This is a genomic window from Roseomonas marmotae (assembly GCF_017654485.1).
Lineage (GTDB): Bacteria > Pseudomonadota > Alphaproteobacteria > Acetobacterales > Acetobacteraceae > Pseudoroseomonas > Pseudoroseomonas marmotae.
This window is the reverse complement of sequence record NZ_CP061091.1, coordinates 870,083-980,511: the sequence shown is the minus strand read 5'-3', so window position 1 is coordinate 980,511 and position 110,429 is coordinate 870,083. Positions and strand designations below refer to the sequence as shown.

At 70.4% G+C, this 110,429-nt stretch carries 103 protein-coding genes, 1 tRNA gene and 1 other RNA gene (1 of these 105 cut by a window edge); 39 read left to right on the top strand and 66 right to left on the bottom strand.

The features are described 5' to 3' along the window. Window positions 1-230 precede the first annotated feature (230 nt). The gene (locus tag IAI58_RS04595) at window positions 231-2,105 is read left to right on the top strand and encodes an ABC-F family ATP-binding cassette domain-containing protein (RefSeq protein ID WP_207450601.1); all 1,875 of its coding nucleotides are present in this window, start codon (window positions 231-233) and stop codon (window positions 2,103-2,105) included. Between the two features lie 122 nt (window positions 2,106-2,227). On the opposite strand, the gene IAI58_RS04590 is transcribed toward IAI58_RS04595, so the two are convergent. The 13 genes from IAI58_RS04590 to IAI58_RS04530 form a co-directional block, all read right to left on the bottom strand. Next, window positions 2,228-4,561, bottom strand: a complete 2,334-nt coding sequence (locus IAI58_RS04590) for a helicase-related protein (RefSeq protein WP_237182910.1) — start codon at window positions 4,559-4,561, stop codon at window positions 2,228-2,230. A 181-nt stretch (window positions 4,562-4,742) separates the two neighbouring features. Then, the gene (locus IAI58_RS04585) at window positions 4,743-5,249 is read right to left on the bottom strand and encodes a YdcF family protein (RefSeq protein ID WP_207450599.1); all 507 of its coding nucleotides are present in this window, start codon (window positions 5,247-5,249) and stop codon (window positions 4,743-4,745) included. Next, on the bottom strand, window positions 5,246-6,490 hold the full coding sequence (locus IAI58_RS04580) for a class I SAM-dependent methyltransferase (RefSeq protein ID WP_207450597.1): 1,245 nt from the start codon (window positions 6,488-6,490) through the stop codon (window positions 5,246-5,248). Before IAI58_RS04580 ends, IAI58_RS04585 begins: the two co-directional genes overlap by 4 nt. 61 nt (window positions 6,491-6,551) lie before the next feature. Beyond that, window positions 6,552-7,544, bottom strand: a complete 993-nt coding sequence (locus tag IAI58_RS04575; protein WP_207450595.1) for a siderophore ABC transporter substrate-binding protein — start codon at window positions 7,542-7,544, stop codon at window positions 6,552-6,554. Window positions 7,545-7,917: 373 nt separating this feature from the next. After that, window positions 7,918-8,748, bottom strand: coding sequence for a 16S rRNA (adenine(1518)-N(6)/adenine(1519)-N(6))-dimethyltransferase RsmA (rsmA, locus tag IAI58_RS04570; protein ID WP_207450593.1), 831 nt, complete (start codon window positions 8,746-8,748; stop codon window positions 7,918-7,920). 10 nt (window positions 8,749-8,758) lie between these two features. Further along, window positions 8,759-10,099, bottom strand: coding sequence for a peptidylprolyl isomerase (locus tag IAI58_RS04565; RefSeq protein WP_207450591.1), 1,341 nt, complete (start codon window positions 10,097-10,099; stop codon window positions 8,759-8,761). Between the two features lie 72 nt (window positions 10,100-10,171). After that, window positions 10,172-12,625, bottom strand: coding sequence for an LPS-assembly protein LptD (locus IAI58_RS04560; RefSeq protein WP_208776023.1), 2,454 nt, complete (start codon window positions 12,623-12,625; stop codon window positions 10,172-10,174). A 134-nt stretch (window positions 12,626-12,759) separates the two neighbouring features. Beyond that, on the bottom strand, window positions 12,760-13,869 hold the full coding sequence (gene lptG, locus IAI58_RS04555; RefSeq protein ID WP_207450587.1) for an LPS export ABC transporter permease LptG: 1,110 nt from the start codon (window positions 13,867-13,869) through the stop codon (window positions 12,760-12,762). A gap of 7 nt (window positions 13,870-13,876) precedes the next feature. Beyond that, window positions 13,877-15,055, bottom strand: coding sequence for an LPS export ABC transporter permease LptF (gene lptF, locus IAI58_RS04550; protein ID WP_207450585.1), 1,179 nt, complete (start codon window positions 15,053-15,055; stop codon window positions 13,877-13,879). Between the two features lie 95 nt (window positions 15,056-15,150). Further along, entirely contained in the window at window positions 15,151-16,215 is a 1,065-nt protein-coding gene (locus tag IAI58_RS04545) for an ABC transporter ATP-binding protein (protein WP_207446792.1), read from the bottom strand. Then, a complete protein-coding gene (locus IAI58_RS04540; protein ID WP_208776022.1) occupies window positions 16,212-18,422 on the bottom strand; it encodes an ABC transporter permease in 2,211 nt (736 codons plus the stop codon). Before IAI58_RS04540 ends, IAI58_RS04545 begins: the two co-directional genes overlap by 4 nt. A gap of 10 nt (window positions 18,423-18,432) precedes the next feature. Next, window positions 18,433-19,467 (bottom strand): ABC transporter substrate-binding protein, encoded by a 1,035-nt coding sequence (locus IAI58_RS04535; RefSeq protein WP_207446796.1) that lies wholly within the window; start codon window positions 19,465-19,467, stop codon window positions 18,433-18,435. Between the two features lie 82 nt (window positions 19,468-19,549). Further along, window positions 19,550-20,545, bottom strand: a complete 996-nt coding sequence (locus IAI58_RS04530; protein ID WP_207446798.1) for an NADPH:quinone reductase — start codon at window positions 20,543-20,545, stop codon at window positions 19,550-19,552. A gap of 155 nt (window positions 20,546-20,700) precedes the next feature. Here IAI58_RS04530 and IAI58_RS04525 point away from each other — a divergent pair, with 155 nt between their 5' ends. The 3 genes from IAI58_RS04525 to IAI58_RS04515 are packed head-to-tail and all read left to right on the top strand — an operon-like array spanning window position 20,701 to window position 23,629. Then, complete coding sequence (locus IAI58_RS04525) at window positions 20,701-21,471, top strand: IclR family transcriptional regulator (RefSeq protein WP_207446800.1); 771 nt, start codon at window positions 20,701-20,703, stop codon at window positions 21,469-21,471. Continuing rightward, a complete protein-coding gene (locus IAI58_RS04520; protein ID WP_208776021.1) occupies window positions 21,468-22,664 on the top strand; it encodes a CaiB/BaiF CoA transferase family protein in 1,197 nt (398 codons plus the stop codon). The genes IAI58_RS04525 and IAI58_RS04520 overlap by 4 nt, the downstream gene beginning before the upstream one ends. Next, window positions 22,661-23,629, top strand: coding sequence for a hydroxymethylglutaryl-CoA lyase (locus tag IAI58_RS04515; protein WP_207446803.1), 969 nt, complete (start codon window positions 22,661-22,663; stop codon window positions 23,627-23,629). Before IAI58_RS04520 ends, IAI58_RS04515 begins: the two co-directional genes overlap by 4 nt. Here IAI58_RS04515 and IAI58_RS04510 read toward each other — a convergent pair. The 3 genes from IAI58_RS04510 to recF form a co-directional block, all read right to left on the bottom strand. Then, window positions 23,605-24,837, bottom strand: a complete 1,233-nt coding sequence (locus IAI58_RS04510) for an MFS transporter (protein WP_207446805.1) — start codon at window positions 24,835-24,837, stop codon at window positions 23,605-23,607. The two genes, IAI58_RS04515 and IAI58_RS04510, sit on opposite strands and share 25 nt — an antisense overlap. Window positions 24,838-24,954: 117 nt before the next feature. Continuing rightward, window positions 24,955-27,402, bottom strand: a complete 2,448-nt coding sequence (gyrB, locus tag IAI58_RS04505; protein WP_207446807.1) for a DNA topoisomerase (ATP-hydrolyzing) subunit B — start codon at window positions 27,400-27,402, stop codon at window positions 24,955-24,957. A gap of 55 nt (window positions 27,403-27,457) precedes the next feature. Beyond that, window positions 27,458-28,612: a DNA replication/repair protein RecF gene (recF, locus tag IAI58_RS04500; protein ID WP_237182909.1), complete on the bottom strand. Its 1,155-nt coding sequence runs from the start codon at window positions 28,610-28,612 to the stop codon at window positions 27,458-27,460. Between the two features lie 108 nt (window positions 28,613-28,720). On the opposite strand from recF, the gene IAI58_RS04495 reads away from it, so the two are divergent. After that, window positions 28,721-30,034, top strand: a complete 1,314-nt coding sequence (locus tag IAI58_RS04495) for a PQQ-dependent sugar dehydrogenase (protein ID WP_237182372.1) — start codon at window positions 28,721-28,723, stop codon at window positions 30,032-30,034. A gap of 46 nt (window positions 30,035-30,080) precedes the next feature. Here the strand turns inward: IAI58_RS04495 and IAI58_RS04490 are convergent, their stop codons facing one another. Together IAI58_RS04490 and dnaN are read right to left on the bottom strand one after the other, a co-directional pair. Continuing rightward, on the bottom strand, window positions 30,081-30,998 hold the full coding sequence (locus IAI58_RS04490) for a manganese catalase family protein (protein WP_237182373.1): 918 nt from the start codon (window positions 30,996-30,998) through the stop codon (window positions 30,081-30,083). Window positions 30,999-31,140: 142 nt separating this feature from the next. Continuing rightward, entirely contained in the window at window positions 31,141-32,268 is a 1,128-nt protein-coding gene (dnaN, locus tag IAI58_RS04485; protein ID WP_207446812.1) for a DNA polymerase III subunit beta, read from the bottom strand. A gap of 163 nt (window positions 32,269-32,431) precedes the next feature. On the opposite strand from dnaN, the gene IAI58_RS04480 reads away from it, so the two are divergent. After that, entirely contained in the window at window positions 32,432-33,022 is a 591-nt protein-coding gene (locus tag IAI58_RS04480) for a UdgX family uracil-DNA binding protein (protein WP_207446814.1), read from the top strand. 6 nt (window positions 33,023-33,028) lie between these two features. On the opposite strand, the gene IAI58_RS04475 is transcribed toward IAI58_RS04480, so the two are convergent. Further along, on the bottom strand, window positions 33,029-33,784 hold the full coding sequence (locus IAI58_RS04475; RefSeq protein WP_237182374.1) for a sulfite exporter TauE/SafE family protein: 756 nt from the start codon (window positions 33,782-33,784) through the stop codon (window positions 33,029-33,031). 104 nt (window positions 33,785-33,888) lie between these two features. Between IAI58_RS04475 and IAI58_RS04470 the strand changes: the two genes are divergently transcribed. The 3 genes from IAI58_RS04470 to IAI58_RS04460 all read left to right on the top strand — a co-directional run bounded on the left by IAI58_RS04470 (window position 33,889) and on the right by IAI58_RS04460 (window position 36,887). Then, a complete protein-coding gene (locus IAI58_RS04470) occupies window positions 33,889-34,572 on the top strand; it encodes an ArsR/SmtB family transcription factor (RefSeq protein ID WP_207446816.1) in 684 nt (227 codons plus the stop codon). 103 nt (window positions 34,573-34,675) lie between these two features. Further along, window positions 34,676-35,587 carry an acetyl-CoA carboxylase, carboxyltransferase subunit beta gene (gene accD / locus IAI58_RS04465; RefSeq protein ID WP_207446818.1) on the top strand — a complete coding sequence of 304 codons (912 nt, stop codon included), beginning with the start codon at window positions 34,676-34,678 and terminating at the stop codon, window positions 35,585-35,587. A gap of 16 nt (window positions 35,588-35,603) precedes the next feature. Continuing rightward, window positions 35,604-36,887: a bifunctional folylpolyglutamate synthase/dihydrofolate synthase gene (locus tag IAI58_RS04460; protein WP_207446819.1), complete on the top strand. Its 1,284-nt coding sequence runs from the start codon at window positions 35,604-35,606 to the stop codon at window positions 36,885-36,887. Between the two features lie 37 nt (window positions 36,888-36,924). Here IAI58_RS04460 and IAI58_RS04455 read toward each other — a convergent pair whose 3' ends face one another. After that, window positions 36,925-38,409 carry a transglycosylase SLT domain-containing protein gene (locus IAI58_RS04455; RefSeq protein WP_272874831.1) on the bottom strand — a complete coding sequence of 495 codons (1,485 nt, stop codon included), beginning with the start codon at window positions 38,407-38,409 and terminating at the stop codon, window positions 36,925-36,927. A 555-nt stretch (window positions 38,410-38,964) separates the two neighbouring features. Here IAI58_RS04455 and IAI58_RS04450 point away from each other — a divergent pair. The 3 genes from IAI58_RS04450 (at window position 38,965) to IAI58_RS04440 (ending at window position 41,205) form a co-directional block, all read left to right on the top strand. Further along, the gene (locus tag IAI58_RS04450; protein ID WP_237182376.1) at window positions 38,965-39,540 is read left to right on the top strand and encodes an outer membrane lipoprotein; all 576 of its coding nucleotides are present in this window, start codon (window positions 38,965-38,967) and stop codon (window positions 39,538-39,540) included. A gap of 62 nt (window positions 39,541-39,602) precedes the next feature. Then, the gene (locus tag IAI58_RS04445; protein WP_207446823.1) at window positions 39,603-40,433 is read left to right on the top strand and encodes an ABC transporter permease; all 831 of its coding nucleotides are present in this window, start codon (window positions 39,603-39,605) and stop codon (window positions 40,431-40,433) included. Between the two features lie 4 nt (window positions 40,434-40,437). Continuing rightward, entirely contained in the window at window positions 40,438-41,205 is a 768-nt protein-coding gene (locus IAI58_RS04440; RefSeq protein ID WP_207446825.1) for an ABC transporter ATP-binding protein, read from the top strand. A gap of 72 nt (window positions 41,206-41,277) precedes the next feature. On the opposite strand, the gene arfB is transcribed toward IAI58_RS04440, so the two are convergent. Beyond that, window positions 41,278-41,697, bottom strand: coding sequence for an alternative ribosome rescue aminoacyl-tRNA hydrolase ArfB (arfB, locus tag IAI58_RS04435; protein WP_207446827.1), 420 nt, complete (start codon window positions 41,695-41,697; stop codon window positions 41,278-41,280). A 114-nt stretch (window positions 41,698-41,811) separates the two neighbouring features. On the opposite strand from arfB, the gene IAI58_RS04430 reads away from it, so the two are divergent. Together IAI58_RS04430 and IAI58_RS04425 are read left to right on the top strand one after the other, a co-directional pair. Then, window positions 41,812-43,047, top strand: coding sequence for an MFS transporter (locus tag IAI58_RS04430; RefSeq protein ID WP_207446829.1), 1,236 nt, complete (start codon window positions 41,812-41,814; stop codon window positions 43,045-43,047). Between the two features lie 64 nt (window positions 43,048-43,111). After that, window positions 43,112-43,576: a CreA family protein gene (locus tag IAI58_RS04425; RefSeq protein ID WP_207446831.1), complete on the top strand. Its 465-nt coding sequence runs from the start codon at window positions 43,112-43,114 to the stop codon at window positions 43,574-43,576. A gap of 3 nt (window positions 43,577-43,579) precedes the next feature. Here IAI58_RS04425 and IAI58_RS04420 read toward each other — a convergent pair whose 3' ends face one another. The 9 genes from IAI58_RS04420 to IAI58_RS04380 form a co-directional block, all read right to left on the bottom strand. Further along, window positions 43,580-44,560, bottom strand: a complete 981-nt coding sequence (locus IAI58_RS04420; protein WP_207446833.1) for a GDP-mannose 4,6-dehydratase — start codon at window positions 44,558-44,560, stop codon at window positions 43,580-43,582. A 2-nt stretch (window positions 44,561-44,562) separates the two neighbouring features. Further along, entirely contained in the window at window positions 44,563-45,549 is a 987-nt protein-coding gene (gene gmd, locus IAI58_RS04415; RefSeq protein ID WP_207446835.1) for a GDP-mannose 4,6-dehydratase, read from the bottom strand. Window positions 45,550-45,581: 32 nt separating this feature from the next. Then, window positions 45,582-46,808: a glycosyltransferase gene (locus IAI58_RS04410; protein ID WP_237182377.1), complete on the bottom strand. Its 1,227-nt coding sequence runs from the start codon at window positions 46,806-46,808 to the stop codon at window positions 45,582-45,584. Further along, window positions 46,805-47,899 carry a glycosyltransferase family 4 protein gene (locus IAI58_RS04405; RefSeq protein ID WP_237182378.1) on the bottom strand — a complete coding sequence of 365 codons (1,095 nt, stop codon included), beginning with the start codon at window positions 47,897-47,899 and terminating at the stop codon, window positions 46,805-46,807. The genes IAI58_RS04410 and IAI58_RS04405 overlap by 4 nt, the downstream gene beginning before the upstream one ends. Before the next feature lie 5 nt (window positions 47,900-47,904). Then, window positions 47,905-49,791 carry a potassium transporter Kup gene (locus IAI58_RS04400; RefSeq protein WP_207446837.1) on the bottom strand — a complete coding sequence of 629 codons (1,887 nt, stop codon included), beginning with the start codon at window positions 49,789-49,791 and terminating at the stop codon, window positions 47,905-47,907. Between the two features lie 90 nt (window positions 49,792-49,881). Beyond that, on the bottom strand, window positions 49,882-50,670 hold the full coding sequence (locus tag IAI58_RS04395) for an amino acid ABC transporter ATP-binding protein (RefSeq protein ID WP_272874832.1): 789 nt from the start codon (window positions 50,668-50,670) through the stop codon (window positions 49,882-49,884). Between the two features lie 40 nt (window positions 50,671-50,710). After that, window positions 50,711-51,865, bottom strand: a complete 1,155-nt coding sequence (locus IAI58_RS04390) for an amino acid ABC transporter permease (protein ID WP_207446839.1) — start codon at window positions 51,863-51,865, stop codon at window positions 50,711-50,713. A 5-nt stretch (window positions 51,866-51,870) separates the two neighbouring features. After that, window positions 51,871-53,073, bottom strand: coding sequence for an amino acid ABC transporter permease (locus IAI58_RS04385; protein ID WP_207446841.1), 1,203 nt, complete (start codon window positions 53,071-53,073; stop codon window positions 51,871-51,873). A 116-nt stretch (window positions 53,074-53,189) separates the two neighbouring features. Then, window positions 53,190-54,236: an amino acid ABC transporter substrate-binding protein gene (locus IAI58_RS04380; protein ID WP_207446843.1), complete on the bottom strand. Its 1,047-nt coding sequence runs from the start codon at window positions 54,234-54,236 to the stop codon at window positions 53,190-53,192. Window positions 54,237-54,510: 274 nt separating this feature from the next. Here IAI58_RS04380 and lhpI point away from each other — a divergent pair, with 274 nt between their 5' ends. Further along, complete coding sequence (gene lhpI / locus IAI58_RS04375; RefSeq protein WP_207446845.1) at window positions 54,511-55,443, top strand: bifunctional Delta(1)-pyrroline-2-carboxylate/Delta(1)-piperideine-2-carboxylate reductase; 933 nt, start codon at window positions 54,511-54,513, stop codon at window positions 55,441-55,443. Window positions 55,444-55,551: 108 nt separating this feature from the next. Here lhpI and rpsO read toward each other — a convergent pair whose 3' ends face one another. The 10 genes from rpsO to IAI58_RS04325 all read right to left on the bottom strand — a co-directional run bounded on the left by rpsO (window position 55,552) and on the right by IAI58_RS04325 (window position 65,696). Further along, window positions 55,552-55,824 carry a 30S ribosomal protein S15 gene (rpsO, locus tag IAI58_RS04370; RefSeq protein WP_120639810.1) on the bottom strand — a complete coding sequence of 91 codons (273 nt, stop codon included), beginning with the start codon at window positions 55,822-55,824 and terminating at the stop codon, window positions 55,552-55,554. Between the two features lie 5 nt (window positions 55,825-55,829). After that, window positions 55,830-56,831, bottom strand: coding sequence for a tRNA pseudouridine(55) synthase TruB (gene truB, locus IAI58_RS04365; protein ID WP_207446847.1), 1,002 nt, complete (start codon window positions 56,829-56,831; stop codon window positions 55,830-55,832). A 29-nt stretch (window positions 56,832-56,860) separates the two neighbouring features. Then, window positions 56,861-57,259, bottom strand: coding sequence for an acyl-CoA thioesterase (locus IAI58_RS04360; protein WP_207446849.1), 399 nt, complete (start codon window positions 57,257-57,259; stop codon window positions 56,861-56,863). Beyond that, entirely contained in the window at window positions 57,256-57,708 is a 453-nt protein-coding gene (rbfA, locus tag IAI58_RS04355; RefSeq protein WP_207446851.1) for a 30S ribosome-binding factor RbfA, read from the bottom strand. Before rbfA ends, IAI58_RS04360 begins: the two co-directional genes overlap by 4 nt. 89 nt (window positions 57,709-57,797) lie before the next feature. After that, window positions 57,798-60,569 carry a translation initiation factor IF-2 gene (gene infB, locus IAI58_RS04350; RefSeq protein WP_207446853.1) on the bottom strand — a complete coding sequence of 924 codons (2,772 nt, stop codon included), beginning with the start codon at window positions 60,567-60,569 and terminating at the stop codon, window positions 57,798-57,800. Between the two features lie 60 nt (window positions 60,570-60,629). Further along, the gene (locus tag IAI58_RS04345; RefSeq protein ID WP_207446855.1) at window positions 60,630-61,238 is read right to left on the bottom strand and encodes an RNA-binding protein; all 609 of its coding nucleotides are present in this window, start codon (window positions 61,236-61,238) and stop codon (window positions 60,630-60,632) included. 70 nt (window positions 61,239-61,308) lie between these two features. Continuing rightward, window positions 61,309-62,886 (bottom strand): transcription termination factor NusA, encoded by a 1,578-nt coding sequence (gene nusA / locus IAI58_RS04340; RefSeq protein ID WP_207446856.1) that lies wholly within the window; start codon window positions 62,884-62,886, stop codon window positions 61,309-61,311. Between the two features lie 4 nt (window positions 62,887-62,890). Beyond that, window positions 62,891-63,487, bottom strand: a complete 597-nt coding sequence (gene rimP / locus IAI58_RS04335; RefSeq protein WP_207447054.1) for a ribosome maturation factor RimP — start codon at window positions 63,485-63,487, stop codon at window positions 62,891-62,893. Window positions 63,488-63,595: 108 nt separating this feature from the next. Continuing rightward, window positions 63,596-64,111, bottom strand: a complete 516-nt coding sequence (locus IAI58_RS04330) for a hypothetical protein (protein ID WP_207446857.1) — start codon at window positions 64,109-64,111, stop codon at window positions 63,596-63,598. A gap of 211 nt (window positions 64,112-64,322) precedes the next feature. Next, on the bottom strand, window positions 64,323-65,696 hold the full coding sequence (locus tag IAI58_RS04325; RefSeq protein ID WP_207446858.1) for a glycosyltransferase family 4 protein: 1,374 nt from the start codon (window positions 65,694-65,696) through the stop codon (window positions 64,323-64,325). A gap of 161 nt (window positions 65,697-65,857) precedes the next feature. On the opposite strand from IAI58_RS04325, the gene IAI58_RS04320 reads away from it, so the two are divergent. Continuing rightward, entirely contained in the window at window positions 65,858-67,999 is a 2,142-nt protein-coding gene (locus IAI58_RS04320; protein ID WP_207446859.1) for a glycosyltransferase family 4 protein, read from the top strand. A 9-nt stretch (window positions 68,000-68,008) separates the two neighbouring features. Here the strand turns inward: IAI58_RS04320 and nth are convergent, their stop codons facing one another. After that, a complete protein-coding gene (nth, locus tag IAI58_RS04315; RefSeq protein WP_207447056.1) occupies window positions 68,009-68,656 on the bottom strand; it encodes an endonuclease III in 648 nt (215 codons plus the stop codon). A 243-nt stretch (window positions 68,657-68,899) separates the two neighbouring features. On the opposite strand from nth, the gene IAI58_RS04310 reads away from it, so the two are divergent. Continuing rightward, a complete protein-coding gene (locus IAI58_RS04310; protein WP_207446860.1) occupies window positions 68,900-69,412 on the top strand; it encodes a DUF2244 domain-containing protein in 513 nt (170 codons plus the stop codon). Window positions 69,413-69,421: 9 nt separating this feature from the next. Here the strand turns inward: IAI58_RS04310 and IAI58_RS04305 are convergent, their stop codons facing one another. Continuing rightward, window positions 69,422-70,672, bottom strand: coding sequence for a UbiH/UbiF/VisC/COQ6 family ubiquinone biosynthesis hydroxylase (locus IAI58_RS04305; RefSeq protein ID WP_207446862.1), 1,251 nt, complete (start codon window positions 70,670-70,672; stop codon window positions 69,422-69,424). Between the two features lie 241 nt (window positions 70,673-70,913). On the opposite strand from IAI58_RS04305, the gene IAI58_RS04300 reads away from it, so the two are divergent. Both IAI58_RS04300 and IAI58_RS04295 read left to right on the top strand, forming a co-directional pair. After that, a complete protein-coding gene (locus IAI58_RS04300; RefSeq protein ID WP_207446864.1) occupies window positions 70,914-71,252 on the top strand; it encodes a P-II family nitrogen regulator in 339 nt (112 codons plus the stop codon). A gap of 38 nt (window positions 71,253-71,290) precedes the next feature. After that, a complete protein-coding gene (locus IAI58_RS04295; protein ID WP_207446865.1) occupies window positions 71,291-72,631 on the top strand; it encodes an ammonium transporter in 1,341 nt (446 codons plus the stop codon). Between the two features lie 86 nt (window positions 72,632-72,717). Here the strand turns inward: IAI58_RS04295 and recR are convergent, their stop codons facing one another. The 4 genes from recR to ffs all read right to left on the bottom strand — a co-directional run bounded on the left by recR (window position 72,718) and on the right by ffs (window position 75,772). Continuing rightward, on the bottom strand, window positions 72,718-73,335 hold the full coding sequence (gene recR / locus IAI58_RS04290) for a recombination mediator RecR (protein ID WP_207446866.1): 618 nt from the start codon (window positions 73,333-73,335) through the stop codon (window positions 72,718-72,720). 7 nt (window positions 73,336-73,342) lie between these two features. Next, entirely contained in the window at window positions 73,343-73,687 is a 345-nt protein-coding gene (locus IAI58_RS04285) for a YbaB/EbfC family nucleoid-associated protein (protein ID WP_207446867.1), read from the bottom strand. After that, on the bottom strand, window positions 73,684-75,600 hold the full coding sequence (locus IAI58_RS04280; RefSeq protein WP_207446868.1) for a DNA polymerase III subunit gamma/tau: 1,917 nt from the start codon (window positions 75,598-75,600) through the stop codon (window positions 73,684-73,686). The genes IAI58_RS04285 and IAI58_RS04280 overlap by 4 nt, the downstream gene beginning before the upstream one ends. A 74-nt stretch (window positions 75,601-75,674) precedes the next feature. Further along, window positions 75,675-75,772, bottom strand: an RNA gene (ffs, locus tag IAI58_RS04275) — signal recognition particle sRNA small type. A gap of 112 nt (window positions 75,773-75,884) precedes the next feature. On the opposite strand from ffs, the gene nudC reads away from it, so the two are divergent. Both nudC and IAI58_RS04265 read left to right on the top strand, forming a co-directional pair. Further along, on the top strand, window positions 75,885-76,811 hold the full coding sequence (gene nudC / locus IAI58_RS04270; protein ID WP_207446869.1) for an NAD(+) diphosphatase: 927 nt from the start codon (window positions 75,885-75,887) through the stop codon (window positions 76,809-76,811). A gap of 8 nt (window positions 76,812-76,819) precedes the next feature. Further along, on the top strand, window positions 76,820-77,101 hold the full coding sequence (locus tag IAI58_RS04265; RefSeq protein ID WP_237182380.1) for a phosphoribosylamine--glycine ligase: 282 nt from the start codon (window positions 76,820-76,822) through the stop codon (window positions 77,099-77,101). Window positions 77,102-77,129: 28 nt separating this feature from the next. Here the strand turns inward: IAI58_RS04265 and IAI58_RS04260 are convergent, their stop codons facing one another. The 4 genes from IAI58_RS04260 to IAI58_RS04245 all read right to left on the bottom strand — a co-directional run bounded on the left by IAI58_RS04260 (window position 77,130) and on the right by IAI58_RS04245 (window position 81,546). Continuing rightward, a complete protein-coding gene (locus IAI58_RS04260) occupies window positions 77,130-77,942 on the bottom strand; it encodes an EcsC family protein (protein ID WP_207446871.1) in 813 nt (270 codons plus the stop codon). Window positions 77,943-77,952: 10 nt separating this feature from the next. Further along, window positions 77,953-79,275 (bottom strand): ATP-dependent protease ATPase subunit HslU, encoded by a 1,323-nt coding sequence (gene hslU, locus IAI58_RS04255; RefSeq protein WP_207446872.1) that lies wholly within the window; start codon window positions 79,273-79,275, stop codon window positions 77,953-77,955. Between the two features lie 3 nt (window positions 79,276-79,278). Further along, the gene (gene hslV / locus IAI58_RS04250) at window positions 79,279-79,836 is read right to left on the bottom strand and encodes an ATP-dependent protease subunit HslV (protein WP_207446873.1); all 558 of its coding nucleotides are present in this window, start codon (window positions 79,834-79,836) and stop codon (window positions 79,279-79,281) included. A 111-nt stretch (window positions 79,837-79,947) separates the two neighbouring features. After that, a complete protein-coding gene (locus IAI58_RS04245) occupies window positions 79,948-81,546 on the bottom strand; it encodes a bifunctional metallophosphatase/5'-nucleotidase (RefSeq protein ID WP_207446875.1) in 1,599 nt (532 codons plus the stop codon). Window positions 81,547-81,726: 180 nt separating this feature from the next. Here IAI58_RS04245 and IAI58_RS04240 point away from each other — a divergent pair, with 180 nt between their 5' ends. From IAI58_RS04240 to IAI58_RS04230, 3 genes are read left to right on the top strand one after another with little or no spacing between them, the layout of a single operon-like run. Next, complete coding sequence (locus IAI58_RS04240; protein WP_207446877.1) at window positions 81,727-82,638, top strand: sulfite exporter TauE/SafE family protein; 912 nt, start codon at window positions 81,727-81,729, stop codon at window positions 82,636-82,638. A 10-nt stretch (window positions 82,639-82,648) separates the two neighbouring features. Further along, on the top strand, window positions 82,649-83,548 hold the full coding sequence (locus tag IAI58_RS04235) for a TIGR02186 family protein (RefSeq protein WP_207446878.1): 900 nt from the start codon (window positions 82,649-82,651) through the stop codon (window positions 83,546-83,548). After that, window positions 83,548-84,030 carry a universal stress protein gene (locus tag IAI58_RS04230; RefSeq protein WP_207446879.1) on the top strand — a complete coding sequence of 161 codons (483 nt, stop codon included), beginning with the start codon at window positions 83,548-83,550 and terminating at the stop codon, window positions 84,028-84,030. Before IAI58_RS04235 ends, IAI58_RS04230 begins: the two co-directional genes overlap by 1 nt. A 127-nt stretch (window positions 84,031-84,157) precedes the next feature. Here the strand turns inward: IAI58_RS04230 and IAI58_RS04225 are convergent, their stop codons facing one another. Then, entirely contained in the window at window positions 84,158-84,616 is a 459-nt protein-coding gene (locus IAI58_RS04225) for a hypothetical protein (RefSeq protein WP_207446880.1), read from the bottom strand. Window positions 84,617-84,910: 294 nt separating this feature from the next. Between IAI58_RS04225 and IAI58_RS04220 the strand changes: the two genes are divergently transcribed. Together IAI58_RS04220 and IAI58_RS04215 are read left to right on the top strand one after the other, a co-directional pair. After that, complete coding sequence (locus IAI58_RS04220) at window positions 84,911-85,477, top strand: NifU family protein (RefSeq protein WP_207446881.1); 567 nt, start codon at window positions 84,911-84,913, stop codon at window positions 85,475-85,477. 131 nt (window positions 85,478-85,608) lie between these two features. Then, window positions 85,609-86,199, top strand: coding sequence for a malonic semialdehyde reductase (locus tag IAI58_RS04215; protein WP_207446882.1), 591 nt, complete (start codon window positions 85,609-85,611; stop codon window positions 86,197-86,199). Window positions 86,200-86,282: 83 nt separating this feature from the next. Here the strand turns inward: IAI58_RS04215 and IAI58_RS04210 are convergent, their stop codons facing one another. After that, window positions 86,283-86,999, bottom strand: coding sequence for a response regulator transcription factor (locus IAI58_RS04210; protein WP_207446883.1), 717 nt, complete (start codon window positions 86,997-86,999; stop codon window positions 86,283-86,285). 319 nt (window positions 87,000-87,318) lie between these two features. Between IAI58_RS04210 and ribA the strand changes: the two genes are divergently transcribed. Then, entirely contained in the window at window positions 87,319-88,563 is a 1,245-nt protein-coding gene (ribA, locus tag IAI58_RS04205) for a GTP cyclohydrolase II (protein ID WP_207446885.1), read from the top strand. Continuing rightward, a complete protein-coding gene (locus tag IAI58_RS04200) occupies window positions 88,560-89,075 on the top strand; it encodes a L,D-transpeptidase family protein (RefSeq protein WP_207446887.1) in 516 nt (171 codons plus the stop codon). Before ribA ends, IAI58_RS04200 begins: the two co-directional genes overlap by 4 nt. A gap of 214 nt (window positions 89,076-89,289) precedes the next feature. Here IAI58_RS04200 and IAI58_RS04195 read toward each other — a convergent pair whose 3' ends face one another. Next, window positions 89,290-90,678 (bottom strand): glycosyltransferase family 4 protein, encoded by a 1,389-nt coding sequence (locus tag IAI58_RS04195; protein ID WP_207446889.1) that lies wholly within the window; start codon window positions 90,676-90,678, stop codon window positions 89,290-89,292. Between the two features lie 155 nt (window positions 90,679-90,833). Between IAI58_RS04195 and IAI58_RS04190 the strand changes: the two genes are divergently transcribed. After that, window positions 90,834-91,454, top strand: coding sequence for an acetyltransferase (locus IAI58_RS04190; RefSeq protein WP_207446891.1), 621 nt, complete (start codon window positions 90,834-90,836; stop codon window positions 91,452-91,454). A 91-nt stretch (window positions 91,455-91,545) separates the two neighbouring features. After that, window positions 91,546-92,391, top strand: a complete 846-nt coding sequence (locus tag IAI58_RS04185; protein WP_207446893.1) for an HpcH/HpaI aldolase/citrate lyase family protein — start codon at window positions 91,546-91,548, stop codon at window positions 92,389-92,391. A gap of 10 nt (window positions 92,392-92,401) precedes the next feature. On the opposite strand, the gene IAI58_RS04180 is transcribed toward IAI58_RS04185, so the two are convergent. From IAI58_RS04180 to IAI58_RS04155, 6 genes are all read right to left on the bottom strand, one after another. Continuing rightward, entirely contained in the window at window positions 92,402-93,277 is an 876-nt protein-coding gene (locus tag IAI58_RS04180) for an alpha/beta fold hydrolase (protein ID WP_208776020.1), read from the bottom strand. Next, window positions 93,277-94,605, bottom strand: coding sequence for an FAD/NAD(P)-binding protein (locus tag IAI58_RS04175; protein WP_207446898.1), 1,329 nt, complete (start codon window positions 94,603-94,605; stop codon window positions 93,277-93,279). The genes IAI58_RS04180 and IAI58_RS04175 overlap by 1 nt, the downstream gene beginning before the upstream one ends. Then, a complete protein-coding gene (locus tag IAI58_RS04170) occupies window positions 94,602-94,973 on the bottom strand; it encodes a gamma-butyrobetaine hydroxylase family protein (protein ID WP_408906199.1) in 372 nt (123 codons plus the stop codon). Before IAI58_RS04170 ends, IAI58_RS04175 begins: the two co-directional genes overlap by 4 nt. Before the next feature lies 1 nt (window position 94,974). Further along, a complete protein-coding gene (locus IAI58_RS04165; RefSeq protein WP_207446900.1) occupies window positions 94,975-95,193 on the bottom strand; it encodes a Trm112 family protein in 219 nt (72 codons plus the stop codon). A gap of 71 nt (window positions 95,194-95,264) precedes the next feature. Then, window positions 95,265-95,924 (bottom strand): LON peptidase substrate-binding domain-containing protein, encoded by a 660-nt coding sequence (locus tag IAI58_RS04160; RefSeq protein ID WP_207446901.1) that lies wholly within the window; start codon window positions 95,922-95,924, stop codon window positions 95,265-95,267. Between the two features lie 61 nt (window positions 95,925-95,985). Then, window positions 95,986-96,912, bottom strand: coding sequence for a tetratricopeptide repeat protein (locus tag IAI58_RS04155; RefSeq protein ID WP_207446902.1), 927 nt, complete (start codon window positions 96,910-96,912; stop codon window positions 95,986-95,988). Window positions 96,913-97,046: 134 nt separating this feature from the next. On the opposite strand from IAI58_RS04155, the gene IAI58_RS04150 reads away from it, so the two are divergent. From IAI58_RS04150 to IAI58_RS04135, 4 genes are all read left to right on the top strand, one after another. Then, the gene (locus IAI58_RS04150) at window positions 97,047-97,514 is read left to right on the top strand and encodes a YbaK/EbsC family protein (protein ID WP_207446903.1); all 468 of its coding nucleotides are present in this window, start codon (window positions 97,047-97,049) and stop codon (window positions 97,512-97,514) included. 93 nt (window positions 97,515-97,607) lie between these two features. Continuing rightward, window positions 97,608-97,682 (top strand) — tRNA-Gly (locus tag IAI58_RS04145). A gap of 395 nt (window positions 97,683-98,077) precedes the next feature. Then, window positions 98,078-98,410, top strand: a complete 333-nt coding sequence (locus IAI58_RS04140; RefSeq protein WP_207446904.1) for a hypothetical protein — start codon at window positions 98,078-98,080, stop codon at window positions 98,408-98,410. Beyond that, window positions 98,407-98,643, top strand: a complete 237-nt coding sequence (locus IAI58_RS04135) for a hypothetical protein (RefSeq protein WP_237182382.1) — start codon at window positions 98,407-98,409, stop codon at window positions 98,641-98,643. Before IAI58_RS04140 ends, IAI58_RS04135 begins: the two co-directional genes overlap by 4 nt. 164 nt (window positions 98,644-98,807) lie before the next feature. Here IAI58_RS04135 and IAI58_RS04130 read toward each other — a convergent pair whose 3' ends face one another. Further along, window positions 98,808-99,440, bottom strand: coding sequence for a TetR/AcrR family transcriptional regulator (locus tag IAI58_RS04130; protein ID WP_207446905.1), 633 nt, complete (start codon window positions 99,438-99,440; stop codon window positions 98,808-98,810). A 577-nt stretch (window positions 99,441-100,017) separates the two neighbouring features. Beyond that, window positions 100,018-101,076: a LacI family DNA-binding transcriptional regulator gene (locus IAI58_RS04125; protein WP_207446906.1), complete on the bottom strand. Its 1,059-nt coding sequence runs from the start codon at window positions 101,074-101,076 to the stop codon at window positions 100,018-100,020. Between the two features lie 237 nt (window positions 101,077-101,313). On the opposite strand from IAI58_RS04125, the gene IAI58_RS04120 reads away from it, so the two are divergent. Beyond that, on the top strand, window positions 101,314-102,396 hold the full coding sequence (locus IAI58_RS04120; protein ID WP_207446908.1) for a TauD/TfdA family dioxygenase: 1,083 nt from the start codon (window positions 101,314-101,316) through the stop codon (window positions 102,394-102,396). A 60-nt stretch (window positions 102,397-102,456) separates the two neighbouring features. After that, window positions 102,457-103,449, top strand: coding sequence for a Bug family tripartite tricarboxylate transporter substrate binding protein (locus IAI58_RS04115; protein WP_237182383.1), 993 nt, complete (start codon window positions 102,457-102,459; stop codon window positions 103,447-103,449). A 19-nt stretch (window positions 103,450-103,468) separates the two neighbouring features. On the opposite strand, the gene IAI58_RS04110 is transcribed toward IAI58_RS04115, so the two are convergent. The 4 genes from IAI58_RS04110 to IAI58_RS04095 are packed head-to-tail and all read right to left on the bottom strand — an operon-like array spanning window position 103,469 to window position 107,371. After that, complete coding sequence (locus IAI58_RS04110; protein WP_207446909.1) at window positions 103,469-104,401, bottom strand: metal ABC transporter permease; 933 nt, start codon at window positions 104,399-104,401, stop codon at window positions 103,469-103,471. After that, a complete protein-coding gene (locus tag IAI58_RS04105; protein WP_207446910.1) occupies window positions 104,398-105,570 on the bottom strand; it encodes a metal ABC transporter permease in 1,173 nt (390 codons plus the stop codon). The genes IAI58_RS04110 and IAI58_RS04105 overlap by 4 nt, the downstream gene beginning before the upstream one ends. Window positions 105,571-105,572: 2 nt before the next feature. Next, a complete protein-coding gene (locus tag IAI58_RS04100) occupies window positions 105,573-106,355 on the bottom strand; it encodes a metal ABC transporter ATP-binding protein (protein ID WP_207446911.1) in 783 nt (260 codons plus the stop codon). After that, on the bottom strand, window positions 106,352-107,371 hold the full coding sequence (locus tag IAI58_RS04095; protein WP_237182384.1) for a metal ABC transporter solute-binding protein, Zn/Mn family: 1,020 nt from the start codon (window positions 107,369-107,371) through the stop codon (window positions 106,352-106,354). Before IAI58_RS04095 ends, IAI58_RS04100 begins: the two co-directional genes overlap by 4 nt. 525 nt (window positions 107,372-107,896) lie before the next feature. On the opposite strand from IAI58_RS04095, the gene IAI58_RS04090 reads away from it, so the two are divergent. Both IAI58_RS04090 and IAI58_RS04085 read left to right on the top strand, forming a co-directional pair. Beyond that, on the top strand, window positions 107,897-108,064 hold the full coding sequence (locus IAI58_RS04090) for a hypothetical protein (protein WP_207446912.1): 168 nt from the start codon (window positions 107,897-107,899) through the stop codon (window positions 108,062-108,064). Between the two features lie 181 nt (window positions 108,065-108,245). After that, complete coding sequence (locus tag IAI58_RS04085; protein ID WP_456315963.1) at window positions 108,246-109,232, top strand: 2-hydroxy-3-oxopropionate reductase; 987 nt, start codon at window positions 108,246-108,248, stop codon at window positions 109,230-109,232. Here the strand turns inward: IAI58_RS04085 and IAI58_RS04080 are convergent. Beyond that, window positions 109,229-109,834, bottom strand: coding sequence for a DNA-3-methyladenine glycosylase I (locus tag IAI58_RS04080; RefSeq protein WP_207446913.1), 606 nt, complete (start codon window positions 109,832-109,834; stop codon window positions 109,229-109,231). The genes IAI58_RS04085 and IAI58_RS04080 overlap by 4 nt on opposite strands. 186 nt (window positions 109,835-110,020) lie before the next feature. Here IAI58_RS04080 and IAI58_RS04075 point away from each other — a divergent pair, with 186 nt between their 5' ends. Continuing rightward, window positions 110,021-110,429 carry the 5' end (the start) of a glucose/quinate/shikimate family membrane-bound PQQ-dependent dehydrogenase gene (locus IAI58_RS04075; RefSeq protein WP_207446914.1) on the top strand. The gene runs 2,093 nt beyond the window's last position, so only the first 409 of its 2,502 coding nucleotides appear in the window; it begins with the start codon at window positions 110,021-110,023; its stop codon lies off the right edge, out of view.

Below are 110,429 nucleotides of genomic sequence, written 5' to 3'. Positions count from 1 at the left end.
CCAGCGCCAGAGCCGGGCACGCCGTCCGGTGGGCCACCGGGGCGGGCGGGCCGGAGGCACGGCGGGCTTCGGCGGGGGTGGGGCGATGTGCAGGGTGGTCCTCAGGCGTGGTCTGGCCCCATCCCTAGCACAGGCCGCCCGGCACCGCGCCGGGCCGGGCCGGGCACAATGGTATCATCTGTTTCATCATCCCGTTTCCGCCATTGGCCGATCTGCTCTAAACGCGGGGCATGACCGTGCTCGCCATCCGTGACCTGACCATCCGCATCGCCGGCCGCCCGCTGCTGGAAGGCGCGGAGCTGATGGTGGACCCTGGCCGCAAGATCGGCCTGGTAGGGCGCAACGGCGCCGGCAAGTCCACCCTGCTGCGCGCCATCACCGGCGAGATCCAGCCCGATGGCGGCGAGATCCGCCTGGCCGCCCGCGCCCGCATGACCCATGTGGCGCAGGAAGCGCCGGGAGGCCCGCGGAACCTGCTGGACACGGTGCTGGAAGCCGATACCGAGCGCGCCGCCCTGCTGGCGGAGCTGGACACGGCCACCGACCCCGCCCGCATCGGCGAGATCCATGACCGCCTGATCGCCATCCGCGCCGACAGCGCCCCCTCCCGCGCCGCGACGGTGCTGGCGGGCCTGGGCTTCGACGCGGCCGCCCAGGCGCGGCCGGTGGGCGAATATTCCGGCGGCTGGCGCATGCGCGTGGCCCTGGCCCGCGCGCTGTTCCTGGAACCCGACCTGCTGCTGCTGGACGAGCCCACCAACCACCTGGACCTGGAAGCCACCATCTGGCTGGAAGGCTGGCTGGCGCGCTTCCCGGGCGCCGCCATCGTGGTCAGCCATGACCGCGGGCTGCTGGAGCGGGGCGTGGACGGCATCGCCCACCTCGATAAGCAGAAGATCACCTTCTACCCCGGCGCCTACGACAATTTCGTCCGCATCCGCACGGAACGCGCGGCCCAGCAGCAGGCGCAGAACGAGAAGATCGCGGCGCAGCGCGCCCATATGCAGTCCTTCGTGGACCGCTTCCGCGCCAAGGCCACCAAGGCCCGGCAGGCGCAGTCCCGCCTGAAGGCGCTGGAGAAGCTGCCGGCCATCGAATCAGTGGTGGAGGATGCCCCCACCCGCTTCGCCTTCCCCCAGCCCACGGAACTGGCGCCGCCCATCATCGCCCTCTCCCGCGCCGATGTCGGGTACGACGGGCGGGCCATTCTGCACGGGCTGGACCTGCGGCTGGACCAGGAGGACCGCATCGCCCTGCTGGGCGCGAACGGCAACGGCAAGTCCACCCTGGCAAAGCTGCTGGCCGGGCGGCTGGAGCCGATGCGGGGCGAGATCCATCGCGACCGCCGCCTGAAGGTCGGCTATTTCGCCCAGCATCAGGCGGAGGAGCTGGATCTCGACGGCACCCCCCTCTCCCACATGCAGAACGCGCTGGGCGCCAAGGCGACGGAGACGCAGTGCCGCGCCCAGCTCGCCCGCTTCGGGCTGGACGAGGAACGGGCGACGACGAAGATCGGCGCCCTCTCGGGCGGCGAGAAGGCGCGGCTGCTGTTGGCCCTTTGCACCCGCGACGCCCCGCACCTGCTGATCCTCGACGAACCCACCAACCACCTCGACATCGATGCGCGCGAGGCGCTCGTAAAAGCGCTGGCGGATTTCGGCGGCGCCGTGGTGCTGATCACCCACGACCCGCATCTGGTGACGCTGGCGGCCGACCGCCTCTGGCTGGTGCATGACGGCCGGGTCACGCCCTTCGACGGCGACCTGGACGATTACCGCGCCCTGCTGGCCGAGCGCGCCCGCGCCGCCCGCGGCCCGCAGGCCGATACCAACCCCACCCGGCGGGACGAGCGGCGGGAGCGCGCGGAGAACCGCCAGGCCCTGGCCCCCCTGCGCCATCGCGTGACGAAGATCGAGGCCGAGATGGCCAAGCTGCAAAAGGAAAACGCGCTGCTGGAGAAGAAGCTGGGCGACCCCGACACCTATGCCCGCTTCAAGCCCGAGGACATCGCCTGGGCCACGCAGCGCCAGGGCGCCATCGCCAAGCAGGTGGCGGCGCTGGAAGAAGAATGGCTGGACATCCAGGAAAAGCTGGAAGCGGCGTGAGAAGCGCGGGGGAAGGAATTCCCCCGCACCCCCATCTTTTGCTCGCGAGTCCGCCAGCCGGGCAGGCCAGCGCCTAAAATCGAAGATGGGGCTCGGGGGAATTCCTTCCCCCGACCTGCCTCTTACCCCGCCAGAGCCGTCCGCCCCCGCCGCTGCTGCCGCAGCACATCCTCGATCCAACGGTCCAGCCGCGCTGTCTCCGCCTCGGCCCGGTCCGATTCCGGATAGGCCATGGGGAAGCGCAGCGCCAGCCAGCGCCAGGCGACGAGGCGCTTGTGCACCTTCTCGCCGCGCTGCAACTCCTCGCCGCTCGCCTGCTCCGGCGGCGGCAGGCGGCCGGCGGAAGGCGGCACCACCGCGCGCCCGGCGGCATGGTCCACCGCCCAGCGCGCCAACCGGGCGATACCATTGTCACGCTCATCCACCGGGCAGAGCGCATAGGTCCAGCGGTCCATCAGCGGCAGGCCGACGCCATCAATCGCGGAGGCGATGGACTGGGCCTGGGTCATATCCGCCAGCCGGTAATTGGGGTCGTCCAGCCGCAGCACCGCGCGCTTGATGCGCGCCAGCACGCCGAAGAGGCTGTCCGAGCCGATCTCGGCCGCCACGGCGGAGACGATATCGGCATCCGGCTGCACCTGCGGGCGCAGCTCCGCTGGCGGCTGCGGCGGCGCATTCAGCATGTGCCTGACGAAATCCGGGCTGCCCGCACCGGCCAGCACGGCCACTATCCCTTCCTCGTGCTTGCCGAAGCGCCCGGCGCGGCCGCCGATCTGCTTCACCTCCTGCGAGTTCAGGTCGCGCCGCTCCTCGCCGTCGAATTTCTTCAGCGTCGAGAAGATCACGCGGCGGATCGGCAGGTTCAGGCCCATGCCGATGGCATCCGTCGCCACGACGATATCGGCCTCGCCATTGCGGAAGCGCGCTGCCTCCGCGCGGCGCACCTCGGGGCTCAGCGCGCCGTAGATCACGGCCACGCGCCGGCCGCGCCGCACCAGCTCCGCCCGCAGGTCCAGCACGTCACGGCGGGAGAAGGCGATCAGCGCGTCGCCGGGGCGCAGTTCGGACAGCCCCACCGGGTTGGTCGCGGCCCGCAGCGGCCCCTTGCGTTCCAGCGAGACCTTCTCGACCTCATCGCCGCAGAGGCTGGCGATCCGCTCCACCATCGGGACGCATTCCGGGGCGCCAAGAACGAAAACCTCGCGCGCCGGCACGCCCATGATGGCGGCGGTCCAGGCGGCGCCGCGGTCGCGGTCATGCAGCAGCTGCGCCTCGTCGACGATGGCGACATCGACGGGGTTGTGCAGCGGGCACATCTCGACCGTCGCCGCCAGGTGGCGGCTGCCGGGGATGATGATGCGCTCCTCGCCCGTGACCAGGGAGGCATCGACGCCGCGCTGGGACAGCGCCTCACGGAACTCATGCGCCAGCAGGCGCAGCGGCGCCAGGGCATAGCCGTTCTCGGCCGATGCCAGCCGGTCCAGCGCGGTATGGCTCTTGCCGCTGTTGGTCGGGCCGGTGACGAGGGTGATGCGCCGCTTCAGCGCCCGCGCGGTGGCGAAATGGGCGGCATAGCGGTCCAGCGCCGCGACACGGGCGATGGCGGCATTGCCGACGCGGATGGCCGGCGTCTCCCGCCGGGCCTCCTTGCGGTCTGCGGCCTCGCGTTCCGCGCGGCGCCACTCCGGCACTTCGCGCCGGAAGGGGATGATCTCGGCCGGGTCGAATTCCCAGCGCTCCCGCCCCCCCCGCTCGCGCTGCTTGCGCGCCACCGGCAGGAGGCCGGCACCGGCCCAGCGCAGCGCCTCCTTCGGCGTGCAGCTCAGCAACTCGGGGATGCCCTCGATCCCGACGAGGCTCTTCTCCCAGGCGCGCAGCCGCGCCACTTCCTCGCGCCGGCGGGTGCGGGCGGCCTGCTCGGCGCTCCGCAGCTCGGTCCGGCGGCGATCCTGCGCGCGGATGGCCTCGGCCACGAAGGCCGCCGCGGCGCCCCGGTCCAGCCCATGCGCCCGCGCCACCTGCTGCGCCAGCGTGGCATAGCGGTCGGCGGGCAGGAGATGGCCGGTGGCCTCCAGCAATTCACCGGCGATCACCTCCAGCGCCGCTTCCGGCGTTTCGCCGGAGGCATGCAGCCGGGCGCCCACCACCTCACTCAGCTCCTGGCGCAGGCCGTCGTCATCGATTTCCGGGTCGGTCACGCGGCCGGCGGCGGCCTCGGCATCGGCGCGGCGCACCCAGCTTTCGCCGAAGCGGTTGGCCAGATCCAGCAGCCGCCCGGCCCAGGCCTTGCGGCGCACCTGGCACAGCGCCTCGGCCACCGCGTCCCGGTCGGCGGGCATGCGGCGGGCAACGAGGCGCGTCAGCTGCGGCATCTCCCGCTGCTCGACCCGAAGCCCCGCCGCCGCGATGGCCGCCTCGGCCGGGTTGGCCAGGGGTTCGGTCGTCACATCACTCAAAATCAGTCCTCCAGGCAGGGCAAAGGCTGCCGTCTCGATCTTCGTCAGAATGCAGATTCAGGGGAAAGGTGGCAGCCGGCCGCCGCGAGAGGCGCGGATCGGGCAGGCGCGGTTGGAATGCAAAATCGTGCCGATTCCCGGCCAAAACAAGTCCGGCCCAGGGAATGGCGGGGTTGCGTCTTCAGCGCCGCAGCCGTGCCAGCAGGCCGAGGGTGAAATCCACCGGAAGCGCCGCCCCTTCCCGCGCCCGCCACCACCAGCGGTCACGCCAGTCCATATCGGCCTCGGGCGGTGGGGCCGCGCGGGCGGGCAGCCCCATCAGCCGCAGCAGCATGACGCAGCGCGGCAGGTGGTAGCCGCTGCTGGCCGCCCAGACTGCCCCCTGGTGGCCGCGCAGCATGGCGGCGCAGGCGGTGGCGGAGCTGAGGGTATCGGTGGCCGTCAGTTCCTGCCGGATGGCATCCCCGGGCACGCCGAGGTCCTGCAGCAGCCGCGCCATCACCACGGCCTCGGCCGGGCCATGCCGCCCCAGGGCCCCGGTGGGGATGTAGAGCGGATCTTCCAATGTCGCGCCGAAGCTGGCGGCGGCCATGACGCGGCGGCGCAATGTCAGGCTGGGGCCGCCATCCGGCCGGACCGCGGCGCCGAAGATGATGATGACCGGACGGGGTTCCCCTGGCCCGCTCAAGCCGGTGCCGCCAGTAGCAGGCGGTTGAAGGGTTCCAGCGCCGCGCGGAGGGCCGCGAAGTCCCGCAGGAAGGCCTCCTGGCCGATGCCATTGGCGGCCAGGGCCTCGCCGATGGCGCCGATGCTGCGCCGCCCGTCGATGCGGGAGAGGATGGCCGAGGCCAGGCGCGGCATCGGCACGCCGATGCGGATGTCGTCGAAGGCGACGCGCAGCATGCCATCCGGCGGAATGCCCCTGGCCAGCACCGTGCCATCGATCTCCCGCAGCACAGGGACGGAGGCGAGGTCATCCCAGGCCGGGGCGGGCGGCGTCTCATCCGCGCGGGCGCAATAGGCGATGTGGATGCCCATATTGCCGGTGATGGATTCCGCCAGGGCCGCGCGCTGCACCGGCGTCATCCCGGCGGTGCGTGCCCGCAGGCGGGGGTCTGGCAGGTAGCGGTCGGGGTCGTAGCGCCCCGGCTCCATGAAGCAGCGCAGCCGCAGCCCCGCGCCCTCGATCAGCCCCGCCAGCTGCGGCACCGTGAAGGCCACGTCGCGGGGATTCAGCAGCAGGTCGTAGAGCCCGGCATCGCCGCCATTGATGTGGTCGTCGATCCAGGAATTGCGGCGCAGCCAGGCGGTTTCCGGCAGGTGCTTCCACAGGCGCTTCGCCACCTCCACCCGCTCCGGCGGCGCCTCGCTGTCCGGCGCCAGCAGGCGCAGGGCGTCCTGCAGCATATAGACGCCGGTGCGGCCATGCGGGGCATAGACCATCAGCCCGATGCCGCCGCCCGGCGCTAGCGCGCCGGCCAGGGCGCGCAGCCCCGCCGCCGGGTCCGGCAGGTGGTGCAACACGCCGCAGCAGTCGATGTAGTCGAATTCCCCGAGGCCCAGCCCGGGCAGGTCCAGCAGCGAGCCGCTGACGAAGCGGATATTGGTCAGGCCCCGCACCCTGGCCCGCTCCTCCGCCAGCTTGCGGGCGGCGGCGGAACGGTCGAGCCAGACCACCTCGCCCGGCCGGCCGGCGCTGGCCAGTTGCTGCGCCAGCATCATGGTGCCGTCGCCGCTGCCGCCGCCGGCCATCAGCGCGCGCAGCGGCGCCGAGGCCGGGCGGCGGGCACCGAAGACCCAGTGGTCGATTTCCAGCAGATGACTGGGGCTGCCGACGATCAGCCGCTTCGCCTCGTCACGCGGATTGCGGGCGGGATAGGGATAGGCCTCGTACTGCGCGGCGAGGCGGGAGTCGGTCGCGTCCTGCATGGCTTGCTGGATAAAGCAGAATGGGCCGGGGCGGAATGGCGCCCGCCCAGGCCCCGGTGGTTCAGCCCGCCGCGTCCAGCGCCGCGCCGATCTGGCCGATGCTGGCCTCCAGCGCCGCCACGCCGCCGCCGACCAGATACCAGGCCGGTGCATCCAGGTGGATGACCTGCTTCTTCTTCCAGGCGGTGGTGGATCTGATGGCCTCGCTGGCCTCCAGCCGGCCGGGCGCCACCGGGGCGCCCCCCGTGGCGGCGGCGCGGTCCAGCACCAGGATCCAGTCCGGGTCACGTCCCAGCGCCTTCTCCAGCAGCGCCTTCTGCGCCGCCGCGGCCTGCCGCCGTGCCGCCTCGGCCTCCGGCGTATCGCCGGTCACGCGCCCGGCAGGGGCCGGGGCTTCGGAGGCCGCGACCACCGGACGCAGGCCGGTGACGTCATGCACGATGCCGAAGCGGCTACCCGGCAGTTGCACGGCCATGCCGGGACCGGCGACGAAGAGCACCACCGCGCTGCCAGCCCCGCCGCTCTTGGCGCGCAGTCCTTCCACCGCCGCCAGGAACTGGCTGGCGCGGGCCTCGGCCGCTTCCTGCCTGCCGAAGATGCGGCCCAGCAGGCGCAGATGCTCCGCCACATCCGGCACGAAGCGGGCCGGACCGGTGCTGAGGTCAATGGTGGGGGCAATGGCCTGCATTGCCTCGTATCTGGCGCTGGAGCGGCCGGCGACGATGATGAGGTCCGGCCGCAGCGCCCGCAGCGCCGCCTCGTCCGGCTCGAAGAGCGTGCCGATCCTGGCATAGCCATCACCGGCATAGCGGGAGAGATAGGCAGGGAAATGCGCGCCCGGCACGCCCGCCACCTCCACCCCCAGGGCCTGCAGCATGTCGAGCGCGGCGAGGTCGTAAACCGCCACGCGCTTCGGCTTGCCCGGCAGCACCGTCTCGCCCTTGGCATGCGGGACGCGGATCTCCCGCGCCGCGGCGCCGCCGGCGATCAACAGGGCCCCCGCACCGCCCGCCAGTCCGGCGAGGGTAAGACGGCGGGAAAGGCAAGGCGGCATGCGGTGCTCCTGAAGGGTCGGTGACATTCGCCGGCAGTTAATGCGAGTAATTTTCAATGGCAAGAAGAGCCCTGCCTCTTCCTGCCCCCGGGGCGCCGCCGCCAGAGCGGGCCCCGTTCGTCCTGGCTCGCTTCCTGGCTCGCTTCGGCCGCGCCGGCCTTTTGTTGCAGAGAGTAGTTCACCCGCTCAGGTGGGCCCACCTGACAGGAATCTGCCCTAGCCTGCCAAGGCGGGCGCCCATCCGCAGCCTTCCCCGGAGGAATGACAGGCCATGCCACCCATCTCCGTCCTCTCCCGCATCGTGCTGGTGCTGCTGGTGATCAGCGCCGTGGTGCAGATTCTGATCTATGCGACAGGTTGAGGCGCGCGGGGCTCAGCCTGCGCGCTGCAGCAGCAGCCGCGCCAGCCGATCGAATTCAGCGACCGAGAGGGTTTCCGCACGCCGCGTCGGCTCGATGCCACCATCCTCCAGCAGCGCATCGGACCTGCCCAGGGACTTCAGGCTGCTCCGCAGCATCTTGCGGCGCTGGCCGAAGGCGGCGGCGGTCAGCCGCTCCATGGCGCTCATCAGCTCCGGCGCCGGGCCTTCGGCATGCGGCACGAGATGCACCACGGCGGACCAGACCTTGGGTGGCGGGCTGAAGGCGCCCGGCGGCAGGCGCATGGCCATGCGGCAGGCGCAGCGCCACTGCGCCAGCACCGAGAGCCGCCCATAGGCATCGGTATCCGGGGCGGCGCAGATCCGTTCGGCCACTTCCTGCTGGAACATCAGGGTCAGGCTCTCGAAGAGCCCGGCCTGCTTCAGCCAGCCCACCAGCAGCGGCGTGCCGACGTTGTAGGGCAGGTTGGACACCACGCGGCGCGGCGCCTCGGGCAGCAGATCCTCGGTGCGCGCCTTCAGCGCGTCGCCTTCCACCACCGCCAGCCGGCCGGGATAGGCCTGCGCCAGTTCCTCCAGCGCGGCGATGGCGCGGCGGTCCAGTTCCACCGCCACCACCCGGGTGGCGGGGCTCTCCAGCAGGGCGCGGGTCAGGCCGCCCGGGCCGGGTCCGACCTCCAGCACTGTCCGCCCCTCCAGCGGCGCGGCGATGCTGGCGATGCGGGCGCAGACCGCGGGGTCCAGCAGGAAATGCTGGCCGAGCGATTTGCGGGCCGCCAGCCCATGCCGCGCGATGGTCTCGCGCAGATCCGGCAGGACCGTCATGGCGGCGCCGTCAGCCCCGCTGCTCGATGGTGGCGCGGCGGCGCAGGTCACGCTGCATCTGGCGGGAGATCAGCTCCACCCGGTCACGCAGGATCTGGGCGCGCGCCTGGTCGGGCGTCATCTCCGCCAGGTTGCGCGTCTCCTTGCTGCAGACGGCGATGATCATCACCCCATCCGGGGTGATGATGGGCTGGCTGGCGCGGCCCTGCGGCAGGCCGGCGATCAGGTTGCGCAACTGCACGGGCTGCATCGTGTCCAGCCGCAGCGGCCCCGGGTCCACCGGGCGGTCGCCGCCCTGGGCGCGGGCGGCGGCTTCCACGGCGGCGCAGCTCCTGCCCTCCAGGGCGCGTGCCCGCTCCACGGCGTCACGCTGCTGCTGCGTCGGGTTCTGCGGGTCCAGCACGCTGGTGAAGGGGTAGAAGGCCTGGCGCAGGTTCACCAGGGTGGCGATCTCCCGCCCCGTCTCCCGCTTCTGGCGCAGCGTGACGATCTGGAAGCCGCCGGGCACGCGGATGGGGTTAGCGATGGCGCCGGGCGGCATGCGCTGCACCACATCGGCCACGGCCGGGTCGAACTCATCGGCCCGGCTCCAGCCCATGTCGCCGCCCTGCAGCGCCGACTGGCTCTGGCTGAACTGGGTGGCCGCCGCCGGGAAGGGCACGCCCCGGCGCAACTGGCCCACCACGTCATCGACGAAGCGGCGCACCTCCGGCTCCGAGCCCGGCTCGTCCACCGGGATGAAGATCTCGGAGACCAGGTATTCCGGCTCGCCCGTGCGGGCCTTATGGGCGGCGATGAACTCGTCCACCTCGCTCTGGCCGACCTCGGCCTGGGGGCCCAGCATGGCGCGCAGCAGGCGGGACCAGCCAATCTGGGCGCGGATCTGGTCGTAGAGCGAGCGCGGCTCGACGCCGGAGCCGCGCAGCTGCGCCGCCAGGCCGCCGGGGGGCAGGCCATTGCGGGCCTCGATATCCTGCACCGCCTCGCCCACGTCGCCATCGGTCACCAGCACGCGGCGGCGCTGCACCTCCTGCATCCGCAGCCGCTCATCGATCAGCAGCCGCGTCACCTGCGGCGTCAGCCGGGCCAGCACCTCATTGTTCGGCCCCATCCCGCTGTTCAGCGCGAAGAGGCGGGCGCGGCTCGCGATCTCATTGGCGGTGACCACGTCGCCATTCACCACCGCGACGATGCGGTTGGTCTGCGCCATGGCCTGCCCGGCCCCTGATGGGAGCGGCGCCAGCGGGACCAGCGAGAGCGGTGCGGCCAGCATCACCGCGAGCGGCAGGATACGGCAGGAGGTCCGGAGGAAGCGCCGCGGGAGGGCCCGGGGGGAGGTCGTAGCAGGCATATCCAATTCCTAGAGCAGATCGCGCGGCGACGAAATCGTCTTGCGGCCGGTTGGCAGGGTTGCCCCTGCCGCTCAGATGGCCCGCAGGCCGAAATCCCCGATCGTCTTGAAGCCGATCCGGAACAGCAGCGTCTCGCCCGAGGGATAGTAGTTGTTGATGTTTTCCTGCTGCGCCCAGTCACGGTGGTAGCTGGTCGTGAAGACCAGGCACTCATCCTCATAGGTCAGGTTGATCCCGGCCGAGACCGGCCTGTCCTGCTGGATGTCGTAGCGGCCATAGACGCCGGCCTGCCAGTAGGTGCCCAGCCGCGCCGATACCCCGCCCGAGACCTCGTTGCGGTCGGTGCGTGGGGAAAGGGTCAGGGCCGGGTTGGGATCGGTGAAGAGGTAGCCGGCGGAGACGCTGACCGGGCCGAGCGAGACGCGGGCGCTGGTCTCGGTCAGGCGGCGGGAGAGGTTCTTGCCGTCAAGCCGCGTGCGGGCCAGCAGGTCCAGCCAGGGCACCGGCGAGAGCCGCAGCCGCCCCACCCAGTCCGAGGCCCGGTCCTCGACGCCCGAGCCCTGGTAGAAGACATCCTCGGTGCTGGCGCGGAAGGAGCGGCCGACCAGCGCCTCGGCCTGCCCGCCATTGGGGAAGAGCCAGACGCCGCGCAGCGCGGCATCGACGCGGGAGCCGCCTTCCTCCCGGTCGCGCCCGGGGAAGCGGTTCAGGGCGAAGAGGTTGGCATCGGTGAACTCGAAGTCGATGCTGTCCTCGTTCGGGATGTCCAGCTGCCGGCCGGTGGAAGGGCCGGTGACGAGCTGCACGCGCGGCTCCAGGATCTGGCTGCCATATTCCCCGGCGCTGCGGATGAAGGGCATGCGCCAGTCCAGCGCCACCCGGACATTGCCACGGCCGGCGGTGATGCTCCGCTCGTCGAAGAAGTTCGGCGCCAGGTCCATCCCGTCGGCCGAGATGCCGTAGAGGTCGGCCTGGCCGCGCAGCGTCCAGATGCTGCCCCAGCGGTCCCGCTTCGGCAGGGTATAGGTGGTGCGGGAGGTCAGCCGGCGCGAATCCGTCCCCTCATCGCGGAAGATGACGAGGGCGCCGGCATCCACCGTCAGGTACCCGCCCAGCGAATCGCGGGGATAGGCGTATTCGGCGAAGGCGTTCGGCAGCACCAGCGGGGTCAGCGGCCCGCGGTCCACCTCGTTCAGCCCCTGATAGGCACGGGCGTCGATGCGGGCGAAGCCCTGCGCGCCCCAGAAGCCTTCCAGATAGACATCCGAGGTCAGCACGCGTGGCGCGCTGTAGCGCCAGGCACGCAGATAGGCCTGGCTGCTGGCGCGGTTCAGGTTGAAGCCGGTGCGCCAGTGCTCATCCAGCGCGAACTGGCCGCTGCTGTAGATATGCCCGCCCCAGCCCTCGTCCTCATCGGTGATATTGCCGCCCTTGAGGTTGCCGACGGAGCCGCTGAAGTTGATCGTGCCGCTGTTGAAGCGGCGGCGGTAGTCGATGCCGAGCCCGGGGTCCTGATCCACCGAGAAGGTCGGCCGCAGGATCATGTCCTGGCTGCCGTCGATGGCCCAGTAATAGGGCACCTGGATGAAGGGGCCGAGGAAGGTGCTGTTGCCCAGGGCCGGCGCGAGGAAGCCGGACTGCCGCGGCACCGAGGGATCGGGATGCGACAGGTAGGGCGTGTAGAAGACCGGCCAGCCGCCGAAATCCAGCGTCGCGTCACGGTAGCGCAGGATCTGCTCGGCCCTGTCATGCGTGGCGATGCGGGCGCGCACCTGCCAGAGCGGCGGCGCGGTGGGGTCATCGGCGCAGAGGTCGCAGGAGGAATAGACCACCCGCGACATGTCCACGATATTGCCGTCCGTGCGGCGGGCGCCGGTGGCCGCCAGCTTGCCATTCTGCGCCAGCCGGGCCCTCAGCCCCTCCACCACGCCATCCCGCATGTCGCCGGTCAGTTCGGCGCGGTCGGCGAAGGTCACCTGCCCGTCCGGCTCCAGCAGCTGCACATTGCCTTCGGCGGTGGCGATGCCGGTCTCGCGGTTATAGGTGAAGGTATCGGCGCGCAGGATGCGCTCGTTCTGCCAGGCCTCCACTGCGCCGCGGGCGATCACCAGGTTGTTGTCCTGCTGATACTCCACCTCGTTGGCGGTGAAGGTGACGGGCGCGTCGCGGTCGTTCCGGGCGGCGGGGGCCGGCGCGGGTGTGGGCGCCGTGTCGGCGCCGGATTGCGGCGGGGCGGGGATGGCGGGGATGGACAGGTCGCCCCCAGCCGGCGGCATGCCGGTGGCCGATCCTGGGGAGGCGACGCCCAGCCCGCCCGGCGCATTGCCCGCCGTGCCGCTGGTGACGCCGGCCCCGGTGCCGGAGCCGATCAGCGACTGGGCCAGCGCCCAGCTTCCCGGCAACATCGCCGGCATGAGCGCGGCGCCCCCCAGCAGGACAGCGCGCCAACATGGCCCGCGCCCGTCGCGGCGCCGCTTGGTGATCCTGGCCGGAACATCCCCGGCGCCGTGCGTGGCTCGGTGCATGGCACCTGCATACCCCGTCCCGCCGACGCCGACGAGAGGGCGCGAGAGCTCCGCCGTGTTTCAGCTCTCCACCGGGACGGAGCAGGATAAGCGCGGCCCGATCAATTTCCGGTCATTCCGGCGGCCAGTGGAGCTCAGCCGTCCTCCAGATGCAGCAGCAGGGTCAGGGCCAGCATCAGTCCCGCCGCGGAGGGTGCCCAGGCCGCCAGCTCCACCGGCAGGTTGCCGGCCTGGCCGAATTCCTCGGCCACCTTGTCCAGCAGGAACAGGGAGAAGCCGGCGCCGACGCCCAGGCCCAGCATGCGCGCCACATCCCCCCGCCGCGACTGCCGCATGGAGAAGCCGGCGGCCAGCAGCGCCATGGCGACCGAGAGCAGCGGCAGGGAGAGCAGGGAATGGAAGTGCAGCCGGTGCCGGGTGCCGGAGAAGCCGGAGCTTTCCAGAATCCGGATGAAGTCCGGCAGCGCCCAGAAGGAGAGGGTATCGGGGCTGGCGAAGCTTTCCTCGATCCGGTCCGGGGTGAGCTGGGTGGGCAGCACCAGGGTCTGCGGCGGGCCCGGCTGCCGGTTGGCGCCGAAGCTCACCGCGTTCCGCAGCATCCATTCGCCGTCGCCCAGCTGTGCCTCCGGCGCCTCCACCCGCACCAGCGGCCAGCCGGTGGGCGAGAGGCGCCAGAGCGAGACGTCCCGCAGCATGAAATGGCCCTGCCCCAGCTCCGGCCGACCGGAGAGGATGATGCTGCCCGCGGGGTCCAGCTCGGCATCTGCCTGGCGCAGCCAGAGCCGCCCGCCCGCCAGCGTGGCGGGGCCGGCGGCGTTCCGCAGATAGCTGGCGTCCAGGCGCTCGGCCCTGGAGAACATGGCGGCGGAGAGCGGCGAGATGACGGTGACGGCCAGCACGCCCAGGCAGGCCGCCACCAGCAGCGGCCCGGCCAGGAAGCCCCAGGCGGAAATCCCGGCGGCCCGCGCCACCACCAGCTCTGAGGAACGGGAGAGGCGCCAGAAGGCGATGATGCCGCCCAGCAGGATGCCGAAGGGCAGGATCTGCAGCATGACATAGGGCAGACGCAGCCCGGCGATGCTCAGCACCAGGGCGAAGCTGGCATCGGTCCGGGTGGCGGCGCGGCGCAGCAGTTCGATGAAGTCGAACAGCGCCACCAGCCCCGTCAGGGCCAGGATCATGATGATGGTCATGACCGCGAAACGCCGCGCCACATAGGCGGAAAGTGTCAGGGCAAAGGGCATGCGGCGCTCAGGAGGTATGGGGGCCGGAGGCGGCGCCCTGGGGGGCGGCTTCCAGCTCCGGCGGCAGGCGCGGCTGGCGCCGCGGCAGGCCCGGCGAGCCCAGCAGCACCCAGATGGAGGCCAGCATGGGCAGGACCACCTGGACCCAGATCAGCGGGATGAAGGCATTGTTGCGCGCCGCCGCATTGCCGGCGGCCAGGCCCAGCGCCAGCAGCCCCACCACCAGCGTCACGCCCACCACCGCCGGCCGCGAATCGCCATGGCGGCGGAAGGAGGTGCTCAAGGCCGTCGCCAGCGCCACCAGCGCATAGGCCAGCGCGGTGAAGGGCGAGGCCAGGCGCTGATGCGCCTCCGCGCGGAACTTGCGGATATCGCGCTCCGGCAGGTTCTCGGCCGGGTCGGGGCTCAGCAGCTCGCCCACGAAACGCTCGCGCGAGTCGCGGTTGCGCGTGGCGTCCTGCTGGCTGCGGGAGGAGGTGGCGAGATCCAGGCTGTTTTCCTTGAAGGTCAGCACGGAGAGCCGCGGGGTGCCGTCCGGGGCCCGCTCCAGCGTCTGCCGCACGCCGTTCTGAAGCGTCACGCGCGGGCCGCGCGGCGTGCCGACCAGCCGCCCCTCCTCGGCCATGATGGTCACGGGCATGGCCGGGTCGCGCGTGTCATGCACCATGATGCCATAGAGATTGCCGTCGCGGTCGCGGCGGCGGGCATAGACGGTCAGGTCGTCGCCCACCGCGCTGAAGACGCCCTCCTGCACCAGGATGGCGGCCATCTGGTTACGGATCTCGAACTGCCATGCACGGAAGGCGGCGTGGCTGACCGGCACCAGCCAGAGCTGGAGGAACAGGCAGAGCCCGGTGGCCAGCCCCGCCACCATCAGCGCCGGCCGCGCCAGCCGCCAGTCCGACAGCCCCGCCGCGCGCATCACCACCAGCTCCCGGTCCCCCGAGAGCCGCACATAGGTGAACAGCGTGACGACGAAGGTGGTGATGGGCAGGATGACCGCCACGAAGCTGGGCAGCAGCAGCCCCGTCAGCTCCACGAAAACGGCGGGCGAGAGGCCGCGGTCCAGCACCAGCTCGATGAAGCGGAGGCTCTGGGTCAGCCAGACCAGGGCGGCGAGGCCCACCGTGACGGCCACCAGCGCGACGGCGAGCTGGCGGAAAAGATAGCGGTCGAGGCGTTTCATGTGGTGGCAGGATACCCCTGGCGGACGGCCAAGGGAAATGACCGCCGCGTGCCACCGCTGAATTGCCTAGGGGGCGCCGGCTGTGAAGCGCGGTTTCACGCCGGCAACACGGCCACGCCGCGCTGCCCCAGGACCAGCCCCACTTCCTCCCCCACCCCGCGCTGGCGGTCGGTCCGAGGGTCGGTGACGAAGACCTCCCCCGCCTCGGTGGCCAGGGTATATTCCACGATCCCGCCGAGATAGGCGGCCTTGGACACCGTGCCGCGCAGCATGGCGGCGGGGTCGCCGGGGTCGAGCAGGGAGACGGCCTCGGGCCGCACCGCCAGCTGCACCTTGCCCTCGGCCGCGCCGCGATGCGGCAGGGAGAGGATGGCGGAGCCGATCCGCACCTGCGCCATCTCCCCCTGCCGGTGGGACAGGGTGGCGGGCAGCCGGTTGGCCTCGCCCACGAAGCTCGCGACGAAGTCACTGGCCGGCGCTTCATAGAGATCGCGCGGCGTGCCCTCCTGCGCGATCACGGCCTGGTTCATCACGATGACCTTGTCGGAGATCGCCAGCGCCTCCGCCTGGTCATGCGTGACATAGGCGACAGTGACGCCCAGGCGCTGCTGCAGGTCGCGGATCTCGTCCCGCATCCTGCGGCGCAGGCGGGCATCGAGATTGGACAGCGGCTCGTCGAAGAGCAGCACGGCCGGCTCCAGCACCAGGGCGCGGGCCACCGCCACGCGCTGCTGCTGGCCACCCGAGAGTTCCGAGGGCAGCCGCTCCTCGAAGCCGGACAGGCCGACCGAGGCGAGCGCCGCGCGCGCCGCCTCCCGCACCCGCGCCTTCGGCTGGCGGGAGACGGTCAGGCCATAGCCCACATTCTCCAGCACGTTCATGTGCGGGAACAGGGCATAGGACTGGAAGACCATGGAGACGTCGCGCTCGGCCGGCGGCACGGCGGAGACATCCCTGCCGCCGATCAGCACGCGCCCCTCGGTCGGGTATTCCAGACCGGCGATCATCCGCAGCGTCGTGGTCTTGCCGCAGCCGGAGGGGCCGAGCAGCGTGCAGAGCGTGCCGGCCGGGATGGTGAAGGAGACGTTGTTCACCGCCACGGCGCTGCCACCATAGCGCTTGGTGACATTCTCGAAGCGGACTTCGGCGGCACGGCTCATGCGATGGCTCCGGGAACGGGCGCGGCGGCGGCGGGGGTGGCGGCGGCCGCGGCGCGGCGGCCGATGCGGCGGCGGCCGACGATCAGGTTCATCACCCCCAGCACCGCCAGCATCAGCACGATCAGCGCCAGCGAGGTGGAGATGGCGAGGCCGTAGTCGCCGTTGATGATGCGGTTGACGATGAAGACGGTCGCCAGTTCGGTATCGGCCGTGACCAGGAAGATGACGGCGGAGACGGTGGTCATGGCGCGGACGAAGGAATAGGTCAGCCCCGCCACGATGGCGGGACGCAGCAGCGGCAGCACCACCCGGCGGAAGGCATCCATCCCGCCGCCACCCAGAGTATGGGAGGCCTCGTCCAGTGAGCGGTCAATCTGCGCCATGGCCGCCATGCCGGAGCGCAGGCCGACCGGCAGGTTCCGGAAGACGAAGCAGGCGACGATGATGGCCCCCGTCCCCGCCAACTCCAGCGGCGGCAGGTTGAAGGCGGCGAGATAGGCCACGCCGATGACGGTGCCCGGTACCGCGAAGGAGAGCAGGGTCGCGAATTCCAGCGCGCCCTTCCCCGCGAAGCGGGTGCGGGAGAAGAGCCAGGCCGCCAGGATGCCCAGCGCCGCGGTGATGGGGGCGGAGATGGCGGAGAGTTCCAGCGTCGTCAGCACGCTGTTCCAGGCGAGGCCGGTCAGCTGCCCGCCCTCGATGGTGAAGGCCTTGGCGAAATGGCGCAGGGTGGGCGTGTAGTCGCGGCCCCAGACCTCGACGAAGCCGCCCAGCATGGCCAGCAGGTAGAGGCCGATGGTCAGCGCCGCCCAGGTGCTGGCGACGATGAGGCAGAGCCGGCGCACGCCGCGCGGCAGCGGCGGCGGCAGGCCGGAATCGCCCTTGCCGGAGATGGAGACATAGGATTTCCGCGCCGTCAGCCGCTGCTGCAGGAAGAAGACGATCAGCGTCAGCACCAGCAGGATCAGCGAGAGGGAGGCCGCGCGACCGGCATCCGCCTGGGCGCCCACCACGGCGAAGAAGATCTCGGTGGCCAGCACGTTGAAGCTGCCGCCAAGCACCACGGCATTGCCGAAATCGGCGATGCTTTCCACGAAGCCGAGCAGGAAGGCATTCGCGAGGCCGGGCAGCAGCAGCGGCAGCGTCACGGTGCGGAAGGTGACCTTCTCATCCGCCCGGAGCGTCTGGGAGGCTTCCTCCAGCGTGGGGGAGAGGCCCTCGACCACGCCGATCAGCACCAGGAAGGCGATGGGCGTGAAGGCGAAGAGCTGCGCAAGGAGCAGGCCGGTCAGGCCATAGATCCAACGGCCCAGCTCGATGCCGAACCAGGCCTCGGCGGCCTGGGAGAGCAGGCCGGAGCGGCCGAAGATCAGGATCAGGCCGAGGCCGAGGATGAAGGGCGGGGTGACGATGGGCAGCACCGTCAGCCAGCGCAGCGGCCTGGCCAGCCGCAGACGCCCGCGCGTGACCAGCAGCGCGAAGGCCAGGCCCAGCGCCGTGGTGCCGGTGGCCGTCAGCAGCGCCAGCAGCAGCGTGTTCCAGACCACGCCGCAGCGCGGCGCGCCGGCCAGGCAGCCCAGGCCCCAGAGCCGGTCGTCCATCAGCCGCGTCACGGCGGCGGAGGGCACGAAGGCCCCTCCGGCATCGCGGAAGGCGCCGGCCATCATCTGGGCGATGGGCAGGGCGGTGAAGACGACGATGGAGACGGTCAGCACCACCGCCACGGTGGAGGTGAAGGCATCGCCCCGGAAGGCGCCCCGCCCCGCCAGCCCCGCCGCCAGCAGCACGCAAAGGCCGGAGGAAACGACGGCGCCACCCCAGCCGATGCCGTATTGCCGGGCCTCGGTCTCGCCGAAGAGGGCCTGCAGCCAGGGAGCCATCCAGCCGCGCGGGCCGATGCTCCAGCCCTGCGCCGCCAGCAGCGCCAGGCCGAGCCCGCCCGCCGCCAGGAACAGCCAGGCCCGGCTGGGGCGGGAGAGCGGCAGCAGCGCCGCCGCCAGCCCTGCCAGCGGCGCCAGCACCGCCGGCCAGAGCCACCACCGGCCTTCCGACAGCGCCATTCCCAGCGCGGGGGCGCCATCGGGGTCGGTCAGCCAGGCACCATCGGCATAAGAGAGGATGCCGATGCCGTCCTGCACCAGATACCAGGGCAGGAGCAGGGCAGCGATCAGCGCGACGGCGCTGGACCAGAGGCCGGCGGAGCGCATGGGTTATTCCTTAGCGGGGAAGGTTGTTGACCTCGCGGTCCCAGCGCTCGATCAGCCGGCGACGCTCGTCGGAACGGCCATACTTGGCGAAGTCGTAGTCGATCAGGCGGATCTGATCCATCTGCGGCGCCTCGGCCGGCACCGGCGTGGCGCGGTTGGACGGCGTCTGGAAGGATTTCGCCTCGGCGCCGATCTGCTGCGCGGCCGGGGTCAGGGCCCAGTCGTAGAAGCGCTTGGCGTTCCGCTCGTTGCGGGCACCGGCGATGATGGACATCGAGCCGATCTCATAGCCCGTGCCCTCGCAGGGGACGACATACTGCACGGGGAAGCCGCCCAGCCGCTCCGTCACCGCATCATGCACGAAGGAGATGGACAGGCCCGTCTCGCCACGCGCCACCGCCTTGATCGGGCCGGTGCCGGAGCGGGGATAGGCGTTGACGTTGCGATGCAGGTCCTTGAGGTACTGGAAGGCCTGGTCCTCGCCCATCAGCTGCACGATGGTGGCGATCATCACATAGGCAGTGCCGCTGGACTGCGGATTGGCCATCTGGATCTCGCCCTTGAAGCGGGGGTCCAGCAGGTCCTTCCAGCAGGCGGGCGCGGCGATGTTGCGCTTGGCCAGCAGCTCCGGATTGTAGCCGAAGCCCATGGCGCCGGCATAGATGCCGACGGTGCGGTAGCCGCTCTGCTCGGCCTGCTTGCGGGCCCAGTCATGCAGCTGGTCCAGCATGGGCGAGCGGTATTCGGCGGAGAGCTTGTCCTCGGCCGCCTGCAGATGCGGGTCGCCGGTGCCGCCGAACCAGATGTCGCCGCGCGGGTTCTGCGCCTCGGCGCGGATCTGCGCCAGCACCTCGCCGCTGCCCTTCTGGGAGACGCTGACGCGGATATTCGTCTCTTTCTGGAAGGCATTGGCGGCCGCCTGGCACCACTCGACCTGGGCCGAGCAATACATGTTCAGCGAGCCCTGCGCGGCCGCCGGCAAGGCGCCGAGCGTGAGCGTGGCCGCCGTGACGGCGGCCAGGGTGAAGACATGGCGCGAAGACATCAGGCATCCCTCCTGAGCGCCCCCGATGGGGGCGTTCCCGGCGCCTGAATGCAATAAAACTGTCACATAATCAACGCTTCCATCAAGGGAGCGTGATAATGACCTTCCCCGGAGCGCCGCCGGCTTCCACCACCTCATGCGCCTCGGCGATCCGCTCCAGCGGGAAGCGGGCGCCCAGCCGGTGGCGCAGCGTGCCGCCCTCCAGCCCCTCCGTGATGGCGGCGGCCGCCGCGCGGTGCGCCTCATCCCCCATCGTATAGACCAGCACGAAGTGCAGCCGGGCATTGAGGTTCATCAGCAAGCGGAACGGGATGGAGGGTTCCAGCCCCGCATCCGAAGCATAGGTGGCGATGGAGCCGCCCCGCCGCAGCAGCCCCGTCAGCATCGGCAGGTTGGCGGCGAAATTGACATCGACCACATGGTCCAGCCCCCGCCCCTCGGCATCGCCGCAGAACCCCGCCACGCGGGCCACCGCATCCTCCCGCCTGCGGTTGACGACCAGCGCCGCGCCGGCGGCCTGGACAAGCTCCACATGCTCGTCCCGCCCCACCGTGGCGATGACGCGGGCGCCGGCCTGAGCGGCGAATTGCACGGCATAATAGCCCACCGCGCCAGCCCCGCCCGTGACCAGCACGGTGCGGCCCCGCACCGGCCCATCGGCGAAGACGCAGCGGTGCGCCGTCATGGCCGGCACGCCGAGGGCCGCGCCTTCCTCGAAGCTCACGCCCGGAGGCAGCGGCACGGCCTGACCGGCCGGCAGCGCCACATATTCGGCGGCGGTGCCGAAGGCGCGGCCCAGCTGCGCCTCATACAGCCAGACGCGCTGGCCGATGCGGGCCTCGCTCACCTCCGGCCCCACCCCTTCGACCACGCCGGCGCCATCCTGATGCGGCACCACGCGCGGCCAGGCATTCGCGCGCGCGCCATTGCCGATGCGGGACTTGGTATCGGAAGGGTTCACGCCACTGGCATGGAGGCGCACAAGCACCTCGCCGGCTCCAGGCTCGGGCACCGGCATCTCGCCTAGCCGCAGCACCTCCCGCGCCGGACCCGTCCGCTCATACCAGGCTGCCTTCATGGTCGATCCTCCTCCCGCCCCTCCAGGGGCGGAGCATGGTGCCGCCCCCGCGCGGCAGGGGCCAGGGCGGGAGCGGGGCTGCGGCAGTGCTGTGCGGCGCCGGCACAGATGGCATCCGCTTGACGCCTTGGGGCCAGCTTCATCATAGTCCAAGAATGGAATTCTATTCTGCTGGACAGAACGGCATGGATGCCGAGGAGAGCGGCGGAGTGGCGGCGGTGGACCGGGCCCTCTCCCTGCTCGGCGCCTTCCGCTCCGGCGACCATGCGCTGGAACTGGCGGAGCTGTCGGCCCGCACGGGGCTGTACAAGAGCACGATCCTCCGCCTGGCCCAGTCCCTGCTGCGGCACCGCCTGCTGACGCGGCGGGAGGATGGGCGCTACGCCATCGGCCCGGCGGCGCTGCGGCTCGGTGCGCTCTATCAGGCCAGCCATGACACGGCGGAGGTTCTGCTGCCGCTGATGCGCGCCCTCTCCGCCGCCACCGGGGAAAGCGCCGTATTCTATGTACGCGCGGGCGAGGCCCGGCTCTGCATGCACCGGGTCGAGGCTCCGCGCGCCCTGCGCTACACGGTGCGGGAGGGAGAGACGCTGCCGCTGAATGCCGGCGCCCCAGGCCATGTTCTGCTGGCCTTCGGCGGTGCCCCCGGCGAAGCCTATGACCGTATCCGCGCCCGCTTCTGGCACGCCGCCTTCGGCGAGCGCGATCCGGAGATCGCCAGCATCGCCGCCCCCGTCTTCACGACAGGCGGCAGGCTGGCGGGCGCGCTGGCGGTGGCTGGCCCCCTCACCCGCCTGGATGGCGGCGCCATGGCGCGCATCCGCCGCCCGCTGCTGGAAGCGGCGGCCGAGGCCACGCTCGGCTTCGGCGGCGAATCCGGTCCGCTGCTGCGCGCCGCCGAATACCCGGAGGAGATTCCCGAATGACCCCGCTGCTCGATGGCATCCGTGTGCTGGACCTGAGCAATGTGCTGGCCGGCCCCTTCTGCACCTACCAGCTGGCCCTGCTGGGGGCGGAGGTCGTCAAGATCGAGCAGCCCGGGCGCGGTGATCTGGCCCGGCGCCTAGGCGCCGACCCGGAGGCGGCCGAGCGCGGCATGGGTGCCTCCTTCGTCGCGGTGAACGGCAACAAGCAGTCCGTCACGCTGGACCTGAAGAAGCCGGAGGGCAAAGCCATCTTCCTGGAGATGGTGGCCCGCGCCCATGTGGTGGTGGAGAATTTCCGCCCAGGGGTGATGCGGCGGCTGGGCCTGGATCATGCGGAACTGGCACGGATCAAGCCCTCCCTCGTCTATTGCGCCATCTCCGGCTTCGGGGCCGATGGCCCGCTCTCCCAGCGCCCGGCCTATGACCAGATCATCCAGGGCGCGGCGGGGGTGATGAGCATCACCGGGGACGCGCAGTCGGCGCCGCTACGGGTAGGCTACCCGGTCAGCGACACCATGGGCGGCATGACCGCCGCCTTCGCCGTGGTTTCCGCCCTGTTGCGGGCGCTGCGGACGGGGGAAGGCGCCTTCCTCGATGTCTCCATGCTGGAGGCGACCCTAGCCTCCATGGGCTGGGTGGTCTCCAACCACCTGAATGCCGGCATCGACCCCCAGCCCATGGGCAATGCCAATTTCACGGCTGCCCCCAGCGGCACCTTCCGCACCGGGCAGGGCCTGCTGAACATCTCCGCCAATGAGGACAAGCAATATACCGCCCTCTGCGCGCTGCTGGAGCGGCCGGACCTGCTGAGCGACCCGCGCTTCGCCACCCGCCAGGCCCGCAAGCAGAACCGGGACGCGCTGACGGCGGAGGTGGAGGCCGGCCTCGCCAGCCGTGGCGCGGCGGAATGGGAGGAATTGCTGGTGCGGGCCGGCGTACCGGCGGGACGGGTGCTGAGCGTGCCGGAGGTGCTGGCGCATCCGCATCTGGCCGGGCGCGGCTTCGTCGCGGAGCTGAAGGGCGAGGCCGGGCCGCAGCGGGTGACGCGCGGCGGCTTCCGGGTGGATGGGGAGAGCGCGCTGCCGCGGCAGCCGGCCCCGGGCCTTTCCGCCGATACCCGGCGCTGGCTGGTGGATGAACTGGGCCATGATGAGGCCGATCTGGCTCGTCTGGCCAAGGAGGGGGTGATATGAGCGACCTGCCCGCAGCCGTCGATATCCTGGAGGAAGGCCCGCGCGAGGGCTTCCAGATCGAGCCCGGCCCCATCTCCACCGCTGACAAGATCGCGCTGATCGACGCGCTCTCCGCCACCGGGCTGAAGCGCATCCAGGTCGCCTCCTTCGTCAGCCCCAGGCTGGTGCCGGGCTGGGCGGATGCGGAGGGGGCGGTGGCCGGCTTCACGCCGCGCCCCGGCGTCGAATATGTCGCGCTCTGGCTGAACCCGAAGGGCATGCAGCGCGCCCTGGCCTTCCGCGACCGGCTGGCCATCACCGGCAGCATCAGCCTCAGCGCCTCCGAGGCCTTCTCGAAGCGCAACCTCAACCGCGACCGCGCCGGGCAGATGGAGGCCATGCGCCAGAGCATCGCCGCCCATGCAGAGGCCGGCGTAGCGGTGACGCGTATCAGCCTGATGGCCGCCTTCGGCTGCAATTTCGAGGGCGACGTGCCCGTCAGCCGCGCCATCGCCACCCTGGCAGACGGCATGGCGCTGGCGGCGGAGAGCGGCAGCCGGATCGACCGCGTGGTGCTGGCGGACACCATGGGCTGGGCCAACCCGGCGCATGTCGAGCGGCTGGTGGGTGCGGTGCGGGAGCGCTGGCCGGAGCCACGGCTGACCCTGCACCTGCACGACACGCGGGGCCTGGGCATCGCCAATGCCCATGCCGGGTTGCGGATGGGCGTGACCGCCTTCGACGCGGCGGTGGGCGGGATGGGCGGTTGCCCCTTCGCCGCCCATCCTGGTGCCCCCGGCAATATCGCGACGGAGGAGCTGGTCTTCCTCTGCGAGGAACTGGGCATCCGCACCGGCGTGGACCTGCGGGCGCTGCTGGAGACCGGGGCCCTGGCCGAGCGGATCGTCGGCCGCCGGCTGCCCAGCGCCCTGCTGCGCGGCGGCGCCCTGCCCCGGCCGCGTCAGCCCGTCAGCGCCGGGGCCTGATCCGGCTGCGGCTGCGGCTCCGGCCGGGGACTCTGCCGGGTCTCCGGCATGGCGAAGAGCACCAGCAGGAAGGTCAGCACGCCCACGCCGCCCAGGCCGATGAAGGCGATGCTCGGTCCGGCCCAGCTGGCCACCGCCCCCGCGGCGGTGGTGCTGATGCTGCCGCCGATTCCGACCGCCAGTCCGAAGAGGCCCATGCAAAGGTTGAAGCGGTTGGTGCCGCGCGTCAGGTCCGCCGCCACCAGGGGCACCAGCACGGCGAAGACGCCCGCCGTCAGCCCATCCAGCGCCTGCGCGGCCATCAGGGCCCAGGGCCCGCCCCAGAAGGCCAGCAGCGCGCCCCGGATCGGCAGCACCGACAACCCGGCCAGCAGCAGCACGCGACGCCCCCGCGTCTCCGCCACCTCGCCGATGCGCGGCGAGATGGCGGCGACCACGATCTGCGAGACCACCAGCCCCGCGCCGACGATCAGGTTGGCCTTGCCGCCCGAGGCATGCGTGGCCTCGGCGCCCGCCAGCGGCAGCATGGCGGCGTTGGAGAGGGTGAAGAGGGCGCAGCAGGCCGCGAAGATCAGCACGCCCCGGTCCAGCAGCAGGTCCCGCAGCTTGCGCTTGCGGCGGCGGCGGCTGCGGATGCTGCGCACCTTGGCCTGCAGGTCCTGTGAGCGGATGCTGCGCAGCGCCAGGATGGCCGGGATCGTCAGCAGCGCCGTCAGCCAGAAGACCGAGGCCGCCGAGATATAGGCGCCCGCCAGCCCGAGGCCCGCCGCCGCCGCCGCATTGCCCAGCGAGGCATAGCGGCCATTGCGCCCGAGCCGCGTGCTGAGTTCCGCGCGCCCGACCATGGACAGGCTGATCGCCGCCAGCGCCGGCACCAGCACCGCGCTGGCGATGCCGTGCAGCACCTCGGAGGCCATGACCGGGATGGTGCTGGGCCAGAGCGCCAGCAGCAGGGCACTGCCGGCGATGGCGATAAGGGCCAGGAGAGCGGCCATGCGCTTGTGCCTGGTGGCATCCACCAGCATGCCGGCCGGCACCTGGGCGACCATGGCGGTCAGTGTGCCGACGCTCAGCGCCAGCCCTACCTGCGCCGCCGACCAATGATGGGCGGTCAGATAGACGGCAATGAAGGGGCCGAAGCCCGTCTGCACATCGGCCGCGAAAAAAGTCAGCCAGTCCAAGCCGCGCTGGCTGCGTGCGCTGGGCATGCCCGTGGTCCCCTTTTGGGATCCCTGACGTCCTGAACGGGGCCGGGCACGGGCTTTTTCTTGGCCAAACCAAGGCAGGCCCGCCCACCGATACGGAACGGCGGGCGGGGAAGTGGGTCAGACGTCCAGGTTGGCGACCTTCAGCGCATTGCCGACGATGAATTCACGCCGTGGCTCGACGACGTCGCCCATGAGGGTGGAGAAGACTTCCTCGGCATCCGCCACGTCGTCCACCCTGACCTGCAGCAGGGTGCGCGCCGCCGGGTCCAGCGTGGTCTTCCAGAGCTGGTCCGGGTTCATCTCGCCCAGGCCCTTGAAGCGCTGGATCGCCAGGCCCTTGCGGCCCTGGGCCAGGATGCGCTCGAAGGCGGCCAGCGGACCGCCGACCTCGGTGGTCGTGCTTTCCAGCATCAGGGTGGCGGGCTGGCTCCAGGAGGCGGCCAGCGGCTCGCGCCGGTCCTCCAGCCAGCGGGCATCGGCGCTGCGCAGCGCCGTGGCGTCCATCGTGTAGCGCTCCGCCACGCCGCGTACGGTGCGGCCCATGCTGAGCGTCGTGCCGGCCGAGACCTTCCAGCCACGCTCGCTCGGCAGGGCGATGGCATCCAGCCGTTGCGCCAGTACCTGCGCCGCAGCATCGGCCTTCACGGAGTCCAGCGTCAGCGCGCCGGCGATCGCCGCCTGCTCCACCAGCTCCGCCGGGACATTGCTGGCCAGGCGGCGGATCCGGCCGGCGGCCTGGCGCAGGCGCTCCACCAGTTCCGACAGCGCCTCGCCTTCCACGACGCGGCCATCGGCGAAGGTCAGCTTCGCGTTGTGCAGCGCCTTCTCCAGCAGGAATTCCTCCAGCGCGCGGTCGTCCTTCAGGTACCGCTCCTCATTGCCGCGCTTGGCGCGGTAGAGCGGCGGCTGGGCGATATAGAGGTGGCCGCGCGCCAGCAGTTCCGGCATCTGCCGGAAGAAGAAGGTCAGCAGCAGCGTGCGGATATGGGAGCCGTCCACATCGGCGTCCGTCATGATGACGATGCGGTGGTAGCGCAGCTTGTCGGCCGAGAAGCCGCCGCGGTCCACCGGCCCGGTGCCGATGCCCGTGCCCAGCGCCGTGATCAGCGTGCCGATCTCGGCCGAGGAGAGCATCTTGTCGAGCCGCGCGCGCTCCACGTTCAGGATCTTGCCCTTGAGCGGCAGGATGGCCTGGAAGCGGCGGTCGCGGCCCTGCTTGGCGGAACCACCGGCCGAGTCACCCTCGACCAGGAAGATCTCGCACAGCGCGGGGTTCTTCTCCTGGCAGTCCGCCAGCTTGCCGGGCAGCGTGCTGATATCCAGCGCGTTCTTGCGGCCCACCTTGTCGCGCGCCAGCTGCGCCGCCTTGCGGGCGGCGGCGGCCAGCACGACCTGGTCGAGGACGAGCTTCGCTTCCTTCGGATGCGTCTCGAACCAATGGCTGACAGCGTCCGCGACCGCCGCCTGCACCACCGGCTGCACCTCGGAGGAGACCAGCTTGTCCTTGGTCTGGCTGCTGAACTTCGGGTCCGGCACCTTGACCGAGAGCACCGCCGTCAGCCCCTCGCGCATATCCTCGCCCGAAAGCTCGACCTTCTCCTTCTTCGCCATGTCCTCGGCGTATTTGGAGACGATGCGTGTCAGCGCCTGACGGAAGCCGGCCTGATGGGTGCCGCCATCGCGCTGCGGGATGTTGTTGGTGAAGCAGAGCACCTGCTCATGCGGCGTGTTGTTCCACCACAAGGCCAGCTCGACCTTGATACCGACCTGGTCGTCCTTGGCCACCAGGCTGAGCGGCGGCTTGAAGATCGGCTCCTTGCTGCGGTCCAGCCATTCCACGAAGGCGACGAGGCCGCCATGGAACAGGAAGTTCACTTCCGGCGCCTTGGTCTCCCCGTCCGCCATGCGGTCGTCGCGCAGGTTGATGGACAGCCCGGAATTCAGGAAGGCCAGTTCCCGCAGGCGGCGTTCCAGGATGGCGAAGTCGTATTCCGTGCGGGTGAAGGTATCGCCGCTGGGCTTGAAGGTGACCTCGGTGCCATTGGGCTGGTCGGAAGGGCCGACGACTTCCAGCGGCGTCACGGTGTCGCCGTGCTCGAAGCGGATGAAATGCTCCTTGCCGTCGCGCCAGATGCGGACGTTCATCCATTCGGAGAGCGCGTTCACCACCGCGGCGCCGACGCCGTGCAGCCCGCCGGAGACCTTGTAGGAGTTCTGGTTGAACTTGCCGCCGGCATGCAGGCGCGTCAGCACCACCTCGGCGGCGGAGACGCCTTCCTCGGCATGCAGGTCGGTCGGGATGCCGCGGCCGTTGTCGCGCACCGTCACGCTGCCGTCGGGGTTCAGCACCACGTCGCAGCGGTCCGCGTAGCCGGCCTGGGCCTCGTCCACAGCGTTGTCGATGATCTCGAAGGCCATGTGGTGCAGGCCCGAGCCATCATCGGTATCGCCGATATACATGCCCGGCCGTTTCCGGACCGCTTCCAGACCGCGCAACACGGTGATGGAGGCGCTGTCATAGGCGTCCGCCTGTTGGGAGGACGGCGCGCTCACGGGCTCACTCATGCCGGCGGGAAACTCCTGGTTCGGGGAAGGATGGAAAACGCCATTTTATAGCAGGTTATGCCGGGTTCGGCACGGGTAAATCGGCAGGCGCCAACCCGCCTGGCCGGGCCAGGAAGGCTTCCGCCACGCCATGCAGCGGCTGGAAGGGCGCAAATTCGGTGCCGGTCAGGAAACACTGCGCCGGCAGCCCGGCCAGGACGGCGAACAGGGCCTCCCGCCGCCCGGGGTCCAGATGGGCCGCGACCTCGTCCAGCAGCAGCAGGGGGGCGAAACCCCGATGCGCCGCCACCAGCGCCGCCTGGGCCAGCACCACCACCACCAGCAGCGCCTTCTGCTCGCCCGTCGAGCACAACTCGGCCGGAATCTCCTTGGGCAGCAGCACCATCCGCAGGTCCGTGCGGTGGGCGCCCTGCCGCGCGCCGCCGGCCGCCGCGTCCCGCGCCCGGTCCCCGGCCAGACCGGCGCGCAGGGCCTCCTCCACGGCCAGGGCGGGCTCTTCGTCCAGCGCGGCGGCGATGGGGTCGAGCAGGTCCAGCCGCGCCGCCGGGAAGGCCCCGGCCAGCCCCGCCGCGAGCGCCCCGTTCAGCCGCAGCGCCAGGGAGCGGCGCGCCGCCACCGCCGCCACCGCGTGGCGGGCCATCGTATCCTCCAGCGCCGCCAGCCAGCGGGCATCGCGCGCCCCCTCGGCCAGCAGGCGGTTGCGCTGGGTCATGGCGGCATCATGGGCCGCGACATCCCGCGCATGGCTGGGCTCCAGCGACCAGACCAGCCGGTCCAGGAAGCGGCGGCGGCCGGAGGCCCCTTCCTGGAAAAGCCGGTCCATCTGCGGCGTCAGCCAGAGGGCCGCGGCATGGCGGGCGATCTCGGCCTGGTTGCGGACGGGGCCGCCATCGAGGCGGAAGGAGCGGCGGTCCTGCCCCGCCTCGGCGCCGGTGCCGATCACCACGGCGCCTTCCGGTCCGTCAAAATGTCCGGCCACGACCCAGGTGAGGCCCTCGGCCCCTTCCCGGCGGCCCAGTTCCGCGCCCCTGGCGCCGCGCAACCCGCGGCCCGGGCCCAGCAGGCTGATGGCTTCCAGCAGGTTGGTCTTGCCCACGCCATTGGCGCCCGCCACCACAACGACACGGCCGGAAATGGGCTGGTCCAGCTCGGCATAGCTACGGAAATCCCGCAGCATCAGGCGGGTGAGGCGAAGCGCGGGGGGGATCACCCGGATGCTTTAGCACCGGGGAGGACGGAGCGGGAGGGCAAGGCAGCCTTGCCATTCAGTTGACGCGCCACACGTAACGATCTGGCCTTTTGTATGGACCCTGCCGCCATGCGCCCTGTCGTCCTGCCCGCCATCGCCCTCCTCGCCGCCCTCACCGCCTGCGGCGAGGAGGCGCAACTGCCACCGGAAGCCGGCTACGGCCCCAATCCGGAATTGCCGGCGCCGCGCGCCACCATGATCCCCACCGTCAACATCGCCCCCGCCAAGGGCTGGCCGGAAGGCGCCATGCCCAGCCCCGCCGCCGGGCTGGAGGTGGTGACCTTCGCCGAGGGGCTGGACCACCCGCGCTGGCTCTACGTGCTGCCGAATGGCGACGTGCTGGTGGCCGAGAGCAATGCCCCGCCCAAGCCGGATGACAGCAAGGGCATCCGGGGCTGGATCATGGGGCTGGTGATGGACCGTGCCGGCGCCGGGGTGCCCAGCGCCAACCGCATCACGCTGCTGCGCGACGCCGACGGGGATGGCGTGGCGGAAACCCGCTCGGTCTTCCTGGAAGGGCTGAACTCCCCCTTCGGGATGGCGCTGGTGGGCGATGACTTCTACGTCGCCGATACCGATGCCGTGCTGCGCTTTCCCTACAAGCCGGGCGATACGCGCATCACCGAGCCCGGCACAAAGCTGGTGGACCTGCCCGCCGGGCGCATCAACCACCACTGGACCAAGAACGTGATCGCCAGCCCGGACGGGGCGCGGCTCTATGTCACCACCGGCTCCAACAGCAATGTGGGCGAGAATGGCATGGAGGCCGAGGAAGGCCGCGCCGCCATCTGGGAAGTGGACCGCGCCACCGGGGCGCATCGCATCTTCGCCTCCGGCCTTCGTAACCCCAATGGCCTCGGCTGGGCTCCTGGAACCGGCGTGCTCTGGACCGCCGTGAACGAGCGGGACGAGATCGGCAGCGACCTGGTGCCGGACTACATGACTTCGGTCAGGGATGGGGGCTTCTATGGCTGGCCCTACAGCTACTATGGCCAGCATGTGGATGCGCGGGTCGCGCCGCAACGGCCTGATCTGGTGGCCAGGGCGATCGCGCCGGATTACGCGCTGGGGGCCCATACGGCCTCGCTGGGATTGGCCTTCGCCAATGGCCAGGGCCTGCCGCCCGCCTTCGCCAACGGCGCCTTCATCGGCCAGCATGGGTCGTGGAACCGCCGCCCCGCCAGCGGCTACAAGGTGATCTTCGTCCCCTTCGCCGACGGCAAGCCCAGTGGCGAGCCTGTGGAGGTGCTGACCGGCTTCCTGGACGAATCCGGCAATGCGCGGGGTCGCCCCGTCGGCGTGGCGGTGGACCAGGCCGGCGCGCTGCTGGTGGCGGATGATGTGGGCAACCGCGTCTTCCGCGTCAGCGCCGCCGCGCCGTGAAAAGGCCCGGCGGCGGGGACATGACTCCCCGCCGCCGGATGAAGCCTCAGCGCGACTTCTGGTAGAGCTTGCTCGCGATCTCGAACATCTCCTCCGGCGCATAATCGGGCGCGAAGGCGGAGGCGACGCCGGTCAGGTCATGGATCTTGCCACCTTCCGGCATGCCATCGATCACTTCCAGCTCGCCCGGCGGGTCGCCCGGCAGGGCCTGCTCGCCATTGCCCCAGATCCCCGCCATCTCGGCATAGTCATTGGGGCTGAAGCGGTACAGTCGGCGGTGCGAGCCTTCCTGCAGGTATTTCTGGCACTCCGGGATCTTGTCCAGCGGGATGTTCGGCGTCGGCAGGAACTTCTCCAGCTCCACGCCGGTGATCTTCTTCAGCGCCAGCGCATAGGCATGGGCATGGACGGAGCCGCGCACCAGCAGGTAGCCGCAGACCTCGCGGCCCGTGGGGTCGGTCAGCGTCTCATAGACCCGCAGCTTGTGCAGGCGGGCGCCGCATTCGAGGTGGAAGTTGTGCAGCAGGTCCACGACGATATTGCCCGTCGTGGTCACCATATCCGCGTTCCAGGACATGGAATTGCTGTTCACGGGCAGCGCGCCGCCGCCGGCCGAGGCGAAGGAGGCGAAGGAGCGGATGTCCTTCATCATCTCGAAGGGCGCGCCCGAGATGTCGCCGCCATCGGTGTCGTCATTCTCGGCATCCGGCCCATTGGCCAGCATGGCGACGCCGTTGCTCACCAGCTCGACATGGCCCAGCTCCTCCGCCGTGATGGCGGCGACCAGGCTGTAGAAGGGGCGAAGCTTGGATTTGCTGCGGAAGTTGAAGCTCTGGAACATGTAGTTCCCAAGCGTGGACATCTCGCCGTATTTGCCGCCCAGCAACTCCTGCAAGGCAGCGGCCGCGTTGGGGTCCTTGCGCTTGGGGACCGGAAGCTCGGCCTGGAGCTTATCGACGCGCATAAACATTTCGGACGCCTCTCCGGTTGACTGCACCGGCTCAACGACGCAGCGGCACCAAAGGTTCATCACCCAGCGCCGCTTTTTCCAAAATGCCAGGCTGGAGCTGGCTTCTTGCCAGGCTCCAGCTTGCCTTCGCCGGTGCTCAGACCCGCATGGGCATCAGCACGTAGAGCGCCTCTGGCTTCGCCTTGTCCACCACCACCGTGGGGGCGGAGCCATCGGCGAAGCGGAACTCGACCTTCTCGGCGATCTGGTCGGTGATGTCCGAGAGGTAGCGGGCCTGGAAACCGATCTCGATGCCGGTGCCGACATAGGAGACGCTCTCGCTGTCCAGCTCCTCCTCCGCCTGGCCCTGGTCGGGGCTGCTGGCGGTCAGGGTCAGGCTGTCCGGCTTGAGGGAGAGCTTCACGGGCCGCGAACGCTCGGAGGAAATGGCGGCGACGCGCGCCACGGCCTCGGCGAAGGCCTTCTTGTCCACCGTCAGGATCTTGTCGTTGCCGCGCGGGATCACCCGGTCATATTCCGGGAAGGTGCCGTCGATCAGCTTGCTGGTCAGCTGCACCGAGCCGAAGGTGAAGCGGATCTTGGTGTCGGAGAGCTTGATCTCGACAGGGTCGCTGCTCTCCTCGGCCAGCTTGCGGATCTCGTTGACCGTCTTGCGGGGGATGATGACGCCCGGCATCCCCTCGGCGCCCTCCGGCAGCGGCTCCTCGACCCGCGCCAGGCGGTGGCCGTCGGTGGCCACGGCGCGCAGCACCTTCTGGCCGTCCGAGTCGGCGGCATGCAGATAGATGCCGTTGAGGTAGTAGCGGGTCTCCTCCGTGGAGATCGCGAATTTGGTGCGGTCCACCAGCTCCCGCAGGGTCAGCGCCGGCAGCTCGAAGCCATGCGGCAGCTTACCCTCGGTCATGGAGGGGAAATCCTCCACCGGCAGCACCATCAGGCTGGTGGCGAAGCGGCCGGCGCGCAGCGCCAGCGGCGCATCGCCGCCCGGATGGTCCAGCTCGACCTTGGCGCCGTCCGGCAGCTTGCGGACGATCTCGTAGAGCGTGGCGGCCGGCGCCGTGGTGCGCCCGCCGCGCGCGACGATGACGCCCGGGACCGCCTCGACGATCGCGATCTCCATATCCGTCGCCGTCAGGGTCAGCGCGCCCTCCTGGGCGGCCAGCATGACATTGGCCAGGATGGGGATGGTGTTGCGGCGCTCCACCACGCTCTGCACATGCGCCAGGGCCTTGAGCAGCACGGCCCGATCCACCGAGAACTTCATGGCTTGTGCAACCCCGTGCCGAATGGGGCGCGGCATCCGCGCCCGGATGAGCGAAAGAGCGGCCTTATCTATCAGCCTGCCAGCGGCCGGGAAAGCCGCCCCGCGCGCTTTCCAGGCCCGCGGGCCCCGCAACCGGCGCCCAGGCCGGTGGTTGGCTTCCATCATGCCCGAATCCAGCCGCTCCGCCAGCCCCGCCGACCTGCCCGTGGCCCCCTGGGCCGAGGGACACAGCTTCGTCCCCGGGGAAGGACCGCCGGGCGCGCCGCTGATGTTCGTGGGGGAGCAGCCCGGGGATGAGGAGGACCGCGCCGGCCGCCCCTTCGTCGGCCCGGCCGGGCGGCTGTTCGACCAGGCGCTGGCCGAGGCGGGGGTCACCCGCGCCCAGGCCTATGTCACCAATGCGGTGAAGCACTTCAAATTCACCCAGACCGGCAGGCGGCGGCTGCACCAGAAGCCCGACTCGGGGGATATCGCCTTCTACCGCCCCTTCCTGCTGCAGGAGGTGAAGCAGATCGGGCCACGGCTGCTGGTGGCGCTCGGGGCCACGGCGGCGCAGTCCCTGCTGGGGCGCAAGGTGCCCGTGCTGAAGGCGCGGGGCGAGGTGCTGCCGGGGCCGGCCGGGCGCGATGTCTTCCTGACCGTGCATCCCAGCTTCCTGCTCCGCATTCCCGACCCCGGGCGGAAGCGCGACGAGTATCTGGCCTTCGTCAGCGACCTGAGGGAGGCGGCGCAACGCGCCGGTGTCACCCCCTGACGGGGTTCAGCGCAGCCCCTGCCAGAGCAGGTGCAGCCCCAGCAGCAGCAGCCCCAGGAAGAAGCAGCGGCGGAAGGTGGCGTCGGAGACCCGGCCGCGCAGCCATGTGCCCAGCCCCATCCCCGCCAGCGCCGGCAGCAGCGCCAGCACCGATCCGCCCAGGGCGGCGCCGCTGAAGCCGCCACCCGAGGCCAGTCCCACCCCCATGGCCAGGGTGGAGACGGTGAAGGACAGCCCGAGCGCCTGCACCAGCCGGTCCCGCCCCAGCCCCAGCGCCTGGAGATAGGGCACCGCCGGGATGACGAAGACCCCGGTGGCCGCCGTGACCAGCCCGGTCAGCAGCCCGGTCAGAGGCCCGGCCCAGGCTTCGGCGCGGGCCGGCACCTGGGGCAGGCGCAGCGGCAGCAGGCCCAGGCCGGCATAGGCCAGCAGCGCCACGCCCAGCCCCGCCGTGGCGCCGCCGCGTCCCGGCAGCAGCCCGGCCCAGATGCCGAGAAGCGTGCCCAGCGCTGCCGCCGCCATCATCGGCCCCAGCCGCCGCAGCAGCGCCCCGAGGCCGGGCACGCCCATGATCTGCCAGAGATTCGTCACGAGGGAGGGCAGCACCAGCAGCGCCGCCGCCTGGGCCGGGGCCATGACGGTGCCCAGCAACCCCATGGCGATGGTCGGCAGCCCCATGCCGATCACCCCCTTCACCAGCCCGGCGAGCAGGAAGGTGGCGAGGGTCAGGGCCAGGGCGGCGGGGGAGAGAAGCATGTCCATGGGTCCAGCCTCGGCCTTCTTTGGCGCCGATGCTACGGTGCGGCCCGTAGCATCGCCCGCCGCCTCGCGGCAGCATCGGGCGTCCCGCCGCAGGAGCCCCCGCCATGGTCAGCACCACCGCCCTGGCCGGCACCGCCGCCGCCATCGGCGACCCCGCCCGCGCCAATATGCTCGCCGCCCTGATGGATGGCCGCGCCCTGACCGCCACCGAGCTGGCGCGGCTGGCCGGGGTCACGCCGCAGACCGCCAGCGGGCATCTGGCGCGGCTGGCGGAGGCCGGGCTGATCACGCCGGAAAAGCAGGGCCGCCACCGCTACCACCGCCTCGCCTCCCCCGCCGTGGCGGAGATGCTGGAGGGGCTGATGGCCCTGGCCAGCGCCGCCCGCCCCGCCCCCGTCACCGGCCCGCGCGACGCGGATCTGCGCCTGGCCCGCACCTGCTACGACCATCTGGCGGGCCGCCTGGCGGTGGGCCTGACCGATTCGCTCGTGGCGCGTGGCCATCTGCGACTGGAGGGCGAGGGCGCCGAGCTGACGGAATCCGGCACCGCCTTCCTGCGGGAGATGGGGGTGGCCGCCACACCGTCCCGCCGCCTGCTCTGCCGCCCCTGCCTGGACTGGAGCGAGCGGCGCCCGCATCTGGCCGGGGTCATCGGCGCCGCGCTGTGCCGGCATTGCCTGACGGCGGGCTGGGTGCGGCGGCGGCCGGGCAGCCGGGCCTTGACCATCACGCCCCTGGGGGAGCAGGGCTTCAGGAGCGGCTTCGGACTGGACCTCCGCGCCAGCTGAAACGCATCGGATACACGCCCGCTCTTGCCATCCGGGCATTGCAAGCCCTACCACGCCGCGCGTCGCGCGCTGTCGCGCCAGTGTCACAGAAGGAAGTTAAGCCATGAACTGGATCAGCGAATGGGCGCTGCCGAAGATCCAGACCTGGCTCGGCCGCAAGGAAGTGCCGGACAACCTCTGGCACCAGTGCCCCTCCTGCACCCAGATGATCTTCCATAAGGATCTGGAGCGCAGCCTGCATGTCTGCCCGCATTGCGGCCACCACATGCGCATCGCCGCCGCCAGGCGCATCGGATACACGCTGGACGAGGGCTTCCAGCGCATCGAGCTGCCGCGCGCCCCCGCCGACCCGCTGCGCTTCCGCGACCAGCGGCGCTACGCCGACCGGCTGAAGGAAGCCCAGGCCAAATCCGGCATGGATGACGCGGTGGTGGTGGCGCATGGCGCCATCGAGGGCCGCCGCGCCGTCGTCGCCGCCTTCGAGTTCTCCTTCATGGGCGGCTCCATGGGCGCGGGCGTGGGCGAGGCCATCGTCACCGCCGCCAAGCTGGCCGTGCTGCAGGACGCGCCGCTGATCGTCTTCACCGCCTCGGGCGGCGCGCGTATGCAGGAAGGCGCCGTCAGCCTGATGCAGATGCCGCGCACCGTGATCGCCACGCAGATGGTCAAGGAAGCCGGGCTGCCCTTCATCGTCGTGCTGGCCGACCCGACCACCGGCGGCGTCACTGCCAGCTTCGCCATGCTCGGCGACATCCAGATCGCCGAGCCCAACGCGCTGATCGGCTTCGCCGGCGCGCGCGTGATCGAGCAGACGGTGCGGGAGAAGCTCCCCGAGGGCTTCCAGCGCGCCGAATACCTGCTGCAGCACGGCATCCTGGACATGGTGGTCCACCGGGGCGAGATGCGCGCGACGCTGAGCCGCGTCATCTCCCTGCTGCGGGAGAAGCGCCCGGAAGCCGTGACGGAAGTGGCCGCGGAGCCGCCGGTCGAAGCCGCGGCCGCAGCCTCGGCCTGAGCGGAGCAGCGTCACCATGGGCCGTTCGGAAGCCATCATCGACCGGCTGCACGGCCTGCACCCCAAGCTGATCGATCTCAGCCTGGAGCGCCTGCAGCGCCTGCTGGCCGCGCTGGGCCATCCGGAGCGGCAGCTGCCGCCGGTGGTCCATGTCGCCGGCACCAATGGCAAAGGGTCCACCTGCGCCTTCCTCCGCGCCATCGCCGAGGCGGCGGGGCAGCGGGTGCATGTCTATACCTCCCCGCATCTCGTCCATTTCCGCGAGCGCTTCCGCCTGGCCGGCCAGCTGGTGACGGAGGACGCCCTGGCCGATGCGCTGGAGGAGGTGGAGGCCGCCAATGAAGGCCAGCCCATCACGGTCTTCGAGGTGACGACGGCGGTGGGCCTGCTGCTGTTCAGCCGCACCCCGGCCGATCTGATGGTGCTGGAAGTCGGGCTGGGCGGGCGCTTCGACGCCACCAATGTCATCGGCCACCCGGCGGCCTGCGCCATCGCCAGCATCTCGATGGACCATATGGATTTCCTGGGCGACAGCCTGGCGGCCATCGCGGGGGAGAAGGCCGGCATCATCAAGCCCGGCGTGCCGGCCGCCACCGGCCGGCAACAGCCCGAGGCGCTGCGGGTGCTGGAGGCCGAGGCCGCCCGGCTGGGTGCGCCGCTGCTCCGCCGCGACGCCGAGTGGATCGCCGAATGGGAAGAAGGCGGGCTGCGCTACGCCGATTCGCAGGGCGTGCTGCACCTGCCGCCCCCCGCCCTGCCCGGCCCGCACCAGGCCGATAACGCCGGGATCGCCATCGCCGCGCTGCGCGCCTGGAACCCGTCCTGGCTCAGCGACTCCGCCATTGCCGCCGGCCTTTCCACCGCCACCTGGCCGGCGCGGCTGCAACGCCTGCACGGCGCCCTGGCGGCGCTGCTGCCGGAGGGATGGGAGTTGTGGCTGGATGGCGGCCATAATGCCGGCGCCGGGCAGGCCCTGGCCGCGCATCTGCCCGGCTGGTCCGACCGCCCCCGGCACCTCCTGGTCGGCATGAAGCAGGGCAAGGAATCGAATGCCTTCCTGCGCCCGCTGCTGCCGCTGGCCGATTCGCTCTGGGCAGTGGCCGAGCCCGGCCAGCATCTGGCCATGCCGGTGGAGGCCATCGTCGCCGCCTCCGGCGGGCGGGCGCGGCCGGGGCCGCGGGTGGCGGATGCGCTGCGGGCCATCGCCACCACAGGCGGCCCGCCCGGGCGCGTGCTGATCTGCGGCAGCCTCTATCTGGCTGGCGAAGTCCTGAAGGCTGACGGCACCGGCGTCGAATGAGGGACCGGGGGCCTGAGGCCCCCGGCATTCCTGTCAGTTAAGCGTCCGGCGAGACGATGATGCAGGCCCCTGAGGTCCGCAGCTTCTCGCAGGCCGACTGCGCGGTCTCCCGCGACAATCCGCCAACCCGCGCGCGGTAGAGGGTGGCGCGGCCGGAAGCGACCGGCTCCACCACCGTCTTGGCGCCACGCAGGCCGATCTGGCCCCGCGCCTTGTCGGAGGCCGAGCGGGCCAGGCCTGCGCTGGCGAAGGCCCCCACCTGCACCGCCCACTGCCCGCCGGCGGAGGGCAGAGAGGCCCGAACGGGCGCGGAGATTCCGCCGCCGGTCTGGGAAGGCGCCCGCAGAACATTGGCGGAGAGCGAGCCTGCCTGGGCGCTGGATACCAGCCGGAAGCCGACCGGGCGCGGCGGGGTGGCCGCTGCCAGCTGGCTGGGTGGCGTGGTCGGCCGGGCGGCGGGGCCACGCGGCCCTTCGTCCCGCGAGGCCTGGGCGCGCAGGGCGGCGAGCCTCGTGGCGGCGGAGTCGGCGCCACGCGGCGCCGCGGCGGCCAGCGCGGATCCCACCATGGAAGGCACGGCGCGCTGCGGCGGCGGAGGCGGCGACGACTCGGCCAGGGCGCTGCCGCCATAGGTCGAGCCATCCGGGATCGGCTCCATCCGCACCACCGTGTCGCTGGGGCTGGAGACCGCCGCGCTGGCATAGGTCGAGCCGTCCGGGATCGGCTCCATCCGCACGACCGTGCCGGACAGGCTGGCCACCTGCACCGGCGCGGGCGCCGGGCTGCTGGCATAGGTGGAGCCATCCGGGATCGGCTCCATCCGCACGACCGGGCCGGGCGGCAGGCTGGTGGCGACGCGGATCACAGGATCCACGGCGTTCCGCTGCTCGCGCAGCGCCAGCATGGTGGCGGTGTCGCCACGGCGCGGGCCGGCCGGGATGTTGAGCGGGATTTCGGCAGCCGCGTAGACTTCCGGTGCCGCGCGGCGGTTCGGATGCGCGTCGACGATGCGGGGCCCGATTCGCGCTACGTAGTTGCGCGTCTCGGCCGGCAGGCCCCTGTTGGCCCAGAGGTAGTCCTCCAGCCGGCGCGGCCCTGCGTTATAGGCGGCCAGGAAGGCGGGATTGCCGTAGAGCTCGTACATCTCCCGCACATAGGCCGTGCCGGCCATGATGCTGTTCCAGGGATGATACGGGTCGTCGCCCAGGCCATAGCGGCTCCGCAACTCGGCATAGGTGCCGGGCATCACCTGCATCAGGCCCATGGCACCCACGGGGCTGCGGGCATTGGAGCGCCCGCCGCTTTCCTGGCGCATGACCTCGCGAATCCATCGCTCCGGCACATCGAAGCGGCGCGAGGCTTCCTCGATGTAAGGACCCCACGGGTCACGGCTCGAGCCGGGTGGGTCGTAGCTGCTGGGCTGCGGATAGGCCGAGGCCTGTGCCGCGGCGCTGGCCGTGACCGGCCGCCGCTGGCTCTGTTCGCTGGAGCCGCAGGCCGAAAGAAGAGCGAGAACCCCCATCGCAGCCACAGCGCGTGCATGGCTGCGGCTTGGGCGAAATCGGAACGGAGTCATCCCCTGTTCTCCGTCAGAATGATGGTCCGCCGGAATACGGCTCCATGCCCGGAAGGATCCCCCCAACCCAGGCAAGGCGGCCCCGCCGCGCCCCCACGCGACCGAACCGGGTAACCCCGGCGTCCCTGCCAGGATCGGCGGAACGTCAACCTTTTCCGGCCTACATGAGGTTTTCGCCAGGCGCAAGCCTGCAATCAGGGCAGGGCATGGCGAAGCATGAGCCTGTCCATTTACCGTGCCAGGGCATGGCAGCCCATCAAAAAGCCAAGGCCAGGGCAGGAAGCCAGCCCGTCCCGGAGCTCTGGCCTCATCCCCCGCAGGCTGGGGAGCTATCGACCTAACGGACCATGTCGCGTCCCCTCAGTCAGGGAAGTGGGGCCTGGAGAGATCTGGCTGGCCCATCTGGACATTCGGGCACCGCGTCTCTACCTGACCAGAGTCAGGACCGGCCGCGCGGCCGCTGCCATGCGGCCCCGCCTGCCGGGCAGGAGGAGCTTTGTCATGACCGCACGCCCGCCCCGCCACACCATGTCCCGCGCCGCCCGAGTCGCGGCCGGTCTCCTGCTGTTGGGCGGGGTGGTGGCCTGCGCCCCGACCAATACCGCCACCACCTACAGCCCCAATGCGATGAACCGGGCGGCCTCGGTCTCCTACGGCACCATCATCGGCCTGCGCCCGGTGACCGTGCAGAGCGGCCAGGCGGGCCTCGGCACCGCAGCCGGCGCCGTGGCCGGTGGCGTGGCCGGCAGCTTCATCGGCGGCGACTGGCGCTCCAACCTGCTGGCCGGGCTGGGTGGCGCGGTGATCGGCGGCGCCCTCGGCAATGCGGCGGAGCGCGGGATGGGCGCCGGCCATGCGGTCGAGTTCTTCGTGCGGCAGGATAACGGCGGCGATATCGCCGTGGTCCAGACCAACGAAGAGAACCTGCAATACGGTGACCGTGTCGTGATCATCCGCGGCAACACCACCCGCATCAGCCGCGCCGCCAATGCCCCGCCGGCCGGCGCCGCGGCGCCGGCCTATAACGCCCCGCAGGGCGTTCCGACCTACACGCCCTCCGGTACCGTCTATCGCTGAGGACCGCGGGAGGACTACGGCGCTGGCGAGAGCGGCAAGGCCCGTTGTATAGAGCCGCCGACATGCAGACCGCCGTCCTCCCGACCTATCGCACCGACGCCCGGAACCCCCAGCGCGGGGCCCGTGCCTTGGCCGACCTCGCCAACGGCTTCTCCTCCTGGCGCCTCGCCTGGGCCCTGGCGCGGCTGGACCTCCGCAACCGCTATCGCGGCTCGGTCATCGGGCCCTTCTGGGTGACGCTCTCCACCGCCGTCATGGTGGTGGGCCTGGGGCTGCTCTATTCGCAGCTGCTGAAACAGGACCTGGCGCTCTATCTGCCGCATCTGGCGGTGAGCCTGATCATCTGGAACACCATCGCCGCCGTGGTGCCGGATGCCACGACATGCCTCACCAGCGCCGAGGGCGTGATCCGGCAACTGCCCCTGCCGCTGACCACCCATGCGCTGCGGAGCGTCTTCCGCAATGCGTTCTCCGCCGCGCATAGCCTGCCGCTGATCCTGGTGGTCTTCCTGGCCATGGGCCATATGCCCGGGGCCGAGGCGGCGCTGGCCATCCCCGGCCTGCTGCTGCTGGCGGTCAATGCCTTCGCTGCCAGCATCTTCCTGGGCATGATCTGCGCCCGCTTCCGCGATATCGGCCAGATTGTCACCAGCGTCATGCAGCTCGCCTTCTTCATGACACCGGTCATCTGGCGGGCGGAGTTGCTGTCCAATCCGTCGCTGCTGCTGCTGAACCCCTTCTACCCGATGCTGGAAGTCATCCGCGGCCCGCTGGTGGAAGGCGGGGTCAGCCCGGCGGTCTGGGGCGCGGCGCTGCTCTATACGGCCATCCACTGCGCCATCGCCCTCACCTTCTTCGTGCGCTTCCGCGCCCGCGTTGCCTTCTGGGTCTGATCACATGGCAAGAATCATCGCGGAACGCCTGTCCATCGAATTCCCGCTCTATCACCTCGGCGCCCGCAGCCTGAAGAAGCGGCTGCTGGCCAAGGCGGCGCTGCGGGTACGGTCGGACGAATCCAACCGGGTCGTCGTCTCCGCCCTGCGGGACCTCGATTTCAACATCCAGCGCGGGGAGCGGGTGGCGCTGGTCGGCAGCAACGGCGCCGGCAAGACCACCCTGCTTCGCACCATCGCCGGCATCTATGAGCCGGTGGCCGGCGAGCTGATGGTGGAGGGCGAGATCGGCTCCCTGATCGACCCCGGCGCCGGCATGGACCCCGACAGCACGGGGCGGGAGAATATCCGCCTGCGCGGCCTCTACCGCGGCATGGACGAGGCCGGCATCGCCGCGCTGGAGGAGGATGCCGCCACCTTCTCCGGCCTCGGCGAGTTTCTGGACGTGCCGACGCGCGGCTATTCCGCCGGCATGCAGGTCCGCCTCTCCTTCGCCATGGCCACCGCCATGGCGCCGCAGATCCTGCTGATGGACGAGTGGTTCATGGCCGGCGACGCCGATTTCATCGAGAAGGCGGAACGGCGCCTGGTCTCGCTGGTGAACAACGCCGATATCCTCGTCATCGCCACCCACGACTTCGACATCGTCCGCCGCTGGTGCAGCCGCGCCATCCGGCTGGATGCCGGCCGCATCATCGCCGACGGCCCGGTGGACGAAGTGCTGGCCGGGATGCAGCATGCCCCGGCACCGGCGCCCCAGCCTGCGGCCTGAGTGTCTCCCGCCGGCCTGCCGGAACAGGCCGCTTCACCTGCCCAGACGGCCTCCAGCTGACCGGGCCCTGTCCTAGTCCTCGCCCGGCCGCCCGCGCAGGCGCTTGATGCCGGCGGCGTGCCGCTTCTCCTCCACCCGCTTGCGCTTCTGGTTGCGCGAGACCCGGGTGGCGATGCGCGGCGTGGGCGGGATGGCGGCCTCCCGCAGCATCTCCAGCAGCCGCGCCCGCGCGTCCTGCCGGTTCTGCTCCAGCGAGCGGAAACGCTGCGCCGCGATCACCAGCACGCCGTCCTGGCCCAGCCGGCGCCCGGCCAGCCGGGCCAGCCGCTGCTTCACCCCCTCCGGCAGGCTGGGGGACGCAGCCACATCGAAGGCCAGGCGCACGGCGCTGGACACCTTGTTGACGTTCTGGCCACCGGGGCCGGAGGCGCGCACGAAGCTCTCGCGCAACTCCTCCTCCGGTATGGCAAGGCGGGCATTGATCTGCAGCATGGTCTCTCCGCCCCCGGCTTAGCACGCGGATGGCGGCGGAGACATGATCGGCGCGGACAGGGTGAAAAGGCCGGTCTATGCTGCGGCCGGAAACGCCGCCCGAAGGAGCCATTCATGGCCCAGCCCGCCCCAGCCCCCAACTCCGCCCTGCGGCAGATCGTCTTCATCAATGCCGCGCATGGCATCACGCACTACAGCCTGCTGATCCTGGCGACCGCCGTACTGGGCATGGTGCAGCAGGATGGCACGCTCTTCGGCGGCGAATACGGGCCGGTGCTGGCGCTGGGGACGGCGATGTTCGTGCTCTACGGCGTCTGCGCCCTGCCGATGGGCTGGCTGGCGGATCGCCTGGGGCGGCACCGGCTGATGCTGATCTTCTTCATCGGCACCGGCGGCTGCATGGCGGCCTCGGGGCTCGTGTCCTCCCCCTTCTGGCTGGCGGTGATGCTGGGGGCGATGGGCGCCTTCGCCGCCATCTACCATCCCGTCGGCACCGCCATGCTGGTGGAGGCGGCGGGCGACAGGGTGGGGCGCGCGGTCGGGGTGAATGGTGTCTTCGGCAATCTCGGCGTCGCCGCCGCGCCGGTGGTCACCGCCTTCCTGGCGCAGGCCGCCGGGTGGCGGGCGGCCTTCATCGTGCCCGGGCTGATCTGCCTGGTGGTCGGGCTGCTCTATCTGCGGGAAAGGCCGGTGGCCGGCGCCGCCGCGGCCGCCGCCGCCCGCCCCTTCCCCGTCATCCCGCGCCCGGTGGTGCGGCGCGCCGTGATTGTGCTGCTGAGCATCGCCGCAGCCTCGGGCTTCGTCTTCAACGCCTTCACCCTGCTGCTGCCGAAGCTGATGGAGGAGCGGCTGGCCGGCGATGCGAGCCTGCTGCCGGTGATCGGCGCGCTGGCCTTCCTGGTCACGCTCTGCGGCGGGCTGACGCAGTTCACGGTGGGCCGGATGATCGACCGGCTGACGCTGCGCCGCGTCTTCATGCCGCTGGCACTGGTGCAGATGCCGCTGCTGCTGGCCCTTTCCTTCGCCCAGGGCTGGCTGGTGCTGCCGCTGGCGGCGGCGCTGGCGGCCTCGATCTTCGGGCAGGTGACGGTGAACGAGACCATGACCGCCCGCTACATCGCGCCCCCGCTGCGGGTGAGGCTCTATTCCCTGCGCTTCTTCATCGGCTTCATGGGCGCGGCCGCGGCGGCGCCGCTGGTGGGCATGCTGCATCAGGCGACCGGCAACCTGGCCGCGACGCTGCTGGTGCTCTCCGGCTTCTCCGGGGTCATCCTGGCCTGCGCCATCTTCTTCCCCGACCGGAAGGAGGAGCTGCGGCCGGAACTCTGGGCCGCCGCCCCGGCGGAATAGGCGGGGCGGCGTTGCGCCGCCCGCCCCGCTGCCCCCATCTACCGGGGGAAGCGGAGATTGAACCATGCGGATACTGCCCGGCCTGCTGATGGCCGCACTTCTCCTCCCCCTCGGCGGCGCCGGCGCGCAGACCCGGGTGGGCGAGGTCAGCACCACCTTCCGCATCGTCGGGCCGAACGACAAGGTGGTGGTGGAGCGCTATGACGACCCGCGCGTGCCCAATGTCTCCTGCTACGTCTCCCGCGCCGATACGGGCGGGCTCTCGGGCTGGGTAGGGCTGGCGGAAGATCCCTCGCGCTTCAGCCTGGCCTGCCGCGCGACGGGGCCGGTGACCATGCCCGAGGGCATCCCCAAGAACGAGTCGGTGTTCAGGCAATCCGCCTCGGCGCTGTTCAAGGCGCTGACGGTGACGCGCATCATCGACGAGGAGAAGCGGGTGCTGGTCTATCTGATCACCAGCACCAAGATCATCGACGGCTCGCCCTATAACAGCGTGACGGCGGTGCCGATCGACGCGCCGCCGCGCTGAGGCTCAGGCCGCGCCCGCCGCCACGCGGGCGCGCCAGTCGGCCAGCACCGCGTCCAGCGTCTCATCCCAGCTGATGGCGGGTGCCCAGCCCAGCGCCTGCCGCAGGCGGGTGGAATCCCCGAGCGTCCGCATCACGTCGGTCGGGCGCAGACGGGCGGCGTCCTCCTCCACCCGCACGCTGACGCGGCTGCGGGCCAGCAGCCCTTCCAGCACATCGCCGATGCGCCGCGCGGTGCCGGAGGCGACATTAAAGACCGTGCCCGGCGCCAGTTCCGGCGCGGCGCGCAGCGCCATGGCATAAGACGCGCAGACATCGCGGACATCCAGGAAGTCGCGCCAGCGGTCCAGCGCGCCGACCCGCATCACCGGCTCCTGCAGCCCGGCCTCGATCCGCGCGATCTGCCGGGCGAAGGCGGAGACGACGAAGCTGTCCCCCTGCCCCGGGCCGGTATGGTTGGAAGGGCGCATGCGGAGGCAGCGCAGGCCCCGCAGGGCCATCTCCCCCAGCGCGAGGTCGCAGGCGGCCTTGCTGGCGGCATAGGGATTGGCCGGCTGCATCGGCGCCAGCTCATCCAGTGGCGCGTCGATGTCCCGGAAGGAGAGGCCATAGACCTCGGCCGAGGAGATGAAGAGGAAGCTGGCCTGGGGCGCATGGCGCATCACGGCATCCGCCAGCGCCATCGTGCCCAGCAGGTTGATGCGCCAGGTGCGGAAGGGGTCGGCGAAGGCCGCGCCCACCGCAGCCTGCGCCGCCAGATGCACGACGGCATCCGGCACGGCTTCCTGCACCAGGGCCGCCATGCCCTCGGGCTGCTCCAGGTCCATGGACAGCACGTCATCGGCATCCGGGCAGGCGGGGCCGCCGGGGCGTTCGGCGGCCAGCAGCCGGGCCGCCGGGAAGGCCTGCCGCAGCTGAGGCAGCAGGTGCCGGCCCACGAAGCCGGCAGCCCCCGTTACCAGGATGCGCTGCGGCAGCGGCGCCATCCTCAGCCGCCCGCCATCTTGGCGCGGTGCCGCTTGAGATCGGCCTCGACCATTTCCTGCGCCATCTCCTCCAGCGAGGTTTCCGGCTTCCAGCCCAGCTTGGCCTGGGCCTTGGCGGGGTTGCCGTGCAGCACATCCACCTCGGCCGGGCGCATGAAGGCGGGGTTCACCGTCACGTATTTCTCGTAGTCCAGGCCGGCATGGGCGAAGGCGATGCGGCAGAACTCGCGCACGGTGGTGGTGCGGTTGGTGGCCACCACGTAGTCGTCCGGCTTGTCCTGCTGCATCATCAGCCACATCGCCTTCACATAGTCCCGCGCATGGCCCCAGTCGCGCTTGGCGTCCAGGTTGCCCAGCGGCAGCTCTTCGGCGAGGCCGAGCTTGATGCGCGCTACGCCGTCCGTGATCTTGCGGGTCACGAATTCCAGGCCGCGCAGCGGGCTCTCATGGTTGAAGAGGATGCCCGAGGAGGCATGCAGGCCGAAGGATTCACGGTAGTTCACCGTCATCCAGTGGCCATAGAGCTTCGCCACCGCATAGGGGCTGCGGGGGTAGAAGGGCGTGTTCTCGTCCTGGATGGGCTCCTGGATCAGCCCGTACATCTCGGAGCTGCTGGCCTGGTAGAAGCGCGCCTTGGGCGCCACCAGCCGCACGGCCTCCAGCATGTTGCCGACGCCGATCGCGGTGACCTGGCCCGTCAGCAGCGGCTGGGTCCAGGAGGTTTTCACGAAGCTCTGGGCGCCGAGGTTATAGATCTCGTCCGGCTTCGCCTCTTCCATCACCCGGATCAGGGAGGAGAGGTCGGTCAGGTTGCCATCCAGCATGGTGACCTTGTCGGCCACGCCGAGCCAGCGCAGGCGGGAATCGATCACCTCGGAGGAAGCCGAGCGGCGCAGCAGGCCGAAGACCTCGTATCCCTTTCCCAGCAGCAGCTGGGAGAGATAGGCCCCATCCTGGCCAGTGATACCGGTAATTAAAGCACGAGGCATATCGGCAGGTCTCGCCTTACAAGGTCAGGGTTCTAACGACACGATCCGGTCTGGACCGGAGGAACCGGCTCGGCTCCAATACGAAGAAACGAATGGTAGTCCGGCAGGGGAAAGGAAGCAGGAGCGGGATAGCCTTTCCTCGGCATATCCGCGAGGGCAGAGAGCAGCCGCGCTGCGGCTTCTAGGTCAGGTTCCGCCCAGACCGCACCCGGAATCTCGTAAATATTCTGTGGGTCGTGGGCCGGAATCATCCGATAGGGCACCGCGAAACTCCCTGCTCCTGTCATGAAGTCCATATTCCCCGACCAGCCGGTGGCGACGACAGGGCGCCCCAGCACCATGGCTTCCGCCATGGCGAAGCCATAGCCCTCCGCCCGGTGCAGCGAAAGCAGGCAATCCGCCGAGGCGATCAGCGCCCAGAGCGCGGCGCGGGAGAAATGGTCTCGCATGATCCGCACATTCGGATGGGCGGCGGCGGCGGCGGCCACCTCCGCCCAGCCGGGCCCGGCATCCTCCGTCGCATGGGTCTTGATGACGAGGATGCGGTCCGGCCGGTGCCCGAAGGCACGATAATGCGCCTCGATGGCCCCCAGCGGATTCTTGCGGGCCAGCGAGGATGTGGCGTCGAAGATCGTCAGGGTGACGAAGGCCTCCTCCGGCAGGCCGAAATCGGCCCGGGTCATGGCGGCGGGCGCCGGGCGCGGCAGGATGGGATACGGCACCACCCGCACCGGCGGACAGCCGGGGGCGGCGCGGCAGGCCTCGGCCACGAAGCTGCTGCCCACCCAGATCTCGTGGCAGCAGGCGAAGCCGCGATACCAGTCCCGCGGCAGCAGCGGCAGCTCCCAGTTCCAGACGGCGATGACGCGCTTGCCGCGCACCGCCCGCTTGCCCAGCACCTTCAGCGCCCAGGGCAGCATGGGGCCATTCACATGCACCAGCAGCGTGCCTGGCCCCTCCGGCACCGGCGCCAGCGGTCCGGGCCCCTCCGGCCCCGCGCGCTGCCGCAGCGGGCCGGTCAGGTCGATCTCGGTGGGGGCGAGGCCGGCCTCCCGCAGCCCGGCGGCCAGCCGGCGTGTCGCGGCGCCCAGGCCGGTGGCGGCGGTGAAATAGCCGGCCACCACCAGCGTGCCCTGCCCGTCCGGCTCCGGCCGGTCGATCCGCGGGGCCAGGGCGGCCATGGCGCCGAACAGCGCCTCCCGCCGCAGTCCGCGCGGCAGCAGCGACCAGAGACGGTGCAGGATCGCCCTGCCGCTCATGCCCGCCGCAACCATGGGCGGATGCCCTCCAGCAGGGTTCCGGCCTGGCCGCTCCAGTCCATCAGGGCCTCTCCGTCACGCCGCGCGCCTTCCGCCAGCCGGGCGCGGAGCGCCGGGTCCATCATGCGGGCCATGGCCTCGGCCAGCCCTCCAGGCGTGGCGTCGCGGGCCAGCAGGCCGTTCCCGCCATCGCGCAGCTGCTCGGCCAGCCCGCCCACGGGCATGGCCACCACCGGCACACCACAGGCCAGGGCGATCGGCAGCACGCCGGACTGGCTGGCCTCCCGATAGGGCAATACGACCGACCGGGCCGAGGCCACCAGCGCGGGGATGGCCTCATCCGCCACCCAGCGCGGCTCGACCGTCACGCCCGTCAGGGCGGAGAGGCCAGGGGCCGCCGCCTCGATATCCCCCTGCCCCACCACCCGCAGCGTGGCGCCGGGATGGGTGCGATGAAGATGGATCATGGCATCCCGCAGCAGATCCAGCCCCTTATAGGCCCGGATGCGGCCGAAGAAGAGGAAGTCATGGCCGGGCCGGGCATCGGTGGGCGGCGGGGCCGGCAGATGCGCGCCCAGCGGCAGGCGGAACAGCGGCAGCCCCGGCGCGCGGGCGCGGATCACCCGCTCCACCGTGGCGGAGAGCACCACCGCCCCCCGTGCCGCCGCGAGATCCCGCCCGAGCCGCCAGTCCCAGGCGAGGCCGGGGTCGCCGGGATGCGGCAGGGCATCGTGCAGGATGGGCACATAGGGAATGCCCGCCCGCGCCAGGGCGGGGGCGACCAGCGGCGTCCAGAGATGCGGCATGGCGGAGAGCACGAGATCCGCCCCGAATCGCCGGGCCTGCCGCACCAGCCGTCGCGCCAGCCCCGGCAGCCGGGCGAAGCCCAGCAGGAAGCCGGGCGCGCCGCGATAGGTGGGGACGAGGTCGCAGGGCAGGCCGAGGGCCTGGAATGCCGGCGCCAGATCCCCCTCCCGCGAGAGGGAGAGGGCGAGCGAGACATCCGGCCGCGCCATCAGCCCGCGCGCCAGGCAGAGGGAGAACTGCGCCCCCCCGCCCCTGCGGCCCCAGTACCAGAGCAGGACCCGCAAGACGGTCAGATGGCCACGCGCACCCCAAGCTCCACCACGCGGTCGCTCGGGATACGGAAGAACTCGGTGGCGGGCACGGCATTGCGGCTCATCACCGAGAAGAGCGCCTGCTGCCAGCGCGGCAGCTTGGGCACGGCGGCGGCCACCAGAGTCTCCCGCCCCAGGAAGTAGCTGGCCTGCATGCTGTCGAACTGGATCCCCTCCTCGCGCATCGCTTCCAGCTCCCGTGGGATGTTCGGGCTCTCCTGGAAGCCGTAGCGCAGGATGACGCGGTAGATGCCCGGCGCCATCTCCGTCACCTCCCGCCGCACGGGGGCCTGGGGAACATCCCCGTTGATGACGGTGACGAAGAACACGCGCTCATGCAGCACCTTGTTGTGCTTGAGGTTGTGCAGGAGCGCATTGGGCAGGTAGTCGGCCTGCCCGGTCATGAAGACGGCGATGCCCGGCACGCGCAGGATGCGCGACTGCGGCAGGCGCGCCAGATAGGATTTCAGCGGCAGGCTGTCCTGGCGGAAGCGGTCGAAGAGCAGGTCGCGCCCGCGCCGCCAGGTCCGCATCATGATGAAAAGGATGGTGCCCAGCACCAGCGGCACCCAGCCGCCATCCGGCACCTTCAGCACGTTGCTGATGAAGAAGGCGGCATCCAGCAGGAAGAGCGGCACCATCACCGCCGCCACCGCCAGGATGGACCAGCCGAAACGCCGCCGCAGCACCATCCCGGCCAGGGAGGAGGTGCAAAGGAAGGTGCCGGTGACCGCGATGCCATAGGCGGCGGCCAGGTTGTCGGAATCGTGGAAGGAGAGGACGAGGATCACCACGCCCGCCAGCAGGGCGTAGTTGACCTGCGGCATGTAGATCTGCCCTTCCTCCGTCTCCGAGGTATGGCGCACCACCAGCCGGGGCAGGAAACCCATCTGGACGCATTGCCGGGCGATGGAGAAGGCGCCGGAGATCATGGCCTGGCTGGCGATGATCGTGGCCAGGGTGGCCAGCACCACCAGCGGCAGCCGGAGCCAATCCGGCGCCAGCAGGTAGAAGGGGTTCTCCAGCGCCGCCGGGTTGCTCAACAGCAGCGCGCCCTGTCCCAGGTAGTTCAGCGTCAGCGAGGGCAGCACGAACCACAGCCAGCCGAAGCGGATGGGACGGGCGCCGAAATGGCCCATATCCGCATAGAGGGCCTCCGCCCCCGTCACCGCCAGCACGACGGAACCCAGCGCGATGAAGGCGGCAAGCTGGTAGCGGGCGCAGAAAGCGACGGCATGGTGGGGGCTGAGCGCCACCAGCACCTCCGGCTCCTTCACCAACTCGATCAGGCCGAGGATGCCGAGGCTGGCGAACCAGAGCGCCGTGACGGGACCGAAGATCCGCCCCATTTCATGCGTGCCGCGATACTGCACCAGAAAGAGGCCGATCAGGATCGCCAGCGAGATCGGGATCACGACATCGTCGAAGGCTGGGGAGATGGTGTGCAGCCCCTCCACCGCCGAGAGGACGGAGATGGCGGGGGTGATGATGCCGTCGCCGAAGAAGAGGGCCGCGCCGATGGTGCCCGCCAGCACGACGAAGCTGCGGGAGCGGTCCGAGCGCGCGACACGCTGCGCCAGCGCCATCAGCGCCAGGATGCCGCCCTCCCCCCGGTTGTCTGCGCGCAACACCAGCAGGACGTATTTCACCGTCACCACCAGGATCAGCGACCAGAAGATCAGGCTGAGCACGCCCAGGATCTCCCACCGCTCCAGCCCATCGGCGGAGAAGTGCAGCAGGGAGGCGCGGAGGGCGTAGAGCGGGCTAGTGCCGATATCGCCGAAGACCACCCCGAGGACGCCGAGCAGCAAGGCCGGCGTCAGGGGGCGGGGTGGTGTGGAAGGTTCCGAATCTGACACGGCCATGCTGCGTTTTGTGCAGCCGGAACGCATAGGGGTTCGGGGGGTTGCGGCGCAAGCCCGCCCCCCCGACGGCCGGCTGGCCGCCCCCGGGGCTCAGTGCCCGCGCAGGATCTGGCTGAGGAAGGTCTGCAGCCGGTCTGTCTTGGGGTCGTTGAAGACCTGCTCGGGGGTGCCGGATTCCACCACCTCACCCCGGTCCATGAAGACCACGCGGTCCGCCACCTGGCGGGCGAAGCCCATCTCATGCGTCACGCAGATCATGGTCATGCCGGTATCGGCCAGCATCACCATGGTATCCAGCACCTCCTTGATCATCTCGGGGTCGAGCGCCGAGGTGGGCTCGTCGAAGAGCATGATCTTGGGCTTCATGCAGAGCGCGCGGGCGATGGCCACGCGCTGCTGCTGGCCGCCGGAGAGCTGGCCCGGATACTTCTTCGCCTGCTCCGGGATCTTGACCCGGGTCAGGTATTCCATCGCCAGTTCCTCCGCCTCCTTCTTCGGCATGCGGCGGACCCAGATGGGCGCCAGCGTGCAGTTCTCCAGCACCGTCAGATGCGGGAAGAGGTTGAAGGACTGGAAGACCATGCCGACCTCGCGCCGGATCGCGTCCAGGTTCCGCAGGTCGTCTGTCAGCTCCATGCCATCGACGATGATGCGGCCTTCCTGGTGCTGCTCCAGCCGGTTGATGCAGCGGATCATGGTGGACTTGCCGGAGCCCGAGGGACCGCAGACCACCACGCGCTCGCCTTCCGCGACCTGGAGCGACACGTCGCGCAGCACATGCAGGCTGCCGTACCACTTGTTCACCTTGTCCATCAGGATCGCCGGAGGGGCATCCGTCCGCGCGGCCGAGGCCACGGAGTGCTCGAAGGTGGTGCTCATCTGGAGGCTCCGTGATCAATGGTGTGGGGGCTGCGGCGCATCAGCGTGCCCGGTGGCGGTTCAGCTCCGCCTCCAGCCCCTGGCTGTAGCGGGACATGGCGAAGCAGAAGACGAAATAGATCAGGCCGACGAAGACATAGACCTCGATGCCGAAGCCCTGCCAAGCCGGCTCCACCACCGCCGTCTTGCCGGCGGTCAGCAGGTCGAAGATGCCGATGATCAGCACCAGCGACGTGTCCTTGAACAGGCCGATGAAGGTGTTCACCAGTGGTGGGATCACCAGCCGCAGCGCCTGCGGCAGGATGATGAGCCCGGTCTTCTGCCAGTAGGAGAGGCCGAGCGCTTCCGCCGCCTCATACTGCCCGCGGGAGAGGGCCTGGAGGCCGCCGCGGATCACCTCCGCCAGATAGGCGGCGGCGAAGATGATGATGGCGACCTGCGCGCGCAGCAGCTTGTCGATGTTCATGCCCTCCGGAAGGAAGAGCGGGAACATGACGCTGGCCATGAACAGCAGGCTGATCAGCGGCACGCCGCGGATCAGTTCCACATAGACGATGCAGAGCATCTTGACGGCCGGCATGCGGGAGCGGCGGCCGAGCGCCACCAGCACCGCCAGCGGGAAGGCGAAGGCGATGCCGAAGGTGGAGAGGATGAGGGTGATGACCAGCCCGCCCCAGCGCTCCTGCGGCACATAGGGCATGCCGAAGACGCCGCCCCACATCAGCAGGCCGATGAGGGCCAGCGTGGCCAGCCAGATCAGCGCCAGTGACGGGCGCCAGAACCGGCGCATGGCGGAGACGACATAGAGCCCGATGAAGAGCAGGATGCAGAGCAGCGGCCGCCAGTGCTGGTCATAGGGATAGGTGCCGAAGAGGATGAAGCGGTGCTTCTCCGTGATCACGGCCCAGCAGGCGCCGCTGCCATCCAGGGCCCGGCAGGCCTGGGTCTGCGCCTGGCCATTGGTGACGGGCACCGACCAGATGGCGTTGACGAAGGCCCAGTCCACCAGACCCATCGTCCAGCGGATGATCAGATAGGCCAGCGCCAGCGTGACGGCGGTGGACCACCAGGAGGAGAAGAGTCGGGTCCGCAGCCATGCCACAGGTCCGGCCACGCTGATCGGCGGGCGGCGCTCCTCGGCGGGGCCGATGGCGGCGGTGCGGGGTGCCGTGGATTCGGCGAGGGTCTCGGCCATGGGCTTTAACGCTCCACCAGCGCGATGCGCTCATTATACCAGTTCATGAAGAGGCTGATCGACAGGCTGATGGTCAGATAGACCGCCATGATGATGGTGATGCCCTCGATCGCCTGTCCGGTCTGGTTCAACGTCGTATTGGCGATCGAGACGATGTCCTGGTAGCCGATGGCAACCGCCAGGGAGGAATTCTTGGTCAGGTTCAGATACTGGCTGGTCATCGGCGGCACGATCACGCGCAGCGCCTGCGGCAGCACGATCAGCCGCATGATGCGCCCGCGCGGCAGGCCCAGCGCCTCTGAGGCTTCCCACTGCCCCTGCGGCACCGCCTGGACACCGGCGCGCACGATCTCCGCGATGAAGGCTGCGGTATAGGTCACGAGCCCCGCCAGCAGCGCGAAATACTCGGGCGAGATGGACATCCCGCCCTGGAAGTTGAAGCCGCGCAGGGCCGGGATATCGCCCTGCCAGGGGGCGCCCATCGCGGCCCAGATCACCACCGGCAGGCCGATGATCAGCCCCAGCGCCACCGGCCAGACCTTGCGCGGCTGGCCGTCCCGCATCTGCTTGGCGCGGGCGCTGCGGGCATAGAACCAGGTGGCCACGGCACCCAGCACCATGCCGAGCAGCGCGAAGCTATGGGCGTCTTCCCACTGAATCCAGGGCAGCTTCAGGCCGCGGTTGGAGAGGAAGACGCCGGTGACGGGGTTGAGCGACTGCCGGGGCGCCGGCAGGGTCTGCATGAGAGTGTACCAGAACAGCAGCTGCAGCAGCAGCGGCACGTCGCGGATGACCTCGATATAGACACCGGCGAGCTTGGAGAGCAGCCAGTTCTTCGACAGCCGGGCGATGCCGATCAGCGTGCCCAGGATGGTCGCCAGGACGACGCCGATCACAGCCACCTTCAGCGTGTTCAGCACGCCGACCAGCAGCGCCCGCGCATAGGTGCTGGCGGGGGTATAGGGCACCAGGGATTCCGCGATGGGCAGACCCGCCTCGCGGTTCAGGAAACCGAAGCCCGTGGCGATGCGCCGGACCTCGAGGTTGTACTGGGTATTGCGGACCAACCACCAGACGATGCCGGCCACAACGCCGACGATCAACACCTGCCAGATGATGGCGCGGAACCGCTCATCCGCCCAGGAGAGGCGCATCCCGCGTTTCGGCGGTGCTCGCAACAGCCGAGGATCGACGGCGGAATCGGACATGCAGGAAGCCTCTTTGCTTTGTCATGCGCGCCCTGGCCCTGTCTGCCGGGGGCCTTCCGGGCTGCCGGGATGGAACAAACGGCCAGGGGTTACCCCCTGGCCGTCCGCCTGTCATGTCACCGGAACGGCGGCGAGTACTGCAGACCGCCCTGGGTCCACTGCGCGTTCGGGCCGCGCTGGATGCCGATCGGCTCCAGGTTGCGGCTGAAGATCTCCCCGTAGTTGCCGATCTTCTTGATAACGTTCGCCGCCCAGGCATTGTCCAGGCCCAGCATCTTGCCGAGGTCGCCGTTCTTGCCCAGCAGGCGCTGCGCTTCGGGGCGGGTATCCTCGGAGACCGCCTTGTCGACATTGGCGCTGGTGATGCCCAGTTCCTCGGCCGAGAGCAGCGCGTTATGCGTCCAGCGCACGATATCCGCGAAGCGCGGGTCGCCCTGGCGCACGAAGGGGCCCAGCGGCTCCTTGCTGATCACTTCCGGCAGGATCTTGTGCTCGGCCGGGTTCGGCTGGGCCGAACGGGTAGCGGCCAGGCCGGAGACGTCGGTGGTATAGGCGTCGCAACGGCCGGCGGCATAGGCGCTGACCAGCTCCTCCAGCCGCTCGATCACGACCGGGGTGAAGTTGATCTTGTTGGCCCGCGCCCAGTCCGTCAGGTTCTGCTCGGTCGTGGTGCCGGGCTGGACGCAGATGGTGGCGCCATCCAGTTCCGTGGCCGAGTTCACGCCGGTGCTGGCCTTCACCATGAAGCCCTGGCCATCATAGAAGTTGATGGCCGGAAAATCGAAGCCGAGCGAGGTGTCCCGCGACAGCGTCACGGTGGTGTTGCGCGCCGCCATGTCCACTTCGCCGGATTGCAGCGCCGTGAAACGGTTCTGCGCCGTGGTCGGCACATAGCGGACCTTGCTGGGATCATTGAAGATGGCCACCGCGACGGCACGGCAGTAATCGACGTCAAACCCCTTCCAGACGCCCTGGCTGTCAGGCTGCGCGAAGCCGGCGAGGCCGGTGTTCACGCCGCAGACCAGGGTACCCCGCGCCTTGACGGCGTCCAGCGTCGCGCCATTCGGGGCGGCGGGCTGCTGGGCCACCGCCGGCAGAGCCGCAGCGGTGAGGAGGGCTGCCGCGCCAAGTGCGCGGAGAGTAGCAAGCCGTGTCGGCTTCATTCTGTTCTCCTAATCCATAGTCCACCGCCGCACGGCGTGCCGGCGGGTAGCCAGGCTGCCGTCCAGGGGCCGGTGCCGAGGCAATGATCAAGCTTTCGCAACGACCATGGCAGCCCTAGACCTGCCATGATCGCGGCGCAATGGTGCCATACCGTTTCGAAGAACGAGAAGGCTCTTTCTCGCCTGACAAGCAAGGGGCGCGCCAGCGACTTGCCGCCTATGGCGAGGCCCGTGACAATGCTCCCCGTCCCTACTGGCGGAGGCCGCAGCCACCATGCGCATCCTGAACAAGACGGAAACGGCGGACCGCCTGCCCTGGCCTCCCCTGCGCGAGGCATTGCGGCGGATCTTCGAGGAAGGCTGCGAGGCGCCGCTGCGCCACAGTCATCCGCTGCCGCAAAAGGATGCAGCCGAGGGCACACTGCTGCTGATGCCGGCCTGGCAGCCGCACCGCTTCACCGGCGTGAAGATCGTCCATGTGAATCCGTCCAATGCGCGAAGCCCCGGCATGCAGGCCGTGCATTCGGTCTATCTGCTCTCGGACGGGGAAAGCGGGCAGCCGCTCTGCATGCTGGACGGCAGCATGCTGACGGACCGCCGCACCGCCGCCGCCAGCGTGCTGGCGGCCACCTATCTCGCGCGGCCGGAGAGCAGCCGGCTGCTGCTGCTGGGCAGCGGCAAGGTGGCCCATGCCCTGGCGGAAGCCTATGCCGAGCGTTTCCCGCTGCGGGAGGTCCGTGTCTGGTCCCGCCGGCCCGAGAGCGCGGCTCGCCTGGCCAGAATCCTGGCCGAATCCGGGCTGCCCGCCCACGCGGTGGCGGAACCCGACCCCGCCGGGGCGGATATCGTTACCGCCGCCACCCTCTCCACCACGCCGCTGTTCGACGGCGCGGCGGTGGCGCCGGGCACGCATGTCGACCTCGTCGGCGCCTTCCGCCGAGATATGCGGGAGAGCGACAGCACCCTGGTCCGCCGCGCCCGGCTTTTCGTCGATACCCGCGCCGGCGCACTGGCCGAGGCAGGGGACGTGGTGCAGGCCATCGTGGAAGGCGCGATCGATGCCGGGCATATCCAGGCCGATCTCTTCGACCTCTGCCGCGGCACGCATCTCGGGCGGCGTGAGGCGGAGGAGATCACGCTGTTCAAGTCTGTAGGTTGGGCAGGGGAAGACCTGGCGGCGGCGGTTCTGGCCTATCAGGCCGCGTAAGCAGCCGCAGACTCCGTCCCCAGGCCTCCAGGCGGCTGGCGGCGGGCAAGAAAAAACGCCGGCCTCCTTGCGGAGACCGGCGTTCTTTTCAGCGCGAAGGCGCGTCGTTCAGCGACGCAGGCCGAGGCGGCCGATCAGGCTCTCATAGCGGGCCTGGCTCTTCTTCTTGGTGTAGTCCAGCAGGCCACGGCGCTGACCGACCAGCACCAGCAGGCCACGGCGGCTGTGGAAGTCCTTCGGGTGGACCTTCAGGTGCTCGGTCAGCGAGGAGATGCGCTCGGAGAGCAGGGCGACCTGCACTTCGGGGCTCCCGGTATCGCCTTCCTTCAGCGCGTATTCCTTGATGATCTCGGCGCGACGCTCAGCGGTCACAGTCGACATCGGCTTCAGCCTTTCAAATCAGGGTCGGCATCCGTGCCCACGAGCATCGGCGCGACAAATGTCGTCTCACCCGGGCCCAGCCAGCGTTCCGGCCTCAGGAGACCGGATTCGAGCCTGGCGAGGCCCTTCAGGCGCCCCCCCGCCATCGCGCGCACCAGACCCCCTTCGGGGTCGGCGTCGTCCGGGATCCGCCCCATCAGGTCGACCAGGGACATGGTCTGACCAAATGACAGGCGGGCAGCCTCTGCTTCCGTTAGGGCCAGTGCCGGGATGTCGGCCAGCGCGGTCGTTACGGGTAACAGAAGGTCCGGGGAAGGAGGCGGGGTATCCCCCGATCCGACCAGCTTGTCCAGTGGAATCGCCGCTTCCTCAAGGAAAGGCCCGACCCGCATGCGGCGCAGGGTTGCGATATGCCCCACCGTCCCCACCGCGCGCGCGATGTCGCGCGCCAGGCTCCGCATATAGACGCCCTTGCCCGACTGCACCGTGAAGATGGCCGTATCGGCATCGGGGCGCGATTCCAGCTCGAAACGGTCCACCCGCGCCGGGCGGGGGGCGAGCTCCACGGCCTGCCCCTCGCGCGCCATGTCATAGGCGCGCTCGCCATTCACCTTGATGGCCGAGAAGATCGGCGGCACCTGCATGATGTCGCCGATGAAGGCGGGCAGCGCGGCGCGGATGGCCTCGTCCGTCGGGCGGGCGTCGGAGGTCTCGATGACCTTGCCATCCGCGTCGTCGGTATCACGCAACTCGCCAAATCTCAGCGTGAAGCGATAGGTCTTGGTGCCGTCCATCACATAGGGAACGGTCTTGGTGGCGGCGCCGAAGGCGATCGGCAGCACGCCGGTCGCCAGCGGGTCCAGCGTGCCGCCATGGCCCACTTTCTGGGCATTGAAGGCGCGCTTGAGCTTGTTGACCACGTCGGTCGAGCCCATGCCGGTGGGCTTGTCGACGATCAGCCAACCATCGAGCGGAATTCCGCGCGGCTTGCGGTTCGGGCGAGGCATTCTTGCGCGTGTCCAGTCCAGTCTTTGACTCAGGCGGCGGGAACCGGGCGCGGGCGCCCGGTCTGGTCCAGCGCCACGAAGGTAAACACCGCGTCGGTCACGCGGTTCATGTGGTCGCCTTCCTGCTCCCGCCGCCAGGCTTCCACCCTGACCTTCAGGGAGGTGCGGCCGGTGGAGATGACCTCCGCGTAGCAGGAGACCTCGTCACCGACGCGGACGGGAGAGATGAAGCTCATCGCCTCCACCGCCACGGTGGCGCAGCGGCCGCGGACGCGGCGGGTGGCGGCGGAAGCGCCCGCCAGGTCCATCAACCCCATCAGCCAGCCGCCGAAGATATCGCCGGCCGGGTTGGTATTCTGTGGCATGGCCGTGATGCGGATGACCGGCGCCCCCTGCGGTGGGTCCGCCGGCTCGGTGCGGCTGCTCATGCCTTGCCGTCGCCTTCAGTCCCGGGACCTTCTGTCGCCGGGACTTCGGCAGCCGGCTTGGCAGGCGAGAGGTCCTGCAGCACCTCGGGCCGGCGCATGACGCTGTCGATGCGCGCGGCATATTCCAACGCCTCATCGGGCTGGAAATGCAGCTGGGGAGCGAATTTCAGCCGCACTGCCTGCGCCACCTGCTTCCGCAGCCATGGCTGGATACGGCGCAGTCCTTCCAGCTCCTCCGCCTTCGGCTTACGGCCGAGGGCGCTGACGAAGCAGGTCATGTGCTTGAGGTCGGGAGAGGCGCGCACCTCGGTCACGGTGATGCGCGCGTCGTAGAGCGCCTCATCATGGATCTCGCCGCGGGTGAAGACGGCGGAAAGCGCGTGCCGCACTTCTTCCGCGACGCGGAGCATGCGCTGGCTGGGGCCGCTGCCGGCCGGTTGCTTGGCCATGGTGATGGGGTCTTCCGGAAAGTGCCGCAGCCCGGCGGGATTGACCCGCCGGGCTGCGTATCGGTTGGCCTGAAGCTCTTAATCGAGCCTCAGACGGCGGCGACGGTCTCGGTCTCGTAGCACTCGATCTGGTCGCCGACGCGGATGTCGTCGTAATGGGCGAAGCTCATACCGCATTCGTAGCCGTTCGTGACTTCCTTCACGTCGTCCTTGAAGCGGCGCAGCGTCGCCAGCTCGCCCTGGTGGATCACCACGCCGTCGCGCAGCAGGCGGACGCCGCAGCCACGCTTGACCACGCCATCGGTGACGCGGCAGCCGGCGATCTTGCCCAGGCGCTTGACCTCGAAGACCTCGAGGATCTGCGCGTAGCCCAGGAACTTCTCGCGCTGGATGGGCGCCAGCTTGCCGCGCACCATCGCCTCCACGTCGTCCGCCACCTGGTAGATGATGGAGTAGTAGCGGATCTCGACGCCGTCGCGGTTGGCCATCTCCCGCGCCTGGGTGGTCGCCCGGACGTTGAAGGCCACGACGATGGCGTTGGACGCCTTCGCAAGCTGGATGTCGCTCTCGGTGATCTGGCCCACGCCGCTATGCAGCAGGCGGACCTTCACCTCGTCGCGCGACAGCTTGTTCAGCGTCACGGCCAGCGCCTCGGCGGAGCCCTGCACGTCGGCCTTGACGACGACGGCAACCTCCTTCTGCTGGCCGGCGGCGACGCGCGCCATCATGTCGGCCAGCGTGCCACGGGCGGCACCGGCGGCGGCGGCCTGCTTCTCGCGGGCCACGCGCTGACGGTATTCGGAGATCTCGCGCGCCCGGCTCTCATTCTCCACGGCCACGAAGGTCTCGCCAGCGGTCGGCACGCCGGACAGGCCCAGGATCTCGACCGGCAGGCTCGGGCCCGCCTCCTTCACCTGGCGGCCCTTGTCGTCCAGCATGGCGCGCACGCGGCCCCATTCGGTGCCCGCCACCACCAGGTCGCCCTGGCGCAGCGTGCCCTTCTGGACCAGCACGGTGGCCACGGGGCCACGGCCCTTGTCGAGCTTCGACTCGATCACGGCACCCTCTGCGGCGCGGTCCGGGTTCGCCTTAAGGTCCAGCACCTCGGCCTGCAGCAGGATGGCTTCCTGCAGCTTGTCCAGGTTGGTACCCTTCAGCGCGGAGACCGGGATCTCCATCGTGTCGCCGCCCAGGCTTTCCACCACGATCTCATGCTGCAGCAGTTCCTGCCGCACGCGGTCGAGGTTGACGCCTTCCTTGTCGATCTTGTTGACCGCCACGATGATCGGCACGCCGGCCGCCTTGGCGTGGTTGATGGCCTCGATCGTCTGCGGCATCACGCCGTCGTCGGCCGCGACCACCAGCACAACCATATCCGTCACGGAAGCGCCGCGGGCCCGCATGGCCGTGAAGGCCTCGTGGCCCGGCGTGTCCAGGAAGGTGATCTTCTGGCCGCCTTCGAGCGTCACCTGATAGGCGCCGATATGCTGCGTGATGCCACCGGCCTCGCGCGCCGCCACATCGGTCTTGCGCAGCGCGTCCAGCAGGCTGGTCTTGCCGTGGTCGACATGGCCCATGATGGTCACGACGGGCGCGCGGGGCTGCAGGTCGGCCTCGACATCGGTCAGGCCTTCCAGGCCCTGCTCGACATCGGCTTCCGACACGCGGCGCACGCGGTGGCCGAATTCGTTGACCACCAGCTCCGCCGTATCGGCATCGATGGTCTGGGTCAGCGTCGCCATCACGCCCATGCGGAACAGCGCCTTCACCACCTCGCCGCCACGTGCGGCCATGCGGTTGGCGAGTTCCTGTACCGTGATGGCTTCCGGCACCACCACGTCACGGACGACCTTCACGCCATCGGAGCGCAGGCGCTGCAGCTCCTGCTGCCGGCGCTCACGCTCACGGGCGCGGCGGACGGAAGCCATGGAGCGGCTGCGCTCGTCCTCGCCCTCGATCGCGGCGGCGACATCGATGCGGCCGTCACGACGACGGTCGGTCACCGGGGTCTTCTTGACCGGCACCGGCATCGGCTTCTTGGCGGCCAGCGGGCCACCCATCGGCCGGCGCGCGGGGGCGCGGCGCTCTTCCTCGCCACCCTCGTCGCGGCCACGCAGCGTCAGGCGCGGCGGAGCGCCGGGAGCAGCACCGGGCGCGGCGGCCGGGGCCGGCGCGCCGGGGCGGCGGAAACCACCGCCGGGGCCGGCGGCACCAGGGCCACCGGCACGGGACGGCATGCCAGCCGGGCGCGGGCCGCGGCTGTCGTCACGGCCACCGTCGCGCGGCGCGGGACGAGCGGCGGCAGGCTGGGGCGCCGACGGCGGCGCGTTGCGGCGCGCCTCCTCCTCGGCCTTGCGGCGGGCCTCGGCCTCGGCCTTCTCGCGCGCTTCCTGCTCGGCGCGGACAGCGGCTTCCTCGGCGGCGCGGCGATCTTCTTCCGCCTTGCGGGCGGCTTCCTCCGCGGCCGAGCGCAGCATCAGCGCCTGACGCTCACGCGCCTCACGCTCGCGCTGGGCTTCCTGCCGGCGATGTTCCTCCAGCACGCGCAGGCGGTTGGCCTGCTCGCCCTGGTTCAGGGGACGATTGGCGGAGGTCGCGCCGCCGCGTTGCGGGCCAGAGGCCCCACGCTGCGGGCCGCCCGCCGGGCGCGGGCCCGTGGCGGCGCCCGCCGGCTTCTGGGTGGGAGCCGGCGCGCCCGGGGCGCGCTTCTTCACCACCTCGACCTGCACAGTCTTGGAGCGCCCATGGCTGAACGATTGCCGCACGCTGCCGGCCTGCTCGGTCTTGCCGAGTTCCAACCGGCCGGTGGGCCGAAGGCTCAGGCGGCTCTTGCCGCCGTCCTGCTCGTTCTGGTCGCTCATGCGCTCGCTAATATCCGATCCGTTGTCTGCCATATATCCAAACGCGAGCCGTTGCCGGGCTCACGACCCCGCTCCGTTCGCGTTGACAGTAAATCCGGCCAATCGACCAGCCTCCTGCATAATCATCTCGGCAATCCGCCCGGACGCCACGCCCACATGCACCGCATGATCGCGTCCGAAGATCGCCCCGAGTTCCTCGGCGTAGAGAACGGCCACCACGGGGAGGTCATGCCTGCCCTGCAACCGCCGCCGCTCCGCCTCGCTGCCGTCCGCCGCTTCCACCAGAAGGCCGGCGCGGCCGTTCTGCAGCCATTCCCGCACCTGCTGGAAGCCACAGACGGCCTGCCCCGCCCTGCGTGCCAGACCCACATGGTCGCGCAAGCGAGCGCGAAGGCCATGTTCGATTCGGGCGCGAAGATCAGGGGGCGGTATCACCAGACCCTTGGCCGCCCTGGAAAAGGCGCCGCGAGTCTGCGCGCGTTCTAGCACATCGGCACGCGCGCTCAACCACATTCCCCGTCCCGGCAGCTTACCGGCCAGGTCCGGCACCAGTTCCCGCCCCGGGCTCAGCACGAAGCGGATCATCGCTTCCTTGGGCCCGGTTTCCCGCGTCACGATGCAACGGCGCAGCGGACCCTTCTCAGAGTCCGCTCCATCCGCCTTGGGCATCGGCTTCGGCGGCCGCTCGGTCGGCGCCTCCGGGGCCAGCTCAGGCGCTAACCCGGTGGCCGAGGCGTGTTCAGGATTGCTGGTCGTCGGTCTTCTCCTCGCCGCTTTCGTTGCCGACCTTGTCGCCGGCACCATTCTCCGCGGCGAACCAATGCTCACGCGCCGCCATGATGATGGCGTTCGCCGTTTCCTCGTCCACCGCCTCGGTGCCGAGGATCTCGATCAGCTCATCGGCCGCCAGGTCGCCGAGGTCGTCCAGGGTCTTGATCCCCTTCTCGCCCAGCGTGACCATCATGGCCGGGGAGAAGCCACCGGCCTCGCCCACCGCATCCTCGACGCCCAGCGCGCGGCGCTTCTCGTCCAGCTCCTGGTCGCGGCGCTCCAGGAAGGTCTGGGCGCGGCGCTTCAGCTCGGCGGCCACGTCCTCGTCAAAGCCCTCGACCTCCGCCAGCTCCTCGTCGGGAATATCGACCAGTTCCTCGACGGTGCCGAAGCCCTCGGTCACCAGCAGGCCGGCGATGACATCGTCCACGTCCAGCGCCTCGACGAAAAGGCCGGTGCGCTTGCGGAATTCCTCCTGCCGGCGCTCCGATTCCTCGGCCTCGGTGAGGATGTCGATATCCCAGCGGGTCAGCTGGCTGGCCAGGCGGACATTCTGGCCGCGGCGGCCGATCGCGAGGGAGAGTTGGTCATCCGGGACCACCACTTCAACCCGGCGGGTCTCCTCGTCCAGCACGACCTTGGTCACCTCGGCCGGCGCCAGCGCGTTCACCACGAAGGTGGCATTCTCGGGCGACCAGGGGATGATGTCGATCTTCTCGCCCTGCAGCTCGGCCACCACCGCCTGGACGCGGGAGCCGCGCATGCCGACGCAGGCGCCGACCGGGTCGATGGAGGAATCGCGGCTGACCACGGCCATCTTGGCGCGGGAGCCCGGGTCGCGGGCCACGGCCTTGATCTCGATGATGCCGTCGTAGATCTCCGGCACTTCCTGGGCAAACAGCTTGGCCAGGAAGCCGGGATGCGTGCGGCTCAGGAAGACCTGCGGGCCACGCGGCTCCTCGCGCACGTCATAGATGTAGGCACGCACGCGGTCGCCGTTGCGGAAGGCCTCGCGCGGGATGGTCTCGTCACGGCGCAGCAGGGCCTCGGCGCGGCCGAGATCGACCATGAGGTTGCCGTATTCGGTGCGCTTGACGACGCCGTTGACGACCTCGCCCACGCGGTCCTTGTACTCGTTGAACTGCTTGGACCGCTCGACCTCGCGCACGCGCTGCACGATCACCTGCTTGGCGGTCTGCGCGGCGATGCGGCCGAAATCGATCGGCGGCAGCGGATCGACGATATATTCGCCGACCTGGATGCCCGGCTGCACCTTCTGCGCGATCCGCAGCGGGATCTGCGTCGCCTCGTTCTCGACCGGCTCCTGCGCCACCACCTCAGACCAGCGGGACAGCTTCACCTCACCGGTCTTGCGGTCGATGACGGCGCGGATGTCCTTCTCGTGCCCGTACTTGGCGCGGCCGGCCTTCTGGATGGCCTGCTCCATCGCCTCGAGGACCTCGTCGCGCTCGATCATCTTCTCGCGCGCCACGGCATCGGCAACCTGCAGAAGCTCCGGGCGGGCGATGGTGATGTCCACGGCCATGATCCTAGTTCCTCTTGGGCAAGATGGGGACGCCGGGGTCATCCTCGGAGGGGTCTTCCTCCGGATCCGCACCGGCCTCGGCCGCAGTCGCGGCAATCAGTTCGTCGGTCAGCACCAGCTTGGCACGGCGCATATCGACGCGGGGCAAGGTGATCTCGCCGCCATCCTCCAGCTTCAGCCGGACGCTTTCCTCGTCAGCGCCGAGGATGAAGCCGCGGAAGCGGCGGCGCCCCTCGAAGGGGATGCTCATCTCGGCGGTGGCCAGGTGCCCCGTGAAGCGCAGCCAGTCCTTGGTGCGCGTCAGCGGACGGTCGATACCCGGGGAGGAAACCTCCAGGTGCCACTCCTTGGGGAAGGGGTCGTCCACGTCCAGCACGGCGCCGGCGGCATGGCTGATGGCCTCGCAATCGGCCACGCCGATGGGGCGGCCATCGGCGCGGTCGGCCATGATCTGCACGGTCGGGATCTGCTTGCCCTGGATCAGGACGCGCACGATCTCGTAGCCCATCGCCGCCAGTGCTGGCGTGATGGTGGTAGCGATGCGGGCTTCCAGGCTTTCCTGGGGCGCCTCATCGGGGGTGAGTGTGTCGTCGTCTTCCAAAAACAAAAAAAGGCGGCCGCAAGGCCACCCCCCTGACTGTGCAGTGAAGATGTTCTGGGGTTCATATAGGCGCCTAACCTGCCCCCCGCAAGCAGAACGACAAGAAGCCTAGCCGAGCGCCCCCGGCAGGCGGGCCAGATGCGTCACCCGGCAGAGCCCGTGGCTGCGGGTCGAGAGCACGGCGCCGGAGAGGCGGTTGTCATGCACATGCGCCCGCCCGAAGCCGCGCAGCGTCAGCAGCAGGAAGTGCCCGGTGACGCGCACGAGGTAGAGGCCGGGCTCCAGCCCGCCGCGCCGGGCAAGGGTCAGCAGGGTCGGCCCCCGCGCGCCACGCTTCTCGACCGGCACCGGCTCGGCCGGAAGGCCCGCCAGGCGGAGGGCCGCCACCACGTCGCGCCAGTAGGCGGTGATGATATCGGGCTGGGCCAGGTAGCGCTCAGGCGCCACCTTGCGCAGCATCTGGCAGGCATCGGCATAGCCACAGCCCGCCGCCAGGGCGATGGCGGCGGGGCCGCACCAGCCAGGGCTCCCTCCCCGCTCACGGGTCAGGCGGTCGGCCGAGTCGGCGATGAGGATATCCCCCACCGCAGGCATGGCGATGCGCTGCCCGTCCTCTCGCTCCAAAGCCGCTCCCCCGTATCAACGCCAGGCACTGGCTCCCGCCTGGGAGCACTTGGCGCCCACGGTGTCGTGAAGGCAGGGGGAGCGTCAACGCCAGGATGGCCGGGGGCGGGAGTTCGGCCTTTCCTTGTTGTAATCATGCCACAGGCTGTGGCCCTAGCGCCACCGTGGCCGTTACGGGTAGTCGGATCGGTCTGTAAACATTTCCGACAATCTATTCAGCCGCTTGCCGCAGCGGCGCGGCGGCGGTGCTTGCCTCCGGCTCCAGCGACACTCCCATGCGGCGATAGACATCGGACAGGCGGCGCTCATACTGCTCGGCGCTGAACAGCGCCGCGCGGCGCGGGCCGGCATGCTCCAGCCAGGCCCGCAGCTCCGGGTCCTGGTCCAGGGCGCGAATCGCCTCCACCATCGCCCGGACGTCGTAGGGGTCGACGGTGATGGCGGCATCCCCCACCACCTCGGGCAGGGACGAGGTATTCGAGGTCATCACCGGCGTGCCGAGCTTCATCGCCTCCAGAGCCGGCAGGCCGAAGCCTTCATAGAGCGAGGGGAAGAGACAGGCCTTGGCGCCGCGGATCAGCGAGACCAGCAGGCGGAAGGGCGCATAGTCCAGCAGGATGATCTTGCGCTTCACGCGCAGGATCGACCCCTCCTGCACCTGGTAGCGGATATGGTCGTCGAAGAGCAGCTTCAGCTCCTCCGCGCTCTTCCAGGCCTGCTTGCCGACGATCACCAGCGGCAGGTCGGAGCCGGAGGAGAGGAAGGCCTCGATCATCCGGCCCACATTCTTCTTCGGCTCGATGGCGCCGAAGAACATGAAGTAGCCCTTCCAATCCAGGCCGAAGCTGCCCTTGATCTCGTCGAATGCCTCGTTGATGGGCTTCTCGGCGAATTTCTTCGGGATTTCGACGGACTGGTAGGTATTCGTCACCTTCTCCGGGTCCGCGCCCAGCAGGTTGATGATGTCGCGCCGTGAGGCCTCGCTGACCGTGATGATGTGGTCGGCCTTCTGGGCGATCAGCTTGTTGAGGCGGAAATAGCGGCGCTTGTTGTCCAGCGTCGTATAGGGCAGCCGCAGCGGCACGAGGTCATGCAGCGTGTAGATGTTCTTCGCGCCCGGCACCCGCATCGCCAGCGGATAGGTCCAGTGCATCACCTGCGGCGGGCGGGGCATGCGTACCGTCAGCCGCGTGCGGTAATGGCGGAAATGGTTATGGGCGACGGTGAAGCCGTTCTCGACATTCCAGAGGTGATCGAAATGCGGCATCCGGTTCTCGAAGGTATTTGCCACCACCTTGCCGGTGATGGGCACGCCCGTCGCGTATTCGCCGAAGGGCGAGAGCAGGGTGCGCCGTGCCGAGCGCATCCAGCGCAGCAGCGAGGAAGCCTCGCCCACCCGGTTGTCGAAGAAGGCGATCTCGCGGATCAGCTCGTTGCGGCTGGGGCTGGCGCGGGTGCCGTAGAGCACGCCCACCTCCGCACCCAGCGAGCCGAGCCGGAAGCTGAGGTTGCGGGCATAGGTGGCGACGCCGGTACCCTGGTCGAGCGCGAGATTGTGGCCATCGATATAGATGCGGGGGCGCATGGACCAAAGACCCTGACTGGTTGCGGCACGGGGCGGCGCGGCCCCGCCAGGACCTGGCGGGCCGGAGCCCGGCGAAGGGTAGACCCTTGCCGCGGCCGCGACCATGGGTTGCGTTGTCCGGCGCGAGGGGGGATGACGCAAAGGTCATGATGCCGGACACCATGGTAGCGCAAGCAAGCAGCGAGGCCGCACGCCTGCGGCAACAGGCGGACCGGCTGCGGGAGGCACGCGACTGGCGGGCCGCCGCCGAGGCCTATGGCGCCCTGTCGCGCCTCCTGCCGGACGATGTTCCCACCCTGCTGCGGCAGGCGCAGTGCCTGCTGGGCGCCGGCGCCCTGGCCGATGCCCTGGACCTCTATCACGCCGCTGCCGCGCTGCGGCCGCGCGATGCCGCACTGGCGCGGCAGATCGGCCATGCCGCGCTGCTGCTGGGCCGTGGGGCGCAGGCCGAGGCCGCGCTGGCCCACGCCGTCGCCCTGGCGCCAGGAGATGAGGAGATCTGGCAGGCCTGGCTGGCCGCCCTGCCCTGTGCCGCCGGGCCACCGCCGGCCGCGGGGGTGGTGCTGGACCTGAGCGACCTCGCCACCTGGATTCGCAAGGGGCGGCGTGCGCCCTCCGGCATCCAGCGCGTGCAGCTCGAGATCGCCTCCGCCGCCCTGGCGCGGCCAGAGCCACCGGTGCTCTGCGCCATGCCGGCGGCGGGCGGCGGCTGGCGGCGCTGGCCCGCCGCGCTGTTCCACCGCATCGACCACCTGATGCGCGCGGATGCCGACCCGGTCGACCCCTCCTGGCGCGACGCCACCGCCCTGCTGGCGGATGCGCTGGAGGAGAAGCCGCTGGATTTCGCCCAGGGCGCCGTGCTGGTCCCGCTGGGCGGCAGCTGGGAGCCGGCCGATCACCTCGCCTGCCTGCGGCAGGCACGGGCCAGGTGGGGGTTGCGCCAGGTGCCGCTGCTGCATGACTGCGCGCCGCTGGTGGTGCCGGAGCATTGCACCGCCGCCACCGCGCGGGGCTATGCCCGCTGGTTCTCCAGCCTCGCCCTGCATGCCGATGGGCTGCTGACCGTCTCCCGCGCCACGCGGGAGGAGTTCCGCCGCTGGCATGCCGCCCTGCTGCCCGAACTGCCCATACCGGCCCAGGCGGTCGTACGGCTGGATGCCACGCCGCGCCCGCCGCCCGCCGGCGCGGCAGTCTCCGGCCTGCCGCGCGCACTGCGCCATGGCCGTCCCTATGTGCTCTTCGTCGCCACGCTGGAGGGGCGGAAGAACCACCTGATGGTCTTCCAGGCCTGGCTGACCCTGCTGCGGAAGCTGGGCCCGGCGGCGGTGCCGGACCTCGTCTGCGTCGGCCGTCCGGGCTGGCGGGCGGAGGCGGCGCTGGAACTGCTGGAGAATGCGGCGGAACTGCGGGGGCGGGTGCATCTGCTGCGGAACATCGGCGATCCGCTGCTGGCGGCGCTGTACCGGGGCTGCCTCTTCACCCTCTATAACAGCCATCATGAAGGCTGGGGCCTGCCGGTGACGGAAAGCCTGGCCGCCGGCCGGCCGGTGCTGGCCCCCGCCCATTCCGCGCTGCTGGAAGCCGGCCGGGATGGCGCCATCTTCTTCGAAAGCGGCTCGGAGCCCGACCTGGTGGCGAAGCTGGAGGCGCTGATCACCGATCCCGCCGCCCGCGCCGCCGCCGAGGCCGCCATCGCCGCCGCCCCGCCCCGCCCGGGCTGGGACGCCGTGGCCGGCGAGGTGCTGGGCGAGGCGGCGCGGCTGGCCCGGGAGGCCGCCCCCCTGCCCCCGCTGCCGATCCGCGCCGGAGAGAGGCTGCCGGTCCGCCTGCTGGAGACCGGCCGCCCCGAAGCCGCCATGGCGGTGGCCGAGGCGGCCCGCGCCGGCCAGGCCTGGCACCCGCTGGAGGAATGGGGCGTCTGGACCCGCCCCGGCTCCGCCCTGCTGCGGCTGCCGCTGCCCCCTGCGCTGCACGGCCCGCTGCGGCTGGAGCTGGAGCTGCGCGCCCCCGCCCGGGACCAGGTGGTGGCGCTGCGCTGCCGCCGTGGGGAAGCCGCCTTCGGTGCCGTGACCGAGATGGTGCTGCCCGCGGGCGGCCAGCAAGCCGCCGCCCTGGAGGTGCCGGCCGGGGAAGGCGCGGTGGAGGTCGTCCTGGAATCCGCCAGCACCGCCACCCTGCCGGACGGCCGCCGTATCGGCGTCGGGCTGCTCGCCCTCTCCGTCGCGCGGGCTGATTCGGTAGCGGACCGGCTGGCGGTGCTGGAAGCCCGCCACTTCCGCATCCCGCGTCCGGTGAGGGCCTGAGCCGGCGCCTCAGCGCGGCGGCGGCACCCGCACCTTGTCGCGGTAGTTGCAGAGCGCGATGGCCACGCAGCGCCAGCATTCCGGCATCCGCGCCTTGCAGACATAGCGCCCGTGCAGGATCAGCCAGTGATGCGCGTCCCGCAGCAGATCGGGCGGCACGCGCCTCATCAGGCCGTCCTCCACCTCCCGCGGTGTCTTGCCCGGCGCCAGCCCGGTACGGTTGCCCAGGCGGAAGATATGCGTGTCCACCGCCATCGCCTCCTCGCCGAAGGCCACGTTCAGCACGACATTGGCGGTCTTGCGCCCCACCCCCGGCAGCGCCTCCAGCGCCGCGCGGTCGGCCGGCACCTCGCCGCCATGCCGCTCCAGCAGCAGGCGCGACAGGGCGACCACGTTCTTCGCCTTGCCCTTCCAGAGGCCGATGCTGCGGATGTGCCGCCCCACCCCCTCTTCCCCCAGCGCCACCATGGCCTCCGGCGTATCCGCTTCCTGGAACAGGGTGGCGGTGGCCTTGTTGACGGAGACATCGGTGGCCTGGGCCGAGAGCGCCACGGCCACCAGCAGCGTATAGGGACTGGTATAGTGCAGTTCCGTCTCCGGCTCCGGATTGGCGGCGGCCAGGGCGCGGATGAAGTCGCCGGCCTGCTGCAGGCTCATGATCCGCGCCCGCCGTGGCGTTTGGGCGGAGCCGTGCTGCGGCCTAGCGGGGCCCTTCTTGCGAGGCGGCGGCCCGATCTCCGCCACGGCCTCGGGCGAGGCATCCGGCGCCAGGGCGGGGTCGGCGGGGGTGGCGGCGCGGCGGCGCGCGATGGTCCTGGGGGCGCGGGTCATGATCACCTGAGAGCTAGATGCCGCGGAAAGCGGTGCAGAGATGGCCCCGCCAGCCTATGGTGTCGCGCGATGCCGGCAAACCCCGTCCTGCCCCGGCCCGAGCCCGTGCTCTTCGAGGCCGTCAGCACCCCCGCGCACAGCTTCCACCGCGGGCTTTTCCTGCTTCTGGCCGGAATCACCCTCTGCTGGAGCCTGCTGGGCGGCATCGTCTTCACGCTGCTGGGCGCCTGGCCGGTCTTTGGCTTCCTGGGCCTGGAATCGGCCCTCGCGCTCGGCCTGGTCATGCTGCACCACCGACGCTCCGGCCGGGCGCATGAGATGATCCGGCTGGCCGATGGGAAGGTGACCGTGCGCCGCACCGATTCGCGCGGGCAGCGGATGGAAGCCGCCATGGATGCCTACTGGGCCCGGGTGGAGCTGACCGAGCGCCAGGGCCTGGCCCTGGTGCGGCGCGGCCATCGCATCCCCATCGGCACCTATCTCTCGGAGCCCGAGAAGGAAGACCTGGCCGGCGCCCTGCGCGAGGCTCTGGCGGCCTATCGGCGGCCGGTTTTCGACAATCCCCAGCTGCGGGAAAGCTAGGGCCGCAGCCTACCGCAGCGACACCAGCCCGCGCCCATCCAGCAACCCGCCCGTGGCGCTGCCGAAGCCCATGGCGCGGCGGGCGAAGGCGCGTTTCAGGGCGGGCATGCGCTGCACGGCCGCCAGCCCCAGCCGGCGCGCCAGCCGCACGGGCGGCAGGCTGTTGCCGAAGAGGCGTTCCAGCGCATGGGTGGCGCCCAGCATCAGCAGCGCATCGGGCCGGCGGGCGGCCTGGTAGCGCGCCAGCAGCCCGGCACCGCCGGGGTCCTGGTTGGCGGCGACGGCCTCCACCACCAGCTCGGCCAGGGCCGCCACGTCGCGGAAGCCCAGGTTCAGCCCCTGGCCGGCGATGGGGTGGATGCCATGGGCGGCATCGCCCACCAGGGCCAGCCGGGTATCGGCGTAACGCGTGGCATGCAGGGCGGCCAGCGGATAGGACCAGCGGCGGCCGATGGGGGTGACGCGGCCGAGATGCCCGCCCATGCGGCGTTCGATCTCCCGGCCATAGGCCTCGTCCGGCAGGGCCAGGAAGCGTTCCGCCAGATGCCGCTTCTCCGTCCAGACGATGGCGGAGACATGCGGATACTCCTCCGTCGCCGCCATCGGCAGCTGGGCGAAGGGGCCGTGTGGCAGGAACTTCTCCAGCGCCACCTCGTCATGCGGCAGCTCATGCGCGATGGCGCCGACGATGCCCATCTGGTGGTAGTCGAAGCGCGTGGCGCCGATCCCGGCCTGCCGGCGCAGCGGGCTGTTGCGCCCCTCGGCGCCGACGACGAGGCGCGCGCGGAACTCTGGCCCGGTGGAGAGGCGGATGGTGGCGCCAGCCTCGTCCCGCAGCACCTCGGCGCGGGCGGGGGCATGGAGCTGCAGATGCGCCAGCTCGGCCAGGCGGGCATTGAGGGCCACGCGCAGCCAGCGGGCCTCGACCATCCAGCCGAAGGGCTCGTCGCCGGTCTCGGCGGAGTCGAAATCCAGGCCCAGCGGGCTGGCCGGCTCGCCCGGCGCGCCATCCAGCACGCGGATGCGGCGGATGGGCCCGGGGATGGACGGCAGGTGCTGCCAGACTCCCGCGGCTTCCAGCAGGTTGCGGCTGGTGGCGGCGATGGCATAGGCGCGGCCATCGAAGGCCGGATGCTCCATGGGCGGCAGCGGCGCGGCATCCACCACCGCGACGCTCACCCCCGCGCTGGCGAGGGTGGCGGCCAGGGTGGCCCCCACCGGCCCGGCACCGACGATGCAGACCTCGATCTCTTCACTCATGCCCGCATTCTGCCCTGTCCTCCCTGGCGGCGCGAGGGCCTGTCCGCTAACGAACCGATTTCTGCACAAATTTTATGCAAACTGCCTCGTTTCCCCTGATGAGACGCCGGGCGGGCAGCGCCCCTCCCCACCGCAACCGCTGGCGATCACGGCCAAGTGGGCCGGGACGCTCACGCACACGCTTGTGGCATGGCTTTCGCATGAAGGAGGCCGAGCCAAGCGGATAAGGGGGCCGCAGCGCATGAAGCTGGTCATGGCGATCATCAAGCCGTTCAAGCTGGACGAGGTGCGCGAGGCGCTCACCCCGCTCGGCGTGCAAGGGCTGACGGTGACTGAGGTCAAGGGTTTCGGACGGCAAAAAGGCCAGACCGAGATCTACCGCGGCGCGGAATACCACGTCTCCTTCCTCCCCAAGCTGAAGATCGAGGTGGCCGTGCCATCCGACATGGTGGACGCCGTGGTGGAAGCCATCGCGAATACCGCCCGCACCGGCAAGATCGGTGACGGGAAGGTCTTCGTGCTGGACGTGGAGCGCGCCCTGCGTATCCGCACCGGCGAGACCGACGACGCGGCGCTTTGAAGCCCAACCACAACCCGATGACAACGGAACCGAAGCCGATGCGTACGGCCATGGCGAAGGCTCGTGCCTTCGCCGCCTTCCTTCCCGCCCTGCTGCTGACCGGCCCTGCCCTGGCGCAGGATGCCCCGACCGTGAGTGCCGGCGACACCGCCTGGATGCTCACCAGCACCGCCCTGGTGCTGATGATGACCATCCCCGGCCTGGCGCTGTTCTATGCCGGCATGGTGCGCAAGAAGAACATCCTTGCCACCCTGATGCAGTCCTTCTTCCTCGCCGGGCTGCTGACGCTGGTCTGGATGGTCGCCGGCTACAGCCTGGCCTTCGGTGAGGGCGGTGCCTATATCGGCGACCTCTCCAGGGTCTTCCTCTCCGGCATCGCGGAGAACTGGGACCAGCCCTTCACCCTGGGCAGCGGCGACGCGGCGGTGGCCTTCACCATCCCCGAATCCGTCTTCGTCATGTTCCAGATGACCTTCTTCATCATCACGCCCGCGCTCGCCGTCGGCGCCTGGGCTGACCGCATCAAGTTCTCGGCCCTGGTGGCCTTCGCGGTGCTGTGGTCACTGCTGGTCTACGCGCCCGTCGCGCACTGGGTCTGGCACCCGAACGGCTGGATCTTCGGCCTGGGCGCGCTGGATTTCGCCGGCGGCACCGTGGTGCATATCAATGCCGGCGTGGCGGGCCTGGTAGGCGCCATCATGCTGGGCAAGCGCACCGGCTTCGGCACCGAGAACATGTCCCCCTACAACCTGGCCTTCGCCGTGATCGGCGCCAGCCTGCTGTGGATCGGCTGGTTCGGCTTCAACGCGGGCTCCGCGGGTGGCGCCGGCGGCCGCGCGGGCATGGCCATGCTGGTGACGCAGATCGCCGCCGGTGCCGCCGTGCTGAGCTGGACCGTCATCGAGTGGATCCTGAAGGGCAAGCCCTCCGTGCTCGGCGCCATCTCCGGCGCGGTGGCGGGGCTGGTCGCCATCACCCCGGCCGCCGGCTTCGTGCTGCCGGGCTCGGCGCTGGTCATCGGCCTCGCGGCGGGCCTCGCCGGCTTCTGGGGCGCCACGGCCCTGAAGCACTGGTGCGGCTATGACGACAGCCTGGACGCCTTCGGCGTGCATGGCGTCTGCGGTATCGTCGGCGCGCTGCTGACCGGCATCTTCGCCTATGGCCCGCTCTCCGGCACAGACGCGGACCCCGCAGGCATCAGCGGCAGCTTCAGCCAGTTCCTGCTGCAGTTCTATGCGGTCGCCGCCACCTTCGTCTTCACCGCCATCGCCACCTTCATCCTGCTGAAGATCATCGACCTGGTCATCGGCCTGCGCGTGAGCGAGGAAGAGGAGCGCGAGGGCCTGGACGTCTCGCTGCACGGCGAGCGCCTGGGCTGATCCCGCCCATCCTTCCGGGACAGACGGAAAACGCCGGGGAGGATCCCTCCCCGGCGTTTTTCTTTGCCCGCGCCGCCTCTTTTGGCTCAGGCTGGGCGGCGGGCCTTCAGGGCAGCCGCCAGGGTGCCGTCATCCATCACATCCAGCGCCCCGCCCATGGGCACGCCCTGGGCCAGCCGGGTGACGATGACGCCCGAGGGCCGCAGCCGGTCATGCAGGTAATGCGCGGTGGTGGCGCCATCGACGGTCACGGGCAGCGCCAGGATCACCTCCCGCACCCCGCCATCCGCCACGCGGGCCAGCAGCGAATCCAGCCGCAGATCCTCCGGCCCCACGCCGGAGAGGGCGGAGAGCACGCCGCCCAGCACATGATAGAGGCCGCGATGCACCCGGGCGCGCTCCAGCGCCCAGAGATCGGCCACCCCCTCCACCACGCAGAGCACCTCATGGTCCCGCGCGGGATCGGTGCAGATGCGGCAGGGGTCGGTGGTGTCGAGGTTGCCGCAGAGGCGGCAGGGGCGCACGGCCTCGGCCGTGCTGCGCATGGCATCGGCCAGCGGCAGCATCAGCCCGGCCGGGTCGCGCAGCAGGCGCAGCGCGGCCCTGCGGGCGCTTCGGCGCCCCATGCCCGGGAGTTTGGCGAGAAGGGCAATCAGCCGCTCCACCTGATCGGTGGCGTTGCCCCCCGATTCAGGTGGGATCATGCGCCGCTCAGAAAGGCAGCTTGAAGCCGCCCGGCAGGCCGCCACCCATGCCCGGGATATTCAGGCCGGCGGTGGCCTTCTGCATTTCCTCGGCCATCATCGCCTCCACCTTCGTCCGGGCATCGGCATGGGCGGCGACGATCAGGTCCTCCAGCACCTCCTTCTCCTCGGCGTCCACCAGGGAAGGATCGATGGTGAGCTTCTTCATGTCGCCCTTGCCGGAGAGGGTGAGCTTCACCATCCCCGCACCGGCCGAGCCTTCGACCAGTGTGGCTTCCAGCCGGGCCTGCATCTCCTGCATCTTGGCCTGCATCTGCTGGGCCTGCTTCATCATGCCGGCAAGGTTCTTCATGGGCTCTCCAGATCGTCGAGTTCGACGGATTCAGCGTCAGGCGGGGCGAATTCCTGCCCCATCTCGTCCTCCATATCGGAGGTCACTTCAGGCAGGTCCAGGGCCGGCAGGCCATAATCATCCAGGCTCTCGTCCCGCACCTGCTCCACCCTGGCGCCGGGGAAGGCCAGCAGGATGGCCTGCACCATCGGATGCGCCTGGGCCACGGCCAGCCGCTCGCCGGCGGCGTGGCGGCTCTGCTCCGCCAGCGTCGGCTCGCCGGGCGCGTTGGAGAGGGTGATGGTCCAGCGGTTGCCCGTGGCCTCCTGCAGGAAGGCTGAGAGCTGGCCGGCCAGGTCGCGCGGCGCCTCGGGCGTCGGGCGCAGCTCCAGCCGGCCGGGGGCGAAGCTGACGAGGTGCACGCTGTGCAGCAGATGCGCGTGCAGCATGGGCGCGCGGCCGGAGGCGAGCGCCACCAGTTCGCGGAAGGCGCGGGGCTGCGGCAGGGGCGCGGGCGCCTCGGCCACCATCATGGGGGCGCCATTGGCCACGGCGCGCACGCCGCCGCCGCTTCCGCCGCCGCCCTGGGGCGGCATGGCGGGCGCGGCCTGTGGCAGGCTGGCGCCGCCCTCGGTCAGGCGGCGCACCAGGTCGCCGGGGGTGGGCATCTCGGCCAGATGCGCCAGGCGGATCAGCACCATCTCGGCCGCCGCGCGGCGGTCGGGCGCCTCGGCCACCTCGGAAATGCCCTTCAGCAGCACCTGCCAGGCGCGGCCCAGCACGGGGATGGAAAGCTTCTCCGCCAGCGCCACGCCACGCACGCGCTCGGCCTCTGGCAGCGAGGGATCCTGGCGCAGCGCCGGCACGGCGCGCAGGCGCGTCAGGGTATGCGTCAGCTCCAGCAGGTCGGCCAGGATGACACCGGGGTCGGCGCCGCGCTCATGCCCATGGTCCATGGTGGCCAGCACCGCCGGGACATCGCCGCGGAAGACGCCTTCCAGCAGGTCCAGCAGCAGGCTGCGGTCGGCCAGACCCAGCATGTCCCGCACCATCTCCGCCTGCACGCCGCCCTCGGCGCCAGCGGCCTGGGCCATGGCCTGGTCCAGCAGCGAGAGTCCGTCGCGCACCGAGCCGTCGGCGGCCCGGGCGATCATGGCGATCGCCTCCTCCTCCGCCGGCACCCGCTCCTGTTCCGCGATGCGGGCGAAATGGGCGCGCAGCACCTCCTGCGGCACGCGGCGCAGGTCGAAGCGCTGGCAGCGGGAGAGGATGGTGGCCGGGACCTTGCGGATCTCGGTGGTCGCGAAGAGGAATTTGACCTGCGGCGGCGGCTCTTCCAGCGTCTTCAGCAGCGCGTTGAAGGCCGCCGTCGAGAGCATGTGCACTTCGTCGAGGATATAGACCTTGAAGCGCGCGCGGGCCGGGCGGTAGCGCACGGCCTCCCGCAGCTCGCGGATATTGTCCACGCCGTTGTTGGAGGCGGCGTCCAGCTCCAGCACATCCGGGTGGCGGTCGGCCAGGATGGCCTGGCATTCCGGGCAGACGCCGCAGGGATCGGCGGTGGGGCCGCCATGGCCGTCAGGCCCCACGCAGTTCAGCGCGCGGGCGATGATGCGGGCGGTGGTGGTCTTGCCCACTCCGCGCACGCCCGTGAGCATGAAGGCATGCGCCACGCGGTTCTGCGCGAAGGCGTTCCTCAGGGTGCGGACCAGGGCTTCCTGGCCGATCAGGTCGGCGAAGGTCTGGGGCCGGTATTTGCGGGCCAGCACGCGGTATGGGGTATTCGGCGCTTCGGCCGGGACGGGCGCGGCGGCGGGGGCCTCTTCCCCGAACAGCCCGGGCCCCTCGGGCGCCGGCGGCGGCGCATCGCCGAACAGGCCGGGGCCATCCGGCGGGGGCGGCGCATCGTCGTCAGGCAGGAGGTCGCTGGGCATGGCGCGCGGCTGGGTCCGAAGTCAGGCCGCGACGGGCCAGGGATGCCGCCAATTCAGGCTATGGCGTGCGGAAGGTGGAAGGCCGATGGATCGACCCAGGCGAGAACTCGTTACGGCTGCTTCCTTCCGGACCTGACCGGGTTGGCGAGACGCCCGTCCGCCACCAACCTTCCGGTGGCAGGATATCATGCGCCCGGGGGGGCAGGGCAAGGGGGTGCCTGCCATGCTTCGCCGTTTCCCTGCCCGGTTGCCCCGCCCGCGGCCGCGTGGCAGGGTCGGGGCGCATGCTGTCCTTTCCCGCTTCCCGACCCAATGTCTACACCGGCAGCCCGATCGACCGCGTCTCCGGTCAGCGGGACGACGAGGCTTTCGTAGCCCGTGCCATGGCCTCCCCCGATGCGCTCTTCATCCCGGTCTGGCGCGGCCAGAGCCTGATGAAGGGCCTGGCCGAGGGCGCCCCCGAGGCCGTGCTGCTGAGCGCCCCGGCCGTCGAGGCGGTCCGCATGGCCGGCGGCCCCTGGGCCCTGCTGGGGCTCTGGGAGGGGCGGCCGGTCTTCGCCGTCGACTGCTCCTCGGCCGAGGACCCGCTGCCGCTGCTGCCCGAGGGCTTCGGCGGCTTCGCGGAGCTGCGCAGCGTGGCGGGGCTGCTGCCTGCCGGCGAGGCCAGCATGCTGGCCCATGCGCGCGGGCTGCTGCACTGGCGCATCCGCCATCGCTTCTGTGGCGTCTGCGGCGGGGAATGCGCGCCGCGCAGCGCCGGCAACGCCATGGCCTGCACGCAATGCGGCACCCAGCACTTTCCCCGCACCGACCCGGCCGTGATCATGCTGGTGGTGCGGGACGACAAGGCGCTGCTGGGCCATTCCACCCGCTTCCCCAATACCACCATGTATTCGACCCTGGCCGGCTTCGTGGAACCGGGCGAGAGCCTGGAGGAAGCCGTGCGACGGGAGGTGATGGAGGAGACGGGCATCCAGGTCGGGCGGGCCTGGTACCATTCCTCCCAGCCCTGGCCCTTCCCCTCCAGCATCATGCTGGGCTTCCATGCCGAGGGGCTGTCGGAGCAGATCACCATCGACCCCGCGGAGCTGCGGGACGCCCGGTGGTTCAGCCGGAACGAGCTGCGGAACCCGGAGGCGGGCGGCTTCAGCCTGCCGCGGCCGGATTCCATCGCCCGGCGATTGATCGAGGACTGGCTGGGAGCGGCATGATGCGCGGAATGTTCTGGATGCTCCTGGCCCTGCTGCCCGCCGCCTGCGCCACCGCCCCGGCGGCGCCCGAACGGCGGCCGGAAACCCCCGTCGAATCCGCCTGCCGCGCCGAGGCGCAGCGCGACCCTGCCGTCCTCGCGGTGCAGCGCCAGAGCAATCCCGGGAACTGGGTGAACGAGCAGCGCATCGGGCACGAGATGCGCGTGGCAGAACTGCGCGCCTTCCGCGACTGCATGCGCCGCAACGGCGCGCCCCTGCGCGGCGGGGTCGAGGCCGTGCGGCCGCTCTGAACAGGAGCCTGCCCGGTCCGGGCGAGCCTCAGGCGGGTTCCGCCTTCAGCTCGACGACGGGCGGCGCCGGCCGCTGCCTGTCCCAGGCGATCCGCACAGCCGGGGCGCCGTATTCGCGCTCCAGCCGCCGCACCGCGAAATGGGCCCGGCCAAGGGCGCGGAAATGCTCCAGGAAGGCCAGGTTCACCGCCGCCCCGGCCGCGGCGCCGACCACCGGCGCCGCCTGGGCGCCGAGCTTCAGCATCAGCGGCCCGGTGAAACGCGCCGCCACCGCGCCGATGAAGCCCGGCAGCAGCGAGGCGCCCATGGTCGGCAGGAACTGCGCCAGCGCCAGCCGGGTGGCGAAATAGCCGGTTTCCGTGGCGTCATCGGCCTCGCCCGGACCGCCCAGCGCGAAGACCTTCAGGCATTCGGCGCCGGTCTCCAGGTTGGTGGGGTCCTCCCCCGCCGCCGCGGCCTCGGCGGCGATCTGCCGCAGCAGCAGGGTAGTGGAAACCGGCAGTTCCACCAGCGTGCCGGGCAGGCCGAAGGCACCGCCCACCGCGCCGCTGGCCGCCGCCATCCCCCGGTGCATCCAGGTGGTGGAGACGCCCGGCGGCGTCCAGCCCGGGGCGCTGCGCGTGGCGGCCGAGAGCGCCTGGGCGAGTGCCTTGCGCACCGCCGTATCCACCATGCCCTGGGCGAAGGAAGGCAGGCGCCGGCGCAGCGCCTCGATCGGCGTGCCCGCCATGGCGGCGAGGCGCGAGGCGAGCGAACTCTCCTCCAGAACCCGCCGCGCCGCGTCCAGTTCCGCCTGCGCGTCAGGGGGGAGAGGAAGCGGTGCGGGCAGGTTCTCGGTCATGCTGGTTCCCTTACAGGATGAAGCGGCTGAGGTCGGCGCTGGCGGCCAGCGGTGCCACCCTCTCCCGCACGTAACCCGCATCAACGGTCAGGTTTTCGCCGCGCTTGTCGCTGGCATTGAAGGAAATCTCCTCCAGCAGCTTCTCCAGCACGGTGGAGAGGCGGCGGGCGCCGATATTCTCCACCCGCGCATTGATGTCGGCAGCAAGGTCGGCCACCGCGTCGATGGCGTCATCCGTCAGGTCGAGCGTTACGCCCTCGGTGCCCAGCAGCGCCACGTATTGCTTGGCGAGGCTGTGCTCCGGTTCCGTCAGGATGCGGCGGAAGTCGTCGCGCGACAGCGCGGAGAGCTCCACGCGGATCGGCAGGCGGCCCTGCAGCTCCGGCATCAGGTCGGCGGGCTTGGCGATATGGAAGGCGCCGGAGGCGATGAAGAGGATGTGGTCCGTCTTCACCGGCCCATGCTTGGTGGTGACGGTGGTGCCCTCGATCAGCGGCAGCAGGTCGCGCTGCACGCCCTCGCGGGAGACGTCGCCGCCACGGAAGCCGTTCTCGCTGCGGGCGCAGACCTTGTCGATCTCGTCCACGAAGACGATGCCGTTGTTCTCGGCATTCGCCACCGCGTCGCGGGTCAGCTTCTCATTGTCCAGCAGCCGGTCGGCCTCGTCCCGGATCAGGGCTTGGCGCGCCTCGGCGATCTGCATCTTCCGCGGCCGGGCCTGGCGCCCGAACATCTTGCCCATCATCTCCTGGATATTGGCCATCTGGCCCGGCGGCATGCCCGGCATGTCCATCATGCCGATGGGCGTGCCGGAGGACTGCTCGGAGACCTGGACCTCGACCTCCTTGTCCTCCAGCTGGCCCTCGCGCAGCATGCGGCGGAACTTCATCCGGGTCTCGCCCGAAGCCCCCTCGCCCACCAGCGCGGTCACCAGCCGCTCCTCGGCCGCCAGTTCGGCCTTGGCCTGGACTTCCTTGCGCGCGGCTTCCCGCGTGCGGGTGATGGAGACCTCCACCAGGTCGCGGATGATGCTCTCCACGTCGCGGCCGACATAGCCGACCTCGGTGAACTTGGTGGCCTCCACCTTGATGAAGGGCGCGTCAGCCAACTTGGCCAGGCGGCGGGCGATCTCGGTCTTGCCGCAGCCGGTCGGGCCGATCATCAGGATGTTCTTCGGCACCACCTCGTCGCGCATGCCTTCCGGCAGCTGCTGACGGCGCCAGCGGTTGCGCAGCGCGATGGCGACGGCGCGCTTGGCGTCATGCTGGCCGACAATGAAGCGGTCGAGCTCCGAGACGATCTCGCGCGGAGACAGATTCACGGCATCAGTCATGGTTCAGAGGGTCTCCAGCACGGTGCGCCCGTTGGTGTAGACGCAGATATCGGCCGCGATCTTCATGGACTTGCGCGCGACATCCTCGGCCGTGAGGCCCTCAATATCGATCAGCGCCCGCGCCGCCGCCAGGGCGTAGTTGCCGCCGGAGCCGATGCCGATGATCTGGTCCTCGGGCTCCAGCACGTCGCCATTGCCGGTGATCAGCAGGGAGCGGTCCTTGTCCGCCACCGCCAGCAGCGCTTCCAGCCGGCGCAGGTAGCGGTCGGTGCGCCAGTCCTTGGCCAGTTCCACCGCCGCGCGCTCCAGCTGGTCCGGGAAGCGCTCCAGCTTGGCCTCCAGCCGTTCCAGGAGCGTGAAGGCGTCAGCGGTGGCGCCGGCGAAGCCGGTCAGCACCTTGCCGCCCGCGATGGTGCGGACCTTGCGGGCGTTGTTCTTCACCACGGTCTGGCCCATGGAGACCTGGCCGTCGCCGGCCATGGTCACCTGACCGTTCTTGCGGACGCACAGGATGGTCGTGCCGTGCCAGCCGAGGGGATCGTGAGAGGTCGTCGTATTCATGACGCCGAGATGGCGTCGGCCCGGCCTTCGCACAAGGACAGTTGGGCATGCGAAACCAGCCCCGGCGCCACAGGGCGGCCATCCGCGGGCCTCATGGGTCGCGCGGGCCCGTCATGAGGGCCTGAGGCGCCCGTCCACCGCCACTGCCAGGCCGGGCCGGTCCGCCAGGTAGCCGGCCAGCATGTCCTCCAGCGCGGGGCCGTTGTCATAGGCCTCCAGCGCCTGGTCGCGCAGCTCGGCATATCCGTCGCCACCCTGGCGCAGGAAGTTGCTGGTGACGACCCGGTAGGCGCGATCGGGGTCCAGCGGCACGAAGCGGCCGTCCTGCTGGACCTCCACCTCCCGCACCCGCTGCCCGACGGGCGCGGCCGGGTCGAAGCGCAGGCGCAGCCCCGCCACCTGCGGGAAGCGTCCGCCATTCCTGCCCAGCAGCGACAGCCCGTTCTCCAGCGCCGCGCGCAGGGCACCGCCGCGGATGGTCAGGGTGGCCAGGGTGCTGGAGAAGGGCAGCAGCCCCAGCACATCGCCCCAGGTGACGGTGCCGCCCGGCAGGTTGGCGCGTAGCCCGCCGCCATTGGTGAGCGCGATCTCGGCCTGCGGCTCGGCGGCGAGCATGGCATCGGCCAGCAGGTTGCCGAGGGCGCATTCCCCATCCCGGCAGCCCGCGTTGGTCAAGGGCTGCGCCAGGCTGCCGATGGGGCGGGCGCGCCATTCCGCCAGCGGCGCGGCATGGCGGGCGACGATCTCCGCCACCTGCGGGTCGGGCTCCAGCTCCGGTGTGATCTCGCGCACCGCGCCGGCATGGGCGGCGATGCGGCCTCCGGCGGCCAGGTCCAGGTCCAGCCGGCCCAGCCAGCGGCCATGGCAGCCGGATTGCAGGATCCGCACGTCGCGGTCCCGCCCCCCGACCATGGTGGGATGCGGCCCGGCGGCGCCGGCCAGGCCATCGGCCAGAAGGCTATGGCTATGCCCGCCGGCGATCAGGTCGATCCCCGCCACCGAGGCGGCCAGCCTGCGGTCCGCCTCCAGCCCGAGATGGGAGAGGATGATGATGGTGATCGGCCCCTGCGCCCGCAGTTCCGCGATGGCGCGCTCCGCCGCCTCGGCGGCATTGGTGAAACGCAGCGTCGGGCCGGGGGAGGAGCCCTGGGGCGTGGTTTCCGTGGTCAGGCCGATGATGCCGATGCGCGCGCCGCCCTTGTTCAGCACCACATGCGGGCGGATGCGCCCGGCCAGCAGCGGCTCCCGGCTGGTGTCCAGGTTGGCGGAGAGCAGCGGGAAGGGCACGGCCGCCGCGTAGCCGGCCAGCACCGCCGGGCCATGGTCGAATTCATGATTGCCCAGCGCCATCACCTCGGTGCCGGTGGCGCGCTGCACGGCGGCTTCCGTCATGCCCTTATGCGCCGTGTAGAAGAGGCTGCCCATAAACTGGTCGCCCGCATCCAGTTGCAGCACCGTCCGCCCGGCGGCGGCGGCGTCGCGCCGCCCCAGGGACAGCGCCGTGGCCAGCCGCGCGCTGCCGCCCAGGCAGGGGCGGTCGGCGCGGCAGGCGGCGGCGCCGGCATCCACGCCCTCATGCTTCGAATGGAAGTCGTTGAGGTGCAGCAGGGCCAGGCGGGCGGAAGGCTCGGCCGCTGCGGGGCGCAGCGCCGGCAAGGGCAGCGCGGCGGAGAGGCCGGTGGCGAGCAGGGCGCGGCGCGTGGCGTTCATGGTGGCATTTCCATAACGGTGCCAGGAAATCGACACGGCGGCACCGGACGCACTGCCTTTAACCCAAGACTTGCCGTATTTCGATTGTCCCCTGCGCGACGGTGCGCAGGGATCTTGCGTGAACCTTCCAGCGGGTCCGATTCCCGCTTTCCTCGGCCCGAACTGCGACTGGAATGCGCGATGCAGGTCTACCTGCCCATCGCTGAGATGTCGGTGGATGCTTTTGTCTTGCTCGGGATCGGCTTCGGCGTTGGCTGGCTCTCCGGAATGTTCGGCGTGGGCGGCGGCTTCCTGCTCACGCCCCTGCTGATTCTGATCGGCATCCCCTCCCCCGTCGCGGTCGCCTCGGGCGCCAACCAGACGCTCGGCGCCTCGGTCTCCGGCCTCATCGCGCAGTGGCGGCGGGGGAATGTGGATCTGCGGATGGGCGGCGTGCTGCTGGCGGGCGGCTTCGCCGGCTCCTTCCTCGGCGTGCAGGTCTTCGCCTGGCTGCGGCGGCAGGGGCAGGTCGACCTCGCGGTCGCCATCTTCTACGTGGTCGTGCTGGGCAGCGTCGGCGCGCTGATGGTGCGGGAGAGCCTGCGCGCCATCCTGCACCGGCGCCAGGGCAAGCCTTCACGCCGGCTGCACACGCATTTCTGGATGCACGGCCTGCCCTTCAAGATGCGCTTCCGCAAGTCGCGCCTCTATATCTCCGTCATCCCGCCGCTGCTGGTGGGCTTCGGCATCGGCATCCTCTCCGCCATCATGGGCGTGGGCGGCGGCTTCATGCTGGTGCCGGCGATGATCTACCTGCTGGGCATGCCGACCTCGGTGGTGATCGGCACCTCGCTCTTCCAGGTGCTCTTCGTCGCCGCGAATGTGACGCTGCTGCAGGCCATCGCCACCGGCAGCGTCGATATCGTGCTGACGCTGCTGCTGCTGATCGGCGGCGTGGCCGGCGCGCAGTTCGGCGCCGCCATGGGCACCCGGCTGCGCGGCGAGGAAACCCGCGCCCTGCTCGGCCTGCTGGTGCTCTCCGTCGCGGGCAGCCTGCTCTGGGGGCTGCTGCGCCGGCCGGACAGCCTCTTCACCATCGGCCCGCTGGTATGAGGCGCGTGCCGTGAGACAGGCCGCCCGCGCCCTGATGCTGGCGCTGCCGCTGGCTCTGCCCGGGCTGCCCGCGCTGGCGCAAGCGCTGCCGCCTGCGCCGCCGGGCGGCGAGGCACCGCTGCCGCCGCCGCCCGCGCTGCCGCCCGTCCCCCCGGTACCGCCGCCTACGCCCTCTGGCCTGGCGCCTTCCGCCGATCCCATGACCCGCATCGCCCGCCCGGCACTGGTGGCGGAGCTGTCTCAGCGGACGGTCGAGATCACCACTGGCTTCACCGGCACCCAGCTGCTGGTCTTCGGCGCCACCGACCGGCTGCTGGGCCCGCAGCCCGATGGCTCGCCGGGGGATGATGTGCTGGTGATCGCACAGAACGCGCCGGAGCCGATGATCGTCCGCCGCAAGATCCAGGTGCTCGGCCTCTGGATCAACGGTCCCTCCGCCCGCTTCCGCAGTGTGCCCGGCTTCTATGCCGTCACCGGCACCCGTCCGCTGCGGGAGATGCTGTCCTTGCAGGAACGGGCAACCAAGCACCTCGGCCTGGACCAGCTGCCGCTGCAATCCACCGGCGTCCAGGACGCCGATTATCGGGAGGCGCTGCTGCGGCTGAAGCAGGATTCCCGCCAGTGGCAGGAGCAGGAGACGCCGATGCATATCGCTGGCTCCCGCCTCTTTCGCGCCCGGCTGGACCTGCCGGCCACCGTGCAGACCGGGGATTATCAGGTGCAGGTACTGCTGATCCGCGAGGGCCGCGTGGTGGCGCGGCAGGAACTGGGCTTCGAGGTGGACCGGGTGGGCGTCGCCGCGCGAATTGCTGATGTCGCGGAGGAGCAGCCGCTGGTGTATGGCTTGCTCTGCATCCTGCTGGCCGCCTTCGCCGGCTGGATGGGCAGCGTCTTGTTCCGGAGGAGTTGATGCCCGAGGCCACGCGACGCGACCGTGTCTTCCTGGTGGTGGTGGATGACAGCCCAGAGCGCCACATCGCCCTGCGCTATGCCTGCCTGCGCGTGCGTGCCAGTGGCGGCCGCGTCGCCCTGCTGCGGGTGGTGGAGCCACCGGAGATGACCGAATGGGCCGGTGTCGGCGCCCTGCTGGAGGAAGAGCGGCGCGAGGAAGCGGAGAAGCTGCTCTCCGGCCTCGCCGCCGAGGTGCAGGAGATCACCGGCGGCATGCCGATCCTGCTGATCCGTGAGGGCGATCCGCGCGACGAATTGCTGGCGCTGCTGGAGGAGGACCCGCGCATCTCCATCCTGGTGCTGGCGGCCTCCGCCAGCGGCAGCGCGCCGGGGCCGCTGATCACGGCGCTGACCGGCCGCTACGGCGCCCGGCTGCGGGTGCCCATGACCATCATCCCCGCCGGGCTGGGCGAGGAGGATATGCAGCGGGTGACGCTCTAGGCCCGGGTGGGACCGTGCCGGGAGGTCCGGCCACAGGCACGAAAGCTTCGGCGGCCGGCGCTTGACGCGCCCGCACCGCCGATTTCGTCATCCTGCCCTGACGGTTTAGCCAGGGCCTCGCTAAGGCTCAGCGGAACGGAATGAGCGGCTGCGAGCCGACATTCACGCCACGCTCGGCATCGCTTTCGCTCATGCGATTCAGGTTGGACGTCGTGTCTGGCTGGTTGGTCAGGGCGTTTTGCCCCTGCTGCGCACGACGAAGGCTCTCCTCATTGAGGCGTGCCGTCATGTCGTTGTCCCAGCCGGGGGAGTTCGGATTCTGCAAGTTCCTGTTACGCCGGCTTCTCTGCTGTACATACTCGATGTCTGAGGGGCCTTGGGATGAAATACCCGGAACGCTTTGAGCGGCTTGCGCCGCAGGTGTACCAAAGGCAAGTCCAGCTGCCATAAAGGTCAGGCCAGACATCAGAATTCGAAGCCGCATCTTAGATGCTCCTTCTTGCGCATACGGCCTGATAAGGTTCGCGCGCCTCAATGGTTTCCGCATAGGAATTAATTTAATCTGCGGCGCGATATATTTGCTCACAAAATATTAACTTCAACTTGGGTCTATATTTTCAAGAAAGTAAGTATTGGGTTGCGGAACATGACTGCCCGCGAGCCGTACTTGTTCGGCGCACCCGACGAGAAGGGCCCGGCAGCGGGCCGCGCAATGAGGGAGGCGGCAAGGCCTCCTTCCGCCTCCACCACCCGCCGCCGGATCGAGCGGCCGTCCGCGACCCAGCCTCCGGGTGCCCGCATGGCCTTTCCGGTTGCAACCTGGGCCGTGATCAACCACATGGCACATGAAATCCGACTTCTGCGCATGGGACTGGAAAGAATGTTCATCGAGACGGAAGCCACGCCCAATCCCGCCACCCTGAAATTCCTGCCGGGCCAGGACGTGATGGGCGACCGCGGCACCGCCGACTTCACCAGCCCCGAGGCCGCTACCCGCAGCCCGCTGGCCCAGGCGCTGTTCGAGCTGGAGGGTGTCGCCCGCGTGTTCCTGGGTGCCGATTTCATCACGGTCACCAAGACCGAGGCGGCCGACTGGCAGGGCCTGCGCCCGGTGGTGCTGGGCACCATCATGGAACATGCCATGGCCGGCCGCCCGGTGATGCTGGGCGAGGACAGTGAGGCCGAGGATATCGAGGACACGGACCCCGCCGATGCGGAGGTGGTGGCCCAGATCAAGGAGCTGCTGGATACCCGTGTGCGCCCGGCGGTGGCCGGCGATGGCGGCGATATCGTCTTCCGCGGCTTCCGCGACGGCGTGGTGAAGCTGCGGATGCAGGGCGCCTGCTCGGGCTGCCCCTCCTCCCGTGCCACGCTGAAGCACGGCGTGGAGAACATGCTGCGCCATTACGTGCCCGAGGTGGTGGCGGTGGAGCAGGTGGAGGCCTGACCTCCACACCCATGGCGCCGGCGATCCCGGCGCCATGGATTTCGGGAATGATGCCGATCAGCCCGGCTGATTGGCTTCCCCGGCATTCAGCCTTATCCCTACCGTGACGTATATTGGGATGAGGCACTTGGATGTCTGAGACGATCGATAGCACCGCGCTGGACCAGCTGTTCCTTTCCGCCCGCAGCATGAACAAGTGGCAGGACAGGCCTGTCGCGGATGCCAAGCTGCATGAGCTTTACGACCTGCTGAAGATGGGCCCCACCAGCGCCAATGCGAGCGCCGGGCGCTTCCTCTTCATCCGCTCGCAGGAAGCCAAGGAGAAGCTGCGCCCCGCCCTCTCCTCCGGCAACCTGGAGAAAACCATGACGGCGCCGGTCACGGTGGTCGTGGCGCATGATACCGCCTTCTACGACAAGCTGCCCTTCCTCTTCCCGCATGCCGATGCGAAGTCCTGGTTCACCAGCAGCCCGGCCTTCGCCGAGCAGACGGCCTTCCGGAACGGCACGCTGCAGGGCGCCTATCTGATCCTGGCGGCGCGCGCCGTGGGCCTGGATGCCGGTCCGATGAGCGGCTTTGACAATGCCAAAGTGGATGCCGCCTTCTTCGAGGGTACGACCTGGAAGTCCAATTTCCTGGTCAATCTCGGCTATGGCGACCCTTCCGGCACCTTCGAACGCCTGCCGCGCCTGCCCTTCGATGAGGCCGCCCGGATCGTCTGAGCCGTTCCGGGTCCAGACAAATCCATACAGAAAAGGCCGGCCCGGAGGACTCCGGGCCGGCCTTTCGCTGTTCCTCTCGCCCCTCAGGCGGCCACGCGGCCGGCCTGGGGATCGAGCCGGTAGCCGCCGCCCTCGGTCAGCAGCAGGCAGGCGCTGGTCGGGTCAGGCTCGATCTTCTGCCGCAGACGATAGATATGCGTCTCCAGCGTATGCGTGGTCACGGCGGCGTTGTAGCCCCAGACCTCGTTCAGCAGCACCTGCCGCGCCACGGCCCGGCCGCCCGCGCGGTAGAGGAACTTCAGGATCGCGGCTTCCTTCTCGGTCAGCCGGATCTTGCGGTTCTTCGCCGTCTCCAGCAGCAGCTTGGCCGAGGGGCGGAACGTATAGGGCCCGATGACGAAGACGGCGTCCTCGGAATTGTCGAAGACGCGCAGCTGGGCACGCAATCGCGCCAGCAGCTCGGCCACCCGGAAGGGCTTGGCGATATAGTCGTTGGCGCCGGCATCGAGGCCACGCACAACATCCTGCTCCGCATCAGCGCCTGTCAGCATGATGATCGGAATCTTGACGCCCTCACGCCGCAGGCGCGCACAGAGGTCGCGGCCGTCGCCATCGGGCAGGCCAATGTCCAGCAATACAGCATCGCAGCGGGATTCCGCGCCCAGAAGCTGCTCGGCAGCTTCCGCCGAGTTCTCGGCTTCCAGAGGAGCGAATTCCCCGTCCAATGCCAGTTGTTCCGACAAGGTGGCGCGCAGCGCCGCGTCGTCGTCCACGATCAGGATCGGCCGCGGGCCCGTCATGAAATCTCCCGACAAAGCCAGTGATTCAACATCCTACCCCCAATGTGCCGGCAAATCAAAGCGGTAACGATGCCATTCGCAGGCGTCGGTATGGTGCCGCCGCCGCAAAAAACCGGCAACCCCAGATGGCGCGGGTTCTCGCAAAATATCACTTTGGCGCGCTTCGGAGGGGATGGCAACCGCCAGGGTGATGCCACATTCCTCTCCGACCCTGGCCCTGCCCAGGCCGATGGCCTATCCCGAGGATTACCTTCCAGGGCCACCTGCCCATTTCATGGACTAAAAAGCGCTGCCGCCAGCACCAGATGGAAATGACTCCATGACCAGTACAGGCTCCGCCGTCTCCCCGGGCAACAAGGTGGAGACCCAGGGGACTGCCCATCCTCATGACCCCGAGCCCGGCGCGTTGGTGCCCGATGCCGTCAGCCTGGCGCAGCGCCGCGTGCACCGCGCCGCCAGCGACCTCCGGCGCGGCACGCCGGTCCTGCTGCGCGGCACGCGCGAGGCAGCGGGCTGCGCCCTGTTGGTGGCGGCGGCCGAGACGGTCGGCGCGCGCGGATTGGCGGAGCTGGCGGCGCTGGGTGCCGCGCCGCCGCTGCTGCTGCTGGCCCCTTCCCGGGCCGCGGCGGTGCTGCACCGCCCTATCCCCTCCGTCCCCTCCCACGAGAATCGGCGCGCCGATGAGGTGCCGGTCGCCCTGACCCTGCCGCCCGGCCTGCTGGACCCGGAGCGGCTCCGCGGCCTGGCCGACCCGGTGGCCGAGCAGCTGCTGCCGGAGACGCCGGAACTGGCCACGGCGCCGCCGCTCTCCTTCGCCGCGCTGGCGCTGGCCAAGCTGGGCCGGCTGCTGCCCGCCCTGGTGGCGGTGCCGGTGGCCGAGAAGCGGGTGCCGGAAGCCGCGCCGCTGGGCCTGTTCAGCCTGCCGGCTTCCGAGATCCTGGCCTATCCCACCAGCGCCGCCACCAGCCTGACCCGCGTGGCCGAGGCGCGCGTGCCGCTGGAGGACGCGCCAGAGGCCCGCATCGTCGCCTTCCGTGCCGCCGATGGCGGAATCGAGCATCTGGCGATCCTGGTGGGAGACCCTGAGGGACTGGCGGCGGCCGGCGGCGCGCCGCTGGTCCGAATCCATTCCGAATGCTTCACCGGCGACCTGCTGGGCAGCCTGCGCTGCGACTGCGGCCCGCAGCTGCGTGGCGCCATCGCCCGCATGGGCAAGGACGGGGCGGGGGTGCTGCTCTATCTGGCGCAGGAGGGGCGCGGCATCGGGCTGGTGAACAAACTGCGTGCCTATACCCTGCAGGATCAGGGGCTGGACACGCTGGATGCCAACCGCGCCCTCGGCTACGGCGCGGATGAACGGGGCTTCATGGTGGCGGCCACCATGCTGCGGCAACTCGGCATCACGCGGCTGCGGCTGCTGACCAACAACCCGGACAAGCTGGCGGGCCTTGCCGCCTGCGGCATCGATGTCGTGGGGCGGGAGCCGCATCAGTTCGCCGCCAACGGCATCAACGACCATTACCTCGAGACCAAGGCCACCCGCTTCGGGCATCTGCTGCGATGAGCACCGCCGAGGTCCATGCCACCGGGGAGACCACGGGGCTGCTGCGGCTGCGGGGCTATGCCTTCCGCTGCGCCCTGGGCCGCGGCGGCATCCGCCGGCACAAGGAGGAGGGCGATGGCGCCACCCCCGCCGGGCTGCTGCCGCTGCGCCGCGTGCTCTACCGCGCCGACCGCCTGCCCGCCCCCGCCTGCGCCGTGCCGGTGGAGCCGATCGGCCCGCAGGATGGCTGGTGCGACGACCCGGCCGATCCCGCCTACAACCGCCCGGTGCGCCTACCCTATGCCGGACGGCACGAGGAGCTGTGGCGCGGCGATTCGGTCTACGACATTATCGGCGTGCTGGGATGGAATGATCAGCCGGTGGTGAGGGAGCGTGGCAGCGCCATCTTCCTGCACCTGGCGCGGCCGGGCTTTCCGCCCACCGAGGGCTGCATCGCCCTGGAACTGGCGGATCTCCGGGCGCTGCTGGCCATGGGGCTCAGCGGCATCGAAGTGGCGGCATCTCGGCCGTAATGGGGCGGCAGCACCGGGCGGGGGAACGTCCGGCGCTGCCTTGGGACTCTCCGGGGGATGGAGAGCCGAAGCCAAGTCGATCGGGGGAGATCGTGGCCGAGGCCGAGCTTATGCGCTTCACGGCTGCTGCCCAGGGGCTTTGCGACAGCAAAGTACTCTCCAAGGCACACCGTTGCACCAAAGCCACACAACTTCAAGTTATTGTGATCATAAATTATTCTAGTGCCTGAAGCATCGACTCGGCCGTCCTGACCCAGGGCACATGCTGGAAACCCTTTTGCAACCGCGCTTCCATGATCTCCAGCTCGGCCGGGTGGCCGATCAGGCGGCGCAGGATGGCCACGGCCTCCGGCACATCCTCGGGGTCGTGGTAAAGGCAGAAGGGGCCACCTGCCTCCGGTATGGATGTCGCGGAGGAGGCGACGCAGATCTTGCCGAAGCCCAGGCTCTCCGTGACCGGCAGGCCCCAGCCCTCGTAATGGGAGGGGAAGAGGGTGAACTGGCAGCCGGCATAGAGGGCGGCCAGTTCCTCGTCGCTGGGGTCCTCGATCAGCACGACCTTGCCGCCCAGCCAGCCGCAGTTCTCCAGCTGCTGCATCAGGTCCATCACCATCCAGCCGACCCGCCCGGCGAAGACCAGGGTCGGCATCTGCTCGGCCGGCAGCTGGTCCACCAGGCGGCGCCAGGCACGGAAGGCCAGCAGGTGATTCTTGCGGGCCTCGATGGTGGAGACGAGCAGCACGTAGTGCGGCGGCAGAGCCGCTACGCGCGGGGAGGCCACGGGCGCCACGGAGGCCGCCTCGCCGAAGCCGGTGCCGATCGGCAGCACGGCCACGGGATGCGCCAGGGTGATCCCGGCCGCCTGGGCATAGCGTTCCAGGTCGCGGGCCGTGGCGCGGGAGATGGCCATGAAGCGGTCCACCTGCGGCATGGTGCTGGTGAACCAGGCGCGGAAGGTGCGTACCAGCCCGGCATCGCAGAATTCGGGGCGGATCAGCGGGATCAGGTCATAGACCAGCATGGCCACGCCCAGGCCGGTGCGCTGGCGCATCCGCTGCAGCAGGTCGGCATAGTCGGTGCGGAACCAGGGGGAGCCGAGGACGAGCAGCATGTCGCCCGGCCTCGCCGCCTCCACGAGGTCCTGCCCCGCCACCGCTGCCCCGGCCTGCGGGTGCGCCTGCGGCGGGGGCCGCCGCAGCCTCCGCCCCGCCTGCCAGACGCCGCGGCCGGCGCGCAGCCCGGCGCGCAGCGCGCACATCTGCGCCCGCACCGCCTCGCCCAGGGGCACGCGGATATCGGCCGGCAGGCGGGAGGCGATTCGCCGCACCCGCCCGGCCTGCCCGACAGGTCTCGGGGCCTCGCGCACCGATGCGCCACTGGCCTGCCCATGGCCGGTCAGCCCGGCGAAGAGGGATTCCACTTCTGCCCAGGACACGGTCCGCAGCGTGTCGCGCAGGCGGTCATGCCGGCAGAAGGCGATCTCCTGCGGCCGCAGCGCCACCAGGGCCCGGTACAGCTCGAAGGACAGGCGCTGGATGCCGCTGGGGCGGCGGTTGACCAGCGCGTATTCGAAGAGATCCTCGACATCGATCCAATAGGTCATGCCATGCCCCCATTACGGCTGGAGCCTGACAGGATGGCGGCAGGGCGGCAAAGATGCCTGCCAGGAACAACCGGGCGGGCCAGGGGGCGGAAATTCATGCCTAGCGCGATACGCGATGCCAGGATGGGTGCCAAGCGTGGGCCAGGCCATTGCTGATGCGCCTGCTGCTGATCGGCGCCGGTGGCCATGGCCGGGCGGTGCTGGAGACGCTGCGCGACGCCGGCTGGCCTGAGCCGGCGGGCGTGCTGGACGACAATCCCGCCTCCGCCGGCCTGCCGGGCCTGCCGCTGCTGGGCCCGCTGGCCCTGGCCGGGACGCTGCGGCAACAGGGGTTCGATGCCGCCCATGTGGCGCTGGGAGACAATGCCCGCCGGCAGGCCCTGGGCGAATGGCTGCTGGGGCTGGGCTATGCGCTGCCGGTGCTCCGCCATCCCTCCGCCGTGGTGGCGGGCACGGCGCGCATCGGTGAGGGCTGCGTGCTCCTGCCGCGCGTGGTGCTGGGCGCCGCCGCCAGGGTCGGGCGGCATGTCATCCTGAACACCGGCTGCATCGTCGAGCATGACGCGTGGCTGGAAGATGCGGTGCATGTGGCCCCTGGCGCGGTGCTGGGCGGCGCGGTGCGGGTCGGCGCGGCGGCGCTGGTGGGGCTGGGCGCGGCGCTGCGGCCGGGGGTGGCCATCGGTGCGGGCGCCGTGGTGGGCGTGGGCGCCGCCGTGGTGGCGGATGTGGCGCCGGGCCTGCGCGTCGGCGGCACCCCGGCGGTACCGCTGCGCTGAAGCCGCCCGCGACTTGCTGCCGCCCGGCTTGGAGGCAGCTCCCTGGCAACCTAGGTTCCTGGCCAGAGGACGTAACAGGAAAGGACCCGCCATGCCCGAAACCAAGGACAACCCCGTCACCGCCCTGGCGGCCGCGCGCTCCTTCCTCTTCGTGCCGGGAGACCGGCCGGAGCGCTTCGGCAAGGCCCTGGCCTCCGGCGCCGATCAGGTGATCATCGACCTGGAGGACGCCGTCGGCCCGGCCCGCAAGGCGGAGGCACGCGCGGCCATCGCCGCCTGGCTGCCGACCGCGCCGCGCCCGGTGGTGCTGCGCATCAACGCGGCCGATTCGCCGCATTTCGCCGCTGACCTGGCGCTGGGCGAGCATCCCGCCATCGCCGGCATCGTGCTGCCCAAGGCCGAGCTGGCTTCCGCCCTGGCCCAGGTGCGGGAGGCCGCGCCCCGTGCCGCGCTGCTGCCGCTGGTGGAAAGCGCGCGCGGCCTCGCCCAGGCGGCCTCGCTGGCGGCTGAGCCGGGGGTGGTGCGGCTGATGTTCGGCTCGGTCGATTTCCAGATCGACCTCGGCATCCCCGACGAAGGCGCGCCGCTGGCCGCCTTCCGCTCGCAGCTGGTGCTGGCCTCCCGCCTCGGCGGCGCGGCGTCGCCGGTCGATGGCGTGACTCCGGCGCTGGACGATGCGGAGGCGCTGCGCGCCGACGTGGCGCGCGCCCGCGCCTTCGGCTTCACCGGCAAGCTCTGCATCCACCCGCGCCAGGTGGAGGCGGTGAATGCCGGCTTCATGCCGTCGGAGCGGGAGATCGCCTGGGCCCGCAGGATCCTCTCCGCCGCCGTGGCGGGGGTGGATACCGCCGCCATCGCCGTGGATGGGGAGATGGTGGACCGGCCGGTGATCCTGAAGGCGCAGTCGATCCTGCGCCGCGCGGGCGAGACGGTCTGACGGCAGCCCGTCAGGCGGCGGGCGCGGCGCCCTCCAGGCGCCGCAGCAGCAGGGCGTTCACCGCCTCCGCCGCCTCGAACTGCACCCAGTGGCCGGCGCGGGGGATGACATGGAACCCCGCCTCCGGCCGCAGCGCCGCCAGCAGCGTCCGCCGCTGGTCCATGAAGGGATAGGCGATGGCGTCACGCTCCCCATAGGCCATGGCGAGCGGGGCATGGATCTTCGGAAGCACGTCCCGCAGGGCGCCATCGAGCACGAGGTTGCGGCTGCGCAGCCGGGCATGGTCACTGTTCCAGGCCTGGATACGCAGCGCCAGCGCGTCGATCCGCGCGGGGTCGGCGATCATCAGCATGGCGAGGTTGGCGCGATGCGCGGCGGCGCGCTCTTCCCCCTGCTTGTTACGCACGCTGGCCAGCCTGGTCGGCACCCGCGCCAGCCCCAGCCCGCCCGCGCCCAGCAGCGTCACCGAGCGCAGCCGGGCATCGGCACGGGAGGCCATATGCCCGGCCAGGATGCCGCCGAAGGAAAAGCCGACGAGGTCGTAGCGCGCCGCGCGGCTTTCCAGCGCCAGTTGCGCGAAGCCCGATTCGATCAGCCCGACATAGCCCCAGAGGTCGATGCCCGCCGGCGGCTGGGCGGATTCGCCGAGGCCCGGCATATCCGGCGCCAGCACCCGCCGGTGCCGCGCCAGGGCCTCGATGTTCCGTATCCAGTGGCGCCAGGAGCCGGCGCCGCCATGCAGCAGCAGCAGCGGCGGCGCCTCGGGCGGACCCCATTCATGCCAGACCATGCCGCCCTGGCCGCAGGAGGTCTCATGGCGCCGGGCCATACCCTCCAGGCGGCCGGGCAGGTCGGGCGCATCCAGCGGCATGATCCGTTGCTCCATCAACCCGCGATCAGGGCCGCCTGCGCGCGGATTTCCGGCACCGCCGTGATCTCCCACAACGCGCCACGGGTCAGCGCGCCGATCACCTGCAGGCCTGGCACGGGCTGGCCCTGGGCGTCCAGCAGCGTGCCATCCGGCCCCGCCACCTCCAGCCCCAGACCAAGCGGATCCAGCCGCGCCAGCCCCTGCTCCAGCAGGGCCGGCACGGGCGGGGCCTCACGCCAGCCGCTGCCGCTGTCCGGGCCGACGCAGAGGATGACGCGGGCGACCGGAAGCACCCGCTCCCCACCGCCCCGCATCCGCAGGGTGGCGTCCACGCCGCCATCCGCCCGCGCCTGCCACTCGCCCAGCCGGGCGGCCAGGGTCTCCAGCCCGCCGGAGGCGCGTTCCTCCGCCACGAAGCGGGCAACCTCCGGCGCCAGGCGGTGCCGGTGCAGGTTCCAGAGGCTGCGGCCATGGCGCAGGAAGCTGGCGCGCTGCGCCTGGTTCCAGCCGCGCCAGATGCGTTGCAGATGCGGGCGGGCGCCATCGGCCACGGCCTGCCAGGGCTGCCCGGCTTCGGCGGCGCGCGCCGCCTCCCGCCGCAGGATGCGGCTGACACTGACGGGGCCGGCGCCTTCCGGCAGCTCCACCGGCCAGGGCGATGGCAGCGGACCGGTCACATGCGGCAATGGCAGCCAGCCATGGCGGGAGATGGCCGTCACCTTCCGCCGGTGCCCGCGCCGCCGCAGCGAGAGCAGCATATCCACCATGGTCAGCCCCATCCCCACCAGCAGGACGGGCGAATCGGGATCGATGCCCTCCAGCGTCCCGGGATCCCAGGGATCGCCGGCCAGATGCGGCGGGGAACCGGCCCTGGCCGCGAAGCCGCCAATGGCCAGCACGACCCGCGCCGCCCGCCAGGATTCGCCGCCGCCCCGCAGGCGGAAGCCACCTCCCGGCAGGGGCTCGACCGCCTCGACACGCCGGGGCAGCGCCTCGATTCCTTCGGTCCCGGCCAGCTGCTCCTGGAGATAGGCGCCGTAGAGCTGGCGCGGCGCGAAGACCGGCCCGCCTTCCGGTGGCGCCGGCGGGCCGTCGGGCCGCCGGCCCAGCCATTCCGCGAAATGGGCGGGCCGGTCGGGGAAGAGGCTCATCCCGCCGGCCGGCACATTCAGCAGATGGCCAGGGTCCGGCGTGGAATAGGCCAGGCCGGGTCCGGGGCGCGGCGCCGGCTCGAAGAGCAGGATGCGCCCGCCTTCCGGCAGCCCGGCGCGCAGTTGCAGCGCCAGCGCGGTGCCGGCAAAGCCGCCGCCGATGATGGCGGCGTCGAAGAAAGGTTCATTCATGCAGGCCGCCGGGGAGGATCGCGGGAGAGGCCGCGGGCCGCCAGTTCCGCCTCATAGGCGGCCCAGCGTTCCGCCTGTTCCTCGCCCAGTTGGCGCAGATAGGCCCAGCTGTAGATGCCGCTGTCGTGCAGGTCGTCGAAGACCAGCCGCACGGCGTAATGCCCGACCGGCTCGACCCTGATGATGCCGACATGGCGGCGGCCGGAGACCCATTTTCGCTGGCCGGGCCCATGCCCCTGGACTTCAGCCGAGGGGCTTTCCACCCGGAGATACTCGGCCGGCAGGCTGAAACGGGCACCATCCGCGAAGGCGATCTCCAGCAGCTTCTCAGCCCGGCGCAGGCGGATTTCCGTCGGCGCGGCGGCCACCTCAATCCTCCAGCCGGCGTGCCTCGTCCGGCAGCATGATGGGGATGCCATCGCGGATCGGATAGGCGAGGCCCGCCTTCTCGCTGATCAGCTCGCCCTTCTGGCGGTCATAGATCAGGGGCCCCTTGGTCAGCGGGCAGACCAGGATCTCCAGCAGGCGGGGATCCACGGGGCCGCCAGCGGGCGGCGCGGAGGCGGAGGTGTCGGTCGGGTTGCTCATGGCGCTCGACTCCTGCGCCAAGGCGGGCAGGCCGTCAACTCGCATCTCCCGCGCCACGCCCCCGGCAGGCGTCACACCGGCCGCGCGTCATCCCCCGGCGGGCCAGCGCCGTCGATCCGCAGCAGGGTGGTCAGAAGCTCTGCCCGGCGGGATGGATCTGGCGCCATCAGCAGGGCCTGCTGCTCCCGGCCATCGAATGGGCAGGCCATGCAGAGGGTGGTGACCAGTTCAGCATCCGGGATGCGCTCGAGCGCAGCCCGGTCCGCCTCGATGCCGCGGGCGGCGAAATAGGGCCAGAGGGCGCCGAGCAGGGCCGCCCGGTCCATCTCGCCCGGCGCCGGTTCCAGATCGTCCAGATAGGGTGAGAAATCCGCCCGAACGCGGCGATAGCCGGCGGGATGGTCCGGCAGTTCCTGCACCACGTCGTAGCGCAGCAGGCCCAGCAGAGTGATGAGGTAGCGCCCATCCCCCGTCTCGCTGAAAGAGGCGATGCGGCCGAGGCAGCCGGTGCGGTAGATGGTGGAACGCCCGCCCGGCCGCGGGCCGGACGGGTCGGGCAGCACCATGCCGAGCAGCCGGCCGGCGCCCAGCGCATCCTCCACCATCGCCAGGTAGCGCGGCTCGAAGATGTTCAGCGGCAGGCGGCCGCCGGGCAGCAGCAGCGCGCTCGCCAGCGGGAAGATCGGGATCTCGGCCGGCAGCGCGGCGGGGTTGGGGCGCCGGCTGCTCATGGCCGCCGGGCCGGGCTTTCGCCCGCGCCCTCCCGTCCCGGCCGCGCGCCCGCCATCCCGCTCAGCGGAACAGGAGGGTGGAGAGCCCGCGCCGCGCCTTCACGGTGGCCGGGTCCATCGGGCCCCAGGCCTCGAAGAACTTCAGCAGCTGCTTGCGCGCCGCCTCCTCGTTCCAGGCGCGGTCCCGCTTGATGGAGGCCAGCAGCGCCTCGGCGGCCTCGGCCCGGCGGTCCATGGCGTTCAGCGCGACGGCCAGGTCGATCCGTGCCTCGTGGTCATCCTCATCGGCGGCCAGGCGCGACTCGAATTCCGACAGGCGCTCCCGCGCGCGGCGGCCCTCGGCGGCCAGTTCCAGGGCGCTGCGCACGCCGCTGATCTCGGCATGGTCGCGCAGCTTCTCCGGCACCTGCTCCAGCACCGCCAGCGCCTGCTCCTCCTGCCCCAGCGCCATCAGGCTGCGGGCGGCGCCGGCGAAGGCTTCCGGATTCTCGGGCTCCTGCTGCACCAGGCCGGCGAAAAGCTCCAGCGCGGTCTGGTGGTCCCCCTGCTCGGCGGCGGCCTTGGCCTCGGCCAGCAGGTCAGCGCCGGGCATCTGGCCACCGGCCACCTTCAGCAGCCCCTCGATGAACTTCTTCACTTCCGATTCCGGCAGTGCGCCCTGGAAGAGATCGGCGATCTGTCCCTGCCAGAAGGCCACGACGGTCGGCACCGACTGCAACGGCAGGCCCATCTGGGAGAGCTGCTGCACCAGGGCGCGGTTCTGGTCGATATCGATCTTCACCAGCCGCACGCGGCCGCCGGCGGCGCGCACCACCTTCTCCAGCGTCGGTGTCAGCTGCTTGCAGGGGCCGCACCAGGTCGCCCAGAAATCGACCAGGACCGGCACCTCGCGGCTCGCGGCCACGACGTCCTGCATGAAGCTCTTCTGGTCGCTGTCCTTGATGATCTCGGCGGCAGCGGTGGGGTTGGGGGTCAGGGTCGCATCCATGGGAACACCGGCTTCCAGCTGTCTCTCTCCCGCATAGATGCGTGCCGCCGGGGCGGAAGCAAGCCCGGGGCCGGGCTTTGACGGCCTGGGCGGGGCGGATAGGGTCGCGCGCAGCCGACATAGGAGCCTGCCGCATGAGCCTTGAGAGCGTCCGCACCTTCCTGGCCGAGAGAGCGCCCGACATCGAGATCCTGGAGACCGAGGCGCGTACCGCGACCGTGGCGGAGGCCGCCGCCGCGCATGGCGTCGAGCCCGCGCGGATCGCCAAGACGCTGTCGCTGCGGGTGGGGGAGCGGGTGGTGCTGGTGGTGGCACGCGGCGATGCGCGGCTGGATAACAAGAAGGCCAAGGCCGCCTTCGGCGCCAAGCCGCGGATGCTGGACGCGGCGGAGGTGGCGGCGCTGACGGGCCACCCGGTGGGCGGGGTCTGCCCCTTCGGGCTGGCGCAGCCGCTGCCGGTCTATTGCGACCTCTCCCTCCAGGATTTCGACGAGGTGCTGCCGGCGGCGGGTTCCATCAACAGCGCCCTCCGAATCCCGCCCGCCCGGCTGGCCGAACTGGTGGCGGCGGAGTGGGTGGATGTCTGTCAGGCGGCGGCCTGACGGGCCCGACTGAAAATTTTAATCGGGAAGCGCGTCAGGGGGGTTGCGCGCCCCCCGGCCGCATGGCAAATGCCCGCCCACGCCGAACGGAGCGCGGGCGTAGCTCAGGGGTAGAGCACAACCTTGCCAAGGTTGGGGTCGAGGGTTCGAATCCCTTCGCCCGCTCCATCTTCCGAAAGGAAGTCAGGTGATTAGCAAGGGCTCGCTTCGGCGGGCCCTTTCTGCTTCCGGCGCCGGGAAGCCGCCCTTCCACGTCGGGCGACCGCTGCCGCAGCCTCAGTGATCACGCCTCCCTCCCCCTTACGCGGGAATGCCTGCCGGCAGGGGTCAGGTGTCCGTCGATCCTCATCTCCTGCCCTCCTCCAGCGCCGCGCCGCCCTGGCGTGTCAGATCGCTTTCCCGTCAGAAGCGGCATAACGGTGAATGGCCCGGCTTGGGGTCGCGCGGCTGTTCGGCTAGGGTCCGCAACCATCGGCCCCGGCCAGTCCGCCGGCGCGATGTCCTGTCGACTTCACCCCTGGGAACGAGGGCGGCATCAGCCTGCGCCTCCGGGAGTATCCGCTTTGAGCCGCCGCGCACAGCCGAAAGCCGCCAAGAGCGGCCACCGCCGCATCACTCAGCTGGAAGCCGAGAACGCTCAGCTCCGCCAGGAGCTTGCCGATGCGCGGGCGATGCTGCGCCAGATCGAGGAAAAGGGCGCGGATGCCTTCCTGGCACGCCGGCTGGCGGAGTTGGAGGAAGGCCGCATGGTCGCCCGCGGGCAGCTGGTCGAGGCCACGGTCGCGCGCTCCAGGGCCGAGGCAGCCTTGCAGGCGCTCCAGGATGCCATCGGCAAGGCTCCAGGCCTCTATGGCTGGCTGCTTCGCCGCGCCCAGGAGCGGTTGACGCGGACATGATGTCGGCGCGCCTCTGGTCCCTGGGCGTCTTCCTGGTGGCCCTTGGAATCGCCGCGCATGTGGTGGGCTGGGACAGGCTGCTGTGGATTCCCAGGGTGGCGATGGAATGGCTCGCCTGGGTGCCTGCGGCCATTATCGAAGCCGTCACCGCATCGCCTGCCACCACCGGCATCATCGCCGTCGGCGTGGCGCTGATGGTGGTGGCGCGGCTGCTGGCGCGCCACAGGGACTGAACGGCGGCGGCTGCGCGAAGCCGGGCCGGAAGCATCCCGCCCCGCCGCATGCATGGATAACGCCGCATGGCCATGCGGCGGAGCCGCGCCAACGTCACAGCCAGTCGGGGACCGCGCGGGCGACGGCCGCCGGACCTGCAAGGGGTGGATTCACCCCGCGCCGTTCACGGCTGCGCCTCGGGCCTCGCGGGCAGTTCCGCCACAAGCCTGGGGGCGGCCTGCAGGCCATAGGCGCGGAAGATGAGATCCAGGACCGTCTCGTAATACCGTTCCAGCCCGGCGAAGCCACCGGCATCCCTGGCGATCAGCGAGGCATAAGTGAAGGCGCTGGCCAATATGCGCGCCACCTCGGCACGCGGCGCATCCGGCACCAGCTCGCCAGAGGCGGTGGCCATGCCCAGGGCATCGAAGACCTGGGTATTGATGCTGCGCCGGAAGGTCGAGAGACGCTGTCGCATGGCATCATCCAGCGCATCCACATCCGACGCGAAACGCGTCAGCAGGCTCCAGGCATTTCCCTCATCGCCCGCCGGATTGTAGTTCTGGTAGAGCTGACGATTGAATTCGAGCGTGTCCTGCACCTTTTGGGCAAGGCTGGTCTGTGGGTCTGCCCAGATGCTCCGGAAGCGGCTGCCGACGGATTCGGAGTAATGCTCGAGCACCGCATTGGCCAGACCCATCTTGTTACCAAAATGGTAATGAATATTGGTGGTGGTGATGCCCAGCACGACCGCAATATCGGCGAAGCTGACGCCTCGGAAGCCGCGTAGCGTGAAAAGCTCAGTCGCCACGCGCATGATCTCATCCCGCATTGCCATCAGCGCTGACCCCGCTCCAACCTTCAGCTTTTAATTTCATAGCTTGACCAGAAAGAACTCATCAAATACCGAATGTTAAAATTGAAGATTGCTTTCTGGTAAGTATACAGATGCCAATCACTTATATACACAGAGGGTAAGACGTCCGCCCAGCCGAACACAAGATCAATAAAGCGCAAAAGCTAATTGGGACGATCCGAGCAGGCGGCCGGGGGCTGAGAGTAGCCGGTTGTCGGCGCGAAAACGACATATTGAATCGACACGGTAACGATCATGTCACTGCATAGCTAACGAGGCCGATAAGAAGTCATTATCGCGCCGCATCAATAATTTTCCTGAGGTGAAACAGGCTCTGACGGAGCCCGCTGGTGCTTCCTGGCGCCGCTCCCGCTCTTTGAAAAGCGCCGGTGGCGCAGGAGTGCTTCGGCCCGGCTGCTGCCGGAGAGCCCCCTCCCCCTTACCGATCATTCCGTCGCCGCGGACAGGTCAGCCCTGGCCGAGCCAGGCAGCCACTACCGCGCATCCCGGCGCGCTCCGTTCCCCGGGTGGTGTCGCCTCAGTCGGATACCGGTCCCGATGACAGCCGGGCCGATCGGCGCAGCACCGGCTCCCCCGGCAGCAGGATGGTTGCCGCGCCGCCCGCTGTCGCGGCGGATGCCAGTAGTTCCAGTCCCCGCCGCACCATGGCCTCCACCGGCTGGCGGATGGTGGTGAGGCCATAGGGCGGCCGCGCGCCCTCTGGGATACCATCGAAACCGACCACCGAGAGATGGCCCGGCACCGAAAGGCCTCGCTCCCGCAAGGCGTCGATGGCGCCGATGGCCATGATGTCGCTGATGGCCAGGACCGCATCGGGCCGCTCCCGCGCCGGCAGGTCGGCCAGGGCCAGGCCGGCCTCATAGCCGCCGGCATAGGTCGTCACCTGCGGCTCACCCGGCCCCGCGACGATTCGTGTGGAGAGGCCCTGCCCGTGCTCCGCCAGACGCAGGGCAAAGCCCCGTTCCCGGTCCCGCGCCGTCGAGGATTCGCCGGGTCCGGTCAGCACGCCGAAGCGGCGGTGCCCGGCCCGGACCAGCAGATCCGCCAGGTATTCCCCGCCCGCCAGATTGTCGCAGGTGACGGCCAGGGCGTGGTGCTCGGCCACGCGGTTCAGCATCACCATCGGCACGCCGCTGGCGGCACAGAGCTGCGCCGCAGTCGATGAGAGTGTGGCGGAGGAGATCAGGCAGCCATCGAGCTTGTATTGCAGGATGGCCTCGGCCGTCCGTTCCTCCAGGGCGCCGGCCCCTGCATGCAGGATGAGCACGCGCAGGCCCTGCTGCGCCGCCTGCTCCACCACCTCCTGCAGCAGCATGCCGTAGAAGGGATTCTCCACCGAGCCCAGCACCAGTCCGATCAGCCCGCTGCGCCCGCTTTGCAGCGTGCGGGCCAGGGCATTGGGGGTGTAGCCCAGCGACCGGGCGATGCTCAGCACCTTCCGCCGCGTGGCGGGCGTGATGCGCGGGTCGCCCTTCAGGGCGCGGGAGACGGTGGCGGTGGAGACCTCCGCCGCCTGCGCGACCGTGATGATGGTGGCGCGGAGGCGAGGCGGTGGCGGGGCGTTGGACTCAGTCACGGGGCTCCTTCAGCTCGGCGTCATGCCGCGCGGAGAGGGCAGCGGCCGTGCAAACGAATACGCCGGGCGCTCCTGGCATCGGCAGATTACCGCAGAGATAGAGAAGTACCCCAGCGAAAATCTGTTGGAGGAGCTAATGTAAACGTGTGCATGAATTTGCTGGACGCTCTGCCCACGCTCTGCCTAGGCTGCATCCGCCGGCGGCCGAACGCCGCGGCGAGTTTGGAGGAACGCAAGATGGTGAAGAAGGTCGTCTCGGCCGCGGATTGGCGCGCTGCGGACATCGCGGCATCCGACCGCTGGGTGCGCCACGTCACGCCCGGCGAGGTGAAGGACCTGATGCAGGGCTTCGCGGCCCTGAAGGCCAGCGGCAAATCCCTGTTCGAGATCACGCGCGAGGATGTCTCCATCGGCAGCTTCGCCGGCGCGCTGCGCGAGGCCGAGCAGGAGATGGAAGAGGGCATCGGCTTCAAGGTGCTGCGCGGCCTGCCCGTCCAGTCCATGAGCGTCGAGGACAACCGGCTGCTCTTCTGGGCCATCGGCACGCATCTCGGCGTGGCGCGGCCGCAGGGTAAGGCGAGCCAGGTCATCTCCGACGTGCGGGATGCCGGCGGCGTCTACCGCAGCACCAGCGGCCGTGGCTACAACACCAATGCCGAGCTGGACTACCACACCGATGGCTCCGACGTCGTCGCGCTGCTCTGCCGCAACACCGCCCGCAATGGCGGGCTGAGCCGCCTGGCCAGTTCCGTGGCCATCCATAACGCGCTGGTGGAAACCCGGCCCGATCTGGCCGAGACGCTCTACGGCCTCTTTCCGCACAGCCGCCAGAATGAGGAAGCGCCGGACGAGGCGCCGACCTACATGGCCCCCGTCTACAGCCTGCGCGACGGGCATTTCGCCAGCCGCTACATCCGCAACCACATCCGCTCCACGCAGATGATCGAGGGCCAGCCCAAGCTGACCCCGCTGCAGCACGAGGCGCTGGACGCGCTGCAGGAGATGGCCAGCAGCGCCGAATTCTCCTTCGACATGTGGCTGGAGCCGGGTGACCTGCAGCTGGTCAACAACCACGTGCTCTACCACTCCCGCACGCATTACGAGGATTTCGAGGAGGAGGACCGCAAGCGGCATCTCTTCCGCCTCTGGCTGGCGGTGCCGAATGGCCGTCCGCTGACGCAGGGCCTCGAGGATATCTACAAAAGCGTGGAGCGCGGCACGGTGCGCGGCGGCATCAAGGGCCGTGGCGTGACGCCCGAGCTGCTGGCCTATCAGGCGCGCGCGGCGCAATCCCTGGGGATGCGTGACATCGCCTATTAGGCTAACCAGGAAGAAGACCCAGAGCCCGCGAAGGGCCCTTCTCCGGAGGAAAGTCAAGTTATGACCAGCACACGCCGCAGCGTGTTGCGGGGGGCGGCCGCCATCGCGGCCGCCGCGTCCGCACTCCCGGCCCCGCGCATCGCCCGCGCCGCCGGCCCGGCATGGCCGCCGCGCCCCATCACCATCGTGGTTCCCTATTCCCCAGGCGGCGGCACGGATATCTTCGCCCGCGCCCTGGCGGAGGGGATGCGGTCAGCCCTCGGCCAGACCGTGGTGGTGGAGAACAAGGCCGGCGCCAATGGCATCATCGGCGCCGAATACGTGTCCCGCTCCACGCCGGATGGCTGCATGCTGGCGGTCTGCACCGGCGCGCATGTCATCAACCGCTATTCGATGGCACAGATCCCCTTCGACCCCGTGAAGGATTTCACGCCCATCTCCAAGCTCTCCAGCTTCCCGCTGGTGGTGGCGGCGACGGAGAAGGCGCCCTTCAACGACGTGGCCGGGCTGCTGGCGGCGGCGCGGGAGAAGCCCGGCAGCATCAGCTTCGGCACCACCGAGGCCGCCACCAGCTATGCCGGCAATTCCTTCGCCCGGCAGGCCGGCATCAGGCTGGTGGAAGTGCCCTATCGCGGCAGCGGGCCGCAGCTCAACGACCTGATCGCCGGGCATATCAGTCTGGCCGTGACCAGCACGGTGGCGGTGCTGCCCTATCTGAACGGCGGCGGCATCAAGGCGCTGGGCGTGACCTCCACCACCCGCAGCCCGCTGATCCCGAATGTGCCGACGCTGACCGAGGCCGGCATCCGCGATTACGAGTTCACGGGCTGGTACGGCATGTATGGCCCCAAGGGCATACCGCCCGAGATCGCCGCCAAGCTCTATGCCGCCATTCAGGCCACGCTCGCCAATCCCACCATCGGCAAGAAGCTGAAGGACCTGGGGGCCGACCTGGATTCGCTCGGCCCCGACGGCTTCCCGGCCTTCCTGGAACAGGATGACAAGCGCTGGGCCGCCGCCGCCAGGGAAGGGCTGATCACGGCGGCGCCGTGATGCCCCGGGGTGGCGCGGATCAGCCCACGGGCACCGCGCCGCCCCGCCCGCCGCGCCGGCCGAAGGGCGCGAAGGCCCAGGCCAGCGCCAGCAGCAGGCCGGCGACCACCGCCATCATGCCCGCCGCGCTCAGCCCATGGCCCAGGCCCAGGGCGCCCGGCACGGCCGCCGCCGCCAGGTAACCGCCCGCCCCCATCGCCACCGCCACCAGGGCGGAAAGCGCGAACTGCGTGGCATAGTCGTTGGTCATCAGCCGCGCGATGGCCGGCGGCGCCACCAGCGCCGCGATCACCAGCACCGAGCCCACCGCCCAGAAGGAGGCGACGCAGGCCACCGACACCATCACCAGCACCGCGCCCGAGAGCAGCCGGGGCGAGAAGCCGATGGCCTGCGCGAAATCCGGGTCGAAGGCGGCCAGACGCAATTCCTTCCACATCACCAGCAGAACCAGCAGCACCAGCGCCAGCGCGCCCAGCAGCGTCAGCACCTCCGTCGGGAATTCGGCCAGGGCGGCGGGGTCGAGCAGCGATGCCGCCCCCGTGGCGGCAGGCCAGATCAGCGCCTCCAACTGGCCGTAGAGCACGCAGTCCACATCCAGATCCACCGCATGCGCGCCGCTGACCTCGATCAGCACCAGCCCCAGCGCGAACATGCCGGAAAAGACCACGCCCATGGCCGCGCCCGGCTCCAGCCGCGTCAGCCGCCGCAGCAGGCCGATCAGCAGCGAGGCAATGATGGCCGCCACCAGCGCCCCCAGCACCAGCGGCAGCGTGGCGCGCGTGCCGGTGACCCAGAAGCCCGCGACGATGCCCGGCAGCACGGAATGGCTGATGGCATCGCCCATCAGGCTTTGCCGCGTCAGCAGCAGCAGGTTGCCGATCAGCCCGCAGACCAGGCAGGCCAGGGTCGCCGCCAGCAGCGGCGCCAGGTCGAGCTGCAGGAACTCGGTCATCGGGCCTCTCCGGGCACAAGGGTCAGCCAGGGTTCCTCCTGCTGGCGCTGGATGTCGCGCGCCAGGGCGAGGCCCTGGGGCGAGAGCGCCAGCGCGCCATCCGCACGCCCGCGCACCCAGCCCGCGCGGCGGCACCAGAGCGGCAACAGCGCGCGCTGCAGGAAGGACCAGCCGGCCTCCTGCCCCAGCCCCGCCCAGCGTGGCGGCGCGGCGCCCCGCGTCTCGGCCTCCGCCAGGGCCCGCAGCGCCTGGTCCCGCGCCACCATCAGCGACAGCAGGGCCTGGCGCCAGGCGAAGCCCAGCGCGCCGCGCCGGGGCGCCAGCAACAGGGCCAGCAGGAAGAAGACGCAGGCCGTGAGGGCGATGGTCGCCCCGGTCGGCAATTGCGGCTGGCTGGCCGAGATGGCCGTGCCCAGCCAGGCCGAGACGGCACCCAGCAGCGCGGCCAGCGGCACCATCGCCTCCAGCCGTTCCGTCAGCAGGCGCGCGGTGACGGCCGGGATCACCATCAGCCCGACCACCAGGATCAGCCCCACGGCGCGCAGCCCGGCGATGGCCACGGCCAGCATCAGCGCCAGCAGCAGCCCGTCCAGCAGCCGCACCGGCAGGCCGGTGCTGGCGGCGAATTCACGGTCGAAGCAGAGCGCCGCCAGCGGCCGGAAGAGGATGAGCAGCATCAGCGCGCTGAACAGCGCCAGACCGGCGATCAGCAGCGCATCGGCCGCGCTCATCCCCGCCGCCTGCCCGAGGATGAAACTGGTCAGCCCCGCCTGCCCGCCGGTGGGCAGGGACTGCACCACCGAGACCAGCACGACGCCGATGCCGTAGCCGATGGAAAGCACCAGGGCCATGGCGGCATCGTCGCGGATGCGCCCGCCCCGGCCCAGCGCCGACACCGCCGCCACCGCCACCGCCGCCGTCAGCCCCGCGCCCGCCAGCAGCAGCGGCAGGCTGCGGGCGTTCCAGCCCATCACAGCCGCCAGGATGAAGGCACCGGCGACACCGGGCAGGGTGGCATGGGCCGCGGCGTCGCTGATCAGCGCGCGGCCGCGCAGCAGCACGAAGCAGCCGATGGCCCCCGCCGCCAGCCCGAAGCCGGCACAGCCCAGGGCCACCACCGTCGCGTTGTAGCCGGCGCCGAGGAAGAGCGCCTCGAGGAAGCCGGCCATCGTCACGCCACCTCCCGCGTCACGGCCTCGCGCCCCGCCGCCGCCACGGCCTGCTCCAGCAGCGAGAGCCGGCCGCCATAGGTGCGCGCCAGGTTTTCGGGCGTGAAGGTGGTCGCCATCGTCCCGGCGGCGATGGCGCGCGTGTTCAGCAGCAGCACCTCCTGGAAATACTGCGGGGCGGTGGCGAGGTCGTGATGCACCGCCACCACCGTCCGCCCCTCCCGCACCAGGCGCTGCAGCACCTCGACGATGGCGCGCTCCGTCGCGGCGTCGACGCCGGCGAAGGGTTCGTCCATCAGGTAGAGATCGGCTTCCAGGGCCAGGGCGCGGGCGAGGAAGACGCGCTGCTGCTGGCCGCCCGAGAGCTGGCCGATCTGGCGCGAGGCGAAATCGGCCATGCCGACCTCGGCCAGGGCGGCGCGGGCGCGCTCCTTCTCCCCGCGCGGCAGCGGCCGCAGCCAGCCGGCACGGGGGTAGCGCCCCATGGTGACGACCTGCAGCGCCGTCACCGGGAAGTCCCAGTCCACGCTGGCGCGCTGCGGCAGATAGCCGATGCGCCGCCGCGCCGCCGCCAGCGGCTGGCCGAAGACGCGGATATCGCCCGTGAGCTTCGGCACCAGCCCCAGCGAGGCCTTGATGAGCGTCGATTTGCCCGCGCCATTCGGCCCGACGATGGCGACCAGGGCACCCGGCGGGCAACTCCAGCTCAGATCCCGCAGCACAGGCTTGTCGTGATAGGCGACAGTCAGATGCCGGACCGCCAGCGGTGGCGCGGATTCGGTCATTTCGCCGCGCTCAGCCGGTTCTGGAAGCCGCGCTCCGGCGCCTGCCCGCCCAGGGACCGCACGACAGCCGTCACATTATGGTCGATCATACCGATATAGGTGCCCTCATATGTGCCCGGCTCGCCCATGGCGTCGGAGAAGAGCGATCCGCCGATGCGGACCTGATGGCCCTTCGCCCGCGAGCCCTCCACCAGCGCCTGCACGTTGCGGTCGGAGACGGAGGTCTCGACGAAGACGGCGGGAACGCGGCGCTCGGCCAGGATGCCCACCAGCTCCTGGATGCGGCGCACCCCGGCCTCGCCCTCCGTCGAGAGGCCCTGGATGCCCAGCACCTCGATGCCGTAGCGGCGGGCGAAGTAGTTGAAGGCGTCATGCGCCGTGACCAGCACGCGCTGGCGCTCGGGGATGGAGGCGATGGCACGCTCGGCATAGGTATCCAGCGCCTGCATCCGCGCCCGCAGGGCGGCGAGATTCTCGCGGAAGGCCGCCGCGTTGCCGGGGTCGTGCTGGATCAGCCGCTCTGCGATCAGCGCCGCCGCCTCCGACCAGGCGCGCGGGTCCATCCAGACATGCGGATCATAAAGCCCCTCGGTGCCCTCGGGCTCGATCAGCTGGTCTTCCGGCAGCAGTTCCGTCACGGCATAGACGGGGCGGCCCGCACGCGCGACGCGGATGATGGCGTCGGTCATTTTCCCTTCCAGCACAAGGCCGTTGTAGAAGATGACATCGGCGCGGAGCATGCGCGCCGCATCCTCCCGCGTCGCCTTATAGAGATGCGGGTCCACCCCCGCGCCCATCAGCGTCTCGACCTGGATGCGGTCGCCGCCGATCTCCTTCACGACATCGCCGACCATGCCGATAGTGGCCAGCACCTTCAGCGGCCCACGCCGCGCGGCGTCCTGCGCCAGGGCGGCGCCGGGCAGCCCACCCAACAAGGCCCCGCCACCCAGCAAAGCCATGCCCAACGCCAGGCGGCGGCGCTGGATTCCAGGGGTCTTGCCCGAATTCTCGCTCATTCCGGAGGCTCCCACTCAACAGCCTGATGAATCATCCACTGAAGCTTAGGTATCAGACCTTATTTTGCACCTCAACACAGTTAATGAAGCACAGGCTACATTTGGCAGGGCCACGAGCGGCGGAGTGCAGACGCCCAGCCCCCTCGGAGTTGAGGCTCCCGGCGCGGCCTTGACCGTATCGGAGTCGCAGCGAAACGTTTCTCCCGGCCCGAAAGCTCCGCCGTGCCCGCCATCCGGCTGCCATCGGGATTCATCGTTATTGCTCCGCAGCAACACGCGAGCGGCCGGGAAGTGCTGCGCTAGGATGGCGTTATTTCACTGAAAGCAGAGCTTTTTACATTTTCAGCAGAGTTACCGGGCCGCCGAGCCCATGCTGCGTCGCCACATCACGGTTTTGTGTTGACAAATATCTGTTACCATGCAAGGTTGCGTGAAGTTCACGGATAGACGGGTCCGGCCGGTGACACTGGCCCGTCCTGATCGTTCGAGAACACAGGCAATGGCTTTTTGGGCTGGTTCCGAAACATGACCGATCCCGCGCCTCTCATCGAAATTGCCGGAGCTGCTCTGCCGCTCCTCAAGGCATGGCTGGTCCTGTCAGTGCTCACGACCGGGCTCTTCTGCTGGGCCTGCCACAATGCCGATCCGCAGCACGAAGCCGGCATGGCCGGGCTGGGCCACCCCACGGCCTGAGACAGGCCATGATGCCCCGCTGACACGGGGCCTTCCGGGCACATGCGGGCACCGGCACGATCCGCAGCCCTGCCCAGCCGGATATCGCACGGCCTCTTCTCCTATCCCTCGCCGCCGCATCAGAACCCATCATCCCCCTTGCCGGTGGCGCTAGGGGCCAGTGGGCAAGCGGGCCGGATTCATGAATACAGAGAAGGGCGGGCGCGCCGCACAGCACGGCGCGCCCGCCCTTTCGCCCGGCTCCGCCGCGCGGGATCTGGCCATGAAGACAATGGGAGAGAGCGTCGTGAAAATCGGCTTTATCGGACTTGGCATCATGGGCCGGCCCATGGCCCGGCACCTGCTGGATGCCGGCCATAGCCTGGCTGTGCCCGAGCGAGGCTCGCTGCCCGCCGAGTTCCGTGCGGTGGCCCAGGTGCTGCCGACGCCCCGTGCCGTCGCGGAGCAATCGGAGGTCGTCATCCTCATGCTGCCCGACACGCCAGATGTGGAGGGCGTGCTGCTGGGCGCGGATGGTGTGCTGGCCGGGCTGCGGAAGGGCACGCTGGTCATCGACATGTCCTCCATCAGCCCCACCGCCACGCAGGGCTTCGCGCGCCAGGTGGAAGCCGCCGGCTGCGAATGGCTGGATGCCCCGGTCTCCGGCGGCGAGGTGGGCGCCAAGGCGGCCTCGCTGACCATCATGGTGGGCGGCAGCGAAGCTGCCTTCGCGCGCGGCCTGCCGCTTTTCCAGCTGATGGGCAAGAACATCACCCATGTCGGCGAAGCCGGCGCGGGCCAGACCTGCAAGGTCGCCAATCAGATGATCGTCGCCGCCAATATCCAGGCGGTGGCGGAGGCCCTGACCTTCGCCCGCAAGGCCGGCGCCGATCCCGGCCGGGTGCGGCAGGCGCTGCTGGGGGGCTTCGCGGCCTCCCGCGTGCTGGAGGTGCATGGACAGCGGATGGTCGACCGGACCTTCCAGCCGGGCTTCCGCATCCGCCTGCACCAGAAGGATCTGAAGCTGGCGCTGACGGCGGCGCAGGAGATGGCGCTGCCATTGCCGGGCACGGCGGTGACGCAGCAGCTCTTCTCCGCCTGCGCCGCGCAGGGGAATGCCGAGCTGGACCACTCCGCCCTGGTGACGGCCATCGAGGCCCTGGGCGGCATGGAGAGCGAGAAGACCTAAGCCAGGGCGCGCAGCTCGTCCCGCTGGCGGCAGAAGCAATCGGCGGCATGGTCATTGACCACGCCGACCGCCTGCATCCAGGCATAGACGATGGTGGGGCCGACGAATTTGAAGCCCCGCCGCTTCAGCTCGCGCGAGATCTCCTCAGAGAGCGGGGTCTTCGCCGGCAGGTGCCGGCCATCGCCGACCAGTGGCTGCCCTCCGGTGAAGGACCAGGCAAACCCGGAAAAATCCTCGCCCCGCTCCAGCATCGCCTGATAGATCCGGGCGCCGGCGATCACCGCCCCGATCTTGGCGCGGGAGCGGACGATGCCGGGATCGGCCATCAGCCGCTCGGTCTCGGCCGCGCCGAAGCGCGCCACCCGCGCGGGGTCGAAGCCGGCGAAACCCGCCCGGAAGGCCTCGCGCTTCCGCAGGATGGTGATCCAGGCGAGGCCTGCCTGGAAACCCTCCAGCATCAGCATCTCCCAGAGCATGCGCCCGTCGCGCTGCGGGATGCCCCACTCCTCGTCGTGATAGGCCCGCATCAGCGGGTCCTTCACCGCCCAGGCGCAGCGCCGCGTATCTTCCGCGGCCTCCAGGCCATTCCGCTCAGGCGGCATCAGCATCTCCTCCCCGTTCCGCTCAGGCCAGTATGCCCACCACGGCGCGACTGCGCCGCATCGGCATGCCTCCCGAGTGGTTGACTCAACGCAACCTGCAAAAACTCCGTTAGCGCGTGCAGAGGCCGTGACAGCCATGGAGCGGACCAGGGCGGCCCTACCTGCAAGCGGGAGTTCCATCTCATCATGCAAGCGATAAGGCGAAGCCGGGTACTGGCCGTGCTGGCCATCATTCTGGTCCTGCTGGGCCTGGCGCTGGCCATTGGCGGCGGCTGGCTCGTAGCCCTGCAGGGATCCTGGTACTATTTCTGCGCGGGCCTCGCGATGCTGGTCACGGCATGGCTGCTCTGGCGCCGCAGCCCGGCCGCGCTCTGGGTCTATGCGCTGCTGACCGCCGCCACCCTGCTCTGGGCCATCTGGGAATCCGGGCTGAGCTGGTGGCCGCTGACCGCGCGCGGCGACCTCATCTTCCTGCTGGGTCTGGTCCTGCTGACCCCCTGGGTCACGCGCGGCCTGGGCGACCCGGCCTCCCCCCGCCGCGTCACCGCCTTCCGCGGCGGCGGGCTGGCGCTGTCCGTCGTGCTGCTGGCGTCGG

Excerpts from the sequence above, each read along its gene's own strand:
- IAI58_RS04595 (WP_207450601.1), top strand. The coding sequence starts at position 231 with ATGACCGTGCTCGCCATCCGTGACCTGACCATCCGCATCGCCGGCCGC.
- IAI58_RS04580 (WP_207450597.1), bottom strand. The coding sequence starts at position 6,490 with ATGCAGGACGCGACCGACTCCCGCCTCGCCGCGCAGTACGAGGCCTAT.
- IAI58_RS04575 (WP_207450595.1), bottom strand. The coding sequence starts at position 7,544 with ATGCCGCCTTGCCTTTCCCGCCGTCTTACCCTCGCCGGACTGGCGGGC.
- rsmA (WP_207450593.1), bottom strand. The coding sequence starts at position 8,748 with ATGACGGTCCTGCCGGATCTGCGCGAGACCATCGCGCGGCATGGGCTG.
- IAI58_RS04565 (WP_207450591.1), bottom strand. The coding sequence starts at position 10,099 with ATGCCTGCTACGACCTCCCCCCGGGCCCTCCCGCGGCGCTTCCTCCGG.
- IAI58_RS04560 (WP_208776023.1), bottom strand. The coding sequence starts at position 12,625 with ATGCACCGAGCCACGCACGGCGCCGGGGATGTTCCGGCCAGGATCACC.
- lptG (WP_207450587.1), bottom strand. The coding sequence starts at position 13,869 with ATGCCCTTTGCCCTGACACTTTCCGCCTATGTGGCGCGGCGTTTCGCG.
- lptF (WP_207450585.1), bottom strand. The coding sequence starts at position 15,055 with ATGAAACGCCTCGACCGCTATCTTTTCCGCCAGCTCGCCGTCGCGCTG.
- IAI58_RS04545 (WP_207446792.1), bottom strand. The coding sequence starts at position 16,215 with ATGAGCCGTGCCGCCGAAGTCCGCTTCGAGAATGTCACCAAGCGCTAT.
- IAI58_RS04540 (WP_208776022.1), bottom strand. The coding sequence starts at position 18,422 with ATGCGCTCCGCCGGCCTCTGGTCCAGCGCCGTCGCGCTGATCGCTGCC.
- IAI58_RS04535 (WP_207446796.1), bottom strand. The coding sequence starts at position 19,467 with ATGTCTTCGCGCCATGTCTTCACCCTGGCCGCCGTCACGGCGGCCACG.
- IAI58_RS04530 (WP_207446798.1), bottom strand. The coding sequence starts at position 20,545 with ATGAAGGCAGCCTGGTATGAGCGGACGGGTCCGGCGCGGGAGGTGCTG.
- IAI58_RS04525 (WP_207446800.1), top strand. The coding sequence starts at position 20,701 with ATGGAATTCTATTCTGCTGGACAGAACGGCATGGATGCCGAGGAGAGC.
- IAI58_RS04520 (WP_208776021.1), top strand. The coding sequence starts at position 21,468 with ATGACCCCGCTGCTCGATGGCATCCGTGTGCTGGACCTGAGCAATGTG.
- IAI58_RS04515 (WP_207446803.1), top strand. The coding sequence starts at position 22,661 with ATGAGCGACCTGCCCGCAGCCGTCGATATCCTGGAGGAAGGCCCGCGC.
- IAI58_RS04510 (WP_207446805.1), bottom strand. The coding sequence starts at position 24,837 with ATGCCCAGCGCACGCAGCCAGCGCGGCTTGGACTGGCTGACTTTTTTC.
- gyrB (WP_207446807.1), bottom strand. The coding sequence starts at position 27,402 with ATGAGTGAGCCCGTGAGCGCGCCGTCCTCCCAACAGGCGGACGCCTAT.
- IAI58_RS04495 (WP_237182372.1), top strand. The coding sequence starts at position 28,721 with ATGCGCCCTGTCGTCCTGCCCGCCATCGCCCTCCTCGCCGCCCTCACC.
- IAI58_RS04490 (WP_237182373.1), bottom strand. The coding sequence starts at position 30,998 with ATGCGCGTCGATAAGCTCCAGGCCGAGCTTCCGGTCCCCAAGCGCAAG.
- dnaN (WP_207446812.1), bottom strand. The coding sequence starts at position 32,268 with ATGAAGTTCTCGGTGGATCGGGCCGTGCTGCTCAAGGCCCTGGCGCAT.
- IAI58_RS04480 (WP_207446814.1), top strand. The coding sequence starts at position 32,432 with ATGCCCGAATCCAGCCGCTCCGCCAGCCCCGCCGACCTGCCCGTGGCC.
- IAI58_RS04475 (WP_237182374.1), bottom strand. The coding sequence starts at position 33,784 with ATGGACATGCTTCTCTCCCCCGCCGCCCTGGCCCTGACCCTCGCCACC.
- IAI58_RS04470 (WP_207446816.1), top strand. The coding sequence starts at position 33,889 with ATGGTCAGCACCACCGCCCTGGCCGGCACCGCCGCCGCCATCGGCGAC.
- accD (WP_207446818.1), top strand. The coding sequence starts at position 34,676 with ATGAACTGGATCAGCGAATGGGCGCTGCCGAAGATCCAGACCTGGCTC.
- IAI58_RS04460 (WP_207446819.1), top strand. The coding sequence starts at position 35,604 with ATGGGCCGTTCGGAAGCCATCATCGACCGGCTGCACGGCCTGCACCCC.
- IAI58_RS04455 (WP_272874831.1), bottom strand. The coding sequence starts at position 38,409 with ATGGGGGTTCTCGCTCTTCTTTCGGCCTGCGGCTCCAGCGAACAGAGC.
- IAI58_RS04450 (WP_237182376.1), top strand. The coding sequence starts at position 38,965 with ATGACCGCACGCCCGCCCCGCCACACCATGTCCCGCGCCGCCCGAGTC.
- IAI58_RS04445 (WP_207446823.1), top strand. The coding sequence starts at position 39,603 with ATGCAGACCGCCGTCCTCCCGACCTATCGCACCGACGCCCGGAACCCC.
- IAI58_RS04440 (WP_207446825.1), top strand. The coding sequence starts at position 40,438 with ATGGCAAGAATCATCGCGGAACGCCTGTCCATCGAATTCCCGCTCTAT.
- arfB (WP_207446827.1), bottom strand. The coding sequence starts at position 41,697 with ATGCTGCAGATCAATGCCCGCCTTGCCATACCGGAGGAGGAGTTGCGC.
- IAI58_RS04430 (WP_207446829.1), top strand. The coding sequence starts at position 41,812 with ATGGCCCAGCCCGCCCCAGCCCCCAACTCCGCCCTGCGGCAGATCGTC.
- IAI58_RS04425 (WP_207446831.1), top strand. The coding sequence starts at position 43,112 with ATGCGGATACTGCCCGGCCTGCTGATGGCCGCACTTCTCCTCCCCCTC.
- IAI58_RS04420 (WP_207446833.1), bottom strand. The coding sequence starts at position 44,560 with ATGGCGCCGCTGCCGCAGCGCATCCTGGTAACGGGGGCTGCCGGCTTC.
- gmd (WP_207446835.1), bottom strand. The coding sequence starts at position 45,549 with ATGCCTCGTGCTTTAATTACCGGTATCACTGGCCAGGATGGGGCCTAT.
- IAI58_RS04410 (WP_237182377.1), bottom strand. The coding sequence starts at position 46,808 with ATGAGCGGCAGGGCGATCCTGCACCGTCTCTGGTCGCTGCTGCCGCGC.
- IAI58_RS04400 (WP_207446837.1), bottom strand. The coding sequence starts at position 49,791 with ATGGCCGTGTCAGATTCGGAACCTTCCACACCACCCCGCCCCCTGACG.
- IAI58_RS04395 (WP_272874832.1), bottom strand. The coding sequence starts at position 50,670 with ATGAGCACCACCTTCGAGCACTCCGTGGCCTCGGCCGCGCGGACGGAT.
- IAI58_RS04390 (WP_207446839.1), bottom strand. The coding sequence starts at position 51,865 with ATGGCCGAGACCCTCGCCGAATCCACGGCACCCCGCACCGCCGCCATC.
- IAI58_RS04385 (WP_207446841.1), bottom strand. The coding sequence starts at position 53,073 with ATGTCCGATTCCGCCGTCGATCCTCGGCTGTTGCGAGCACCGCCGAAA.
- IAI58_RS04380 (WP_207446843.1), bottom strand. The coding sequence starts at position 54,236 with ATGAAGCCGACACGGCTTGCTACTCTCCGCGCACTTGGCGCGGCAGCC.
- lhpI (WP_207446845.1), top strand. The coding sequence starts at position 54,511 with ATGCGCATCCTGAACAAGACGGAAACGGCGGACCGCCTGCCCTGGCCT.
- rpsO (WP_120639810.1), bottom strand. The coding sequence starts at position 55,824 with ATGTCGACTGTGACCGCTGAGCGTCGCGCCGAGATCATCAAGGAATAC.
- truB (WP_207446847.1), bottom strand. The coding sequence starts at position 56,831 with ATGCCTCGCCCGAACCGCAAGCCGCGCGGAATTCCGCTCGATGGTTGG.
- IAI58_RS04360 (WP_207446849.1), bottom strand. The coding sequence starts at position 57,259 with ATGAGCAGCCGCACCGAGCCGGCGGACCCACCGCAGGGGGCGCCGGTC.
- rbfA (WP_207446851.1), bottom strand. The coding sequence starts at position 57,708 with ATGGCCAAGCAACCGGCCGGCAGCGGCCCCAGCCAGCGCATGCTCCGC.
- infB (WP_207446853.1), bottom strand. The coding sequence starts at position 60,569 with ATGAGCGACCAGAACGAGCAGGACGGCGGCAAGAGCCGCCTGAGCCTT.
- IAI58_RS04345 (WP_207446855.1), bottom strand. The coding sequence starts at position 61,238 with ATGCCCAAGGCGGATGGAGCGGACTCTGAGAAGGGTCCGCTGCGCCGT.
- nusA (WP_207446856.1), bottom strand. The coding sequence starts at position 62,886 with ATGGCCGTGGACATCACCATCGCCCGCCCGGAGCTTCTGCAGGTTGCC.
- IAI58_RS04325 (WP_207446858.1), bottom strand. The coding sequence starts at position 65,696 with ATGCGCCCCCGCATCTATATCGATGGCCACAATCTCGCGCTCGACCAG.
- IAI58_RS04320 (WP_207446859.1), top strand. The coding sequence starts at position 65,858 with ATGGTAGCGCAAGCAAGCAGCGAGGCCGCACGCCTGCGGCAACAGGCG.
- nth (WP_207447056.1), bottom strand. The coding sequence starts at position 68,656 with ATGAGCCTGCAGCAGGCCGGCGACTTCATCCGCGCCCTGGCCGCCGCC.
- IAI58_RS04310 (WP_207446860.1), top strand. The coding sequence starts at position 68,900 with ATGCCGGCAAACCCCGTCCTGCCCCGGCCCGAGCCCGTGCTCTTCGAG.
- IAI58_RS04305 (WP_207446862.1), bottom strand. The coding sequence starts at position 70,672 with ATGAGTGAAGAGATCGAGGTCTGCATCGTCGGTGCCGGGCCGGTGGGG.
- IAI58_RS04300 (WP_207446864.1), top strand. The coding sequence starts at position 70,914 with ATGAAGCTGGTCATGGCGATCATCAAGCCGTTCAAGCTGGACGAGGTG.
- IAI58_RS04295 (WP_207446865.1), top strand. The coding sequence starts at position 71,291 with ATGCGTACGGCCATGGCGAAGGCTCGTGCCTTCGCCGCCTTCCTTCCC.
- recR (WP_207446866.1), bottom strand. The coding sequence starts at position 73,335 with ATGATCCCACCTGAATCGGGGGGCAACGCCACCGATCAGGTGGAGCGG.
- IAI58_RS04285 (WP_207446867.1), bottom strand. The coding sequence starts at position 73,687 with ATGAAGAACCTTGCCGGCATGATGAAGCAGGCCCAGCAGATGCAGGCC.
- IAI58_RS04280 (WP_207446868.1), bottom strand. The coding sequence starts at position 75,600 with ATGCCCAGCGACCTCCTGCCTGACGACGATGCGCCGCCCCCGCCGGAT.
- nudC (WP_207446869.1), top strand. The coding sequence starts at position 75,885 with ATGCTGTCCTTTCCCGCTTCCCGACCCAATGTCTACACCGGCAGCCCG.
- IAI58_RS04265 (WP_237182380.1), top strand. The coding sequence starts at position 76,820 with ATGTTCTGGATGCTCCTGGCCCTGCTGCCCGCCGCCTGCGCCACCGCC.
- IAI58_RS04260 (WP_207446871.1), bottom strand. The coding sequence starts at position 77,942 with ATGACCGAGAACCTGCCCGCACCGCTTCCTCTCCCCCCTGACGCGCAG.
- hslU (WP_207446872.1), bottom strand. The coding sequence starts at position 79,275 with ATGACTGATGCCGTGAATCTGTCTCCGCGCGAGATCGTCTCGGAGCTC.
- hslV (WP_207446873.1), bottom strand. The coding sequence starts at position 79,836 with ATGAATACGACGACCTCTCACGATCCCCTCGGCTGGCACGGCACGACC.
- IAI58_RS04245 (WP_207446875.1), bottom strand. The coding sequence starts at position 81,546 with ATGAACGCCACGCGCCGCGCCCTGCTCGCCACCGGCCTCTCCGCCGCG.
- IAI58_RS04240 (WP_207446877.1), top strand. The coding sequence starts at position 81,727 with ATGCAGGTCTACCTGCCCATCGCTGAGATGTCGGTGGATGCTTTTGTC.
- IAI58_RS04230 (WP_207446879.1), top strand. The coding sequence starts at position 83,548 with ATGCCCGAGGCCACGCGACGCGACCGTGTCTTCCTGGTGGTGGTGGAT.
- IAI58_RS04220 (WP_207446881.1), top strand. The coding sequence starts at position 84,911 with ATGTTCATCGAGACGGAAGCCACGCCCAATCCCGCCACCCTGAAATTC.
- IAI58_RS04215 (WP_207446882.1), top strand. The coding sequence starts at position 85,609 with ATGTCTGAGACGATCGATAGCACCGCGCTGGACCAGCTGTTCCTTTCC.
- IAI58_RS04210 (WP_207446883.1), bottom strand. The coding sequence starts at position 86,999 with ATGACGGGCCCGCGGCCGATCCTGATCGTGGACGACGACGCGGCGCTG.
- ribA (WP_207446885.1), top strand. The coding sequence starts at position 87,319 with ATGACCAGTACAGGCTCCGCCGTCTCCCCGGGCAACAAGGTGGAGACC.
- IAI58_RS04200 (WP_207446887.1), top strand. The coding sequence starts at position 88,560 with ATGAGCACCGCCGAGGTCCATGCCACCGGGGAGACCACGGGGCTGCTG.
- IAI58_RS04195 (WP_207446889.1), bottom strand. The coding sequence starts at position 90,678 with ATGACCTATTGGATCGATGTCGAGGATCTCTTCGAATACGCGCTGGTC.
- IAI58_RS04190 (WP_207446891.1), top strand. The coding sequence starts at position 90,834 with ATGCGCCTGCTGCTGATCGGCGCCGGTGGCCATGGCCGGGCGGTGCTG.
- IAI58_RS04185 (WP_207446893.1), top strand. The coding sequence starts at position 91,546 with ATGCCCGAAACCAAGGACAACCCCGTCACCGCCCTGGCGGCCGCGCGC.
- IAI58_RS04180 (WP_208776020.1), bottom strand. The coding sequence starts at position 93,277 with ATGGAGCAACGGATCATGCCGCTGGATGCGCCCGACCTGCCCGGCCGC.
- IAI58_RS04175 (WP_207446898.1), bottom strand. The coding sequence starts at position 94,605 with ATGAATGAACCTTTCTTCGACGCCGCCATCATCGGCGGCGGCTTTGCC.
- IAI58_RS04165 (WP_207446900.1), bottom strand. The coding sequence starts at position 95,193 with ATGAGCAACCCGACCGACACCTCCGCCTCCGCGCCGCCCGCTGGCGGC.
- IAI58_RS04160 (WP_207446901.1), bottom strand. The coding sequence starts at position 95,924 with ATGAGCAGCCGGCGCCCCAACCCCGCCGCGCTGCCGGCCGAGATCCCG.
- IAI58_RS04155 (WP_207446902.1), bottom strand. The coding sequence starts at position 96,912 with ATGGATGCGACCCTGACCCCCAACCCCACCGCTGCCGCCGAGATCATC.
- IAI58_RS04150 (WP_207446903.1), top strand. The coding sequence starts at position 97,047 with ATGAGCCTTGAGAGCGTCCGCACCTTCCTGGCCGAGAGAGCGCCCGAC.
- IAI58_RS04135 (WP_237182382.1), top strand. The coding sequence starts at position 98,407 with ATGATGTCGGCGCGCCTCTGGTCCCTGGGCGTCTTCCTGGTGGCCCTT.
- IAI58_RS04130 (WP_207446905.1), bottom strand. The coding sequence starts at position 99,440 with ATGCGCGTGGCGACTGAGCTTTTCACGCTACGCGGCTTCCGAGGCGTC.
- IAI58_RS04120 (WP_207446908.1), top strand. The coding sequence starts at position 101,314 with ATGGTGAAGAAGGTCGTCTCGGCCGCGGATTGGCGCGCTGCGGACATC.
- IAI58_RS04115 (WP_237182383.1), top strand. The coding sequence starts at position 102,457 with ATGACCAGCACACGCCGCAGCGTGTTGCGGGGGGCGGCCGCCATCGCG.
- IAI58_RS04110 (WP_207446909.1), bottom strand. The coding sequence starts at position 104,401 with ATGACCGAGTTCCTGCAGCTCGACCTGGCGCCGCTGCTGGCGGCGACC.
- IAI58_RS04105 (WP_207446910.1), bottom strand. The coding sequence starts at position 105,570 with ATGGCCGGCTTCCTCGAGGCGCTCTTCCTCGGCGCCGGCTACAACGCG.
- IAI58_RS04100 (WP_207446911.1), bottom strand. The coding sequence starts at position 106,355 with ATGACCGAATCCGCGCCACCGCTGGCGGTCCGGCATCTGACTGTCGCC.
- IAI58_RS04095 (WP_237182384.1), bottom strand. The coding sequence starts at position 107,371 with ATGAGCGAGAATTCGGGCAAGACCCCTGGAATCCAGCGCCGCCGCCTG.
- IAI58_RS04090 (WP_207446912.1), top strand. The coding sequence starts at position 107,897 with ATGACCGATCCCGCGCCTCTCATCGAAATTGCCGGAGCTGCTCTGCCG.
- IAI58_RS04085 (WP_456315963.1), top strand. The coding sequence starts at position 108,246 with ATGAATACAGAGAAGGGCGGGCGCGCCGCACAGCACGGCGCGCCCGCC.
- IAI58_RS04080 (WP_207446913.1), bottom strand. The coding sequence starts at position 109,834 with ATGCCGCCTGAGCGGAATGGCCTGGAGGCCGCGGAAGATACGCGGCGC.